At 41.0% G+C, this 87485-nt stretch carries 84 protein-coding genes, 2 pseudogenes and 2 riboswitches; of the genes and pseudogenes, 63 read left to right on the top strand and 23 right to left on the bottom strand.

Annotated features, from left to right (window positions below; translation table 11 throughout):
* The 8 genes and pseudogenes from BN1609_RS14115 to BN1609_RS12005 form a co-directional block, all read left to right on the top strand.
* Positions 1–620 (top strand): annotated as a pseudogene (locus BN1609_RS14115) (hypothetical protein); the annotation flags it as partial.
* A gap of 3 nt (positions 621–623) precedes the next feature.
* Positions 624–1004 carry a hypothetical protein gene (locus BN1609_RS12035; RefSeq protein ID WP_088840904.1) on the top strand — a complete coding sequence of 127 codons (381 nt, stop codon included), beginning with the start codon at positions 624–626 and terminating at the stop codon, positions 1002–1004.
* A 117-nt stretch (positions 1005–1121) separates the two neighbouring features.
* The gene (locus BN1609_RS12030) at positions 1122–1412 is read left to right on the top strand and encodes a hypothetical protein (RefSeq protein WP_088840903.1); all 291 of its coding nucleotides are present in this window, start codon (positions 1122–1124) and stop codon (positions 1410–1412) included.
* Positions 1413–1579: 167 nt separating this feature from the next.
* Positions 1580–2170 carry an HNH/ENDO VII family nuclease gene (locus tag BN1609_RS14165; RefSeq protein WP_304441992.1) on the top strand — a complete coding sequence of 197 codons (591 nt, stop codon included), beginning with the start codon at positions 1580–1582 and terminating at the stop codon, positions 2168–2170.
* 15 nt (positions 2171–2185) lie between these two features.
* Positions 2186–2752, top strand: coding sequence for a suppressor of fused domain protein (locus BN1609_RS12020; protein ID WP_088809396.1), 567 nt, complete (start codon positions 2186–2188; stop codon positions 2750–2752).
* Positions 2753–3529: 777 nt separating this feature from the next.
* Complete coding sequence (locus BN1609_RS12015; RefSeq protein ID WP_255377379.1) at positions 3530–3919, top strand: EndoU domain-containing protein; 390 nt, start codon at positions 3530–3532, stop codon at positions 3917–3919.
* Between the two features lie 75 nt (positions 3920–3994).
* On the top strand, positions 3995–4303 hold the full coding sequence (locus BN1609_RS12010; RefSeq protein WP_088840902.1) for a hypothetical protein: 309 nt from the start codon (positions 3995–3997) through the stop codon (positions 4301–4303).
* Between the two features lie 491 nt (positions 4304–4794).
* On the top strand, positions 4795–5454 hold the full coding sequence (locus tag BN1609_RS12005) for a histidine phosphatase family protein (protein WP_162859601.1): 660 nt from the start codon (positions 4795–4797) through the stop codon (positions 5452–5454).
* 79 nt (positions 5455–5533) lie between these two features.
* Here the strand turns inward: BN1609_RS12005 and BN1609_RS12000 are convergent, their stop codons facing one another.
* From BN1609_RS12000 to hisZ, 11 genes are all read right to left on the bottom strand, one after another.
* Positions 5534–6574, bottom strand: coding sequence for a lactonase family protein (locus BN1609_RS12000; protein WP_088840901.1), 1041 nt, complete (start codon positions 6572–6574; stop codon positions 5534–5536).
* Positions 6575–6675: 101 nt separating this feature from the next.
* Positions 6676–8052, bottom strand: a complete 1377-nt coding sequence (gdhA, locus tag BN1609_RS11995; protein WP_088840900.1) for an NADP-specific glutamate dehydrogenase — start codon at positions 8050–8052, stop codon at positions 6676–6678.
* A 441-nt stretch (positions 8053–8493) separates the two neighbouring features.
* Positions 8494–8805, bottom strand: a complete 312-nt coding sequence (hisE, locus tag BN1609_RS11990; RefSeq protein WP_088810607.1) for a phosphoribosyl-ATP diphosphatase — start codon at positions 8803–8805, stop codon at positions 8494–8496.
* Entirely contained in the window at positions 8799–9119 is a 321-nt protein-coding gene (gene hisI / locus BN1609_RS11985; protein ID WP_088810606.1) for a phosphoribosyl-AMP cyclohydrolase, read from the bottom strand. The genes hisE and hisI overlap by 7 nt, the downstream gene beginning before the upstream one ends.
* Positions 9116–9871 carry an imidazole glycerol phosphate synthase subunit HisF gene (gene hisF, locus BN1609_RS11980; RefSeq protein ID WP_088815578.1) on the bottom strand — a complete coding sequence of 252 codons (756 nt, stop codon included), beginning with the start codon at positions 9869–9871 and terminating at the stop codon, positions 9116–9118. The genes hisI and hisF overlap by 4 nt, the downstream gene beginning before the upstream one ends.
* Positions 9871–10584, bottom strand: a complete 714-nt coding sequence (gene hisA / locus BN1609_RS11975) for a 1-(5-phosphoribosyl)-5-[(5-phosphoribosylamino)methylideneamino]imidazole-4-carboxamide isomerase (protein ID WP_088825387.1) — start codon at positions 10582–10584, stop codon at positions 9871–9873. Before hisA ends, hisF begins: the two co-directional genes overlap by 1 nt.
* Positions 10557–11186, bottom strand: a complete 630-nt coding sequence (gene hisH / locus BN1609_RS11970; RefSeq protein ID WP_088810622.1) for an imidazole glycerol phosphate synthase subunit HisH — start codon at positions 11184–11186, stop codon at positions 10557–10559. Before hisH ends, hisA begins: the two co-directional genes overlap by 28 nt.
* A complete protein-coding gene (gene hisB, locus BN1609_RS11965) occupies positions 11187–11771 on the bottom strand; it encodes an imidazoleglycerol-phosphate dehydratase HisB (protein ID WP_088840899.1) in 585 nt (194 codons plus the stop codon).
* The gene (gene hisD / locus BN1609_RS11960) at positions 11758–13041 is read right to left on the bottom strand and encodes a histidinol dehydrogenase (RefSeq protein WP_088840898.1); all 1284 of its coding nucleotides are present in this window, start codon (positions 13039–13041) and stop codon (positions 11758–11760) included. The genes hisB and hisD overlap by 14 nt, the downstream gene beginning before the upstream one ends.
* A complete protein-coding gene (hisG, locus tag BN1609_RS11955) occupies positions 13022–13675 on the bottom strand; it encodes an ATP phosphoribosyltransferase (protein WP_088810601.1) in 654 nt (217 codons plus the stop codon). The genes hisD and hisG overlap by 20 nt, the downstream gene beginning before the upstream one ends.
* Positions 13672–14856, bottom strand: coding sequence for an ATP phosphoribosyltransferase regulatory subunit (gene hisZ, locus BN1609_RS11950; protein ID WP_088810600.1), 1185 nt, complete (start codon positions 14854–14856; stop codon positions 13672–13674). The genes hisG and hisZ overlap by 4 nt, the downstream gene beginning before the upstream one ends.
* Before the next feature lie 106 nt (positions 14857–14962).
* Here hisZ and hisJ point away from each other — a divergent pair, with 106 nt between their 5' ends.
* On the top strand, positions 14963–15784 hold the full coding sequence (hisJ, locus tag BN1609_RS11945; protein WP_088840897.1) for a histidinol-phosphatase HisJ: 822 nt from the start codon (positions 14963–14965) through the stop codon (positions 15782–15784).
* Here the strand turns inward: hisJ and BN1609_RS11940 are convergent.
* The gene (locus BN1609_RS11940) at positions 15754–16743 is read right to left on the bottom strand and encodes a winged helix DNA-binding domain-containing protein (protein WP_088825391.1); all 990 of its coding nucleotides are present in this window, start codon (positions 16741–16743) and stop codon (positions 15754–15756) included. The genes hisJ and BN1609_RS11940 overlap by 31 nt on opposite strands.
* A gap of 188 nt (positions 16744–16931) precedes the next feature.
* On the opposite strand from BN1609_RS11940, the gene BN1609_RS11935 reads away from it, so the two are divergent.
* The 3 genes from BN1609_RS11935 to BN1609_RS11925 all read left to right on the top strand — a co-directional run bounded on the left by BN1609_RS11935 (position 16932) and on the right by BN1609_RS11925 (position 19319).
* The gene (locus BN1609_RS11935) at positions 16932–17231 is read left to right on the top strand and encodes a hypothetical protein (protein ID WP_088810597.1); all 300 of its coding nucleotides are present in this window, start codon (positions 16932–16934) and stop codon (positions 17229–17231) included.
* A 64-nt stretch (positions 17232–17295) separates the two neighbouring features.
* A complete protein-coding gene (locus tag BN1609_RS11930) occupies positions 17296–18171 on the top strand; it encodes an ABC transporter ATP-binding protein (RefSeq protein WP_088810596.1) in 876 nt (291 codons plus the stop codon).
* Positions 18168–19319 carry an ABC transporter permease gene (locus BN1609_RS11925; protein WP_088810595.1) on the top strand — a complete coding sequence of 384 codons (1152 nt, stop codon included), beginning with the start codon at positions 18168–18170 and terminating at the stop codon, positions 19317–19319. The genes BN1609_RS11930 and BN1609_RS11925 overlap by 4 nt, the downstream gene beginning before the upstream one ends.
* Positions 19320–19360: 41 nt before the next feature.
* Here the strand turns inward: BN1609_RS11925 and BN1609_RS11920 are convergent, their stop codons facing one another.
* On the bottom strand, positions 19361–20656 hold the full coding sequence (locus tag BN1609_RS11920) for an NCS2 family permease (RefSeq protein WP_088840896.1): 1296 nt from the start codon (positions 20654–20656) through the stop codon (positions 19361–19363).
* A gap of 65 nt (positions 20657–20721) precedes the next feature.
* A riboswitch (purine riboswitch) is annotated at positions 20722–20823 on the bottom strand.
* Between the two features lie 341 nt (positions 20824–21164).
* Here BN1609_RS11920 and BN1609_RS11915 point away from each other — a divergent pair.
* Together BN1609_RS11915 and BN1609_RS11910 are read left to right on the top strand one after the other, a co-directional pair.
* Positions 21165–22556 carry a glycoside hydrolase family 1 protein gene (locus BN1609_RS11915; protein ID WP_088810593.1) on the top strand — a complete coding sequence of 464 codons (1392 nt, stop codon included), beginning with the start codon at positions 21165–21167 and terminating at the stop codon, positions 22554–22556.
* Positions 22557–22607: 51 nt separating this feature from the next.
* A complete protein-coding gene (locus tag BN1609_RS11910; protein ID WP_088810592.1) occupies positions 22608–23336 on the top strand; it encodes a GntR family transcriptional regulator in 729 nt (242 codons plus the stop codon).
* 100 nt (positions 23337–23436) lie between these two features.
* Here BN1609_RS11910 and BN1609_RS11905 read toward each other — a convergent pair whose 3' ends face one another.
* Both BN1609_RS11905 and BN1609_RS11900 read right to left on the bottom strand, forming a co-directional pair.
* Positions 23437–24597: an MFS transporter gene (locus BN1609_RS11905; RefSeq protein ID WP_088840895.1), complete on the bottom strand. Its 1161-nt coding sequence runs from the start codon at positions 24595–24597 to the stop codon at positions 23437–23439.
* A gap of 12 nt (positions 24598–24609) precedes the next feature.
* Complete coding sequence (locus BN1609_RS11900) at positions 24610–25032, bottom strand: MarR family winged helix-turn-helix transcriptional regulator (protein WP_088839130.1); 423 nt, start codon at positions 25030–25032, stop codon at positions 24610–24612.
* A 380-nt stretch (positions 25033–25412) separates the two neighbouring features.
* Between BN1609_RS11900 and BN1609_RS11895 the strand changes: the two genes are divergently transcribed.
* From BN1609_RS11895 to BN1609_RS11880, 4 genes are all read left to right on the top strand, one after another.
* Complete coding sequence (locus tag BN1609_RS11895; RefSeq protein WP_088840894.1) at positions 25413–25715, top strand: hypothetical protein; 303 nt, start codon at positions 25413–25415, stop codon at positions 25713–25715.
* 116 nt (positions 25716–25831) lie between these two features.
* Entirely contained in the window at positions 25832–27298 is a 1467-nt protein-coding gene (locus tag BN1609_RS11890; RefSeq protein ID WP_088839132.1) for a cell wall metabolism sensor histidine kinase WalK, read from the top strand.
* Entirely contained in the window at positions 27295–27981 is a 687-nt protein-coding gene (locus BN1609_RS11885) for a response regulator transcription factor (RefSeq protein WP_088810587.1), read from the top strand. Before BN1609_RS11890 ends, BN1609_RS11885 begins: the two co-directional genes overlap by 4 nt.
* A 15-nt stretch (positions 27982–27996) precedes the next feature.
* A complete protein-coding gene (locus BN1609_RS11880) occupies positions 27997–28707 on the top strand; it encodes an ankyrin repeat domain-containing protein (RefSeq protein WP_088810586.1) in 711 nt (236 codons plus the stop codon).
* Between the two features lie 28 nt (positions 28708–28735).
* Here the strand turns inward: BN1609_RS11880 and BN1609_RS11875 are convergent, their stop codons facing one another.
* Both BN1609_RS11875 and BN1609_RS11870 read right to left on the bottom strand, forming a co-directional pair.
* Complete coding sequence (locus tag BN1609_RS11875; RefSeq protein ID WP_088810585.1) at positions 28736–29188, bottom strand: threonine/serine exporter family protein; 453 nt, start codon at positions 29186–29188, stop codon at positions 28736–28738.
* A 12-nt stretch (positions 29189–29200) separates the two neighbouring features.
* Positions 29201–29929, bottom strand: a complete 729-nt coding sequence (locus tag BN1609_RS11870; RefSeq protein WP_088810621.1) for a threonine/serine exporter family protein — start codon at positions 29927–29929, stop codon at positions 29201–29203.
* A 164-nt stretch (positions 29930–30093) separates the two neighbouring features.
* Between BN1609_RS11870 and BN1609_RS11865 the strand changes: the two genes are divergently transcribed.
* Positions 30094–30747 carry an alpha/beta hydrolase gene (locus tag BN1609_RS11865; protein WP_088840893.1) on the top strand — a complete coding sequence of 218 codons (654 nt, stop codon included), beginning with the start codon at positions 30094–30096 and terminating at the stop codon, positions 30745–30747.
* A 36-nt stretch (positions 30748–30783) separates the two neighbouring features.
* Here the strand turns inward: BN1609_RS11865 and BN1609_RS11860 are convergent, their stop codons facing one another.
* Together BN1609_RS11860 and BN1609_RS11855 are read right to left on the bottom strand one after the other, a co-directional pair.
* The gene (locus BN1609_RS11860) at positions 30784–31968 is read right to left on the bottom strand and encodes a class I SAM-dependent rRNA methyltransferase (protein ID WP_088810583.1); all 1185 of its coding nucleotides are present in this window, start codon (positions 31966–31968) and stop codon (positions 30784–30786) included.
* A gap of 59 nt (positions 31969–32027) precedes the next feature.
* Entirely contained in the window at positions 32028–33674 is a 1647-nt protein-coding gene (locus tag BN1609_RS11855) for a LysM peptidoglycan-binding domain-containing protein (RefSeq protein ID WP_088815568.1), read from the bottom strand.
* Between the two features lie 469 nt (positions 33675–34143).
* Here BN1609_RS11855 and secA2 point away from each other — a divergent pair, with 469 nt between their 5' ends.
* The 3 genes from secA2 (at position 34144) to BN1609_RS11840 (ending at position 38415) form a co-directional block, all read left to right on the top strand.
* The gene (secA2, locus tag BN1609_RS11850; RefSeq protein WP_088840892.1) at positions 34144–36468 is read left to right on the top strand and encodes an accessory Sec system translocase SecA2; all 2325 of its coding nucleotides are present in this window, start codon (positions 34144–34146) and stop codon (positions 36466–36468) included.
* Positions 36469–36566: 98 nt separating this feature from the next.
* Positions 36567–37733, top strand: a complete 1167-nt coding sequence (locus BN1609_RS11845; RefSeq protein ID WP_088810580.1) for an AI-2E family transporter — start codon at positions 36567–36569, stop codon at positions 37731–37733.
* Between the two features lie 328 nt (positions 37734–38061).
* Positions 38062–38415 carry a hypothetical protein gene (locus BN1609_RS11840; protein ID WP_088815566.1) on the top strand — a complete coding sequence of 118 codons (354 nt, stop codon included), beginning with the start codon at positions 38062–38064 and terminating at the stop codon, positions 38413–38415.
* Here BN1609_RS11840 and BN1609_RS11835 read toward each other — a convergent pair.
* Entirely contained in the window at positions 38412–39272 is an 861-nt protein-coding gene (locus BN1609_RS11835; RefSeq protein ID WP_088840891.1) for an alpha/beta hydrolase, read from the bottom strand. The two genes, BN1609_RS11840 and BN1609_RS11835, sit on opposite strands and share 4 nt — an antisense overlap.
* Before the next feature lie 115 nt (positions 39273–39387).
* On the opposite strand from BN1609_RS11835, the gene BN1609_RS11830 reads away from it, so the two are divergent.
* From BN1609_RS11830 to BN1609_RS11810, 5 genes are all read left to right on the top strand, one after another.
* On the top strand, positions 39388–39930 hold the full coding sequence (locus tag BN1609_RS11830; RefSeq protein ID WP_088810577.1) for a DUF1269 domain-containing protein: 543 nt from the start codon (positions 39388–39390) through the stop codon (positions 39928–39930).
* Between the two features lie 213 nt (positions 39931–40143).
* The gene (locus BN1609_RS11825; RefSeq protein WP_088810576.1) at positions 40144–40944 is read left to right on the top strand and encodes a formate/nitrite transporter family protein; all 801 of its coding nucleotides are present in this window, start codon (positions 40144–40146) and stop codon (positions 40942–40944) included.
* A gap of 47 nt (positions 40945–40991) precedes the next feature.
* On the top strand, positions 40992–41537 hold the full coding sequence (locus BN1609_RS11820; RefSeq protein ID WP_088810575.1) for a GNAT family N-acetyltransferase: 546 nt from the start codon (positions 40992–40994) through the stop codon (positions 41535–41537).
* Positions 41538–41690: 153 nt separating this feature from the next.
* On the top strand, positions 41691–41879 hold the full coding sequence (locus BN1609_RS11815; protein WP_088810574.1) for a hypothetical protein: 189 nt from the start codon (positions 41691–41693) through the stop codon (positions 41877–41879).
* A gap of 126 nt (positions 41880–42005) precedes the next feature.
* Positions 42006–43496, top strand: a complete 1491-nt coding sequence (locus tag BN1609_RS11810; RefSeq protein WP_088840890.1) for a Mur ligase family protein — start codon at positions 42006–42008, stop codon at positions 43494–43496.
* Here the strand turns inward: BN1609_RS11810 and BN1609_RS11805 are convergent.
* The gene (locus tag BN1609_RS11805; protein WP_088810620.1) at positions 43493–44602 is read right to left on the bottom strand and encodes a homoserine O-acetyltransferase; all 1110 of its coding nucleotides are present in this window, start codon (positions 44600–44602) and stop codon (positions 43493–43495) included. The genes BN1609_RS11810 and BN1609_RS11805 overlap by 4 nt on opposite strands.
* 101 nt (positions 44603–44703) lie before the next feature.
* Positions 44704–44803: riboswitch (SAM riboswitch) on the bottom strand.
* A 110-nt stretch (positions 44804–44913) separates the two neighbouring features.
* On the opposite strand from BN1609_RS11805, the gene BN1609_RS11800 reads away from it, so the two are divergent.
* From BN1609_RS11800 to BN1609_RS11685, 24 genes are all read left to right on the top strand, one after another.
* Positions 44914–45693, top strand: a complete 780-nt coding sequence (locus BN1609_RS11800; protein WP_088825395.1) for an alpha/beta fold hydrolase — start codon at positions 44914–44916, stop codon at positions 45691–45693.
* A gap of 135 nt (positions 45694–45828) precedes the next feature.
* Positions 45829–46359 carry an HdeD family acid-resistance protein gene (locus tag BN1609_RS11795; protein WP_088810571.1) on the top strand — a complete coding sequence of 177 codons (531 nt, stop codon included), beginning with the start codon at positions 45829–45831 and terminating at the stop codon, positions 46357–46359.
* A gap of 128 nt (positions 46360–46487) precedes the next feature.
* The gene (locus BN1609_RS11790) at positions 46488–47240 is read left to right on the top strand and encodes a DeoR/GlpR family DNA-binding transcription regulator (RefSeq protein WP_088840889.1); all 753 of its coding nucleotides are present in this window, start codon (positions 46488–46490) and stop codon (positions 47238–47240) included.
* Complete coding sequence (gene pfkB, locus BN1609_RS11785) at positions 47237–48160, top strand: 1-phosphofructokinase (RefSeq protein WP_088815563.1); 924 nt, start codon at positions 47237–47239, stop codon at positions 48158–48160. Before BN1609_RS11790 ends, pfkB begins: the two co-directional genes overlap by 4 nt.
* Positions 48157–50016, top strand: coding sequence for a fructose-specific PTS transporter subunit EIIC (locus BN1609_RS11780; RefSeq protein WP_088810568.1), 1860 nt, complete (start codon positions 48157–48159; stop codon positions 50014–50016). The genes pfkB and BN1609_RS11780 overlap by 4 nt, the downstream gene beginning before the upstream one ends.
* Positions 50017–50176: 160 nt before the next feature.
* Positions 50177–52174, top strand: coding sequence for a BglG family transcription antiterminator (locus BN1609_RS11775; protein ID WP_088810567.1), 1998 nt, complete (start codon positions 50177–50179; stop codon positions 52172–52174).
* A 4-nt stretch (positions 52175–52178) separates the two neighbouring features.
* Entirely contained in the window at positions 52179–52655 is a 477-nt protein-coding gene (locus BN1609_RS11770) for a PTS sugar transporter subunit IIA (protein WP_088810566.1), read from the top strand.
* Positions 52652–52927 (top strand): PTS sugar transporter subunit IIB, encoded by a 276-nt coding sequence (locus BN1609_RS11765; RefSeq protein ID WP_088810565.1) that lies wholly within the window; start codon positions 52652–52654, stop codon positions 52925–52927. The genes BN1609_RS11770 and BN1609_RS11765 overlap by 4 nt, the downstream gene beginning before the upstream one ends.
* Before the next feature lie 25 nt (positions 52928–52952).
* Positions 52953–54305 carry a PTS galactitol transporter subunit IIC gene (locus BN1609_RS11760; RefSeq protein ID WP_088810564.1) on the top strand — a complete coding sequence of 451 codons (1353 nt, stop codon included), beginning with the start codon at positions 52953–52955 and terminating at the stop codon, positions 54303–54305.
* Positions 54302–55234: a 1-phosphofructokinase family hexose kinase gene (locus BN1609_RS11755; protein WP_088839146.1), complete on the top strand. Its 933-nt coding sequence runs from the start codon at positions 54302–54304 to the stop codon at positions 55232–55234. The genes BN1609_RS11760 and BN1609_RS11755 overlap by 4 nt, the downstream gene beginning before the upstream one ends.
* Entirely contained in the window at positions 55234–55884 is a 651-nt protein-coding gene (locus BN1609_RS11750; RefSeq protein WP_088815560.1) for a class II aldolase/adducin family protein, read from the top strand. The genes BN1609_RS11755 and BN1609_RS11750 overlap by 1 nt, the downstream gene beginning before the upstream one ends.
* Positions 55885–55886: 2 nt before the next feature.
* Positions 55887–56075 carry a hypothetical protein gene (locus BN1609_RS11745; protein WP_088810561.1) on the top strand — a complete coding sequence of 63 codons (189 nt, stop codon included), beginning with the start codon at positions 55887–55889 and terminating at the stop codon, positions 56073–56075.
* Positions 56076–56400: 325 nt separating this feature from the next.
* Positions 56401–57549, top strand: a complete 1149-nt coding sequence (locus BN1609_RS11740; RefSeq protein ID WP_088840888.1) for an RtcB family protein — start codon at positions 56401–56403, stop codon at positions 57547–57549.
* A 171-nt stretch (positions 57550–57720) separates the two neighbouring features.
* The gene (locus BN1609_RS11735) at positions 57721–59463 is read left to right on the top strand and encodes a class I mannose-6-phosphate isomerase (RefSeq protein WP_088840887.1); all 1743 of its coding nucleotides are present in this window, start codon (positions 57721–57723) and stop codon (positions 59461–59463) included.
* 240 nt (positions 59464–59703) lie between these two features.
* Entirely contained in the window at positions 59704–60948 is a 1245-nt protein-coding gene (locus BN1609_RS11730) for an ABC transporter substrate-binding protein (RefSeq protein ID WP_088810558.1), read from the top strand.
* A gap of 125 nt (positions 60949–61073) precedes the next feature.
* Positions 61074–61955, top strand: coding sequence for a carbohydrate ABC transporter permease (locus BN1609_RS11725; RefSeq protein WP_088840886.1), 882 nt, complete (start codon positions 61074–61076; stop codon positions 61953–61955).
* 2 nt (positions 61956–61957) lie between these two features.
* Positions 61958–62794, top strand: a complete 837-nt coding sequence (locus BN1609_RS11720; RefSeq protein ID WP_088810556.1) for a carbohydrate ABC transporter permease — start codon at positions 61958–61960, stop codon at positions 62792–62794.
* A 15-nt stretch (positions 62795–62809) separates the two neighbouring features.
* Positions 62810–65239 carry a glycoside hydrolase family 38 C-terminal domain-containing protein gene (locus tag BN1609_RS11715; protein ID WP_088840885.1) on the top strand — a complete coding sequence of 810 codons (2430 nt, stop codon included), beginning with the start codon at positions 62810–62812 and terminating at the stop codon, positions 65237–65239.
* Positions 65240–65257: 18 nt separating this feature from the next.
* Positions 65258–66124 (top strand): ROK family protein, encoded by an 867-nt coding sequence (locus BN1609_RS11710; protein ID WP_088839153.1) that lies wholly within the window; start codon positions 65258–65260, stop codon positions 66122–66124.
* 13 nt (positions 66125–66137) lie between these two features.
* The gene (locus tag BN1609_RS11705) at positions 66138–67544 is read left to right on the top strand and encodes a glycoside hydrolase family 125 protein (RefSeq protein ID WP_369821895.1); all 1407 of its coding nucleotides are present in this window, start codon (positions 66138–66140) and stop codon (positions 67542–67544) included.
* 87 nt (positions 67545–67631) lie between these two features.
* Positions 67632–68495 (top strand): MurR/RpiR family transcriptional regulator, encoded by an 864-nt coding sequence (locus tag BN1609_RS11700; protein WP_088810552.1) that lies wholly within the window; start codon positions 67632–67634, stop codon positions 68493–68495.
* A gap of 57 nt (positions 68496–68552) precedes the next feature.
* Positions 68553–69344: a ChbG/HpnK family deacetylase gene (locus BN1609_RS11695; protein ID WP_088815554.1), complete on the top strand. Its 792-nt coding sequence runs from the start codon at positions 68553–68555 to the stop codon at positions 69342–69344.
* A gap of 74 nt (positions 69345–69418) precedes the next feature.
* Entirely contained in the window at positions 69419–70936 is a 1518-nt protein-coding gene (gene cls, locus BN1609_RS11690) for a cardiolipin synthase (protein WP_088810550.1), read from the top strand.
* A gap of 109 nt (positions 70937–71045) precedes the next feature.
* A complete protein-coding gene (locus BN1609_RS11685; RefSeq protein ID WP_088815553.1) occupies positions 71046–71609 on the top strand; it encodes a GNAT family N-acetyltransferase in 564 nt (187 codons plus the stop codon).
* 116 nt (positions 71610–71725) lie between these two features.
* Here BN1609_RS11685 and yeiL read toward each other — a convergent pair whose 3' ends face one another.
* Positions 71726–72379: a transcriptional regulator YeiL gene (yeiL, locus tag BN1609_RS11680; RefSeq protein WP_088839158.1), complete on the bottom strand. Its 654-nt coding sequence runs from the start codon at positions 72377–72379 to the stop codon at positions 71726–71728.
* 89 nt (positions 72380–72468) lie between these two features.
* On the opposite strand from yeiL, the gene BN1609_RS11675 reads away from it, so the two are divergent.
* A complete protein-coding gene (locus BN1609_RS11675; protein ID WP_088840883.1) occupies positions 72469–73152 on the top strand; it encodes a YjjG family noncanonical pyrimidine nucleotidase in 684 nt (227 codons plus the stop codon).
* Positions 73153–73188: 36 nt separating this feature from the next.
* Complete coding sequence (locus tag BN1609_RS11670; RefSeq protein ID WP_088840882.1) at positions 73189–73848, top strand: DUF3153 domain-containing protein; 660 nt, start codon at positions 73189–73191, stop codon at positions 73846–73848.
* A gap of 10 nt (positions 73849–73858) precedes the next feature.
* On the opposite strand, the gene BN1609_RS11665 is transcribed toward BN1609_RS11670, so the two are convergent.
* Entirely contained in the window at positions 73859–74218 is a 360-nt protein-coding gene (locus BN1609_RS11665; protein WP_088810545.1) for a MerR family transcriptional regulator, read from the bottom strand.
* Positions 74219–74339: 121 nt separating this feature from the next.
* Here BN1609_RS11665 and BN1609_RS11660 point away from each other — a divergent pair, with 121 nt between their 5' ends.
* The 10 genes and pseudogenes from BN1609_RS11660 to BN1609_RS13995 all read left to right on the top strand — a co-directional run.
* Positions 74340–75164 (top strand): aldo/keto reductase, encoded by an 825-nt coding sequence (locus BN1609_RS11660; RefSeq protein ID WP_088839160.1) that lies wholly within the window; start codon positions 74340–74342, stop codon positions 75162–75164.
* A 126-nt stretch (positions 75165–75290) separates the two neighbouring features.
* Positions 75291–76445, top strand: coding sequence for an acyl-CoA dehydrogenase family protein (locus BN1609_RS11655; RefSeq protein ID WP_088810543.1), 1155 nt, complete (start codon positions 75291–75293; stop codon positions 76443–76445).
* Between the two features lies 1 nt (position 76446).
* The gene (locus tag BN1609_RS11650; protein WP_088815548.1) at positions 76447–76659 is read left to right on the top strand and encodes an acetyl-CoA carboxylase biotin carboxyl carrier protein subunit; all 213 of its coding nucleotides are present in this window, start codon (positions 76447–76449) and stop codon (positions 76657–76659) included.
* Between the two features lies 1 nt (position 76660).
* Entirely contained in the window at positions 76661–77422 is a 762-nt protein-coding gene (locus BN1609_RS11645) for an enoyl-CoA hydratase-related protein (protein WP_088840881.1), read from the top strand.
* A gap of 4 nt (positions 77423–77426) precedes the next feature.
* Positions 77427–78902, top strand: coding sequence for an acyl-CoA carboxylase subunit beta (locus tag BN1609_RS11640; RefSeq protein WP_088815547.1), 1476 nt, complete (start codon positions 77427–77429; stop codon positions 78900–78902).
* Positions 78903–78914: 12 nt separating this feature from the next.
* Complete coding sequence (locus tag BN1609_RS11635) at positions 78915–80183, top strand: hydroxymethylglutaryl-CoA reductase, degradative (protein ID WP_088840880.1); 1269 nt, start codon at positions 78915–78917, stop codon at positions 80181–80183.
* 925 nt (positions 80184–81108) lie between these two features.
* Positions 81109–84558 carry an ATP-binding protein gene (locus tag BN1609_RS11630; RefSeq protein WP_159458333.1) on the top strand — a complete coding sequence of 1150 codons (3450 nt, stop codon included), beginning with the start codon at positions 81109–81111 and terminating at the stop codon, positions 84556–84558.
* Positions 84559–85128: 570 nt separating this feature from the next.
* On the top strand, positions 85129–85704 hold the full coding sequence (locus BN1609_RS11625) for a recombinase family protein (protein WP_088840878.1): 576 nt from the start codon (positions 85129–85131) through the stop codon (positions 85702–85704).
* A 341-nt stretch (positions 85705–86045) separates the two neighbouring features.
* The gene (locus tag BN1609_RS11620; RefSeq protein ID WP_088840877.1) at positions 86046–86930 is read left to right on the top strand and encodes a DUF1672 family protein; all 885 of its coding nucleotides are present in this window, start codon (positions 86046–86048) and stop codon (positions 86928–86930) included.
* A 14-nt stretch (positions 86931–86944) separates the two neighbouring features.
* Positions 86945–87485: pseudogene (locus BN1609_RS13995) on the top strand (SA1320 family protein); the annotation flags it as partial.

Genomic DNA, 87485 nt, shown 5'->3' with positions numbered 1-87485 from the left:
ATGAGGAGTTAAACAAAAAAATCACTGAATCGTGGAAAACCGGCACCTATTATATGGACGGCACGCAATACACCGGTATGGCTGGTGGTACGCTTCGGGCATCAGCGTATGTGGAATCGGTGAAAGGCACGCTGGATGAAAGTGGCCTGATGGACGTGGTGATGGGGCTAGGCTTGAGTACGGCGGCGATTCGGGGGAGTATGACGTATGAGAAAGCTAGTGGGGCAAAAACAGATTTTAGTGCAGAAAATCCAATATCAGGAAAAGCTTGGAATAATTATTTTAATGATAAATACGGAACTGGAAATGTTCAATGGAAGCCAAATGAGTTTGAGGATATTATTTCCAATCCAAGACGATTGTATGGAAGTAATAAAAAAGAAATAAAAACAATATTAGGTGAAGGATGGACTGAGATGGACTATGGTTCAGCTGGTAAAGGTTGGAAATTTATTGATGAAGGGGATGGAATGATATTTTATCATCCAGGAAATGGAATACATGAGGGGGCGTACATTGGATTTTCAACAGGTGATACTGGTAAGGTGAAATTAGTTGGGAAAGATTATATAGACTTCTCAAACGATAAAGCGACAATTATAAGAATTGGTGGTGAGTGAACATTGAAAAAATTATCTTTAGGTGAAAAGTTTGATTGGTTTATGGATACTCTAAATAAGAGTGGTCGTTTTATTTTAGATTTATCTGATGAAGAAATAGAAACTTTCATTTTTGAAGACTTAATAGTCGGTGTGACATCATTCTTTAGCAAGAATAATCTAAAAGAGTTAAGGGAAAATGGATTAATTGATGAAGAAATTGAAAAGAAAACCTATTATCTTAGAAAAAAAGTTTTGGACATTGATAATACAAATTTGTGGAGTATCAGTAGCGTGAAAGAAAGCTCTGAATGGCTTGATGTATTTGATTTATCCGATTGCTTGAAGGAAAAACTACATGAAAAATGGACAGAAGAAGAAATAGCATATTTGAAAACAATATAAAATCGTGACTAATAGGAACACACTTACAGACTGAATTGTTAATAGCTTAGTAGAACTAGCTACACTGGTTAGAAAAGAAACTTCTAATCCTATCAATTTAAGTAGAGGAGGATTTTAATGATAGATTTTAATGTATTAAAAAAACAATTTCTAGTCATATATTGTGCTGTAAAACAGTACGGAGATTCAACAAATAATCCCCAACTTGCAATACTTGAGGAATTATTGGCGGAGCTGGACAAAGATAATCCAGATGTCAAGTTGCTTGAGGAATTAAATCATTCTTTGTATCCTCCGTATGCTGGATTAAGTGAATTCTTTATTTGGGACGATGATTTTGATAAACGCATAGAGTTAAATAATCCTGTCGATAATGCAAAAAGAATCACATGGGAAATGCTAAACTAAATATTTTGTGTTTTTTTGCAACGGAGTGTAGTATTTTCAAATAATTCCAGTAGAAGAAGAAAAAATCTTGGGTAGTTATTTACAAATTGGGCTGCTTTTTGGGATACTATAACTGGATTAGTTGAATCACCAGAGAAAATAACATTTGAATATTGGTGATGATGTCTTTGTACAAGGCAATCGAGTTGGCGGAACTGCGAAGGCTACTTCTGACATTTTATATGGACGGCACGCAATACACAGGTATGGCTGGTGGCACGCTTCGGGCATCAGCGTATGTGGAATCGGTGAAAGGCACGCTGGATGAAAGTGGCCTGATGGACGTGGTGACGGGGCTAGGCTTAAGTACGGCGGCGATTCGGGGGAGTATGACGTATGAGGGAGCAGGTGGGACTACTTCAAAAGTTGATGAAGTTACTCCTAGGATATTAACTGAAGCTGAAAAGAAAGCCTATAAAAGACCATCAGGGTATAGAAAAGGTGTAAGAGATGAAGTATGGAATAATGCTAAAAGTAGTGATGGAATTGTAAGAGATCCATTAACACAACAACCATTACATGTTGAGGAGCCATGGGATATGGGACATAAACCAGGGTATGAGTTTAAAAAGCATCAACAAAGTGCGGCAGACAGAGAAATTCCCAAGAAACAATTTCTTGACGAACATAATGCCCCCTCTCATTATAGACCTGAGTTGCCTAGCTCTAACAGAGGACATGCTGGGGAAGACGTTACAAACAAATATTTTGGACCATAAGGAGAGTAAAAATAAATGAATAATGATAAACTCGTTGCACAAAGAATTTTGCAAGCTGTTGGAGGTAATCCTAAAGTAGTAGAGTATAGAGATAGAAATGAAAATTCGGCTATTGATATATTTATTGGTACTGATAGACCTTATGAAGAAATTACTACCTATTCAACAATTGGACTTTCAAATTATGGAATTGGTTTAAAATCCCCAAATAAAGAAATACGAGTAGAATTTGTTGGAGGGTGTGAATCAACATATGAAAAATTTGGAAATGTATTAAGTAGCTGTGCATTTAATATTATAAATGACCAATTTTCTTGTAAACCTGGAACAATATACCCTAATATTATTAGCGAATATTATGAAGAAACTTCTATGAAACATGTCCTTTTCACAAATCCATTTTTATGGGACGAGTTGGGATATATTGATACAGAAAATGTGCATATAACATGGTTAATGTTGGTTCCAATTTCAGATAAAGAGTTTGAATTTGTAAGAAATAACAGTGCAGAGGAGTTAGAGGATTTATTTGAAAAAAATGAAATAGATATTTTTGATTTAAATAGAGATTCTGTAATATAAAAAATAAAAAGACACTCAATCACAAGACGGGTAATCAGGTGGTTGAGTCTTGAATAGTAAGCAATACACTCGCTAATTGAGTTTATCAATAGCTAACTGTAATTTCTGGAAAGAAACGAGTCCAATTAAATCGTTTCTTTTTTACTTTTAAATTTATTGTTAAAACAAGTAGCTAAAATAAGAAATATTATCAATAGGAGTTTCAAGTATGAAGATGATGCCACCAAAGCCTTAGCAACGAAAATAAAAAATTCCCCCTACTTATTTTAGATGAAGTAGCACTAGTAAATGGTGCTAATGTGAAAATTTTTGGAAGTAGGTTATAGGTAATTTTTCTCCTTCATCAGAAAAATGAAAGAACAAATTCAAATGTTAAAGCAAACGTTGGTCATGTTATGCTGAAAAGTCTCGAGGAACAAATCAAAGTCTAGCTATTTAGTGAGTTCCTCTTTCTTTTAAATTCCCCTTTTCCAATCCGCGTAAACTAGCAAATTACGCTGGAGTAGCACTCTTACAATTTGGGTCTGCTGGAAAGGAAAGTACTTAGACCCAAGTGATTACCAAATTATCACGAATGAGGATTTAAACAAAAAAATCACTGAATCGTGGAAAACCGGCACCTATTATATGGACGGCACGCAATACACCGGTATGGCTGGTGGTACGCTTCGGGCATCCGCGTATGTGGAATCGGTGAAAGGTACGCTGGATGAAAGTGGTCTGATGGATGTGGTGATGGGGTTGGGCTAGAGGAGTACGGCGGCGATTCGGGGGAGTATGACGTATGAGAAAGCTGATGTGACTAATATAAAAAATAATGTACCTGATTCAACATTAAAGCATGTTGATTTAGGGGATTTCAATACTAATAATAGGTTGATTAATGGTGGTCATGGACAAAGTAATATGGGTTATTTGAAAGAGAATAATACAGATTTTAATATTGCTAAAGAATATCTAAATAGTGTTAGAACGGGTAGTATTCCAAGTCATAAAAATAAAATGAAACGAATAGGAAATGGTCAGTCATGGTTTCCTAAAGAGTGGAATGATTCTAAAATTCGTGATGCTGGTAATCACATAAATAATCTTCCACAGAATAAGAACTTACCTGATGGTCAGGTCAATGGGCATTTGGAGATTATGATGGTGTTAGAGTGGGGATAATAAAGAAAGATGGCAAAGTGACAACAATAATACCTGATAACTCTAAACAAACGTAAAAGAAGGAGAGGGCTAAAAATGATTGCTTTTGAAAAAATAGAGAATTTAATAAATGAAAGAAAAGAATTATTACCGGATGACCCAAGAATTAATGAAATATGGGATGAACTGACACAAATATTTTCGGAAGATGAGAAAACGACGATTGAATATCTGAATAATTGTTCTGAAAGTCAATTAAAATGGATAAGCGAAGTATTTGAAGATATATCAGAAAATTTACAAAGTGAAGATCTTATTGATATATTAAAAAAACTGCAGAAAAAATTTCCGAATTTAGATTTGGAGATAGATATTTCATATGCCAAGGAAGCATTGAATAATTAAATTAGTAAAATAAAAAGGCGCTTTACTATCTGATTGGAGTCGGATAGTAAAGTCTTGATTAGTAAGCGTGAACTCACTAATCAAGTTGTCAATAGTTAAAAAAACTAACTGTATTTTTAGAAAATACTTTTCTAGTATTAATAAGTATTGCCAGAAAATATAAGTGAAAAATGATAGATTTTAATGAATCCTTAAAAGCCATATACTGTGTTGTAAAATGATACAGAGATTCAACAAATAAACTCCAACTTGCCGTTCTCAAGGAACAATTTGTGGGGCTGGATAAAAATGATTAGGATGCCAAGTTACTTGAAGATTTAAATTTTTCTTCGTATGCTGGACTAAAAACATATTTATTTTTTAATAAAAATAAATGCGCGGTATTGATTTAACAAATTTGGGAGCCTGAAAACGGTTCCTTTTTTGGTGTCAGTTTGCTAAGATAAAAGGGAGGGGGCGACAGAAAATTGGATTCGAAAATAACTTTTTATATGACAAGGCACGGTAAGACGTTGCTGAATACACTTGAAAAAGTGCAAGGTTGGTCAGATTCGCCGCTGACGAATGAAGGCCGGGAAGTGGCAGAATACTTAGGTCGCGGTTTAGATATTTCGTTTGATGCGGTTTATACGAGCGACCGTGGACGGACAATTGAAACGGCGGATATTATTTTAGTGGAAAGTGGACAGACCCATCTGGAGAAAAATATTCTAAAAGATTTGCGCGAATTTTGCTTTGGGAAATTTGAAGGTTCGCCGAATGAGGAAATGTTTAGCACCGTGATGGCACATCTTGGTTATGCTTCGCCAGAGGAAGGCATGCGAAATTTAGGTTTAAAAGGGGTCCAATTGGTGCTTGAGGCTGTGAGTGAGCTTGACGAAACCGGTCTTTCAGAAAGCTGGGCAGATATGGAGGCGCGCCTCATGCGCGCTTTAGACAAAATGATCGAGCAGGAACAAGGCGAAAGCGAAAAGCACGTCTTGGTGGTGGCGCACGGAATGACGATTAACGCCTATTTGACGATTTTGGCGCCGGAATTTGTAAACCCGATGCTTGAAAACGCGAGCATTACGAAAATGGTGTATGAAAACGGAGAAATACGCGTGGAGTCGGTGAATGACACTAGTTATATTTTAGCAGGACAAAAATAAATTGAAAAAAGCATAAACCCAGTAAAACCCATCTCTAGAAATGGCGTTATTGCTGGATTTATGCTTTTTATTATATTTCTTATTTCATGAATTTGACGCAAACTGGTTCTGGAACTTTGATATCTTTTTGGAGTAAAGTCAGTTTGCCGGTTTCTTTGTTGACGCTGAAAATAGTAACGTTGTTGGAGTTTTCGTTTGTTGCAACGAGGATTTCGCCAGTTTTATCTAAGTCAAAATCGCGCGGTCCGACACCTAAAACGGGTACCGTTTCCAGCAAACTCAATTGTCCGGTTTTATCAATCGCAAAAGAAACAATCGCATCTTGACCGCGGTTGGAAACATAGAGGAAGCGTCCGTCGTTTGAAATGTGAATGGCACTCCCTTTGTTTTCAGCTGTAAAATCAGCCGGAAGCGATGGAATCGTTTGAACGACCGTCAACTCGCCGCTCGTGCTGTTATACTCTGCTACAACAACTTCTGATGTGAGCTCGGTCATGATATACAGGTACTTCGCATTTGGGTGGAAAACTAAGTTTCGTGGTCCGCTTCCAGGTGTGAGAAGCAAATCAGCCACCTTTTCAAGTTTGCCAGACGTCGCGCTATACGTCGTCACGAAGTCCGTTCCAAGATCACATGTCACGACAAATTTTTGATCGGGCGTAAAGCCAGCAAAGTGTGCATGTGGTTTTTCTTGGCGTTCGTGTACGCTTTTTCCGGTATGCTCGATTTCAGAAATCGGTGCGCCTAGTGCGCCGTTTTCAGTTGGATAACTTAAAATGGTTCCTAAGTGATAGTTCGCTGAAACAACAATTGAATTGTCAGCCGATGCATCAACATAACAAGGAGGATTGCCAGTTTTTACTTGTTCATTTAAAAGAGCAAGTGAGCCGTCCTCATTAATTTTGAATGCAGCAAGGCCACCTTTATCGCCGTCTTTCGCTACAGAATACAAATATTTTTCATCATCTGAAATTTTTAAATAAGTTGGGTTATCCATTGTGCCCGCGTGCTTATTTTCTAAAACTTCGCCCGTTTCGCGGTCCATTACAAGGCGATAAATTCCTTTACTTTCCACTTTCGTATATGTACCAATGTATGCGGTTGCGGTTTTATTTGACATAAATTCGATTCCTCCTGTTAAAAAGTCATTTCACGCTTTATTATAGCACAGACTTAAGCTCCTATGCTGACTGAAAGCATAGGAGCTTAAGTGATTCTTTCTTATACAACGCCTTGTGCAAGCATTGTATCGGCAACTTTTAGGAAGCCGGCGATGTTTGCTCCGACGATGAGGTCACCCTCGTAACCATATTCTTTTGCAACGAAGCTAGCGTTTTTATAAATGTTTTTCATAATATTTTTTAGGTGGTCATCGACTTCAGCAAAACTCCAACTCATTCGACTGCTGTTTTGCGCCATTTCAAGAGCAGAAACACCAACTCCTCCAGCATTTGCTGCTTTTGCAGGACCAAATAAGATTTTATTCTCATGGAAAACCGAAACAGCTTCTAGTGTGGACGGCATGTTTGCCCCTTCTGCAACAGCGATGACACCGTTTTGAACGAGCGTTTTCGCTTGTTGTTCGCTAATTTCATTTTGCGTCGCACATGGCAAGGCAATGTCACATGGCACTGACCAAATATCGCCATTTTCATAAAATTCGGCAGTGGGGTGTTTTTCAAGATAGGTGTGAAGGCGCCGACGCTCTACTTCTTTTATTTGTTTTAATGTTTTAAGATTAATACCTTCTGGGTCAAAAATATAGCCGTCAGAATCGCTACAAGCTACTACTTTTGCGCCTAGTTCTTCGGCTTTTTCAATCGCATAGATGGCTACATTACCAGAGCCAGAAACGACAACCGTTTTATTTTTAAAAGACTGATTTGTTGCGGCGAGCATTTCTTTTGTGAAATAAACAAGACCGTAACCTGTTGCTTCTGTTCGCGTCAAGCTCCCACCATATGTGAGGCCTTTACCAGTGATGGTGCCAGCGTCAAAACGGCTCGTCATTTTTTTATACTGCCCGAATAAATAGCCGATTTCGCGACCGGATACGCCGATATCACCAGCAGGGACATCTGTATCTGGACCAATGTGCACCGCGAGTTCAGACATGAAACTTTGACAGAAGCGCATAATTTCTGCATCGGATTTTTCTTTTGGATCAAAATCGGAACCGCCTTTACCACCGCCGATTGGCAAACCAGTTAGGGCGTTCTTGAAAATTTGTTCAAAGCCTAGAAATTTTACTATACTCCCATTTACCGAAGGGTGGAAGCGAAGTCCGCCTTTGTAAGGGCCGATAGCGCTATTAAATTGTACGCGGAATCCGCGGTTTACTCGTACCTTTCCGGCATCATCTACCCAGGGAACACGGAATGTAATAAGGCGTTCAGGTTCAGTTAGACGCTCTAAAATGCCGTTTTCTTGGTACTTAGGGTCTTTTTCCAGCGCAGGAATAATCGCATTTAAAAATTCCTTTACTGCTTGATGAAATTCAGTTTCTTCTGGATTACGTCTTTTGATTGTTTCAAAAATCTCCGCCGTATATTGCTCAGCAGCTTGACGATTTTCTGAAACCATTGTTGTTTGCCCCATATTAACACTCCTTTGAAAATGATTAACTTGCACGGAATGTTAATTATTCCGCATATGTTTGGTGGTATGTGAAATTATATTACTCTTGTTGTTAAGTTTACCATGTTAAAAATATATCTGGCAAGTAAAAAAACAAATTTTCTGAAAAAAATAAATATATAGGTATAACAAAGAAAATATTGTATGATTGGGCGCACAAAAAAATTCCCATGCGGGGGGACGCATGGGAAAACAGGGAGTTAATTGGAGTTGTGATTTCTGAGACAAAATCAAGGGATAATTGGGAAACTTAATGAATAGACATAAAGTCGTTTGTCTCAGGAAAGTCACAAGTTATTCTTTGGGTAAAGTAACTTTCTCCGATAAAATAAGTATAGAAGAATAGTGGCAATTAATCCTGCTCATTGGCTTACAATTTGCGGGTGCAACATTACAATTTTGTCACAAATCTTGGATTTCCTTACGGTCGCTCGTTTTACTGAGGCGACCTTCGCGTTCAAGGAGTTTTTGTTCGATTTCAGAAAGGGTGACGCCAGATTCCACGAGCAAAACGAGTAGGTGGTACGTCAAATCGGCGGTTTCGCTAATCAATTCGGCTTTTTCATTTTTGGCGGCAATAATGACTTCGGTTGCTTCTTCGCCAACTTTTTTTAAAATCTTGTCTAAACCGCGGTCGAACAAATAGGTTGTGTAGGAGCCTTCTTTTGGCGCGGTTTTTCGGCTCGCAATTTCAGCGTATAGCTTTTCTAACATGACGACACATCCTTTATTTCATTTGTGAAACAAGAGCGCGAACCTAAGTGGCAGGCGGGCCCGGTTTGGTGGACGCGAATAAGCAAGGTGTCCAAATCGCAGTCGGCCGTTATTTGTGCGACTCGTTGCACATGCCCGCTTGTCGCTCCTTTATTCCAAAGTGCTTGTCTTTTTCTCGAAAAGAACCAGGTGTAGCCGGTTTCGAGCGTTTTTTGGTAGCTTTCTTCGTTCATATAGGCGAGCATGAGAACTTCGCCGTCTGAGGCGTCCACGATAATGGCTGGAACGAGTCCTTTTGAAAAATCGATTGTCATAAGCGCACCTCCACTGCGTTTTTTTTGAGTGTTTGTTTCACGTCCTGAATATCAAGCTCGCCGTAGTGGAAAATGCTTGCGGCAAGTGCGGCGCTTGCTTCCGTTTGGGTGAAAATATCGACCATGTGCGCGGTGCTTCCGCAACCACCAGAGGCGATGACAGGAATTTTGACGGCCTGCGCAATCGTTTTCGTGAGGGCGATGTCGTAGCCGTTTTTTGTCCCGTCGCCGTCCATGCTTGTGAGTAAAATTTCGCCAGCCCCGAGTGCTTCCGCTTTTTTTGCCCATAAAACGGCATCGAGGCCTGTATCATGTCTGCCGCCGTGTGTGAAAACGTGCCACGAATCCTCTACGCGCTTGGCATCGATTGCGACGACGATGCACTGGGTGCCGAATTTATTCGCTCCTTCTGAAATGAGCTCTTTGCGTTTGATGGCCGCTGAATTTAATGAAATTTTATCTGCGCCAGCTTTTAGAAGCGCCTGCATTTCTGCGGTCGTTTGAATGCCGCCGCCAACTGTTAATGGAATGAAAACTTGTTCGGCTGTTTTTTCGACGACATCGATCATCGTTTTGCGCCCTTCATTTGTGGCTGTTATATCGAGGAACACAATTTCGTCGGCACCGGCTTTGTTGTATGCTTTCGCGATTTCAACGGGGTCGCCAACGTCTTGTAGGGCAACAAAATTGATGCCTTTGACGACACGGCCATTTGTTACGTCGAGACAAGGAATGATGCGTTTTGTGAGCATTAGTTTTCCACCTCCAAAATTTCTTTCATCGTGAGGCTTTCGCTATATAGCGCTTTTCCAGCGATGGCGCCCGCTAGGTTTTGCTTTTTAAGCGCGATTAAATCCGCTTGATTTTTCACGCCACCAGAAGCAATAATTGCGCAGGAAACTGCGTTTTGTAGCGCCGCAAGCTGTTCAAAATTCGGACCAGCGAGCGTTCCGTCGCGCCCAATATCCGTAAAAATTAGCGTCGCAACACCAAGTTTTTCCATTTGAACCGCAAAGTCAGTGAAGCGAATATCACTCGTGTTCAGCCAACCATCAGTTGCAACAAAGCCGTTTTTAGCATCAATTCCAACCGCGATTCGCTCGCCGAACTTAGTCACCGCCTCGCGCACAAATTCAGGTGAGGAGACGGCACTTGAGCCAATAATCACCCGTGCAATCCCACTTTCGAGATACGCCGCCACTTGCTGCATCGAACGAATCCCGCCACCAACTTGTACCGGTAAACCCGTTTGTTCACTCATTTCTTGGATTAAAGCGAGGTTCGCGGGCTCGCCGTTTAATGCACCGTCCAAATCCACAATATGCAAATACGAAGCGCCTGATTTTTGAAATGCCAGAGCTTGCGCCACCGGATTTGGATTCACAATCGTTTCCTTGTCGAAATTGCCTTGATACAGCCGCACACATTTGCCGTTTTTTATGTCAATTGCTGGGTAGACACGCATCGCACAACCTCCTTAAAGCCACGTAAAATTTCCAAACCAACCGTATCACTTTTTTCAGGGTGAAACTGCGCCCCGTATACATTTTCACGTTGAATGAGCGCCGGCACAGCTAGACTATGTTTTGCTACAGCAGAAATATAAGCCGAATCCGTTTCTGCAAAATAAGAATGCACAAAGTAGACATAACGTCCGTTTAAATTTTCCGTAAGAAGATTTTCTTGCTGCACGTCAATTTGATTCCAGCCCATATGTGGCACTTTGAAGCCAGCCTCTTCGGGGATTTTTTTGACTGTTCCGGGAATCAGGCCGAGCCCTTTCGTCAGCGTGTGTTCCTCGCTTGAATCAAGCAACAGCTGCATGCCAAGACAAATTCCGAGTAGGGGAGTACCTTTTTTTGCGGCCGTTAAAATGGGTGTCACAAGTTTTCGTTCTTCGAGTTTGGCCATCGCATCGGGGAAGGCGCCCACGCCGGGAAGGATAATGCCATCTGCCGTCTGTATTTCTGCCGGGTCCGCCGTAAGTTGGCTAGAAAGTCCCACAAAATCGAGTGCTTTTTTCAAACTGCGTGTATTTCCAGTATCGTAGTCAATAATGGCAATCATTTACAGGACTCCTTTCGTGGAGTTCACGCCTTCGATTTCAGGGTTTATCGTGACTGCTTCAGAAAGGGCGCGCCCGAAAGCTTTAAATAGCGATTCGATTTTATGGTGCGTATTTTGCCCGTAAAGTACGCGCAAGTGCAGGGTCAACTTAGCATTTGATGCGACCGCTTGGAAAAATTCTTGTACGAGTTCCGTGTCGAAATCGCCAACTTTATCGCGTTCAAATGGGGCGTCAAAAACGAGAAAACTCCGACCCGAGAAATCGAGCGAACAATGGCCAAGACTTTCATCCATCGGGACAAAAGCGTTGCCGTAACGATTAATTTGCGCCTTATCGCCGAGCGCTTCCGCAAGGCATTTCCCGAGCACAATCCCAATATCTTCTGTTGTATGGTGAAAATCGACTTCCGTATCTCCCTTTGCGAGACAGACAAGACTGAGGCGCGCGTGTTTAGCGAACAGTGTCAACATGTGATCTAAAAAACCAACCCCGGTTTGAATCTCAGAAGCATTTTGTTTATCAAGCTGAAGTTCTAGTGTGATTTTTGTTTCGCCAGTTTCCCGGCTTATTTTAGAAGTTCTCATCTTGCCTTTCCTCCAATCGAATTTGAATGGCGCGTGCATGTGCGGTTAAGCCTTCTGATTCAGCGAGCTCTATTACATCTCTGGCCGCATCTTTAAGCGCATTTTCTGAATATAAAATAAAACTTGAGCGTTTTGTAAAATCGTCCACGCCAAGCGGAGAGGAAAACTTCGCTGTGCCTGCCGTTGGAATGACGTGGTTTGGTCCCGCGATATAATCGCCAAGCGGTTCAGTCGCATGTGCACCGAGGAAAATCGAACCTGCATTTTTAATTTGCGGTAAATAAAGCAGAGGGTTTTCCATTTGGATTTCAAGATGTTCGGGTGCAATTTCATTCGCGATTGCGAACATATCCGCCGTGCTCTCCGCCAAAATGAAATGCCCGTTCTGAAGCGCCACCTCACAAATTGTTTTCCGTGAAAGTGACTGAACTTGCCGCAACAATTCGTCTTCTGTCGCTTGAATAAGCGCGTTTGATGTCGTCACCAAAGTGACGCGCGCAAGTTCATCATGTTCAGCCTGTGACAACAAATCCGCCGCAATAAAGGCTGGATTCGCCGTTGCGTCTGCTAAAATAAGAATCTCAGAAGGTCCTGCAATCATATCGATGCCGACTTGACCGAACACTTCGCGCTTGGCTGTTGCCACAAAAATATTTCCCGGCCCAACAATTTTGGCAACGCGGGGAATGGAGTCTGTCCCGTACGCTAACGCCGCAATAGCTTGGGCCCCGCCAATTGTGAACACTTCGTCAACGCCCGCAATTTTCGCAGCGGCAAGTACGGCAGGATTTAAGTCCGCATCAGGCGGGGTCACCATCACAATTTTTTCAACGCCAGCGACTTTTGCCGGAATCGCGTTCATCAAAACCGATGAAGGATAGCTCGCCGTCCCACCAGGCACATAAATGCCGACTGAATCAATTGGCGTCACACGCATGCCGCGAATAACCCCGTCTTTTTCGCTGTCTAAAAAACCACTGCGTTTTTGTTTTTCATGGTAGTCCGAAATGTTCTTACGTGCAGTTTCAAGCGCCCGAATAAGCGAGGCGGGCACGGATTCATATGCCGCATCAATTTCAGCTTGGCTCACCCGAAATGCCGTCAAATCCACGGCATCAAATTCCTTTGTCAGGCGAACTAAAGCCGCGTCACCGTCTTCCTTCACAGCAGAAATAATTTTGCGTACAGCATCTCCTACGTCCGCATGCGTCTGTTCGCGCACTTCCAATTGTTTTAAAATAGTTGCCACATTACCCGTGAGTCGTTTCATTCGCCGTCCGCTCCTTTAAAACAAGTTGTAACTTGTCAATTAATGAAAAAATTCGCGTTTTATTTTGCTTAAGAGAAGCCTTATTCACAATCAGTCGTGCCGAAATCGGATAAAGTTTCTCTACAACCACAAGGCCATTGTCACGCAGTGTCGCGCCGGTTTCCACAATGTCGACGATAGCGTCCGCCAAACCAAGTAGCGGCGCAATTTCAACCGAACCTTCGATTTTAATAATTTCAACATCCTCGCCGCGCGCCCGGAAAAATTCTTCCGTTACGTTCGGATATTTCGTCGCAATCACTTTTCGCTTGTAGTCAGTCGGATCAAACGTAGGCGGAGCCGCCAAACAAAACTGGCATTTGCCAATGTTCAAATCGAGCACTTCATAATAACTACTCGCCGCCTCAAGCAAAATATCGCGCCCGACAATCCCAATATCCGCCGCCCCGTGTTTCACATACGTCAGCACATCGACCGCTTTTACGAGGAAAAAATCAATTTCATCCGTGTCACTTTGAAAAATCAATTTTCGCTTCTTATCCGCTAAAACCGTACAATCAACGCCCGCCAAAGTAAGTAAGCGCACAGCCTCGTCCTCAAGCCGACCTTTCGTTAGCGCAATCTTCAACCTCAAACCCGCTCACCCCTCTCAAAAATCACCTTCATACCTTCTTTTTGGAAAGAAACGACAGTCTCGATTTTCCATTTTCTCGCGAAAGCAATCGATTCGTTTTCCGAGTCTAACAGGCTAAGTGTACTATCTGGATTTTCCTGATAATAGCGCTCCGCCGCGCCTAGTTCAGCTAAATCATAATGAATGAGCACTCGTTTTGTAGCCAGCTTTTCAGTTAAGCCGTGTCGCTCTTTGAGAGCTAAAATGGCATCTAAATGGAGGGCAAGCCCAACCGCAGGTACCTTTTCCATCCCAAAATGTTCCGACAGCCGGTCGTATCTGCCGCCGCTTAAAAAATAATCCGCGGCAAAATTCGCAAAGCCGCGAAAAATGAGCCCCGTATAATAGCGCAATTCCTGAACTAAACCAATATCGACAGTGAGTAACGCATCTGGTTCAGCCTGTTTAATCGTTGCTGCAATCTCTAAAATTTCATCAAGTGGTGCATAGAGTTCAGCGTCAGGTAACAATTCCTTCGCCTCTGAAATCGTCGTTTCAACTTGCCCGAATAGTCTTGGCAGGGCGCATAAAAAGCGAGTCCACTGTGGCTCAAATTGTTTTGCGAAGACCTCCATGTCAGACAGGCTTTTATTTTGTAATAGCGTACGAAATTCAACTTCCTCCGTCGCACTTAAACTTAATTTTTGAAGGAGTAGCTCATAAAAACCAGCATGTCCGAGCTCCATCTGAAAATCCGGAATTTGCAGTTCCCGCATAAGCCGAATCCCAGATAACAAACATTCCACTTCCGCTTTTCTTGAGCCGTAACCAATTAGTTCAATCCCAGCTTGCATTTCTTCATTTCGGTCGCCGCCGTGACTGGCATTCGCGCGAAAAATTTTCCCACTATAGGCAAGCTTTACCGGCAACAAAACGCCTGTTGTATGTACCACACGGCCTATCGGTAAAGTCATATCCGGGCGCAGGGCTAACATTCTCCCTTTTTCATCAAAAAAACGATAGTGGGTTTCCTTTGTTTCTAACGAAAAAACATCTTCAAATTCGATAATTGGCGTTTCAATGCGCATAAAACCCCGCTTTTTGAAAAAATCTTGGACGGTGTGCTCCAATTTGTAGGCCGCTTCGGCTTCCCGAAAAAGCTTATCGCGTGTCCCAGTTGGCAAATTTAAATTCCAGTTCATCTGCAAACTCCTTTCTGATATTTTAACTTATTAGCATATTAGCATGTTAAAGCGTTTTTGTAAATGGTTTTATGTTATAATGATGGAAAATAAGGAGGGGACGCGCATGAAATGGGATGGGCACACGCATACGGAGTTTTGTCCGCACGGTTCAAGGGAGGAAGTGGAGCGTTTCATTATTCGAGCTATCGAATTAGGGTTTGATACATATTCTGTCACCGAACATATGCCACTTCCGGCTCATTTTAATCAGCAGGCAGCAGGGGAGCGGGAGGCATACGAAACGGCGAGCATGGCGATGAGCGATTTGCCGTATTATTTGAAGGAGATGGCGCGGCTTAGGGCGAAATATCGGAGCGATCTCAAAATTAAAATTGGTTTTGAGGTGGATTATTTGGCGCAGTTTGAAGCATTTACGCGCGACTTTTTGAATGAATATGGGCCAGAATTAGATGATGGTATTTTGAGCGTGCATTTTTTGGAAGGGCAGGACGGCATTCGTTCAATCGATTTTAGCGCGGCAGATTACAAAACGGCCATTGTCGATTTTTATGGTGGTTTTCGGGAGGCTCAAATCGCGTATTTGGAACAAATAAAAGCCTCGATTTTGGCGGATTTGGGGGCGTTCAAGCCGAAGCGGTTGGGGCATATTTCGCTTTGTCAGAAATTTAGGCACGCGTTTAATACAGAAACAGCTCTTCCAGACGACGTGATGACCGACGTGCTGGAACTTGTGCAGCGTAGCGGCTATGCGCTTGATTACAATACGGCGGGGCTTTTTAAAGTGGACTGCCGTGCGACATATCCGCCTGAGATGTACGTCAAACAAGCGAAACACCTAGGCATTCCGCTTGTTTATGGGTCTGATTCACATGCCGTCCGTGATGTTGGACGAGCTTACTCGGTTTTTTCTGAAAACTTGTCATAGTTCGTCGCCGGAATTTTTAAGCCCGAGGTATGCACGATGCTGTTTTTCTCTACTTTCCAAGTGCCTTTCACAACACCGTTTTGGACGACAATCGGCCGAAAGAGGCCGTTTTTTGTAATGACTTCGCGTTGCAATTCTTCTGGCAAATGCACGGAGCGGTCGCGGTAGCTGATGAGCCATTCGTCAAAGCCGGCGAGCAAAACGGTGTGATTAGTCGCCGTTTTTTTCGTTTCCGGGTAAAAATAAAAGTCGCCATCTTGTACGAGTTCGCCGCTTAAACTCGCAAGCATTTTTTTGATGGTCGTCTGCGGAAGTCCGCTCCACCAATTGAAATCTTGAATGGTCGCCGGGCCGCGGCTTTTAAAATAAATCCGTCCGAGTTCTTGGAGTGCCTCATCAAATGTGGCATCTGTTTTATGCTGCTCCAAAAATTCTGTATTTTGAAACGTGTTCGCATCCGCATGGAAAACTAAAATGTCATCTAGATTGGCCCTCGTAATGAGCTGCGCAAATGGAATGCCCGAACATGGCAATTCAAGCTGTTCGATGCTCGCTGAAAGCTCCGCGCGCGTTTTAGGCCCATCGCTAAGCTGCTTTTTAAGTTCAGCGTTACTTCGCTCAAAATCGCTTTCTGAAATCCCTAATTTTTTCCAATAACCGCGAAAGATTTGAAGAGTTCGCGCGCCGTAAACCTCTTTCAGCAAAAAATAATCTTCAGGTCGCATCGCATGAATCGTCCCGCGAAATGCCCATCCGCGAATGATTTGATTCTCCGCGAGCGCCCGCTCAATTTCAGCGCGACTCGAATTTTTTGTCCGACTTGCAATCGCATAAAGCATTTGCGCCCGGTTCTGCGCCTGCATCGCTCCAAAATAAGCGACCACTTCATCTGGCGTTTCAAAAGGCGCTAAAATACGCTGTGCGCCTGTTCGTAAGTGGATTAAATCTGATTTTTTCATTTGCAGCACTCCTTTTTTTTAGAATAGAGAAAGCAGCGTGAAAAAGCAACTAAAAAAAGGTCACGAAGTAAGATTATTCATTAAAAAACTAAAAAATAGCTGAAAAAAACATATTTCAGATTATTTGTTTACAAGTGATACAAATCTATGCTAAGGTAGGAGCATTACACGAAAGGAGATGAAGCATTATGACAGAAAAAAAGAAAAATAAAGGTTTGAAGGTACTTCTAAGTTTGATGTTAGGATTTAGCTTTGTGTTTATGTTTCAAGGGCAAAAAGCAGAGGCTCTGCAAGTATCAAGCGTCTTGTACTACTATGAAAAGGGGTTTTATCGGACACTTTTTGGGGTGGAAAATTTCACGAGAAATAAAAATTATCGAACAATCTCTTACCAAAATGGTGCAAGCTACACAACAAAAACAAAACGGCTTTATGCGTACCAATCAGGAAGTTGCACAGCTTACACGAGAACTTGGAAAACATATTAATAAATCGCTTGGAATCTGGTAACTTCACTAGATTCCTGCTTTATAGTAGAAGGAGTAAGTGAATATGCAGATGAACCATATAGCGAAAAGTATTAGGCAGGTCAATATACTAAACGATATCACTTTTTCTTTAGGACGAGGAAAAGTGGTTGCTTTAGTCGGGCCTAATGGAAGCGGGAAAACAACGTTAATGCGGATTATGAGCGGTGTCCTTTGCGCGAGTAGCGGCGAAATCCTAGTTACGGAGGATAATAAAACGCTTTATTTTATGCAAGATAACAGCATTTTATATTCGTATTTAACAGGGATGAATCATCTTCTATTCATTGGACGGATGTATGGGAATGTGAAAAAGATAACAGAGATTGTTGAGAAATTACATATAATGCCTTTTATAAATAAAAAAGTTGGCACGTATTCTTTAGGAATGAAACAACAATTGCTATTTGCGATGGCGCTTGTTGCAGATGGGGATATTTTAATTTTAGACGAACCATTTAATGGACTGGACCCATCTGTAAGCACTGAATTTAAATTTTGTATCCAAGAGTTGAAGCACAGCGGGAAGCAAATTTTTATTTCCTCCCATATTTTGTCAGATATAGATGAAATTGCGGACACCGTTTTATTTTTAAAACAAGGAATGATTGTTCAAGCAGAAGAAGTGGGTGAACAGCATCTGGAGGAATATCAAATCACGCTGAAAACGGGACTAACAGCGCAGGCGATTCAAACGTTAGAAAGCCACAACTCGATTTACTCGCTTAATAGGAAAGATGAAAATTTACTTATAGTTAAAATTTCGGCGGGAAAATTAATAGATTTGACACGGCTTTTAAATGATTTACAGGTGGATGTTGCAAATATTTTGTTGCAAAATGAAAAAACGAAACACTTATATCATGAAATTTATGAACAGAAGGAGGATGGCGGCGAATGAGGAATATGTACCGCTTTGAATGGCAAAAATTAATGAAACGAAAATTATTTCTCATTTTGCTTATTTTAATCGTCAGTTTAATTGCGATACTTTTTGTTTTTTATCAGTCACAATTTAATTTTGAAAAAGAGAACGAGATAAATAGTGAACAAGAGGAGATTCAAAGTATTGAGATGGCGATTCAAGGTGTGAAGGCGGATCCGGCCAAGTCAATTGCAAAAAATCAAGTTCTCAGTGAATATGAGCGAGACTTAAAAGTGGCAAAAGCGAAGTTAGAAGCAATGAAACAAGGGAAATCAAAAGAAAGACTGAAACTGCAAATTACAGAAGACAAAAATTTGTTGCAAGATGTTAGAAGTGGCAATACGTATACGGAAATGACCGAAAAACAACTCGAAATGCAAATTGCTTTAAAAGAAAAATATGACCAAGGAAATTTTGAATACAGCGGAACAGAATTTCATTTAAACGGTTCGGGCTTTACATTGGGTGCGCTTCAATTCCTCTTTCCGTATATTTTTCCGCTGCTCTTTTTACTGGCGTCACTGACCGTCATAGGCTCTGATATTGATTCTGGGAAATTACGCTTTTTCTGGAGTTTGCCAATCAAAAAAAGACATGTTTTGCTTACGAAAGAACTTGTAGCCTTGACTTCTGGCGGTATTTTTCTACTTGTAACACTTTCCGCCGCTTACTTGATTCCAAGTTTGAAAAATGGTTTTAAAACCTTCCAAATGCCAGCTATTATTCAAAAAGGTGCTGATTTTTATATTGGCACAGAAGGTGAAGTTTTAGCTGCTGCCGTCATAATAGCCGTATTTATCGTGCTATTTCTAGTTTCTTTACTGACTGTGCTCAATTTAGTTTGCAGAAATAATATTTTGAGCGTCATTATTATATTCTTGCTTATTTTCAGTTCGGGATTTTTACTAGGCAAAATGGAATCAGATGCAGGCATTTTACTAATGTTTAATCCGTTTGTGTATGTCGATGTTGTCAATTTGGCAAATGGAAATATTGGTGCAAAACTGGGAAGTAGTTTCATAAATGTCATTACGGGTGTAGGCGTTTTACTTTCGTACATTGTAATATGTCAGCTCCTTATTTTTAAACTGTCGACAAATGAAAAGCTAATTTTAAACAAATAAATAGACTTTGAAAAAAATCTCAAAGTCTATTCGCGTTATTTTTAAACAACAAATATAAAATAAAGAATAAACAGCGCCATCATCACATACATGATGGGGTGGACCTCTTTATAGCGCCCTTTTAACACCATCGTAATTGGGTAGAAGATAAAGCCAATCGCAATCCCTGTCGCAATTGAGAAAGTTAAAATCATCATCAAGATGACGAAGAATGCGGGAACCGCGACCTCAAATTTCGACCAATCGATATGCGCCACGTTACCAATCATTAAAATACCAACAATAACGAGTGCAGGTGTCGTGACGGCGCTTGTAATTACGCCAAGCAGCGGCGAGAAGAAAAGCGATAAGGAGAAACAAATTGCGACGACAATCGCCGTAAGCCCTGTTCTACCACCGACCGCAACCCCAGCCGTTGATTCCACGTAACTGGTCGTTGTTGAAGTCCCGAAAATCGCACCAACAACCGTCGCAACAGAATCAGAAAAAAGCGAGCGTCCTGCACGAGGCACTTTATTATCTTTCACAAAGCCAGCCTGGGTCGCCACCGCAACGAGCGTTCCCGCTGTATCAAAGAAATCAATGAAGAAGAACGTTAAAATCACAATTAACATTTGGGGAGTAAAAATATCACCAAGATGGATGATAGCCTGCCCGAATGTTGGTGCCACGCTTGGTACGGCGGAGACAATTTGGTGCGGCACTTCGATTTGACCGACTAGCATGCCGACAATGGCGGTAGTCGCCATCCCAAAGAAAATCGCGCCCTTCAAATTGAGTGTCATGTAAATGACCGTAATAATGATGCCGAAAACGGCCAGTAAAACGGGGCCAGAATGAAGATTTCCAAGTGCGACAATGGTCGATTCATTCGCCACAATTATACCTGCATTTTTTAATCCTAGAAAAGCAATGAAAAAGCCAATACCGGCGCCAACTGCGTATTTTAGTTCAGCGGGAATTGCGTTGATGACTTTTTCGCGAATTCCAGAAACAGTTAGGCAAATAAAAACGAGTCCTGAGACGAGCACGCCTGAAAGCGCCGTCTGCCAAGGAATTCCCCACTGTGCGCATACCGTGAAGGCGAAAAAGGCGTTTAAGCCCATTCCGGGTGCCAAACCAATTGGGTAGTTGGCAATCAGACCCATGAGAAGTGAGCCTACAACAGAAGCGAGCACCGTCGCTACGAAAACCGACTTTAAATCCATACCCGTAGTGTGAAGCATTGTCGGATTCACAAACAAGACATACGCCATGGAAAGGAACGTCGTGAGCCCCGCCAAAATTTCAGTTCTTACATTCGTTTTGTTCTCGCGAAGTTTAAAAAATTTGTCCATTAAAAAAGCCTCCCTGTTTTTATCACATTCGAAAAAGGGCGAGCTAAAAAAATACGGGAAGATCCCTATGTATTCATTCTGCTCGTAGTCGGGTCATTTACGGTAACCCGGTAGAAACATCCGAACCCTATTTTCGGACATATACGATATCTTTTTATTTTAGAGGAAAAAAAAGGGTTTGTAAATGTAAATTTTGAAAAAGTACCTCCCTCATGAATTTTCTTGGTATAATAGAAAAAATAACATCAAAAAGAGGTGACCATATGGGAGGTTTTAGTATCGTCGGATTCGTTCTAATGCTCGCAATAATCGCAATTCTTGTTTACATCATTGTAAGGATTTTAAAAAAATAGCAATGAAAATGTGCAAGTAAGATACATAAAATTAACGTCTTTTTATCCTCATCTAAACAGGTGAGGATTTTTTATATAAACTTTTAAATAAATTAGTTTATACTTTTAGAATAATCATGTATAATAAAAGAAAAAAATGAACTGGAGGATTTCAAATGAAGTATACATTTCCTGAAAATTTTTGGTGGGGTAGTGCAGCATCAGGCCCGCAAACAGAAGGTGCGGCAGATGTTGATGGACGCAAACCGAGTATTTGGGATTACTGGTATAGTAAAGAACCAGGACGCTTTTTTAACGGCGTAGGCCCAGCTAACACTTCTAACTTTTATTACCAATATAAAGAAGATATTGCGCTCATGAAAGAAACGGGGCATAATTCATTCCGTACATCGATTCAGTGGTCTAGACTCATTCCAGACGGTATCGGTGAAGTAAATCCGAAAGCCGTTGATTTTTATAATCGCGTAATTGACGAAATGATTGCACAAGGCGTCACACCATTTATGAACCTCTATCACTTTGATATGCCAATGTCGATGCAAGAAAAAGGTGGGTTCGAGTCGCGCGAAGTCATTGACGCGTATGCAACCTTTGCCGAAACTTGCTTTAAACTTTTTGGTGACCGCGTCAAACATTGGTTCACATTTAACGAGCCGATTGTACCCGTTGAAGCAGGTTACTTATATGATATGCATTATCCAAACGTTGTGGACTTCAAACGTGCGGTGCAAGTCGGATTCGGTACAACGCTCGCGCACGCAAAAGCTGTCAAAGCGTATCACGGATTAAAGCAAGACGGAAAAATCGGCATTATTTTAAACTTGACGCCGTCCTATCCGCGCAGTCAAAATGAAGCGGACTTGCGTGCAGCCCACTTGGCAGATTTAATCTTCAATCGCAGCTTCTTAGACCCAGTCACACTTGGCGAATTCCCAAGAGACCTCGTCGAATTGTTACGTGAGAAGAATTTCTTACCGGATTACACAGAGGAAGACCTAGCCATCATTAAGGAAAATATTATCGATATTTTAGGGGTCAATTATTACCAACCGCGCAGAGTTAAAGCAAAAGAATATATGCCACATAAAGACGCGCCTTTTGTCCCAGAGCATCTTTTTGATAACTACGAAATGCCTTACCGCAAAATGAATCCGTACCGTGGCTGGGAAATTTACGAGCAAGCGATTTATGATATTGCGATCAACATTCGCGATAACTACAATAACATTCCTTTCTTTATTTCGGAAAATGGGATGGGTGTTGAAGGCGAAGACCGGTATCGAAACGCTGAAGGATTTATCGAGGATACGTACCGAATTGAGTTCATTCAGTCGCATTTGAAATGGCTTCATAAAGCAATTTCTGAAGGTTCCAATTGTCTCGGCTACCATCTATGGACGTTCATGGATTGCTGGAGCTGGGCAAATGCCTATAAAAATCGCTACGGCCTAGTCGAAGTGAACTTAGATGAGAACTATAAACGGACAATCAAAGCATCAGGCAAATGGTATAAAACACTCGCTTCCGAAAACGGATTTGAAGCCTAATTTCATTTTATGGTAAAATTATGAAAAAAGACTCAAGATGAGGTGTCTGAAATGGCAGGAAACCAAACAAAATATAGCTTTATCGCCGAAGAAATAAGAACGCGCATTAAAAATCAAGAATACCCACTAGATAAGCCAATTCCAGATGAGATGACGCTCGCAAAGGAATTTGACTGCAGCCGAATGACAATGAAAAAAGCACTGGAAGTTTTAGTGTTAGAAGGCTTATTATACAGAAAGCGCGGACACGGCACGTTTATTATTAAGTCCGCACTTGATGCCGAACGGCTGCACATTCAAAGTCAAGAAGTGAACGGCTTTACAAAACTCGTGAACGGTGAAAAAGTCGACACCATCATTCTCCGCTTTGAAGTAGTTTTTCCAGATGAAAAAATCGCTGAAAAACTTCACGTGGAAAAAGAAACGCCGGTCTATGAAATCTTGCGGGTCAGAAGTGTTGCGTCCGAACCATATGTCATTGAACACACATTCATGCCCGTACAAATTGTACCCGGACTCACAAAAGAAGTTTTAGAAGGTTCAATTTACAGCTATATCCAAGATAAACTAAACCATAAAATCGCGAGTTCCTACAAGCAAATTCGTGCGGATAAATCTAATGAACTGGACCATAAATATTTAAAATGTCAACAAGACGATCCCGTCATGGACGTCGAGCAAACCGTGTATTTAAACAACGGCGTCGCATTTGAATATTCCATTTCAAGACACCGCTATGACAAATTTGTATTCACGACGGTAAATATTTCGCGGAGATAACAAACTAAAACCACCCCCAAAATCTAATTTTGAGGGTGGTTCATTTGCCAAGCAATTCGTTAGGAAATGCTGAACTGCGGCTGATAGGAACAAAAAGAAATCAAGACTCGCCCTTTTTAGTCCCAGAAGAAATACCAGCAGTAAACCAGTAAACGATCCCTAAAACAAGGAGGGCGACGATTGAAGACAGGTACATGATGGAGTAATTGCTAAAGGTTGCAACGATACTTAAGCCGAAGCTCCCGATGGCCATGCCTAAATCCATACCGGAAAGAAAAGTACCGTTTGCTGCACCAATCTTTTCTGGCGCGGCACGTTCGACTGCAAGCGCCTGTAGAGCTGGCTGAGTCATGCCATAACCAAGTCCGAAAATTAATGCGGCTACAAAAAGTGTAAAAGCATTCCATGCCATAGAAAGAACGATTAATCCTGCTATCATGGCTAAAACGCCAGGTATAATAACAAAGCGGTGCCCCTTTACATCATAAAGCCGTCCAGCGAAAAAGCGACTGATGAGAATCGTAATCGCTTGACCTAAAAAATAAATCCAAGTATTGGATACATGAATTTCATTCCCGTATACCATCATAAAAGTTTGAATGCCACCAAGAGGGATAGCTAAAAGCAGACATAAAAAGGCTGGGAGTAAAGCGGATTTTTCAATGAGTGAAGATTTTGTTTTAGTAACAGAGCTGTTCTTTTTCAAATGAATTTGTGAAAGTAATATCAAATTTGCGCATAAAAATAGTAAAGCAAAGGTAATTAAAAAATTAAAATCAAACTGATTAATAATGATAATGGCTAGAATAGGGGCAATAGACATGCCTAAGGCCGTCGTTAAGCCGTAAAAACCAATCCCTTCGCCGATTCTATTTGGCGGAACTAAAGAAGAAACACCAGTCGCGATAGAGGTCGTACTAATGCCCCAGCCGGCGCCTTGTAAAAGCCGAATCATCAAAATTAGAATGACCACAGATGAAAAATAAAAACTAAAAGTCGATACAATTAAAATAACTATGCCAATCAAAATTAAAATTTTTGAGCCTACACGGTCGTTCCAACTTCCTGAAACAGCACGTGTGAAGAGTGCGACAACTGAAAAAAGTCCAACAGAAAGGCTCGCGGAAACTTGCGAGCCGCCAAGTTCAATAATCCGAGCTGGTAAGGTCGGCATAAAAACCATAAATCCGATATAGAGAAATAGGCTTCCTATTAGTAGAAAAATATAATCTTTCGTCCATAATTTGCTGCTTTTATTCAAAATAATCCCTTCTTACTTTATGTTTTGGTCGATTTGGAGCATAATTTGTTGCCACAGCTTCAAATCGTCTGAGCTGATATGACGAAATATAGTTTTACAAGTATCTTCTACAACATATCTTAATTGATTTGTTTCGTTCTCTCCTTTTTTTGTTAAACTAATATGTGTTTTCCGACGATCCTCAGAATTAGTTTGGCTTGTCACAAGCTCTTTTCTTACTAATACATCAATAATCCGATTAACAGTAGGTGTATCCTTATGAACAAACTGAGCTAATTCTTTTTGTGATAGTGGCTGTTTCTGTTGAATTACATTTAAAACAGACCATTGTTCAGGTGTAACATTAAATTCCGATAAGTTCCTTGTTAAGTATAAATGCATGTTTTTAGCCATTACCGTTGTATTGAAAGTAAGGTTGTCAAACTCCTGACGCAAAGTAAACACTCCTATCCCTATATAATTGTCATAACAATCGTTGTCATGACAATTATATAAGAAATGATACTAAAATGTCAACTTGTTTATGCGTACAATTGGTTCTGATGCCTTTTATGATATACTACACGATGTATTTAAATGCGAGCGAATGGCGGAGCACTGTATGATTCGTGCGGACGGCGATTATAGGTTGGAGCTTTAAAAATAGACTAAGATATAGAAGTAAAAGAAGATATCCAAGTTAAAAAACATTTTAGAAATCCGAACATTTATATTTTGTAAGCTCTTGTGAAAAAAGGAAGATAGAAGCTTCATTCTGTCTTCCTTTTTATTTTTATGCTAGTCTAAAGGCAGAAGAACAATTAGGGGGAATAGATATGATAAAAGTTGTCTTTACTTACCGGACAAAAGAAAAGGATTTGCCAGAACTGATGGCGAAATTTGTTGAATCTGGAAGTAATCCGGAATTTCATTCGGAGGTTTCGAATCAAAAAATTGAGATGTTTAAACGCACGGACGGCGATGATGTTTATGTTGTTTTGGATATTTATTATGCGTCGAGAGAGGACTATGAGGTGCGTACGACATTTGAACGTAGTCAGCCAAAATGGAATGCGATTTGGTTTTCGGATAATTTGAAACATGAGGAAGTATCGGTGGAGGTTTTTGACGTTATTTAATTTATTTTTTATTCAGCACCAGTTTATAAAAAGTTCATTTTTGACATGTAAAATGAAAGCAGAAAATCATTTGGAGCCCGTAAAATACGGTTCTTTTTTGAAAAGTAGGGAGAAAAATGCGGATACGTTCACGATTTTTAATTTCCTTTTTAGGAAGCCTGTTTGTTATTATCCTCGCGCTGATGGCGATTTTTGCAGTGGTTTTTTATGCAATAACGGGCGAGGCGCCTGTGCCGACAACGCTTTATAAAACTGCAACAGAGCAAAAAGCCATCACATTTGCGGAGCAGGAAGCGCTCATCACTTTGCGAAATACGGCGAAAGATGACCCGGCGAAATTACTCACGACAGATACAAAAAAGCAAATTACGGATTATGAAAAAAAAGGGGTAAAAATCGTGATCAGACGAGGAAACTCAATTTTGTATCACTCGGATGGACTAGTTGTCAAGTCGCTTCTTGTTCACGCCCCTAAGTTCGACACGGATAATATTTATACCCAAGGGACGATTGATAATAAGGGCAATTTATTTCGCTATTTAAAATTTGATTTCTATTTTCCAGACCAAGAAAAGGGTAGTGTGATGATTTTAAATCAGGAAAACAGTTTTTCCGAGTTTATGCAGAAATGGGGCGTTATTTTAATTAGCGCAATTCTTCTCCTTGCGATTTTGCTTCTTGTGCTGTTTAATCGGTCGCTCAATCGGTCGGTGATTCGGCCGCTTAGGGAATTAAATGCGAAAGTTAGTGCTATGCGGGGCGGGGACTTGAATGAGCCGCTCGTCATTTCGAGCCATGCGAAAGGGGAAGTGGACGACTTAGCGAATGAATTTGAGTCGCTGCGGTCAGCTTTACATGAGGCGAACAAGGAAAAAGAAAAGTACGAGGAGAACCGAAAAGAGCTGATTACGAGTATTTCGCATGACTTGAAGACGCCGATTACATCGATTATTGGATATGTAGAGGGGCTAAAGGACGGGGTCGCGAAGACGGCAGAACGGCAAAACCAATATCTCGGTATCATTCATAGTCAAGCGAAACATGTGGACCACCTAATTGATGAGCTATTTATTTTTTCTAAGCTCGATATGCATAAATTACCGTTTCAGTTCGAATCGATTCCGATTTATGATTTTTTGACGCATTTTGTTGACGAATACACGATTGAACTGGCGCAAAAAAACATCAAACTCGTAAGTGATTTTAAAGATGAACACATTTTTGTGCGTGCGGACCGGATGCAGCTTCGCCGTGTGCTCGACAATCTCGTTCAGAACAGCACGCGCTACATGGACAAAACGAACAAGGAAATCCGCTTGAGCTTGCGTAGCGGGGACTCGGAGGTCATCATTTCCGTCCAAGACAATGGGGTTGGTATGTCTAAAGCGGAAGTGGCGAAGATTTTTGATCGTTTTTACCGTGTGGAGAAATCCCGGAACCAAATGACCGGCGGCAGCGGTTTGGGGCTTGCGATTACGAAGGAAATTATTGCGGAACATGGCGGCGAAATTTGGGCGGAAAGCGCTGTGGGCGCTGGGACGACAATGTTCTTTACGCTAAAAAAGGGGGAGCGAAACCAATGAAACGCGTATTATTAGTGGAAGACGACCAAAATATTGCGGACTTGGAGCGCGATTATTTGGAAATCAATCAGTTTGCGGTGACGACGCGTTATGACGGCGAATCTGGTCTCACAGAAGGTTTAGAGGGCGATTATGATCTCATTATTTTAGATGTCATGCTGCCCAAATTGTCGGGCTTCGACGTATGCAAGTTGCTCCGCGAAAAAATTGAAACGCCGATTTTAATGGTGTCCGCGAAAAAAGAAGACATCGATAAAATTAGGGCGCTCGGATTAGGCGCAGATGATTACATCACCAAACCATTCAGCCCTAGCGAACTTGTCGCCCGTGTGAAAGCCCACCTTGCCCGTTTTGACCGGCTAACAAGTCGGAAGGAGAGTGCCGACCAAATTGTGATCCGCGACATTGAACTAGATGGCCGTTCACATAAAGTTTACGTTTCTGGCGAGGAAGTCACCTTTACAACGAAGGAATTCGAACTGTTGAAATTTTTGATGCAAAATGTAAACCAAGTTTTTAACAAAGAAGCGCTTTTTGAAAAAATCTGGGGTTTTGACGCCTTTGGTGATACTTCAACGGTTGTCGTGCATATTAAGCGCATTCGTGAAAAAATTGAGCTTGATTCTAAAAATCCGACCTATTTGGAGACTATTTGGGGTTCGGGTTACCGATTTAATGCCTAGAAAGTAGTGATAACCATGAAAAAAGTATTTTTTAGTCTTTTTAGCATCATGATTCTCGCTGCCTGTCAAAATGAGGCGAATTTAAAACCGGAAAAGACGAAAACGGAGGTTAAAACGATGGAAAAAGCTGAATTTGTGGACGGAACACTGCTTAAAGCCACAAGTGCCAATGATTTAGCGGCAGTGAAACACATTGTCGAAAATCAAGAGAATGTGGTCATTGATGAACAAAACGCGCAAGGGGAAACCCCACTTTTAATCGCAACGCATAAAAATTATCCAGAAATGGCCATCTATTTAATGGAAAACGGCGCCGACATAAACGTGCAAGACAGCATTCAAGACAGTCCATTTTTATATGCCGGAGCACAGGGGCGAACTGAAATTTTAACTTTTATGCTAGAAAATAAAACGCCAGATGTGAAAAAAGTGAACCGATACGGCGGCAACGCATTGATTCCCGCTGCTGAAAAAGGTCATTTAGACAATGTGAAACTCCTTTTAGCTCACCCGTCAACTGATATTGACCATCAAAACAATTTTGGTTACACTGCGCTAATTGAAGCCGTCGCACTAACAGATGGCTCCAAACTGTATCAACAAATTGTCGCGGAACTTCTAGAAGGTGGCGCAAATAAAGAATTGCGTGACAATAACGGCATGACCGCACTTGATTACGCGAAACAACAGCAAAATCAGGCGATGATGGGTTTGTTGCAAGAATAAAAGAGCAGAAACGAATGTTTCTGCTCTTTTAAAACTTCTCCTTATGCTCCCTAAAACGCCGAATACTATGATTAAATACCTCAGATAGCATCAGCCCAGCCGCAATGGCACCTGCTACCATTGCGACTTGTACAGAAAAGCCAATTGCCACCGTATACTCGCCCAAAACAAAGTTTCTTACAGCTTGAAAAGCCAAACTTCCGGGAACAAGCGGCACAATACCGGGAACGTTGAAAATTGTAATCGGCATATGCTTATATTTTGCGAAAAAGTGACTCGCCACCGCGACGACGAAAGCGCCCGCAATTGTGGCCATCACCGTTCCGCTACCAAATTTATTTAAAGCATAAAAAAGCATCCAACCAAAAGCGCCCGTAAGTCCGCACGCATTCAGTGCCTTTTTAGGGACATTCGTAATAATCGCGAACGTGACCGTTGCTAAGTAACTAAAAATAAATTGAACAAGAATCGTTAAAATCATGAAAGCCCCTCCTCACGTGAAAAAGCGGAAAACAACCGCAATCCCAATTCCAATCGCACCAGAAGTTAAAAGCGCCTCCGTCCCGCGCGCCATTCCACTAAGCAAGTGCCCCGCCAGCAAATCCCGCACCGCATTCGTAATCGGGACACCCGGAACAAGCGGCATAACACCACCAATAATAATTTTGTCTAAATTAACGCCAAGATGAACGTGTACAACAAAAACAGCGAGAATACCGACAATAAACGAGGCGAAAAATTCAGCTAAAAACTTCACTTTCAACCATTCGGCCGTGTAGTAAAAAATAATGAAGCCAGTCGCGCCAATTAAACACGTACTAATGAAATCCACTAATGAACCACCAAAAATAATCATCAGCGCGCCGCTCACAAGACCCGCCGATAAAATTTGCAGCCAAAGCGGGAAGAAGCGTGTATCGTATTCTAATTTTTTTAAACTGGTATTTAGTTCTTCTAATGAAATATGGTTAGCCGCGAATTCGCGGGAAAGATCATTGACTAGGGAAACTTTTTCCAAATTGATAGTTCTTGTTGGAATCGGTTGTAATTGGAGGTTGTGTTCGCCTTCAACGGACATGAAAATCCCAGTTGGCGTCGCAAAACTAACGCCTTTTTTTTGAGTTGCAGCATCGGCAATTCGGTTCATCGTATCTTCCACACGATAAATTTCCGCGCCACTCTCCATCATGATTTTACCGGCCATTAGGCAAGTTTCGAGCATAAAATCGCGATTTTTCTCCAAAAAAATTCCCTCCTTTTTTAAAAAAATAAGCACTGTACTTTATCCTAACCTAGATTACTAAGAAATTCTAGTCTTTTTATGTATAAATTGTGGAGTTTGGGGGTAAAGAATAACTATATTTAGCTGATTATAGGGGGATATTTATGTTTACGTATGATATTTGTGAGCCAATCGGAAGGAAAGATGGTGAAACTTTTCCTGTCATTTTTGCTCTCCATGGGTTTGGCGGAGACGAATTAGATGTACCAGGCGTTTTAGAAATTATGATGGATCGTTACGTTGTTGTTGCACTTCGTGGTAAGGTGGAATATGGCCCAAGTTATGGTTTTTACCACATGGCGACAGAAGGTGAACCAAGCGCGAATGAAATTCATGAAGTTTCAAAAGAAGTCCTGCAATTTATGCACGATATTATAACAAAATACGATACCATTAATGAAAAAGATACTTTTCTGGTCGGCTTTGACCAAGGGGCAATGGTTACACTCGATTTAATGTTACGTTACGGTGGCAAAATAAGCGGTGCAGCACTTCTTAGCTCGCGCTTTTTAGCCTATACAAAAGATTTACCCCAAAATTTACTTTTGAAAAACACACCGTTTTTTGTGGCACACGGAACGCAAGATATCGCAGTACCAATTGAAGAAGCAGAAAACTTAACACGCTTTCTAAAAACCATCTCGAATAAAGTCGAGTTTCATAGCTTTTTTACAGGCCATCATTTAAAAGAAGCCGAAGAAGACGAGCTCGAAATTTGGCTGGATAAACTCGTTCAACCGAAAACGCAAAAAAAATAAGAATAGGGGAATTTTTCCCTACTCTTATTTTTTTGTTTAGATATCAAGTTCCAAAATGAGCACTTTTAAGTAGTTGCCTTCTGGAAATTCAGGGTGGACTTTAAAATCACTTGGAAGCGTGTGCGTTTCACGGATTTTGAAAGTACGCTTGCTTTCTTTAAAGGCAGCCGAAATGATTTCTTTAAACTTTTTGAGTGAAAAATTCGCATAGTTTGTCGAGGCAATGATGGTGCCATTTGGTGCTGTAATGCTAATTAATTCTTCCATCAGCGTTCCGTAATCTTTTGCGACACTAAACGTGATTTTCTTTGTACGCGCAAAGCTTGGTGGGTCGGCGATGACTAAATCGAACAGCATATTTTTTCGTTTGGCGAACTTCATGTATTCGAATACGTCCCACACTAAAATCGATTGTTCTTCGGGATTAAAACCGTTCACAACAAATTGTTCGCTCGTTTTGGCCACGCTTCGTTTTGCAACATCCACGCTTGTCGTATTTAATGCGCCGCCGTACAAAGCCGCAACGGAAAATGCGCCCGTGTAGGAAAATGTATTCAGCACGTTTTTTTGACTAGCAAATTCTTCCATGATTCGCCGTCTGACATTGCGCTGATCAAGGAAAATCCCCGTCATCCACCCATCATTTAAATAGGTCGCGTACGTCATGCCGTTTTCTTTCACAAGTAACGGAAATTCTGGCACGTCACCGCCAACAAAATCGTGTGTGTTTTCCTCCCGGAGAAATCTCTTTTTCTCGTAAATGCCTTTCACAAAAGGTTGGTCAAACATGGCGCGCAAAAGCGCTTTTTGGTAGCTGTAAATCCCCGCGCTGTACCACTGCAGAAGCAGAAAGCCATCATAATAATCAATTGTTAGACCACCAAGCCCGTCACCTTCTCCGTTAAAAAGGCGAAAAGCCGTTGTGGTGTCATCGTGAAAAAGTTCCTGCCGATTTTGTACCGCTTCCTGTAAAAGTGCGCGAAAAAACTCGGTAGACAGCGTTTCGTCTTCATTGCGGGAGAAAACCCAGCCATCCCCCTTATTTTGTTTCCCGTAATACGCTTTCCCAAGAAACGCTTTATTCGGCGACACAAGACGCAAAATTTGTCCTTCCGCAATTTGCTTTGGCCAATTCACAATCATTTCGCGCTGCACGAGTGGGAACCCGCTCTGATATCGCTTCACATATTTAGGTGCCACTTGCAAAGTTAGTTCTTCCATCTAATCACTCCATAAAAAAGCTTCCTACACATTGTAGGAAGCTTTAGACTGTGTTCCAATTAGAAATTAGCTACGCGACCAAAACCTACAAGGTATTTGCCCCAGCCAGTTCCATAAATATTGTCATATTTCACGCCAGCGTTTTGTGCGTTGATCATTTGACCGCCACCAACATAAATCCCAACGTGTGAAATACCACTACCATAATCGAAGAATACTAAATCGCCTGGTTTCGCTTGAGCAGCAGAAACTTTCGTTGCTTGAGCATACTGGGAACCAGATGTGCGAGATAAATTCACGCCGATTTTAGAAAATACGTATTTAGTGTAACCAGAGCAATCGAATGTAGTAGGGCCATTTCCACCCCAGCTATAACTTTTACCCAAGTGCTTTTGCGCTTCAGCAATTAAAGCGCTGTAGCTCGAACTTGAGCTTGCTTGGCTAGAACCAGTATTTGTGTTTTGACTTGGTTTGCTTGTATTTGAAGTCGTATTTGTTGGTGTCGATACGTTAGTAGCAGGAACAGTGCCTTTTACTTTAAGTACTTGCCCAACTTGTAAATTATCACTTGTTAGCCCATTTAAAGCTTTTAATTTCGAAACGCTAGTACCAAAAATGCTAGCAATTTTACTTAAAGAATCACCGCTACGAACCGTATAGCTCGATGCATTTGTATTGATAGAAGGTGCTTGTGGCGTTTCTACTTTAGCAGGCGCTTGTGTTGTCGTCTCTTGTTTAGGCGCTTCTGCTTTTTCAGTTTGAGCAGGTGCAGCAGCTTTCACTTCACCTTTAACTTTTAAAACGTCCCCAACAACGATAGCATCGCTAGAAAGGTTGTTTAAAGCTTTCAAATTAGCAACAGAAGTACCGAAAAGACCCGCAATTTTGCTTAAAGAATCGCCACTTTTAACCGTGTAGCTAGACGCATTCACATCAACAGACGGTACCGCTACTTGTTCAGCAGCAGGCGCTTTAGTTGTTTCTTTTTCAGCCACTTGGCTTGTTTCAGCCGGAGCAGTTGTTGCTTGTTTCGGTGCAACCGTTTTGGCAGCACTTTCTTTTACAGCTAAGTTTTGTCCAACGTAAATAGAAGAAGAGGATAAATTATTCCAAGACATAATATTTTGGACAGAAGTACCAAATTTAACTGACAGCGCCCAAAGCGTGTCACCACTTTTAACCGTGTAAGTAGAAAGATTAGCTTCTTCGACTACAGGAGCAGCTTTTTGTTCACTAGCTGGTTGAGTAGTTTCCTTTTCCACTTTTGGAGCAGGAGCAGCCACTTTTGCTTCACCTAAGAATTTTCCATTTACATAACCTGTTTTTCCGTCAGCAAATGTAATTTTATTCCAGCCGTTTGCTTCAGTAGATTCAACAGTTACTTTTGTACCACCTTTAAGCGATGTTACAATTTGATTGTCTACGCTAGGCCCTTTACGGACGTTCAACCAAGTTGCAGAAACAGATTTCTCAGATTTTTCTTCTTTTACTTCACTCACGACAAGTTTTTGACCCGGAAAAATCTTATCTGAATCCAAATTGTTTAATTGTTTTAAAGAATCAACAGTCGTATCATTGGCTTCCGCAATTCCCCATAATGTATCACCAGACTCCACAACAACACTGCTAGCAGAGGCAATTGTTGGAGCCGCAAAAGCTGTTACGGCAATCCCCGCAGTAGCAGTAGCGATAGTCGCTTTTTTCATATTTGTATAACCCCTCTCTTTTCAAAAAACTCAGTTAAAACTTGTATGTATACCGATTAATACCCATTTTACCCAGTTTAAAGCTAAAAAACAAACAAGCGAATGATTTCAAAACGAGGAATATCGGACTATACCAGCTTGTTGTAATAAAGCTGTAATGAAAGAAGGACACGAACGTATATTCCTCGGTCTTCTGACGTATTGCCATGGAACTTTTGGTTGAGAAACAAAAGTTGCTAAAGGTTGAACAAAGTTTCGTAAAAGGAAACCTATTTTAAAAAGACAATAGAAAAATTTAATCAAATTGTAATATTCATTTTTATGAATGATTTATAAAAAAAGAATGTCCATTTTGCAGGGCGTAAAATGAAGACGTAGTGAGACTTTCCGTTTCATGTAACATAAACAAACATTAAATACTCTAAAATAATTCATGAATGATGTATAATAACTTTACGGAGGGGAAAAAATGAAACAGAATTTTGATGATCGCAAAATCGTTCGCGAATATCGCGAAATCGCGCGACAAATTGTTCGCAAAGAAGGTTTATACATCAACATGGAACAAGCCGAATTGCAGGAGCAGACGCGAATTTGGCGCGAAAAATTTGAAACGCAAGAAATGACTTTACGAGATAAAATTAATATTTTTGCCCTTGTCAGAGAAGCAGCAAAACGAATTGTGGGCTTAGAAGCTGTTATTGTCCAACTCATTGGAGCCCTCGTTTTAGGTGACGGTAAAATCGCCGAAATGAAAACTGGGGAAGGAAAAACCCTCGTTTCACTTTTCGTCATGTACATAGAAGTTTTGCGTTCAGGGCGGGTGCATTTAATTACAGCCAATGAATATTTGGCACGACGCGACCGCGAAGAAATTGGACAGGTACTGGAATATTTAGGGATTTCAGTTGCGCTTAATGTAGCTGGATTAGAGAAGGACCAAAAAAAAGCAATTTATACTGCGGATGTTATTTACGGCACCGCTTCTGAATTTGGCTTTGACTACTTGCGCGACAACATGGTGCGGCAGCTAGACGATAAAGTTCAGACAGGCCTAGATTTCGTTTTAATCGATGAAGCGGATTCGATTTTAATTGATGAGGCGCGCACACCGCTTCTTATTTCGGATCATAAAGAAGAAGACTTAACAATGTATGAAAAAGCCAATAAGTTGATGGCGAAAATGTTAAAAGATGATTATGAAATTGATGAACATAAAAGGCTCGTCTGGCTAAACGATGCAGGAATTGAAAAGGCTGAAATGTTTTGGCAAGTAGATTCGCTCTATGCGGCGGAAAATCAGCCGTTATTGCGCATTACGATGCTGCTTCTTCGTGCACATCATTTGATGCATAAAGATAAAGATTATGTCGTACTTAATGACGAAGTGCTCATTGTTGATCCGCACACTGGGCGGGCGCTTCCGGGACGCCGTTTTAATGACGGGCTCCATCAGGCCATTGAGGCTAAAGAAGGCGTAACAGTCAACGAAGAATCGCGCACACTTGCGACTATTACAATACAAAACTACTTTAGGATGTATAAAAAAATCGCTGGAATGACCGGCACAGCCAAAACGGAAGAAGAGGAATTTAGGCAGATTTACGGCCTCGATGTGGTAGTCATCCCAACCAATTTGCGAGTGAACCGAGAAGACATGCCAGACGATGTATTTTATTCCAAAAAAGAAAAAGGGCGTGCGATTGTTTACGAAGTGTCGTGGCGCTATGAGAAGGGCCAGCCAACCCTAATTGGGACCTCATCAATCAAAAGCAATGAGTGGATTAGCGAATTGTTAACAAACGCGGGTATCCCGCATCAAGTGTTAAATGCGAAAAACCATGCACAAGAGGCCGAAATTATTGCGCGTGCAGGTGAACCTGGTATGGTGACACTTGCGACGAACATGGCGGGACGCGGAACCGATATTAAGCTTAGTCCAAGCGTTCATAAGCTTGGCGGTCTTGCTGTCATCGGCACGGAGCGACATGAGAGCCGCCGAATTGATTTGCAGCTAATGGGGCGTTCAGGTAGACGTGGGGACCCGGGTTTCAGCAAATTCATGGTGTCTATCGAAGACGACTTGTTAGAGCAATTTGATAGTAAGAAATGGGAAAAATATCGTTTCAAATTGAAGCGTCGCCACCCAAAAGACGGCAAGCCCGTTAACTCATCAAGAATTAATGGCTTTATTTTAGATGCACAAAAACGGATTGAAGGCGCCAATTATGACCTTCGAAAAGATCTTTTATCGTATGATGAAGTGATTGATTTGCAGCGCAAGATGGTTTACAAAGAACGCGACCGCCTGTTAGAGCAACACCGGTTAGAAATTTCTTCTGAAAAAATCTTGTTAGAAGTTGCTGAACGAACGTTTCGTGAGGCCAAGGACGAATTTGAACAAGAAGAACTTTATGAGCGGCAAAAAGAGCTGCTTGGTGGAACGAAATTTCCGTATACTTTTGATGAAGTGACATTGATGGAACCGGAAGAAGTAGGCAAGAAAATTCTGGAATGGCATCAAAAACAGCGCCGGAAATTTCCTGTGAATACGATTAGCATGATTGAAAAAGAGGTATATTTAAATTTGATGGATCAAATGTGGGTTATCCATTTAGATGAAATGGTGCAACTACGCGAAGGGATTCATTTGCGTGCATACGGGCAGCTTGATCCGCTCGTGATGTATCAAAAAGAAGGCGCCCATTTATTCGAGAAATTTCAAGCGGACTATCATTTCTTTTTCGCGCATGCGCTTTTAGAACTCGACCCAGATGGACTTATTATGGGCTAAATTTTCCTTCTTAAGACTGATTTTTGGCTGAAAATGGGATTTTAACGAGAATTTTTAGCAAAAGGTCAGTATAATGGATAAAAAAAGTAGGTGAAAAGATGAAAGGAACATTTTCCAAGTTTAAACAATTTTTTATTGAAAATAAATTTGTATTAGGGCTACTCATTTTTTTACTAGTAGCGCTCGATATTTATGTGCTCACGAAAATATCGTTTATTTTTCACCCGCTGATGGTTGTGCTCGAAACAATTGCGGCGCCCATCATTTTAGCAGGTATTTCGTATTATCTTTTCAACCCGATAATTGATTTTTTAGAGCGGAAAGGTTGGCATCGTGGCTGGGCAATTGGGCTTCTGTACATTGTTATCATCGGCATTATCGTGATTGTTTTCAGTTTTGTCATTCCAGCTGTTCGGGATCAAATCGTGAGTTTGGTCAAAACATTTCCTACATATTGGAACCAAATTACGGACAGATTTAACGAGTTTACCCAGTCCCCACTTTTTGATCAAATAAAAGAACGAATTTCGAACAATATGAGCGACATCATGAAAACATTTTCTGAAAAGGGAACGAGCTTTGTAAATAGCGCGATTGACAGCATCGGGAATATTGTTGGAACAGTAACGGAAGTTGTCCTTGCGATTGTCACTACGCCACTTGTGCTTTTCTATTTGTTGAAAGATGGGAAAAAGCTGCCGGATTTCATTTTAAAAATGCTTCCAGTGAATGGACGCGCACATACGCGACAAGTGTTCTCTGAAGCAAACCACCAAATCAGTTCCTACATTCGCGGTCAGATTATCGTAAGTTTCTGCATTGGGATTCTGCTTTTCATCGGCTATCTCATCATCGGACTTCCTTACGCTCTCACGCTAGCGATTATTGCGGCCTTTACAAGTATTGTGCCGTATTTAGGACCAGCAATTGCGATTACGCCGGCGCTTATTATCGCTACCGTCACTTCTCCGTGGTTGCTACTTAAACTGATTGTTGTCTGGGTTGTCGTACAACTTCTCGAAGGGAAATTTATTTCGCCACAAGTGATGGGCAAATCGCTCAAAGTGCATCCGATTACGATTTTATTCGTCATCCTCGTTTCGGGAAAACTATTTGGCGTTTTAGGCGTTATCTTCGCAGTACCAGGCTACGCCGTACTAAAAGTTATCGTAACTCACATTTTCATCTGGTTTAAACGAGTTTCCGGACTATACGGCGAACAACCAGAAAGCGAATACGAGCAAATTGAATCGAAAAAGGATTAAATAAAAATAAGGTAGACAAAAACGTCTACCTCAGTTTGTAGAAAAACTCTAAACTTAAGCCAAACAAAACGTACCACGCACAATTAGACTGTTGACAAATGGTGAGATTCTTACGCATTGCCGAGTACCGCACCGGAGCGTACTTGAGTACGTGATGACTGAAAACAGGAAGGGCGTAGTTTGCCCGACCATGTGAGAAGTTAGGCGAAGCGGAGCGGAACGGAGGCAAAAACTCCGAAGATTGCTGTTTGTCATCAGTCTGAGGTAGACAAAAACGTCTACCTTATTTTACTTAGAAAAGAGATATTTAGTTTAGGCGGGTGATAATATGCGTGTATTTGCAGGAGTTCTTTCAATTCAAGGCTCGATTTTAGGGCTTTTATCTTGGTTTGCCAAATCTGATGTCCCACCAGAGAGTCTTTTTGGAATGCCGGAAAATCTTGCTAAAGTAGCGGGGTTCATTTTATCAGTTGCCATGTTTATCGCGGGCATTTTAATTATTTTAGCTAAAGAAAATGACTTTTTTCTATTTGTCGCTTTAATTTTATGGGTGTTCGGCATTATTATAGGATTGCTCTTTTCACCAAGCTTTTCAGGCGTTTACTTTCGCCCGATTTGCTGCTTCATTTGCCTGTTAATTGGCGCCTATATTTTCACCGACTACACCCGTAAAAAACATTAAACAATTTTGTTTAAAAAACGAATTGCGGCTTCATACGCAAGGCGCCCGTCTGTTTCAGTCGTGTTCGTATCAAAATCATGCGGCAAATTGTGTACGGTGTAAAGTTCACTTTCTAGCGTGCCATTTTTAAGCGTCTCCGACTCAGAAATTGGTACATCTTGGTCAGCAAAACTATGGGCCAAAAAAAGTGGCGGCAGAAAATGAAAATCGCGCTCGGGAACTAAATCGAATGTGTCAATAGTTTGTATTTCAGCGTTTTCCCCAAAAACAAGCTCTTGCCATACCCCGTTTTGTCTCGCGTAAATATAAAGCGGGTAGCGGCTATCAACGGAGCCTGTGACAATTGGTTCAGGGTGAATCATCGTGTCTTTTAGCGAGTCGCTAATTTTCGGGAAGGATTGAAAGTAAGCAGTTTCTTCGTGCAAGAAAGCGGCATTTACTGTAAAATAGCCGTAGAAAGACAAAACCGCAAATGGATGTGGCAAAGTTGGATCGGTTGCCGCGAGCAGTGCAAGAAAAGCACCGGCTGAACGACCGAACAATGCAAAATCATTTTGTGGAAGTGACAGCGTTTCCGTTGCTTCTTTTTCAAACCATAAAATGGCATCCTGGATATCTTCGTAAATTTCTGGCAGTTTCGTTTCAGGCGCGAGCCGGTAGTCGACCAGTAAAAGGTTGTATCCGCCGTACAAAAATTGCTGGATGTAGGCCTTGTCTAGGTCGCTCCTAGTGCCGTATAGTAGGCCGCCACCGTGAAAATAAATGACCGTTTTAGCACTTGGCGTATCTCGCGTTATGAGGTCTGCGGCTAATTTTAGGCCATTTTTTTCAGAAAAAATAAAGGTTTTTTGATTCACTGTAACAACTCCCTTCCCTTTTAGTGTATGACGTGTTTGTTTAAAATGCTAGTGTTTTCATTTCGGCATTTTGGGGGATAAGGAGAGAGTATAAAACTTGAAGGAGGAAATTGGCATGAAAAAAGAAAAATCTGTCATCATTATGAATTTCTCAGAGGAAAGTGTTGCTTATCAAGGCTTTTCGGAGATGAAACGTCTACATACGGAAGGGAAAATTCGCGGCTATCAAATGGCTGTTTTAAAGCATGATAAAGGTGCTAAACTAAATGCAAAAGATTTTATCGATTTTACTGGGGCGGATAAAAATATAAAAGATAGCCTGATTGGTATGCTTATCGGCATTCTAGGCGGTCCTTTAGGCGTTTTACTCGGCTGGGTAGTAGGTAGCGTTGTTGGCTCCATGCAAGATGCCGGGGAAGTAAAAAGTGCGATGACTGTTTTTGAAAAAACGCTTGAAACAATTCCAGAAGGCGCAACCGGCATCATTTTAATTGCAACAGAAACAGATCGCGAAATCGTCAATGATGTTGTTTACGGCGACCTAAAAGGAAATATTGCGCGCATGGACGAAGAACTTGTTCAAAACGAAATTCGTGAAGCGCAAGCAGCTGAACAAGCAGCAGGCGACACGGCGAAGAAAAAATGGTTTAAGAAATAAGAATTTAGCTTGCGGGCACAACAAAACGTAATACGCAAAATTAGACAGGCACTAGAGAAACTAAAATTTCTAGTGCTTTTTTATTAAAATGAAAATGATAACGCTTTACTCAAAATTCGCTATTTTCAATGCAAATGAAACGTGATACAATGAACAAGTTATTGCACTTTTAAATCGTGAATATTAAATTTATTTGAGTTGGAGATGAAAGATTTGGATATCGAAAGTAGTCCATTAATGCAGAAGATTGATTACAGCACGAAGAAGAAAATTGATTTAGTAAATAATAGTGTTATTCGCTATATCGTTCGTGCCATGCTGGCTTGTTTATTCCTCACACTAGGTACAGCAGTCGCCGTTATGATTGGTGATAAAGTGGACCATTACGCACTTGGGCTTGGCAAAATTGTGTATGCCTTTATGTTTAGCTGGTCGCTCGTGATGATTATTTACATGAACGCTGAACTGGGGACATCAAATATGATGTATATGACAACAGGCGTTTACCAAAAAATTGTACGTCCAGGAAAAGCGCTACAAATTTTATTCCTTTGCGTTATTTTCAACTTAATTGGTGGTATTTGTGCGGGATATCTTGTTTCCTTAACATCGACATTCCATAATTTACCTGCTGATCACTTTTTATTCACAGCAGTAAGTGGAAAGCTTGAAAAGGCACCTATGCAAATTTTTGTAGAAGGAATTTTTGCTAATATCGTTGTAAATACAGCGGTGTTATGTACGCTTCGTATGAAAGACGATGCTGGAAAAGTCATCGCCATGATTTTCATCATTTTCATTTTCGCTTTCTTAGGATTTGAGCACGTTATCGCAAACTTTTCTTCGTTCTCGCTTGCGTTCTTTGCCTCAGGTGGCCATTTAGCAGCGATGACAGCTGGAAGTGTTGCGACAAACTTATCACTCGCTTTCTTAGGAAACTTTGTAGGTGGAGGCCTTGTGATTGGTTTAGGCTATGCTTGGCTAAACCGTACAAAATCAATTTATAAAGACTAAAAACATCCTTTTGGGTGTTTTTTAGTCTTTAGAAAAGAGGGGAAAAAATGAAATATGCTTTTAAACTGGCAATAAATGCTGATTTAAGTTTGGTAAGTCCAAGCATTTATACGGCAGAAGCTATCTATCAGGCACTAGATAATGACCGCGAACATTTACGAACTTATTTGGACTTTGTTGATAAAACAACGAGCATAGAGGACGAGGAAGCCTATATAAAAATGAAGCTCAGCGGCGAGATAAATGGCACAGATCGACTGTTTTTCATCGCTTATCAAGAAAAAATAGTTGGTTCTATCGACTTTCATTTTATGGATTTGAATAACCAGACTGCAGAAATCGGCTATTGGGTCGCTTCCCAGTACTGCGGCAAAAATATCGCAACAGATACCGTCCAAACCCTTTGCAAAATCGCTTTTGATGAAATGGGATTAAACAGACTTACAATTGTAGCCGATGTAGAAAATAAACCGAGCAACCGTGTAGCCGTTAAATGTGGCTTTAAAAAAGAAGGAACTTTCAGACAGAGTAAAAAAGTTTATAATGAATTAAGAGATTTTAATATGTATGCTTTACTTAAGGAAGAATTTTAAGACTTAACTCCCGTTTTGATTAAATTGAAGCGGGAGTTTTGATGTATAATAAAAAGTTAATTTATTCGCATTCTTCATACTCGCTTTTTAATTTAGATTATGGTATATTTTGGTTGTATTTTTCAGATTATTGTACGGGAGAAGTGTGTAGAAATGGAGAAATATGTGAGTTTTGCGCGCGTTATTGTCTTTATCTGTATCGTTTTACCAGCTTGTATCCCGCTCTTTTTCAGACGGCATAAAGAGGAAGAAATACTCGAAGAAGATGACTTGAAAAATTTTGAAAAAGATGAAAACGGGGAATACCCATGGGAGAAGCAACATAATAATAAAAATATATAATCAGGCTGATGATAAGCGGCGTTCTTTGGCGTTCTTGCCTGCTAATTTCATCATTTGTTGTCTGTCTGATTAAGGTGGGGTAGCAGTTTTCTACAATCTAGCCTTTTTAGGGAAAAGGAGACTATTATGGAAAAAACATTGCAAATTCAAGAAATCGTAAAGCACTTGGACGATTATCTCCCCGGACAGTTTTTAAATGACGAATTGCGTCCAAACCATCTGACACAAGTTGAATATCAAAACGTTAAATTAAGTACGGATCCTAATTTGTTAGCGGAAACTATGTTTATTGCTATCTCGAATGAGCGCAGAGACTATGTGAATCGAAAACCTGTTAATTGGACCGATGGTAACGCGCAAATTCAAGGAATGGAACAATCATTAGGTTTAATCGTAACCGAAACGCCAATCGAAAGTGCGCGCCACACCACACCACAGTTTATCGTTGAAAATAGTTGGACGTTTATGCTTGAATTCGCCAAGCTGCTGCGCGCTGACTTCCAAAAACCCGTCATCGCCATTACCGGTTCCGTCGGGAAAACCACTACTAGAATGCTCCTCACACATGTATTTAGCGACCAAAACGTGCTCGAAAACCGCGGCAATCACAATACCCGCTTCGCAATACCGCTCTACATGGCACAACTCATTCAAAACCCAGATATTCTAAATCTCGAAGTTTCATTAAACGCGCTAAACGGCTTTGATACGGGCTCCATGTCGAAACTCATCAAGCCGAACATCGTCATCATCACGTCAATTGGCGAGGCGCACCTAAGTTCGATGAAAGACACGAAAACCATCGCACTGTATAAAGGTAAAGTGTTGGAAGGGGCTAATGAAGATACGGTCGTCATTTTGAACGCAGATATTGGCAAAGAAGAACGCGAAATTCTATTAAACAAAGCGAAAAAATATACGAATCGTGTATTGACATACTCGGCGAGGAACAATGCGGCGGACGTTAGATTGATAAGCGTAAAACATGAAAAGTTTTATGATGAACTGGAAATTGCGTTTTTTGAGGAGAAACTTACATATTGTTTGCCGACTGGTTCGACGGGCCTCATTGAAAACAGTTTGGCGGCGCTACTTGCGTACTGGCAAATTGCTGGCGAAACAAACGGGGCGATTGCTAAAATGGAAACGTTCAAGCCGCTACAAAAAACGATGGAAATGATTCCACTCGCTTTACCAAATGGCGGATTTGCCTATATGGTGGATGATTCGCATAATGCGGCGGTGCCTTCGATGTTGAATGCGATTGATTATTTTAAGTCGCACAAGCAATTTTATCGCGGGAAATCGGTTTTAATCGTTGGGCAAATTGCGGATTTAGGGGAGAAAGGTCCTGAAGTGCACGTTAAAATTATGAAGGACGTGCTAGGCAGTGACGCCGATTATATTTTTGGTTATGGCAGCTTGTTTGAAGGTTTGTTTAAACAAAACCAAAATGAGCGAATTCAGTGGTTCAGCAATTTAGTGGACTTGCGAAGCCTCTTGCGCGACATTTTGACGGAAGATAGTTTGCTCGTGTTGAAGGGTTCTGTGACGGGTAGCGATTTCCATAAATTGGGTGGCTTGCTGAAAAGGGAATACCAAAAAAGAGAAGGCTAAAATGCCTTCTCTTCTGTTTTTTGAAGCAAAAACTCGGATAGGATTGGGGCGAATTTTGGGACTTCGGATTGGACTAAAAAGGCGTCGTGTCCGTAGTCGGAATCAATTTCGTGGTAGGAAACTGGGACGCCAGCTGTTTTTAAGAGTTCGAAATCGCGTCTTAGGTCGCGAATGCGGAAAAGCTGGTCGGACGTAATGCCAATTAAAAGGTAAGGCACTTGAATGTGCGTATAAGATGGCGCTGCCCCGTCTTGACTGCGGATGACATCGAACAGGTCAATCGCCTTTGTCAAATAAAGGTAGCTGTTAGCGTCAAAGCGTTCGACAAAGCTGTCACCTTGATATTGTAAATAGGATTCGATTTGGAAATGTTCTTTGGAGAAGGTGTCTTTTGAGCTTTCGTCCACTGTGAAGCGTTCAAAGCGCTGGGAGAAAAGTTCGCTTGTGCGATACGTCATCATGCCAACCATGCGAGCGGTTGCGAGGCCGCCTTCTGGTTGTGTGAGATAGTTGCCATCGTTGAATTCAGGGTCGTTTAAAATCGCCATTCGCTGGATAAGATTAAATCCGATGGCATCAGGGCTTGCCGCAAGTGGTGAGGCGATATTGATGACGGAACTGACGGCGTCCGAGTAGCTCACAGCCCATTCCGTTGCCTGCATGCCGCCCATTGATCCACCAATGACGGCTTTTAATTTTGTGATGCCAAGCGTTTTGATGAGTTCATATTGAACGCGAACGATATCTTTTACACTAAAACGTGGGAATGATAGGCGATACTGTGCGCCTGTGTCTGGATTGACGGACGAAGGGCCTGTCGAGCCGCTACAGCCGCCAAATACGTTTGTGCAAATAATAAAATAGCGCTTTGTGTCGAGTGCTTTTCCTGGGCCAATGTAATCGTCCCACCAGCCTGGTGCGTCAGTTTCGTGATGCTTCGCCGCATGGGCGGTTCCGGTAAGTGCATGTTCAAGCAAAATCACATTTGTTTTATCATCATTTAGTGTTCCGTAGGTTTCATAACCGATTTCAATCGGCTGAAGTCTTGCTCCGTTTTCCAAAATAAAAGCTTCTTTTTGAAATAATAATTGTTGTTTTAATCCCATTTTTAGACACCCTTTCATGAAGTTGATACGTGCGGAGCGTGCAAAAAACCCCTCCTAGCAAAAAATAAGCCAGAAGGGGTAGATATGTAAGAACGACTACCGACTTATCTTTCAGAATTAACTGCTGGAATTAGCACCGTGATCATTTGTCCGGTTGCTAAGGCTTCATCGGGCCAGTCCCTCCGCCTTTCTTGATAAGAAAACATATGAAATTAAGTTTAATCATAAGCGTGTTCAGACAATTTGTCAAGCAGGCGGAAAAGTTGTTTTTCTGTTTTTTAGGCTGATAAAATGGAGTAGGGGTGCTGGAAATGAAATTTAAGATTGTTAAACGAAAAATTCACGATATTCCAGTTTTGGAAATTACGAGTAAGACGAGCGTAGACAAGCCGCTACCTTTAGCGATTTATTATCATGGCTGGCAGACAAGCAAAGAACTCGTTTTAACACAGGGGAGAAAGCTAGCGAGTCGAGGGTTCAGGGTGTGCCTTCCGGACGCGCCAAACCACGGTGAGCGCCACCAAACTGTGTCCTCGGTCATTTCCTTAACATTTTGGAACAGCATTCAAGGAAATTTAGCAGAATACGAATTTATTCGCGACCATTATTTGGCGCAAAGTCTCACGACAGAAATTTTTGTCGGCGGCGTTTCGATGGGCGGCATTACCACGTGCGCGCTCCTAACGCATCACCCTGAAATCAAGGCAGCAGCTTGCATCATGGGCGAACCAAGCCCACTCAGTTTTCGCGCCCGCACCATTAGCCGGGCTAGTGAACGCCAAATTAAACTCCCGAGTGATTATGCGGATTTACTCGCTTGGCAAGAAAACTACGATTTGGATGGAAAGCCAGAAACCTTAGCGGGACGCCCGCTTTATATTTGGCATGGCACAGAAGACTGGAAAATCCCAATTGAAACCGTAAAAAACTTCGTCAAAAAAAATGCACCTAAGCCATACGGCGCAAATATTAAATTTGAAATTGGAGAAGGCGAAGGACATCTCGTTCAAATTGCCATTATGGATAAAGTGGCTGATTTTTTAGGTGGGGTCATAAAAGTTCAAAATGAAAAGAAATCATGGAAATCGTGAATTAAATTACACATAAAAAGTATAATTTTATATCTCTTTGTGACAAATATGTAAATTAAACTTAAATAGGTTTACACTTACGTAAAACGTGGTAAACTTATCTAGTGTTTACATAAATCATTAGGGAGGCAAAAAATGAAAACTTTTACTCGAATTTTATTACTAATTGCAGGAATTGCTATGATTGGCTTGGGAGTTTGGTTAATGTTCCACCCGCTTGTATCGCTATTAACATTTAGTTTTACAATTGCGTTTGTACTTCTAGTTTCAGGTATTTTTCATATTATTTCCTACTTTTCAAATCGCAAAGCGCAACATGTTTCTGGCTGGGTGCTAGCAGAAGGGATTTTATCTACTTTACTAGGTATCTTCCTACTATTTGACCAAATCGAAGGTGCTGCAACACTTGTACTTGTTTTTGCAATGTGGGTACTTTTTGCAGGTATTATGCGTACAATTGGCGCATTTGCTGCGAAACAAAACAACGTTCAAGGTTGGGGCTGGATTTTAACAATGGGTATTATCGGTATTCTTGTCGGTTTTATCGCGTTGTTCAACCCAGTAGTAAGCCTAGTTGGGATTGTATTTATTACAGGTACATTCTTTATTGTTGAAGGAATTGGCGCAATTTCTACTTTCTTCATCATGGGTAAAATGGATAAATAATTTCGAATACAAGGCGGTTGAGTATAGCTCAATCGCTTTTTTTGTGCACTCAAATGAAATGTTTTGAAAGAAAGTGATTGATTTTGACGGGAATAGATGTTATGATAACGGTGAACGGAGGGAATGAAATGTTAAATGCTGAGCGGAAAGAGAAAATTTTAGACATGCTGGAAAGCCTTGGTGTTGTAAAACTTTCAGAACTTGTAGCTAGTTTGAATTCATCTGAATCAACTATTAGGCGCGATTTGATTGAAATGGAAGAAGATGGATTACTAGAACGCGTACACGGCGGGGCGAAACTTTTGAAGCAACACAATTTGGAGCCAAGTATGGATGAGAAAACATTCAAACACGTTCATAGTAAGCAACAGATTGCAAAACGGGCAGCGGAGCTTGTTGCAGAAAATGATTGTATTTATTTAGACGCAGGTTCTACAACTATCGAAATGATTCCCTTTTTAGCAGATAAAAAAATTACGGTTGTGACGAATGGTTTAGGTCATGTTGAGCGGCTCGTCAATTTGCAGGTGGATGCTTATTTACTCGGTGGCAAAATGAAAGTGCATACAAAAGCCGTTGTTGGTGCGGTGGCGCTTGATAACATTGGAAACTATCATTTCGATAAGGTGTTCATTGGAGCGAATGCGATTCATCATGAATTTGGTTTTATGACGCCGGATACAGAAGAGGCGTTTTTAAAGCGCAAGGCGAGTCAGCTCGCAGGCGAAGTTTTCGTCGTAGCGGATCACTCAAAATTTGCGCAAGCAAACTTCGCAAAAATGTTCGAATTAAACGGTGCGACGCTCATAACGGATTACGTGCCGGTCAATAAAGCGGAGAGTTTTAGTCAAAAATTAAAAGTAATTGAGGTGGGGAAATGATTTATACGATTACGTTAAATCCGTCGATTGATTATATTGTGGAAGTGGCTGACTTGAAAATTGGCGATTTAAACCGAATGAAACGCGATTATAAGTTGCCTGGCGGGAAAGGGATTAATGTTTCTCGGGTTTTAAATCAACTCGGTGTGAAAACGATTGCAAGTGGATTTTTAGGCGGTTTCACGGGTCGCTTCATCGCAGAATGGCTGACAAAAGAAGGCATTGCAACTGATTTTGCGGATATTGCCGATGATACGCGAATTAATATTAAATTGAAGGCTGGGGACGAAACGGAAATTAACGGCCTTGGTCCTGACATTACAGAGGCGGAAGTGGCAGCGTTTTTTGCGCAACTTGAAAAGGTGCAAGCAAATGATGTGGTTATTTTATCGGGCAGTGTACCGCCGTCGCTTGGCGCGAATTTTTATGACCGCATCATTCAGTTGTGCCTAAAAAAAGGCGCCGAGTTTATGATTGATACGACAGGCGCCGAACTGCTTCGAGCACTTTCAAAAAAACCAATTTTAATTAAGCCGAATCATCACGAGTTGGCAGAATTATTCGGCGTACATTTCGAATCAAAAGAAGATTTAATCCCGTATGGTAAAAAGTGTCTTGAACTTGGTGCAAAACATGTTATCGTATCGATGGCAGGCGACGGGGCGCTACTTTTCACGGGCGATGATGTGTATTTTGCCGAACCGATTAAAGGGCAAGTGAAAAATTCTGTAGGTGCCGGGGATTCCATGATTGCGGGGTTTGTTGGAACTTTTGCAGAAACAGGGGATCCAGTACGCGCGTTTCAATTTGGCGTAGCAACAGGAACAGCGACAGCCTTTTCAACGGATTTGGCGACAGCAGACTTCATTCAAGAAATTTTGCCACAAGTTAATTTAGATAAAATGGAGGGGACGAAATGAAAATAACAGATTTGCTCAGTAAAGATGTCATGATCATGTCGCTTAAGGCGACGACGAAAGAAGCGGCCATTGATGAGATGATTGATTCTCTAAAGCGTAACGGCAAAATAAACGATGCTGCTTTATTCAAAAAAGAAATTATGAAGCGGGAAGCTGAGAGCTCAACGGGAATTGGCGAAGGCATTGCGATGCCGCATGCGAAAACGAAAGCCGTTAATACACCCACTGTTGTTTTTGCTAAAAGTGAGGCTGGACTTGATTACGAGTCATTAGACGGTGCGCCAGCTCATTTATTTTTCATGATTGCAGCGCCTGATGGGGCGAATGAAACCCACCTTGAAACGTTAGCAGCACTTTCTCGCTTGCTCGTACATCCTGATTTTGTGGCGCATTTGAAACAAGCGAAAACACCAGATGAAGTTACCGAATTGTTTGACGCGAAGCAAAATGAATCAGAAGCTGCGCCTGTCGAAACGGCTTCCGGCGACCAATTTGTCGTGGCAGTGACGGCTTGCCCAACTGGAATTGCGCATACGTATATGGCGGAAGATGCGTTGAAAAATAAAGCGCAAGAAATGGGCATTTCGATTCGCGTAGAAACAAATGGCTCTGAAGGCGTGAAACACCGTCTAACGGCCGACGAAATCAAACGTGCAGCGGGCGTAATTGTGGCCGCCGATAAAAATGTTGAAATGGCACGCTTTGACGGCAAACACGTTCTTGAAACACCAGTGAGCGACGGGATTCGTAAGCCAGAAGAATTAATTAATCGGGCTTTAAAACAAGATGCGCCAGTGTTTCATGCCGATCATGTGAAAAATGAAGAGGAGTCTTCGGAAAAAGTTTCCATCGGCAGTAAAATTTATAAAGATTTAATGAACGGAATTTCGCATATGCTACCATTTGTAGTCGGTGGCGGGATTTTAATGGCGATTTCCTTCCTAATCGAACAATTATATCCAGATAGCGCAGTTTACCAAATGCTAACTGCTATTTCAGATGGTAAAACAGGTGCCTTCGTATTCTTAATTCCAATTTTGGCAGGTTTTATCGCAAGCAGTATCGCTGATCGCCCCGGCTTAATGCCCGGTATGGTCGGTGGTTTGCTAGCCGCAACATCAGGCGCTGGTTTCCTTGGCGGCTTAGCGGCAGGTTTTCTTGCAGGGTACATCGTTCTTGGACTGAAAAAAGTGTTCGCGGGCATGCCTCGTTCGCTTGACGGCTTAAAACCCATCTTGCTTTATCCGGTATTCGGATTGCTCATTACAGGCGGCTTAATGTACTTCATTATCGATCCAATTTTCAAAGTCATCAACGATTTCCTGACAACGCAACTTAACGGCCTAGGCACAGCCAATGCGGCTGTCCTCGGACTTGTTCTCGGCGGTATGATGGCCATTGATATGGGTGGCCCGTTCAACAAAGCTGCATATACATTTGCAATTGGCGTATTCACTTCAACGGGTGACGGCGCATTTATGGCAGCCGTTATGGCGGGCGGTATGGTGCCACCTTTAGCCATTGCTTTAGCTACAACGCTATTTAGAAATAAATTTACCGAACAAGAAAAACAAGCCGGTCTTACAAACTACATTTTAGGACTTTCCTTTATTACAGAAGGGGCGATTCCATTTGCTGCGGCCGATCCACTTCGAGTCATTACATCTTCCGTCATAGGTTCAGCTATTGCTGGGGCGCTCACGCAAATTTGGGCAGTCGACGTTCCAGCCCCACACGGCGGTATTTTCGTAGCACCACTGGCGAACAAACCGATTCTCTTTATCATCGCCATTTTAATTGGTATGGTCATCTCTGGACTCATTTACGGATTTTGGAAGAAGCCGAAGCAAAACTAAAATTGAAAATGGTTAAGCTGACACACACGTGTGTCAGCTTTTTTGTGTTCAATACAATTTTTCATCACAAGGAAAGAAAGCGCTTTATTTAAAATTGGGATAGAATTACAATTTTATGTAAGGGTTATCATTTACTATTAAAGTATGAGGAGGGGAGTAGATGGAACAAGGAAGTAAGGATTTAATCATCTATCTTTTAACACATGAAAATACGGAGCTATTAGCGGTTGCTAGGCGTTTTCGAATTTCAGAAGATGAACTTTTAGATTGGATTTCAAAAATCAACCATCTACTAAAACAAGAAAAAATTTTTATTCATGAAAGCACGATTCGCTTGACGGAAAAAGGTCGCGAAGAATGCTATCGCCTTTTAACTGCCGAGGAGGAAATGTTGTTCACGTATTATGAAGTAAAACTAAGACGGCAACTTATTTTAATTCAACTTCTGATGGAACCGCGTTTTTTGTCCCTTAAAGCGCTGGCAGATTATGTGTATGTTAGCAAAAATACCGTTTTAAATGACGTCAAATGGATTCGCAACCATTTAAATGAAAGGCGGATTCATTTGGAATATTCTCGCAAGGAAGGCTATGCGGTAAATGGGGCGGAGTTTTTGATTCGAAGCAAGCTTGCTGAACTTTTGCGGGAGGTCATTAAAATACCATACGGGAAATTTGTGCTTGACGAAAAAAATTTAATTACTGTCAGTGAAACTTTTCTTTTGAAAAAAAGGCTTGAAAGTGTGGAGAAAAGACTGCAAGTGACATTTACAGACGAGCAAATGGAGGAGCTACCGTATATTTTAGTTGGCACCATTAAGCGTGCGGAAGTTTTACGTGCGGATTGGTCTTTTCAACTTAAGAAATATGATCTTAAAAATACCAAGGAATACCCGGTTATTAAAGAAATGTTTTGGGGGTATGATTTTTTATCCGAGGCGGATTATTTATACCTTGCTCTGCAAGTTTTGGCGTCTAGTTTGCTCGAATCCGTCCTTTATTTTTCAGAGAGCGATGAAATTGCCGACGCGACAACGGAATTTATTCAGCAATTAGAAATTTATTTTGCGACTGAGTTTGCGCATAAAGCGGAGTTTAAGGAAAAGGTGATGCTGCATGTTCGCCCGGCGGTGTACCGCAATTTGCTTGGCTTTCAAATTGTGAATCCACTGGCTGAGCAATTTAAGACGGAATATTTGCCGACTTTTCAAATTGTGAAAAAAGCGGCTGCGCCGTTTGAACGCCTAGTAGGGCACGCCTGGTCGGAAGAAGAAATTGTGTTTTTATCGATGATTGTGCTCGCTTGGATGTATCAAGAAGAGGAGTCTGCCGAACCTGTTTTTTCAGCCGCTGTTTTATGCCAAAGCGGGACATCGATTTCAAAACTATTGATTGAGAACTTAAAAATGATGTTTCCGACCATTGATTTTAAAGGGGCCTACGCCGTTAGACAACTTCCGGAAGTGGAAGGAAATCTTGATTTTATTTTTACGACGGTTCCCGTGCAAAGTCAGGCGACGGTTTTTGTTGTGCCGCCCATTTTAGGGAAGCTGGAACGAAAAAAACTGCGCAGGCAATTGGAACAGGCAATTTTGCTTGATGAGGGTATGCGAACGAAAGAACTTATGGCGATGCTAAAAGAAGCCATTCCATCTGAAAAACGCCCGTTTGTCGAGCAGCAATTGAATCAGTTCTTTATGAAAAAGCCGCAAATTGAAAAGGCGCCGAAAGAAATGGTCATTTTTGAGGAACAAATTAGCTTTTTAGAGGATGCAACGTGGGAATCGATTGTGGAGGAAGCTTTTGAGCCGCTGTTAAAACGGGGGTCTGTGACTTGGCAGTACGTTGAAAAATGCCGCGCCCATTTTTATGACCACTATGAAACGATGATGATTGGGCCGAATATTTATTTGCCACATGCATCACCAGGCGACGGTGTTTTAAATGCGGATATCCAAATTGTTCGTCTGAAAACGCCTGTTGAAACGCCGTGTGGAAGCGAAGTGGATATTGTGGTTGCTCTTGCGCCGTCTGAAAAAAATCGCCATATTTCACTTCTCTTAAAACTAAACGAACTCTTTTTAGACGAAAAAAAACGGCGGCTAGTACTCTCGGCAGAAAACCAAAATGAATTATACGAAATGATTGATAGGGGGTGAAGTGTTGGAGTATGCCAGTTTATTTCAAGAAAAAAACACCCTGATGGGGCAAATTGCGACAGATCAGCAAAACTTTTTTAGTCTTGCCGCAACGATTTTGGAAGACGGAGATTTTGTGGAGCGCTCTTTTTTTCGAGCGATTGTCGAACGGGAAAAGGTTTTTCCGACTGGCCTTGAGATGAATGACATTCGAATTGCCATTCCGCATACAGATGTTTGTCACGTCAAGAAGCCATTTGTTTTTGTGAGCAAATTGGAACATGCCATTCCATTTGTACAGATGGGAACAACGGATAAAGTGATTGATGTTCAGATGATTTTTATTTTAGGGATTCGAGAGCCACAAAATCAAGTGCCTCTTTTGGCTAAAATTATGGAAAAGTTTGGCGAGGAAAATTTTTCTAAGAGGTTACAAAATCTGCACGATAAGCAAGACATGGTGGCCTTTTTAAAAAAACAATTTGGAGGTTTTGAACAATGAAAAAAGTGATTGTAGCATGCGGTTCTGGTGTAGCGACGAGTCAAACGGTAGCGTCGAAAGTCGACCGAATTTTAAAAGAAAAGGGTGTATCTGCGGTTGTGGAAGCGGTGGATATTAAGTCGCTCGAACAGCACATTAGAACGAGCGATGTGTATATCGCGATTACAAAAGCAAATAAATCGTTTGATATTCCAACTTTAAATGGCATTGCCTTTTTAACAGGAATGGGCATGGAAGAAGAAACAACGAAACTGCTAGCCGCCTTAAAATAAAAAAATCAATAGGGAGCGTGAGGTAATGGAATCCTTACAAAGTGTTGTACAGTTTGTTTTAAATTTAGGAGCCGCTGTTTTTGTTCCAGCTTTAATGATCATTATTGGTCTAATTGTCCGCATGAAAGTGCGCGATGCTTTTAGCGCCGGTATTATTTTAGGTGTAGCTTTCCTTGGTATGAACATTGTGATTGGCTTTATGATTGAAGCGCTAACGCCTGCCGCACAGGCGCTTGCTGAGCGGACGGGTATTGGGCTGACGATTTTAGATGGCGGTTGGACTTCAATGGCTACCCTTGCGTGGGCATGGCCGCTTGCTTTTCTCATGTTTCCGGTTCAGCTCGGAATCAATGCGCTGATGCTCGTTTTCAATCGAACTAAAACGTTAAACGTCGATTTATGGAACGTATGGGGCAAAATTTTAACGGCCGTTCTAGTTTACGGCGTAACGCAAAATTATTATCTGGCCTTTTTAGTTGCTGGTATTCAAATTGTCGTTGAGCTTCTACTTAGCGACGCGAACCAACGACAAATTCAAGAATTAAACGGGATTCCGGGCGTTACAGTATCACACGGAATGATGATTTTCTGCGTATTCTTGATGCCGTTTGATTGGCTACTAAAGAAAATTCCTTTTTTACGAAAAGATATGGACGCAAATGCGTTAAAAGAAAAAATTGGTATTTTTGCAGAAAATCATGTGATGGGTTTTATTATCGGTGGTTTGCTCGGTCTTGCTGCTGGCTATGATATTCCGAAAATTTTAATGCTCGCGATGCAAGCCGCGGCGGCATTAACGTTATTCCCAATGGTGGCTAAGCTCTTTATGCAAGCTTTATCACCGCTTTCAGATGGCATTTCTGAGTTTATGAAAAGGAAGTTTAAAAACCGCGAATTGTTTATCGGGCTGGACTGGCCCATTCTAGCTGGTTGTAGTGAAGTTTGGGTGGCCGTTGTCATCATGGTTCCTGTGACGCTACTCTTTTCGTTCATCTTACCTGGAAACGGCGTGCTACCATTTGCTGGCATCTTAAACATTTCCTTATGCGCCCCAGCGCTTGTTGTGACAGGCGGCAATTTGCTCCGCATGACCATTTTAGGGGTTATTACAACGCCAGTATTTTTATACGTTGCGACGTTTTTCGCAGATACCATTACGAAGCTGGCCAATTCAACGGGCGCGATTTCTTTAAAGGCAGGACAGGAAATTACGTGGAGCACACTTGAGTATCCTGTATTTCGATTTATTGCGGCGGAGGCGACAAAACCGAGTGTGATAGGCCTAGTTTTACTTGTAGGTTGGCTCGTTCTGCTAGTTTTCTACTTGAAAGTCATGAAAAAACGTACACAAAAGTTTGAAGAGGCGGACGCGCAATGATTTATACGATTACGCTAAACCCCGCAATTGATCGGCTCCTTTTTATTCGCGAGGAGCTAGAAAAACGCAAAACGAACCGAGTCGTTCACACGGAATTTGATTGCGGCGGAAAAGGGCTTCACGTTTCACACGTGCTAAGCCAATATGAAATTCCAAACGTAGCGCTCGGCTTTATCGGCGAACAAAATCAAGCACAGCTTTTTGATATTTTAAAGAAACGCGCGATTTCGCATCACTTTTTTGTCGAGCCTGATGTGGCTACACGTGAATGCTTTGTCGTGATTAGCGAAACAACGAGCGGAAGCACGATGATGCCGGAAGCGGGTTTTACTGTCAGCGAGAAAAACAAGGAAAACCTGCTTCATTTCATCAAAGAAAACGTCAAAAAAAGCGACTATGTCGTGATTGCAGGCTCACCGCCGCCAGGTTATGCGCTAGCCGATTTTAAAACTTTATTTTCTACGGTGAAAAAAACAGGCGCTTTCCTCGCGTGCGATTTATCTGGTGAATTTTTGCTCTATGCCGCTAAAAATGGCGTGGATTTCTTAAAACCGAATGAAGAAGAAGTGAAAATCTTAGTACATCAGTCAAATGATGATTTGCTTCAAAATATTCGCGTATTGATGGGGAAAATTCGCTATTTCGTCGTTTCGCTTGGCAAAAAAGGATCGTATGTGGCTTATAACGGTAAGGTTTATCGCGTTTTGGCACCGCAAGTTATTGAAAAAAGTGATACAGGAGCAGGCGATGCTTTCGTCGGTGGCTTTATTGCTGGGTTGTCAGCTAACTTGACGATTGAAAATGTGATTCGTCGCGCTTCAAGTGTCGCTGCTAGCAAAGTGCAGTATATGGACAGCGCCACTTTTAGTGTGGAAGAAGCCGCTCATTTAAGTAAAAAAATTTCAATTATCGAAGTGGAGGAAATGTAATGTTATATGAAAAAGAGCGTAAAGATTTAGCGAAAATTGTGAAAACCATGTTTGATCGCTTTGAAACGAACGCAGCTGGAGGAAATGTTTCGGTTAAAATGAATGATGAGCATATTATTATGACGCCCACTTTGATGAGCCAAGCCAGATTATGCCAATTATCACCATATGAAATTTTAGTTGTTGATCAAAATAACGAGGTGGTAGAAGGCGACGGCCGAGTCACGCGCGAAATTAATCTACATCGTGCTTGTTACAACGAAAATCCAGCAATTGGGTGTGTATTACATGCTCACCCAAAAGAATCCATGCTGTTTGCAACGCTCGGAGTAGATTTACCAAATTTAACAGAAGCGACGCAAAAAATCGGCCGGATTCCAACACTCGAATTTGCCCCCGCGACAAGTAAGGAACTGGCAGAAATCGTAAGGCGGCATGTTGCTGACTTAGGCGAAAAGGCGGTTCCTAGCGCAAGTTTACTGAACAAACATGGCATCGTCGTACTTGAAAGCTCTTTGCATAAAGCATACGATTTATTGGAGCGTATTGAATATAATGCATACGTCGCGCAAAAAGCTATGGTGTTTGATGCGCTGAATATCCACAGCCTAACAGAAGAAAAAGAACTCAATTACAATTTGGAGGAATAAATATGGCAATCAATTTTGGTGTTTTTATTAGCGCGCTCCTCTTTTTAGTGGCCACAATTTTCCAATCGATGCTACTCATGTTTCTCGCGCTTATTTCAGCTATTGTCACGCAAAGAATCTACCGAAAAAAATATCCAAAGACAAACAAAAGTTGGCGAGAATTAATCGCTGAAAAACATCAAAAGGATTAAGTAGAAAAGGCAAAATGGGCGAATCCTATTTTGCTTTTTTTACCCGTATTTGTTAAAATAAAATAAATTTGATGGAAATGGAGGGATAAAGATGCGAAAATTAAAAATGAATCAGCAAATAAGAATTGAAGTAGCAAAATGTACCTTTAGCCCGCCGCATTTCCATTGTGTCCGGTAATAAAGGTTGACTTCAGTTCGCTTATGAACTGGAGTTTTTTATTTTGAAAGGGTGATTAAAATGACAAAGAGAATTAGAAAAAACAACTAACACCCAAGAGAAACACGTTTCTCTTGGCAAAATTTTAAGAGAAAACGAGGAAAAGAAATGTTAACAATTAAAGGAAAATATAACGAAGCCATTTGTTATACAGAACAAGTGGACGATGCAACAATCGGTCAAATTATGACCCTTTGCAATTTAGAGTTTTTAAAGAAAAGTAAAATCCGCATTATGCCAGATACGCATGCTGGAACGGGGTGCGTCATTGGGACAACGATGACCCTTCAAGATAAAGTCGTGCCTAATTTGGTTGGCGTGGACATTGGCTGCGGCTTGCATGTTGTCAAACTGAAACAAAATGTTAAATTGGATTTTGATAAGCTTGATAAAACCATTCGGAATCGCATTCCAAATGGGAGCGGGACGCATGATTTACCAGTAGCCGCCTTCAATTTGGACGAAGTTTCGGCGCCCGTTCGCCGTGGTTATGCGGCGAGAAGTCTCGGCACACTAGGCGGAGGAAATCATTTCATTGAAGTGAACAAAGGAAAAGATGGCATTTATCTCGTGATTCATAGTGGGAGTCGTGTTTTAGGAAAAGATATCGCGGAGTATCATCAGGAAGTCGCCTATGAGAGCTTGAGCCTTGTGCGCAAACAATTAAAGATTGCCGCAAAAAAACAGCCAGAGCTTATGGCTGAACGAGAAAAACTAAAATTACCGTACGAACTCTCTTTTTTAGAAAAAGAAAAATTAGCGGCTTATTTGGCGGATATGCACATTGCACAACAATTTGCCGCACGCAACCGCTTTTTGATGGCCGAGGTGATCCTAAAAGCAATGAAGTGGAGCAAACATGTCGTCTCCCGCTTTGACTGCCCGCACAATTACATCGATTTAGAACAAAATATGTTGCGCAAAGGCGCAACTTCCGCACAGGCGGGTGAACAAATTATCGTTCCGCTCAACATGCGCGATGGGAGCATTCTTGCTGTCGGAAAAGGCAACCCCAAGTGGAATTCATCAGCGCCCCACGGAGCAGGTCGCCTTTTAAGCCGAACGAAAGCAAAAGAAAGCATTACGCTGGAAAGCTACCAACGTGCAATGAAAGGCATCTTCACAACTTCCGTTTCTAAAAAAACATTAGATAAAGCCCCAAAAGCCTACAAATCTGCCAAACAACTCGAAAAAGACGTTGTGGACACGATGGATATTCAAGAAATCATTCGCCCGCTGTATAATTTCAAAGCATAAAAAAGCAAGGCTGTTTTCAGCCTTGCTTTTTTGCGTAACCTGAAAAATAAAAGTCATTTTCATAGGTTTTTTTTCTCACAGCGGAAATGGTTTTCGTTATCTTGAAAAAGTATTGTGAAATAAATGGTAAATTCATATACTTGAGGCAGGAATGGAAGGAGGAGTCGTAAATTGAATAAGAAAAAAACGACCTACAATCAACACCCTACTTTTAAGGTAAAAGGGGATTTCATAACTTGGACGGGATTTGTTGCCATTTTTAACGAGCTTTCGAGTGCTGTGAAGCAGTGTGCCAAACAGAAAACCGTACTCGTTATTGAAGCATATCCAGGTGTGCGCATTGAAAATTTGAAGCTAGCTTTAGAGCACCATTTTAAAGATGCGACCCTTTTCTTTGCGGATGAGTTTGCTCTAAGTGGTGCTGAAATTCGCGAAAAATTCGCGATGCTAATTACAGACGACCGCGTATTCGGCCGAATGTCCACGCTCAAATTGGACGACTACTTTAAACAAGAACGGCTGACAGAACTAAAGCATAAAGTTGCCGCATCAACCGGTTTAACCATTGTTTTTGGAACGGGCGCTAGTTTAGCCGCTCAAGCGGACATTACCGTTTATATGGACGTCGCCCGCTTTGAAATCCAGCAAAGAATGCGCGCAAATGAAATCGGCAATTGGAACGATACGCTTGTAGACGAAGACATTTTACGGAAGTATAAGCGAGGTTTTTTCTTAGACTGGCGTGCAGCAGACCGTCAAAAGGTAGCGCTATTTAATCGAATCGACTACTATTTAGACGATAATATTTTAGACCAACCGAAAATGTTGAAATGGTCTGATTACTGTCTTGGTCTTGAGCAGATGCTCCGTGGTCCTTTTCGTTTCGTCCCGTATTTCGACCCGGGCGTTTGGGGTGGTTACTGGATGAAAGATAAACTCGGCATTCAACATGAAAGCGAAAAACTGGCATGGGCGTTTGACGGCGTTGCGGAGGAGAACAGCTTGTATTTGCAATTTGGCGACATGCGCTTAGAAACGCCAGCGCTAAATGCGGTGCTGAAATACCCGCTACCGCTCCTTGGCGAGCTCGTTTTTAATCGTTTTGGTGCGGAACTGCCGATTCGTTTCGATTTTCTAGACACGATGGGCGGCGGGAACCTGAGCTTGCAAGTTCACCCAGATAAAGAGTATATAAAAAAACAATTTGGCATGGACTACACCCAAGAAGAAAGCTACTATTTGCTAGACGCAGAAGAAGATGCCGTTGTTTATTTAGGTTTAAAGGAAGGTGTGGAAAAAGACGAATTGCTAGCATCGCTCCGCAAAGCCCAAGACGGCGAAACCGAATTCGATGCCACGAAATACGTGAATACTTTTCCTGCTAAAAAGCATGACCATTTTCTAATCCCCTCCGGCACCATTCACTGTTCAGGAGCCGGCTCAATGGTCCTTGAGGTCAGTTTGTCCGCCTATATTTTCACGTTCAAACTTTGGGACTGGGGACGACTCGGCCTAGACGGCAAACCGCGCCCAGTGCACATTGAACACGGAGAAAAAGTAATAAATGAGGAACGTTCTGGAGAGTGGGTGAGCGACCATTTAGTGAACCACTTTGAGCTCATTCAAGAAAACCCTAAAAAAGAGCGGACAGGTTTATATAAAACGCAACAAATTGTGACAGAGCGAGATTGGTTTACGGATTTTGTTGACTACGACAACGCTGAAAAAACAGTAAACATGTTGAACTTAGTAGAAGGGGATAAAGTGGTGATTGAAAGCGTCGAACAAGCTTTTGAACCGTTTGAAGTCAATTATGTCGAAACCTTTGTCATTCCAGCACAAGTTGAAAAATTTAGAATTAGAAATATTGGTGAGAGCGAAAAAGTCGCTATTTTGCGGGCGCGAATCCAGTAGTGATAAACCAGACTGATAGAGCTTGTATCGGTCTGGTATTTTTTTCTGGTATAGTCCGTTTTTTTCGTCAATCGAAAACCATTTTCGGAATTCCTGTAACCGCTTGCACGCTTATGTGCCTATACTTATAATGAAATAGTAAAATGTAAGGCGGTAAACAATTCGAAAAATTGCTTATCTAGTAAGAACGAAATCGGAAAACTAATAATATTTTCAATTTAACAAAAAGGAGGGTTTAGGATGAAAAAATTTATATCAATTAGTTGTATAGTTGCGGTCCTAATGCTTTTAGCAAGTTGTGGGGAAGGAAGTTCTGCTAGTTCAAAAGTTGAATTTTATACGGATAAAGGCGGCGAAAATGTTGGAATTCTAAATTCAATGTCAGATAAAATTGAGGATGATGGGGGCGTCGGCTATAAAACAGTCGGTTACACCGAAGTAACGGCTTATGAAACAGCCGTCCAACAATCGCTTGATAGCGATAAAGCTCCGGGTTTGTTCACTTGGTGGAGTGGAGATAAACTGAAAAAATTAGTGGATAACGATTTAGTTGTGGATTTATCGAAAGAATGGAAAGATTACTATGAAAAAGAAGGTGTCAATCCGGGCTTGGCCGATGCGTTCACAATCGATGGAAAAGTTTATGCGGCACCATTTAGTGTCTTGTATAACGGAATTTTGTATAACAAAGCGGTTTTTGATAAATATGATTTAAAAGAGCCAGAAACGTGGGAAGAATTTATCCAAGTTTGTGATACGTTAAAAGAGAACAATGTGGACCCAATCGGTTTGAAAAATGACCCGTGGGCAAGCTTCTTATGGTTCCAAACCTTAATTGCGAGCTATAACCCAGACTTATATGTCGGCTTAACAAACGGGGAAATCAAATATACAGACCCTGAAATGAAAAAAGTAATGAAAATCTGGCAAAGTATGATTAAAAAAGGGTATTTCGGTGAACCAGTTGATCCACCTTCACAAGCGAAAATGTTTTCGACTGGCGAGAGCGCAATGATGTACGAGCCAACCGTCACATCTACAACGCTTAAAAAAGAATACCAAATGGAACCAGGAAAAGACTTTGATGTGTTTGTTGCACCTTCCATGAAAGCTGATCAGAAAAAAGTAATATTCTTTGAAGCGTCCCCAATTGTCGTTTCAAAAAATAGTAAACAAAGTGCAGATGCTAAAAAAGTATTGCAAAGTTTTTATAAGAAAGATGTTCAGCAAATTTTCGTTGACGAAGCAGGAATCATTAATACGAGCAATACAAAATCAGATGACCCAGTAAACGGCGATTTTGTTAAAGAAGCAGCGGATACGGAGAAATATTCTGTCATGGTACGTTACTATGAAGCGACCCCAATTGAAATCGTGAATGTAGCGACAGATGAATTATGGAAGTTCTTCTATAATCCGACTGATAAAATGATAGACGAGACGCTAAACACCATTCAACAAACAGCAGACAGCGTATTTAAATAAAAGAGTAGCGCAAAAGGTGAGCAGACTGATGACAAATCGTAAAGAAGTTCGTCATTTGTCATCAGTCTGATTGTGATGATGTATCGCTTTTTGCAAATGATTTTACTAGAAGGGTGTGGTTTCTTATGAGTCTAGAAGCAAGGCCAAAACGCCGAGAGCTGAAGACATATTTATACATTGCGCCGGCAGTCATTTTCGTATTTTGCTTTTGTATTTTATCAATTATTTTTACGTTGTTTATTAGTTTCACAAATTGGAGCGGCTTAGGCAGTTTCGAATTTGTAGGCTTTAGCAATTATATTGCCGTTTTTCAAGATAAAAATTTCCTATTATCTTGTATTAATACCTTAGTTTGGGTTGCTGCAGGGCTCATCATTCCTGTAGTATTACCACTTCTTTTTGCCATTGCAATCACGAAAAGTTCGTTTTCGACGATATTTAAAAACTTGTTTTATTTTCCGAATGCCGTTTCAGGCGTTATCGTTGGCCTCATCATGACGAGTTTATTGTCGATGTACGGCCTGCCGCAATTACTTGGGATGCTGGGATTCGAAAATTTGGATAAAAACTGGTTGAATATTCCTTATGTGAATACGGGCGTGATGATAGTAGCTGGAATTTGGCAAGGAATTGGTATGAACATGCTGCTTTTTATTATTGGCTTAGTTAACATGCCAACGGAACCAATTGAGGCGGCCAAAATCGAAGGCGCTTCGGGACTTGGCTTATACACGAAAATAATTTTGCCTTTATTAAAACCAACGATTGTGGTTGTTGTGTTGATGTCGCTTGTGAATAGTTTTAAAACGTTTGATAGTATTTGGATTATGACTGGTGGTGGGCCGTACCGGACTTCGGAAACGTTAGCGGTAACTATGTATAAAGAATCGTTCTCAAATAATCATTTGGGCATGGGTTCGGCTATCGCCGTTATGTTATCAGTGATTATTCTAATCATTTCCATTTTCTACTTAAGAAAAACATTCACGAAAGAAGGAGGGAATTAAGGATGGTAAATGCAAAAGGTTCAGGAGTCGGGCGATGGGTCATTAATATCATTCTTATTTTACTGGCGATCATTTGGATTTTTCCATTTCTTTATGTGATTGTGAATGCGGTAAAAAGTTCGACTGAGTATAGTGTGGGGAATTTTTGGGACTTGCCGCAGTCATTTTCTGTGGCTGAAAACTGGGAATATTTAACACAACAAATTCAGCTTGGATCTGGCTTTATCAATAGTATGATTTACGGTATGCTTGGTGGGGGACTTGGGATTTTGATGGCGGCTCTAGCTGCTTACGCGATTGAAACGCTGAAAATTAAGCACGGTTTGCTGTGGTTTTTTGTCATTTACAGCGGAACAATTTTTCCATTCCAAGTTTATTTAATTCCGATTTTTAAAGCCTATAATAAAGTAGGTTTATATGATACGCGGACGGGCATGATTTTAATTTATGCTGCGCTCATTATTCCGTTTAGCGTGTTTGTTTTGCGGAACTTCTTGATGGGCGTGTCTAAAGAAATGCTTGAGAGCGCTCGAATTGACGGTGCATCTGATTTTTACATTTTTAGAAAAATTTATATGCCAATGGCTCGTGCACCGCTTGCGGCTGTATTTTTATTCCAATTCACATGGATTTGGAGCGACTTGCTATTTGGGATGACCTTGACGAAATCAGAAACGGCGCGACCTGTTATGGCGGCAGTATCGCTGCTTGGCGGTTCGACCATACAAAAGGTGCCACCAATTTTACTCGCAGCCATTATCGTTTCGATTCCAACCATCATTTTATTTGTTTTATCACATCGAAATTTAGAAAAAGGTTTTATTGTGACTACAAAATAAGGAGTGTTAAGGAAAATGACGTTATCAAAAAAATGGAAGTTGTATTTGTTGCACCATTCGCACACGGATATTGGCTACACAGAGCGGCAGGAGAAGCTAAAACGATATCATGTTGATTTTATCCAACAAGCAATTGATATTTTAAAAGAGATTGAAGACGGCAAACGCCCCGAGTGGGAGGGATTCCGCTGGGTATGTGAAAACTACTGGCAAGTAGAAAATTTTCTAGCGAATAGCAGTCCGGAAAATATTGCGAGTTTCGAGCGTTACGTTCAAGCTGGGCTGATTGACATTTCGCTAAACTATTTAAACATGACAGAATTAGTAGATAATGATGTCTTAAATCATACGCTCGCAAAGGGACGAAGCTATGCAGATCGTTTAGCCGTGCCGCTAGACTCTGCGATGACGGCCGACATTAATGGCTACGCATGGGGCTATGCGGACGCCTTAGCGCATAACGGGATTGAAAATTTATTCGCCTGCATTCACACGCACCACGGCATGTTCCCGCTTGGCAGAAAGCATAACGGTTTTTGGTGGGAAGGCCCGAGCGGCGAACGGGTTCTCGCATGGGTATCCGACCATTACCATATGGGAAATGAACTTTGCCTCGTGCCGAATCACGGCATCACTTACTTACTAGAAGACCGCTTTAATGAAAAAGCAGCAGTAGCTGACTTCAAAATTGCCGAAAAACGCATTTTTAATTACATTGCGAACTTGGATAGCGATGCTGAATATGAATACGATTTCGTTCCTATTATGATTTCTGGTATGAGTACCGATAACGGAGCGCCAAACGGTCAGATTTTAGAGCGAGTAAAAGCTTGGAACGATTTGCACGGCGATGAAATTCAAATTGAAATGATTACGCTCAATCATTTTTTTGAAATTCTGCGTGAACAAATAAATGAACTGCCCGTTTACCGCGGTGACTGGAACGACTGGTGGGCGGACGGCATAGGTTCAACCCCTGCGGTTGTCAAACATTATAAAGATGCGCAGCGTAAATATCATATTGGGAAACAGTTATCGCCTGAATTGACAATCGAAAATAAAGCATACATGGACGAAGTCGAATATGAACTCGCTTTATACGCGGAACACACATGGGGGTATTCTTCTTCTGTGACCGAGCCGTGGGAAACATTAGTAAACGATTTAGATTTCAGAAAATCAGCTTATGCAATTCGCGCCAACCAATTAGCGTCGCTCAAATTAGATGAAATTTTAGCCGAAAAAGGAGAAGTGACAATTCGTCCAGACCGCGAGAAGCTATTTAAAGTCATTAATCCACTTGGTATCGCGCGGACAGATAGCGTATGTTTGTATATTGAGCACTGGGAAGATGTTGAAGGAGTCGGAGTCGACCTGCTACTCCAAAATATGGAAGTTGTCGATGAAAAAACGGGGCAAGTGTTACCTACGCAGATTCGAGAAATTGCGCGCGCAAAAGAAATAGAAGTAGTCCTTGCGTTAGAAGCCTTTGAAGAACGCATTCTACGCATTCGCCCTAAAAAAGAATTGCAAAAAGAAAATTATCGCTATTTAGCTGTCGATAAAATTAAAGATGTGGTCTATGATGGCTTTCAATCGGGCCTAAGAGTAAATGAGCATCAGCTTGAAACAAATTATTATGCCATGACTTTTGATGAAACAACAGGAATTGTTTCGCTAGTAGACAAGCGCGACGGAAGTTCTTTACTCAGAGAGAATTTAGTTCATGCGCCGTTTGTTGGGATATACGAGCGTACAGAAACAAAACCAGATGCTTGGGAAGTTCGCCATACAATGGGACGGAACCGAAAAAAAGTGGGAACAAAGCGTTACGTGTCAGAGTTAAGCAACATTCAAATTACTGAAGCCGGCGATGTGAGTGCGACAGTCGTATTCACATACAATTTGGTCGGCACGCAAATGTATGAAATTCATCTAAAAGTGTACCGCGATTCACCAAAAATTGATGTTACGCTACGCTTGCACAAAGACAGTGTTTGGGACCCAGAAAACTTATACATCTCGTTCCCTTTTACAACAGGTGAGAGCGAAGAGCTTTATTTGGATAAAACGGGTTGCTTGATGCGGCCTGGTATTGATCAGCTACCGCAAACGAATCAAGAGTTTTATTTAGTGCAAGAAGGAGCGGCATACGTGGGGGAAAATAAATCGCTTGTTTTGGCAGTCAAAGATACACCACTTCTTGTGCTCGGCAATCTGGAACATCACTTGATTGAATTGTCTGGCCAAAGTGAAACAACAAATAATGGTGAGCCACTTTACGTTTGGGCAATGAACAACTTTTGGGAAACCAATTTTAAAGTAGATTTAGCTGGCTTTTACGAATTCCGCTACACAATTGCTACGCTGGAAACGAATGAGGCAGTGCCTGCAATTGAAACGTGCAAAGCTTACAATCAAGGATTTTTATCGATGTACATTTAGAATAGGAGTGCGAGCGTAATGTATCGAATTGGTATCGACATTGGGGCGACAAATATGCGTGCGGGATTATTTGATGCTAACGTGCTAGTTGCGCGCTTGGAAATGAAAACAGAAGCGGAACTTGGTGCCAAGCAAGCGCTTATAAAATTAGTGGAGCTGGTTCGGCTTGTTGATCCGAAACAATTGGCTGTTGGGATTGGCATTGGTGCGCCGGGGCCGTTAGATGCGCAAGCGGGAATTATTCTTGATGCACCAAATTTACCGGGTTGGAACGGTTTCCATCTTAAAGATGAACTTTCGAACCATGTGGGAAAACCCGTTTTTCTCATGAATGATGCAAAAGTGGCAGCACTTGCGGAAGCGAAAGTGGGCGCAGGTCTTGGGTACGGGAGCGTGCAATTTATAACGGTGAGCACGGGTGTTGGCGGAGGCTTCGTTTATCAGGGCGAAGTCTTTGCTGGCGGGCACGAGCACGCATCGGAAGTTGGCAATATGATTGTGAATGTGAGTGATGAGAAAGCGACATTGGAGTCGATTTGTAGCGGCACGGCATTACTACGAGAAAGTAAACGGTTATTTGGGACTAGTAAAACGGCGGCAGATTTGTTGCACTTTTCCGAGAACAATAATCCAGAGGCGAATCAAGTGGTAGATAGGTGGGTGCATCATTTCGCGGCGGCGATTACATCGATTATTCAAGTGATTGATCCTGAAGTTTTTGTTCTTGGCGGGGCAGTTATTCTTCATAACCCGTGGCTAGTTGAACGAGTGACGGAGGCTGTTAGGGCGCAAGTTTACCAATCGATGCAAGACAAAATAAATATAAAGGTCGCTTCTTTGGGGGAAGATGCGGGACTTTACGGGGCGGCAATGCTTGTTACATGAAGGGAATGAGAAAATGAAAAATGAAGATGTGTTAAATGAAACGAGTCAAGATATTGAATTTATGGGCGATGAAACGTATTTTCGATTACGGAAAATTACAGATGATATTGTCAAACAAGCGGCTAGAGATAATTCGGAGCTCGCGAAAATTATTGATAACATGGTGACACAAGTTCTTGAAAACAATCCGTTATCCGAGAAGTTGCAGCGCATGTTTCGGAAGTGTATGTTAAATACGATTACAACGACGTTAGTGCAAAAACAAGATGACTCTGCGTTCTTGTTTACGGGCGACATTCCGGCGATGTGGTTGCGGGATTCGGGCGGCCAATTGCGTGTCTTCTTGAATTTAGATGACCCAAGTGGAAAATTGTATGACGTGATTGGAGCAGTTATTCGCCAGCAATTTCGTTATATCTTGATTGACCCATACACGAATGCTTTCAATTTTTCTGCGGACGGGAATTGTTGGAGTGCGATTGATAAAAGCGAAAGGAAAAATCCGTGGAGCTGGGAGCGAAAGTATGAATTAGATTCCCTTTGTTTCCCGGTTGAGCTGGCGTACTTTTACTGGAAAAAGACGAAACGAAATGATATCTTTGATAATGATTTTTTACAGGCGGTTAAACAGTTAGTTCAAGTGTTTCGTACAGAACAGCACCACGCGGAAAAATCGGAATACTTTTTTGTGCGTGATAACGGCATTGAACAAGATAGCTTGCCAAATGAAGGGCGCGGCAGGGAAACTTGCTATACAGGCATGATTTGGTCCGCTTTTCGTCCGAGTGATGATGCTTGTGAGTACGGCTATTTAATTCCAGCAAACATGTTTGCGGTCGTGATTCTTGGCTATTTACAGGAAATCTTGAGTGCTTTATACGCAAATGAGGAGGCGCTCCTTGCGGAAATTGCGGCGTTACGCGAGGAAGTTCAGGCGGGGATTTTGAAATACGGAATTGTGAATCATCCGAAGTACGGGGACATATATGCGTATGAGGTGGACGGATTAGGCAATTACAATTGTATGGACGATACGGGCGTGCCAAGTTTGCTATCGCTACCTTATATTAAATATTGCGGGACACATGATACGATTTATCAAAATACACGTCGTTTTAGTTTATCGACGGATAATCGTTATTATTTTGAAGGAACTGCCGCAAAAGGCTTAGGAAGTCCGCATACGCCTGCTGGTTATGTTTGGCACATGGGTCTTGCGATTCAAGGCTTAACATCAACGGATAAAGAAGAATGTAAGGAACTACTTCGCTTATTTGAAACGACAGATGCGGGTACTGACTTAACGCATGAAGGCTTCCTCGCAAATGATCCAAACGTTTACACGCGAGAATGGTTTTCCTGGTCAAATTCCATTTTTTGTGAGTTTATTTTAAAAGAAAGTGGGAAGTTAAGTATATAGAGGTTTATATATCTCCGTGATTATTTTGAAATAGTCGCGGAGATATTGTTGTATAATGGAGTATATCGAGGAAAAGAGGTTTTTATTGTGAAATCAGGTATCGTACAATTACAAGCGTTAGCGAAGCAATCGATGAGTTCTTATCAAGACATTGCCAAATATATTGTGACAAATGCAGAAGCTGTTAAAACGATGCATATTACACAATTAGCGAATGAATGTTATACGAGTCCGGCTACAATTGTACGTATGTGTAAGAAACTGGGTTACAAAGGGTACACAGATTTCAAGCAGGATCTCGTTTTAAACTTACATAAATGGTTTTTTGAAAAGCAAGAAGTGTACAACCGCGGTTATATTTATCCAAATAAAGCGGCGATTGAAATTGGGGAAGTTATTACAAACCTAACCATTAATGGGATGATTAAAAGTGTCCAATTTTTAGACTCGGAACTTGTGATGGACCTTTCGAAAATTTTATTTGAGGCCGAACGCATTGATTTTTATGGTTGTGGGGTTTCCAATTTAGTGGCGCAAGATTTCTCTTACCGATTTTTGCGTTCGGGAAAAAACACGAGTGCTTTTGCGGATTCACATTTGCAAATTTCGCAAGCTCAACAATCGGATATTGGATGTGTGGCGGTGGGCGTTTCTTATAGCGGCGAAACGAAAGAAGTTATCACAGCACTTGAAATTGCCAAGCAGCTTGGGGCACGGACGATTTCTTTTACAGCAGAAGGTGACAACCGTTTGACGCAAGTCGCGGATTGCAACATTTCCGTGGCGCAAATTGAACATCCAGAAGGTTACGTGGCAGCGGCTTCACGCATTGAAATGCTACACGTCATGGATATTATTTATTCGGTATACGCGAGTACCTATGATGAAACAATTGCGCCTAAAATATCGAAAACAAGACCCTATTTTAAAAAAAGAAATGGCAACCTATGATACAATAAAAAAGTAAAAAAATATGCGTTTTTAAGACGAGTGAAAGGTTGTGAAATTTTGGTAAAAGTTATTTTGGATGCTGACGATTTTGGCATGTCAGAAGCAATTAATCATGGCATTATTAAAAGTTTTACTGACGGAATTACGACGTCGACTTTGCTTATGCCAAACCTAGAAGCAGCTCCGCATGCAATTGCTTTAGCAAAAAAGCATCCCGATTTATTTGTTGGGCAGCATACCAATTTTTTGCTTGGGAAGCCATGTTCAAATCCTGAAAAAATTCCTTCGCTCGTGGACGGTAATGGGGAATTTCATCGTTCGGCGTATTACCGGGCGAAGGCGGACTTTTCGTTTTGCTATGATGATGTAAGAACGGAAACGCTTGCGCAAATGGAGCGTTTTAAAGAACTTACGGGCGACTATCCGAAACATATGGATTGCCACTCTATTGGCGATGAAGTGGTCGATCAAGTATTCTATGATTTAAGCTTAGAGTATGATGTGCACGTTACTTTGAAATATAGCGGGGACAAGAAGTGGCCAAAACATCCGAGCTATGCTGAAATTACGAAGCTTTTGGAATCAGGCGCTTTGTCATACATTCAAGAGGGCGTTTCGGTTGAAAATTTTTTAAACGATGATTTTAATTTGCTGGAGCTAGGTCAGGACGACATTGCTGAAATGCATTTTGATGTTGGGTATTTGGATCAATTTGTGATTGAGAATTCATCTTATACGCTACTTCGGTGTAAGGAGCTGGCCACAATTTGCGACCCGCGAGTTAAGGCATGGTTCACGGCTAACAAAATCGAGTTGATTTCCTTTTTAGACTTAAAAAATAGTTTTTAAAAAAGGATTTATGCACGCATAAAAAGGGCATAGAGTGTATACTAATAACATTAAGCTGAAAAAGGGGCAAACAGATGAAAAAAAGAGTTCAATTACTTATTCTTATTGCGTTAGTACTATTTGTTGGTATTGTTTTAAAACAATGGTCGGAAGTGATTTTATACACGGCAGGATTCATCGTTGAACTTGGTGGTGTGGTCATTGTTATTCGACTTTTGTTTTGGGATAAACGAAACACGACATCAAAAGTGGCTTGGATGGCGGCTGTTTTTGTCTTGCCAGTTTTTGGTGTATTCTTGTATTTATTTTTTGGAAGAAATCCGCAAAACCGCATTTTTCACCATAATCAAACGAATGAAATGCATAAAATTGCGGATACAATTCATCAGTTGCCGCCACATGAAGATGGGAAAAAACCACCGCGATTGTCTAAGCGAATTCAACATTTGACGGAAATTAATCCTGTGAATGGGAATAAATTGACACTTTTAACCAATGGTGAAGAAACGTTTCCGGCAATTATTCAGGCGCTTAAGCAAGCGGAAAATCATATTCATATTCAATATTATATTTACAAGTCGGACGAGATTGGCACGGAAATTCGTGACATTTTAATCGAACGAGCGAAAGCGGGCGTTGAAGTGCGCTTTATGTATGATGCTTGGGGGACTGCAAAACTAAGCGAGCAATTTTTAGAACCGATGCGGGAAGTCGGCATTCATATTCATGCCTTTGATCCGATTCGTTCGATTTGGATAGCGAGAACAGCCAATTTAAGAAATCACCGGAAAATCATTGTGATTGATGGTCAAATCGGCTTTACGGGAGGCTTGAATATCGGTGAAGAATATCGCAGCAATACGCCTGATTTTGCCGTTTGGCGCGACACACATATTCAAATTGAAGGCATGGCCGTTATTGAGCTTCAGGAGTCGTTTCTTGTGGACTGGGTATATATGGAAAATAAAGCGGGTTCGGCAGATTTATTTATTAGTGAAGCCGGAATCGACCAATATTTTTCACCCAAACCTGTTGGGAATGAGTGGGCGCAAGTCGTCTACGGAGGTCCGTATGATAAGGAGAAATACGTGCGTGATGCTATGCTTGACCTAATTGATTCCGCGCAAGAATCAGTGTGGATTACTTCACCGTATTTTGTGCCAGACGAGGAGTCACTTGCTGTTATTCGCCGCGTCGCGCTTAGCGGAATTGATGTGCGCATCATTTTACCGGGGAAAGGCGACAGGGGGATTTCGTTCCACGGTAGTAACTCCAACATTGAAACGATGCTTGAGGCGGGTGCGAAAGTGTATGCGTACCGCGATGATTCTTTCGTACACGCGAAGCTACTTTTAATTGACGGTGAGCGTGCTGCTGTTGGTACGGCGAACTTTGATATTCGTAGTTTCCGTCTGAATCATGAATTGATGGTATTCCTCTATGAAAGAGACCAAGCAATTGTGAAAATGGAGCGCGATTTTGAAGCGGATTTTGAAGTGAGCAAGCTTTACACAATGGAAGATATTAGGAAGAAATCTTGGTATGTGAAAATGAAGGAAAACCTTTCTAGTCTACTTTCACCTATTTTATAAGCAGGAAACTCGGCGAAATTTAATTTTGCCGAGTTATTTTTATGGCGATTGCAACATAATTATGTTATTATTGACCTAACGGTAATTAGTTTTGGAGGTTATGATATTTATGATACGCAATGCAAAACCGGGGGACGCTAAGAAGGTGGCGCCGCTTTTATTTACGATATGGCAAGACATGGAACTTCCCCTTTTACAAAAAGAAAAAGAGGCGAAAATCATCGAAACACTGGAAGAAGCGATTTGTGTGCCTGACTATCGCTACGGTTTCAATCATCTGCACGTTTATGACGATAATGGCGTTATTGCAGGTGTTGTGGCGGGTTATCCAAGCGAAAAGGAGCCTTTTATTGATCATGTGTGGTCGGAACTTGCGAAGAAACACGGTTTAATGGATCAGTCGGCTGTTTTTAAGGAAAAGGAAACGTTTAGCGGGGAGTGGTATTTAGACTCCATCGTTACTAGAGAAGACTACCGTGGTAAAGGGATTGGCACCGCGCTTTTAAATGAACTTCCTCATTTTGCTAAGGCGGACGGTGAGCGAAAAGTCGGCTTAAACTGCGATAAAGCAAACCCTGCGGCGAAACGGCTTTATGAGCGGCTTGGCTTTCATACAACAGGTGAAATCATGTTGAGTGGGCATGAGTATGAGCATATGCAAAAAGAGCTTTGATTTGAAAGGCGGCCTATCCTAATATAGAATTTTGCGCAAGTATCTGGTGAACTTGTGGCAAAACAGAAAAGCTAATTTAAACAAAAACGAATGAAAAATTTGTTTTTGCTTTTTTTCTATAATTTAGCGAGTGCATCACGATTTATAATTTTATAGCGGCGTCCTACTTTTTCTAAAATTCCTTTTTGAGTCAAATCGTGTAACACATAAAGTAAATGGCGATAGCTGACATGCAAATACTCGGCAACTTCCGTATGTTTTTCATAATATACGCCGTTTTCTTCGGTGAGTAAAATAAAACGTGCTAAACGTGTTGAAAATGGGAGATTTAAGCTTTCGGTCAATGTTTCTGTGCGATGCAAAGCTTTTTTGCCTAAAAAAATCGCCAAGTTTTTCATGAAGGTGGGATTTTCGAGTAGTGGCGCTTGATTTTCCTTCAGAGGAAGTGCGAGCAGGGCGCAATTTGTGTGGGCGATGACGTCTTTTGGAGTTTCTTCGACGCCTAAAAGCGTGAGTTCGCCAATATAGGACGGGGCGGAAATAAAATCAACAAGGGAGACTTTGCCGTTTTCTAGAGTCATTTTAATTTTTGCTTTGCCTGAAACAAGGAAAAAAAGTTTTTCTGGGGGATTCGATTGATTCACGATAAACTCGTTTTTTTTCACAGTGTAAAGTTCCAATTTGGCAAACATTTCGTCTGGGAAGCTGGCCTCTAGCTCGCTTTTTTTGATAGCTTCTGAAATTTGGTGGGGCTTTGTTATTTTTTTCATGGTCAATTCCTCGTTTTTAATGTGAGATTTCTCCTATTATTATACTGAAAACTATGATAAGATGCTAAAAAAAGAGATGGGGGAGTAAAATGCGTTACGATACGTTGCTTTTTGATGTAGATGATACATTATTAGATTTTAAAAAGGCGGAAGATGATGCGCTTGTGAAACTGTTTGAAAGTGAAGGCGTTTCAGACGCGAAGGAGCTAACTTTGGTCTACAAGGAAATAAACGAGGCGCTTTGGAAGGCTTTTGAACGCGGGGAGATTTCACGCGATGAGGTGATTCAGACGCGTTTTGCTAAACTTTTCGCGACACAAAATAAGTCGGTTGACGGGATTCTGCTTGAGGCAAAATATCGCGGTTTTTTAGAGGAAGGGCACGAACAAATTGCGGGCGCCGCTGAATTAATTGCCCAGTTAGCGCCCGATTACGCGCTTTATGTCGTGACAAACGGTGTATCGAAAACGCAGTACCGGAGGTTGCGCGATTCTGGTCTAGATATTTTCTTCCAAAAAATCTTTGTCTCCGAGGACACGGGCTATCAGAAGCCAATGCTTGAGTTTTTTGACTACTGTTTTGCGCGCATTCCTGCTTTTGATAAAAAGAAAACGCTTCTGATTGGCGATTCGCTAAGCTCTGACATTCGCGGTGCACGTGTTTCGGGCATTGATAGTTGTTGGTTTAACCCGCACGGCGCGGCGTTTGACGCGGAAACTACGCCAACTTACGAAATTCATTCACTTCCTGAGTTGCTAAATGTTTTAAGTTAGCTGGAAACCGTGGTAAGCTAGAGGCGGAGGTTAGACATGTTACGATTGCTAATAATACTTATGAGCACGGCGCTCCTTCTTACGGGCTGTGCTGATGTTGTGAATACAGTGAAAGTGAATAAAGACGGAACGGCTGATTTGAATTTTGATGTAACGCTTGGTGCAACAGCGGGGCTTCTTGCGGGGCCGGCAATTAAGGAGCTGACACCGAAGCTTGAAGATGCGGGATTTACCATTAAAAAGCCGTCGCAAAATCAGTTTTCTATCCATAAAAAAATTGAAAAATCGGCTAAAAAAGTAGATTTTAAAGCGGAAGCCAAAAAATACGGTGTGAAATTTCAGGAAACAGATGGCTTTTTCATGAAAAAAATTCGTTTAGATGCCACACTGGATATCCCTAAAATTTTGCAGGAGCAACAATTAGGTGAGAAGGTGCCGACAGCGCTTTTATCGCAAGTTGACTACACGCTTGTTTTGGATTTCCCAATTGATACGATTGGCGCAAACAATGCGGACGAGAAAGACGGCGGGAAGCTCACGTGGCACATTCCATTAGAACAAAAAAATCAGCTTTATTTTGAAATTGAGATTCCAAACGTAAAAAACATTGCGATTACGGCGGGAATTGTTTTTATCCTGCTAATTGTTGGGATTGTACTACTTATTAAAAGACGTAAAAAACGGAAAATCAACTGATTTTCCGTTTTTATTGTTGCATATCCTCATAGCACGCGAGTTTGGCTTCGATTTTTTGAAAGGCGAGATCGAGTTCTTGTTGTTTCTTTTCAAGTTCTTTGCGGTGTTCTTTTAAAACGTTGATGCGGTCTTGGACGGTGTAGTTGCCTTTTTTTGTGAGTTCTACGATTTCTTTTTGTTTAGCAAGCGGCATGCCAGTTCGGCGTAAGCAAACAAGCAGGTCTAGCCAGTGCAAGGCTTCCTCATCGAAGACGCGATTATTGTTTTCATCGCGAAGTAAAAACGGGATTAGCCCGACACTCTCGTAGTAGCGAATGGTATGAGCGGATAGTCCGACTTGCTCGGACGCTTCTTTTATGGAAAGGGACATGGGAGGACTCCTTTTTTTACTAAAAGAATAGCACGTGAAAAATTTTTTTGCTAAATATTTGCCTTAAAGTATACTCGAAGGTGTAAGATGAAGTTGAATTTGATTTTAGGAGGCTAAATTTATGAGCTTAAAAGATACTGTAAAACTAGCGAACGGTGTGGAAATGCCGCGTCTTGGCTTTGGCGTTTGGCAAGTGAAAGACGGGGCGGAAGCTGTGAATTCTGTGAAGTGGGCGATTGAAGCCGGCTACATGAGTATTGATACGGCAGCGGCATACCGAAATGAGGAAGGCGTTGGTCAAGCAATTCGTGAGTCTGGCGTGCGGCGTGAGGATTTATTTGTGACGACGAAACTTTGGAATGCGGATCAAGGTTACGAAACGACACTTGCTGCGTTTGAAACGAGCCTTCAAAAACTGGGTCTTGATTATGTGGATTTATATTTGATTCACTGGCCGGTAGAAGGCAAGTTTAATGACACTTGGCGCGCGTTTGAAAAGCTCTATAAAGACGGAAAAGTCCGCGCAATTGGGGTGTGCAATTTCCATGAACATCATTTAGAAACGCTTCTTGAAACGGCCGAAGTTGTGCCAATGGTTAACCAAATTGAACTCCACCCGCTTCTTTCTCAAAAACCACTTCGCGACTTCTGTGCCGAAAAGAATATCGTAGTAGAAGCTTGGTCCCCACTTGGCAGCGGAAAAATCTTAAGCAACCCAGAAATCAAAAAAATCGCTGAAAAATACGGCAAATCCGTGGCACAAGTCATCATTCGTTGGGATTTACAGCACGGCATCGTAACCATTCCAAAATCGGTGCACAAAGAACGTATTGTAGAAAACGCAGATGTGTTTGATTTCGAGTTGACAAAAGAAGACATGCAAGCAGTAGATGCGTTAAACCAAGATGAACGTACGGGTCCAGATCCAGATAATTTTAATTTTTAAATCGTTTTTTATGACACGCCACATTCGGCGTGTTTTTTTCTTGTCAATCCTCAAAATTGCTTTTGTAATTGGGAATGATTATCATAGAATAGAACCTTATTTCAAGTTTACAAGGAGGTAAAACCAATGGACTTCAAACTTTCTACTGAACTTACACAATTAAAAGAAGATGCGCGTCAATTTGCGGATACATATATACGACCGTTTGCTTCTGAATGGGACGAGGGAGCCTATTTCAGTCGCGAACTTTTTCAAAAAATGGGCGAGAAAGGCTATCTTGGCTTGCCATTTGCAAAAGAATACGGCGGGCGGGAGCTAGGGACGCTTGCTTATATGACGGTGGCAGAAGAGATTGCTAGAGCAAGCCTCGGGGTTGCGCTTAGTTATGTGGCGACGGTTTCAATTGGGACGGCGCCGATTGCGATGTACGGCACGGCCGAACAAAAAACAAAATTTTTGCGCCCACTTGCAGAAGGACGCGAGCTTGCGGCCTTCGGTTTAACCGAAAAAAATGCGGGATCTGATGCGGCAGGAGTGGAAACAACGGCGGAGCTCTCGGGCGACTATTTTGTCGTGAATGGCACGAAGCAGTGGATTACGAATGCGAGCTACGCGGCGGTTGTGACGATTGCGGCGATTACGGGGTATAAAGAAGATGGCGGGAAAATTATTTCTTCACTCATTGTACCGATGGATTTGCCGGGGATTACGGTGAGGCGGCCGTATGACAAGATGGGCGTGCGCGCTTCCGATACGGGCGAAATTCGCTTTGAAAACGTGAAAGTGCCTAAAGAAAACCTTTTGGGGGATAAAAACGCTGGAATGAAACAACTTTTAAACGTTTTAAATGGCGGGCGAATTTCAATTGCGGCGATTTCCGTTGGGCTGGCACAAGAAGCTTATGACAAAGCGATTCATCATGCGCAGGTGCGCGAACAATTTGGTGGACCGATTTCGCAGTTTGAGTCCGTCCAATTTAAACTTGCAGACATGGCGGTTGAGACAGAAGCGGCGCGGCTGCTCGTTCAAAAAGCGAGTTTCCTAAAAGATTCTGGTGCAGTTTTTATTAAAGAAGCGGCCTACGCGAAAGTATTTGCTTCGGAAACGGCGACAAGAAATGCAAACCGGGCGCTGCAAATTTTAGGCGGCACAGGTTATATGCGCGATGCTGGCGTTGAACGGCTGTTGCGTGATGCAAAAATTTTAGAAATTGGCGAGGGCACGTCTGAAATTCAGCGCCTCGTCATTGCACGACAACTTTTAAAAGAAGGAGCGAAATAAAATGGAAGAAATTAAAGCAACGATTACAGGCACACTTCATAGTTTTGAAAAACACGCGGGAGACGATGTCACAAAAGGCGAAACAATTGCTCAAATCGAATCGATGAAAATGCTTATTCCAGTTGAGGCACCGAACACAGGAAAGCTGATTGAATGGTCCGTTACGGCGGGGGATTTTGTAAACGAAAACGACGATATCGGAATGCTTGATTAAGATGGCGCTCATTCAAATCGAACGCCCGTCAAAACATATTTTATTGTTTAAAATCAACCGGCCTGAAGCAGCGAACGCATTTTCAAACGAGCTACTCGAAACGTTTGAAGCGGCATTAAATGATTTAGGTGAGGCACGCGTGTTAATCATAACGGGTTCAGGTGCGAAGGCTTTTTCAGCGGGCGCCGATTTAAAAGAGCGAAAGAAGCTCACAGAAGACGAAGTGTGGCCGGCTGTTGCGCGTATCCGTTCCCTCGTCCAGCGTGTATCCGAACTTGAAATTCCCACAATTGCAGCGATTAACGGCGTGGCATTTGGCGGCGGACTCGAACTCGCACTTGCTTGTGATATTCGGGTGGCGCATGTTTCGGCCCAATTAGGCTTAACTGAAACGAGTTTAGGCGTCATTCCAGGCGCATTTGGAACCGTCCATTTAACGCGCATTGTTGGCGAAGCCGCTGCACTCGAAATGATTTTAAGTGCGAAGCGGATTACGGCAGATGAAGCAAAACAAATTGGGCTTGTGACAGGCGTCTCAGATGATGCGCTGCGTGAGGCCACGCAAATTGCGGAAGCTATCTCAAACAATGCGCCACTTGCGGTCAAACGGGCTAAGGAAGTTGTGAATGCTGTGTCTGGGAACTTGACAGAGGCCTTTTTAGCAGAAGAAAAAGCGTACAAATCGCTCATTGCCACGGAGGACCGATTAGAGGGGCTTCGGGCGTTTAGTGAGAAGCGGGCGGCGCGATTTTTAGGGAGGTAGACAGGTGAATTTAGATGATAAAATCCGCTCTGGCGGTGCAGAAAAATACCATGCGGCGGCGAAAGCGAAAGGAAAATTGTTTGTCCGCGAACGCATTGCGCTTTTATTAGATGCGGATAGTGAATTTGTCGAGGACGCTTTATTTGCGAATTCCGAGGCGGACAATTTGCCAGCAGATGGTGTAGTCACAGGACTCGGTCAAGTTGATGGCAGGAAAGTAGCGATTATCGCGAATGATTCTACCGTGAAAGCTGGTTCTTGGGGGACAAAAACGGTTGAAAAAATAATTCGAATGCAAGAAACTGCCGAAAAACTTAGCATACCGCTATTTTACTTAATTGATTCAGCAGGCGCGCGAATTACTGACCAAGTCGAAATGTTCCCGGGAAGACGCGGAGCTGGGCGGATTTTTTATAACCAAGTGCAGTTGGCTGGAAAAATTCCGCAAATTTGTTTGCTGTTCGGACCTTCAGCAGCAGGCGGCGCCTATATTCCGGCGTTTTGCGATGTCGTCGTCATGGTCGAAGAAAACGCCTCAATGTACCTAGGCTCGCCGCGCATGGCCGAAAAAGTCATCGGCGAAAAAGTCACGCTCGAAGAAATGGGCGGCGCACGCATGCACTGCACCGTATCTGGTTGCGGGGACGTACTCGTTTCTTCTGAAAAAGAAGCGCTTTTCTTTGGACGCGACTACCTATCGTATTTAACATACGAAAAAGAAGGCCGCGAAAGCGCGAAAGACCTAACGGGCGTCATTCCCGAAAATGAAAACGCGCCGCTTAATATGTACCGAGTCATTGATGGTTTAATTGATGCGGAATCATTTTGTGAAATTAAAGCGCTGTTTGCCAAGGAAATCATTACGGGCTTTGCGCGCCTGGACGGGAAAACAATTGGGGTGGTGGCGAATCAGTCGCTCGTGAAAGGCGGCGTTTTGTTCCCAGATTCAGCCGACAAGGCGACCAAGTTCATTCAAATTTGTAACGCGTATCGCATTCCACTGCTCTTTTTAGCCGACGTACCCGGTTTTATGATTGGCTCACAAGTTGAAAAGGCAGGCATTATTCGAAACGGCGCCAAAATGATCGCCGCGGTAAGCGAAATCACCGTGCCGCTCATTTCAGTCATCGTCAGAAAAGCTTACGGGGCGGGACTTTACGCGATGGCAGGCCCTGGTTTTAACCCGGATGCGACATTGGCACTTCCGACAGCGCAAATTGCCGTGATGGGCCCAGATGCTGCCGTCAATGCGGTATACGCGGGCAAAATAGCGGAGCTTCCGGATGCTGAAAAGGCTCCTTTTATTCAGGAAAAAATAAAGGAATATGAGGCTGATGTTGATGTGTATAAGCTTTCGTCCGAGATGGTCGTGGACGATATTGTGACACCAGAAAGCTTGCGACAAGCGCTTATTTCAAGGTTTGCATTTTACGAATCAAAGCGCGAGACGAGCGCACATTTTAAAATTTATCCGATGTAGAGGTGGCGCAAAATGTTTGCAGGATACTATAAAAAAACGCGGGAGGAGCGGCTCGCCATTCTTCGCGAATACGCTGGTTTGACGGACGAAGAACTCGCCGCTTTACAGGCAGAAGGCGCGCTCCCGTTCGAAACGGCGAATCACATGATTGAAAATATGATTGGCACCTTTCAAGTTCCACTCGGTCTTGGTTTAAACATGGTGATGAACGGCAAAGAATACGCCGTCCCAATGGCAACCGAAGAACCTTCGGTCATCGCCGCCATGAGTTCCGCTTCCAAATTGATAGCCCGCTCCGGTGGCATGGTTGCCACAAGTTCTGGCCGTCTGATGACAGGACAAATTGCCGTGTACGGTGTGCCCGATTTTGAGCGCGCGAAAATGGCTATCGCAGAACAGCAGGCGACGCTAATTGATGCGGCGAATGCGGCGTATCCTTCGCTTATAAAACGCGGCGGCGGCGCACGGGAAATTGTTGTCCGCGAGATTGAAACGGCGCAGGAAAAACTGCTCGTCGTCCATCTCTATGTGGAAACACGGGAAGCGATGGGGGCGAACATGATTAACACGATGGTCGAGGCGCTTGCACCAGAAATCGAACGCCTAACAAGCGGAACTGCCGAAATGAAAATATTATCGAACTTAACAGACATGGCGACGGCAACCGCCACTTGCACGATTCCCGCAAACCTCCTTTTAAGCAAAAATATGGGTGGTGAAGAGGTGCGTGACCGTATTGTGCGGGCTTTTGCGTTTAGTGATGCGGATATTTACAGGGCGGCGACCCACAACAAAGGCATTATGAACGGCGTAGACGCGATTTTGCTGGCGTTCGGCAATGACGTCCGCAGTATTTCCGCCGCCGCACACGCTTACGCTGCAAAAGACGGGCGCTACAGGCCGATGAGTAGCTGGGCTGTGAACGGAGCGGGCGACTTAGTCGGCGAACTGACACTCCCGATGCCGGTCGCAACGGTTGGCGGCTCCATCGCGATTTCGCCACTTGCTACTTTGGCACAAAAAATCGCCAAGGTGGAAAATGCCGAAGAGCTCGCGATGTTAGCTGTTTCTGTTGGGCTTGCTCAAAATTTAGCCGCCTTAAAAGCCTTAGTGACAGAAGGAATTCAGCGCGGCCACATGTCACTTCAAGCGAAATCAACGGCCATTTCTGCTGGCGCAACTGGCGCCGAAATTGACATGGTGGCTGAAAAAATGCTTGCGGCTGGGCAAATTAATTTGAGCTTTGCGAAAGAAATTATAAAACAAAATGGTGGGACATAAATCTTGGCTGAATATGAAAACCGGGTAGAAAATCGAAAAAATGATTTTCTACCCGGTGGCGCCGATAGGGTATACTTTTTTTGCACTAAACTAGATGCTGATTTTAATCCATTTTGAGTGGGGGCTCGAATGGGCAAAAGGACGATGAATTTTCTTTTAAAATAAAAAAAAATAGTATGGCACAGGAAGAAGGCCATACTGGTAAGAAAAGTGTTGCAGTCTTTAGATAAATGGACATCTTTCATTGAGCAAATGAAAGAAGCAGGATTTGATTGTTCAGAAGACATGTCACAAAAGCTCTCCCCTTTGTTATCTGAACATATTAATTTTGTGGGAAAATATACCTTCTGCTATCATGAAAAACAGAAAGACGGCTCTTTCCGCTCCCTTAATTTTAAAAACCGATAGAGAAGAATGTTCGGCTTTTCCTTCTTACCGTAATTTTCTGTTCACTTGTTTCGTCTACCACATTTAGCCACCATCTTTCTCACTTTGCTACTGCTGAAGTTATTAGACCATAAGGAAGTTAAGAAAACCAAGGGCCAATCAGCTAAGATTATTCGATAAGGCAGAATGATTCACAAACTTTAGGATTTTGTGAATCATCTCTTATAGACGTATAAACATTCAGTTGACATAACCTATCTTAACGGAAGTCAATTTAAAAGCAGAGAGTCTGTCTATTATTATGGATAGACTCTTTTTTTCTATGGAATAATACTGGTCTTTACATCTGAAAAAGTGGGCAAATGTCAATAAGGTAGAAGTAGGGTGTAGAAAAGTTATTATGTTATATATATAAATGGAATGGATAATAATTTTCGGATGAAAATCAACAAAAAGTACTACAAAGCTTAGGAAAATCTAGGGATTATGATATAATATAAATAAGATTTTTCAAAAAAATTTTATGAGGAGCATTGAGATGGATAAAACAAAATATAGAGATATCTTAAAGAGCAGTTCAAACTATACAGAAGAATTTACAAATAAATTAATATCAAATTATGAGAGTTTAATTCCTAATATTGAAAATCATTTAAAATCTATTAGTGGAACGCTACCCAATTTTGACATCCATGACGAATCACATGCTGAGAATGTGTTGGAAAATATGTTAACACTTTCTAACTATTATGAAGAAAATCATTCTAAATTAACTGATATTGAATATTTTTTGATTATTATGTCTGCATATATGCATGACAGTGGTATGGCTTTACCAAAATGGGAATTGACTATCTTTAAAGCAACAGAAGGTGATGGACGTTTTAATTTATATAATGACATAGATCTAAAGATTCATAATGATGGAAAAAAAAGCTACACATATTCAAAGGCCAAAAAATATATACTGGACAATAAAAATCTAATTTATAAAGATTTTAATGAAATTAAAAATTTTATTTTTATCGAAAAAAATGAGGATGAATTTATAAATTCTCTTGTGAAAAACTTAATTAATTATCAAGAGTTTAGAAATGGTTATACACCAGAGTTAAAAAACATCGAGAATGAGCAGCAATATATTAAGAAGAGTGAAGAGATTAGATTTGAGTATATAAGGAGCAATCATCATATTTTTTCAGCAAAAAATTGTGAATTATTAGTAAGCCAGCTAGATCCATATTTTGATGATTTTACTGCAAATAAATTGTGTGATGATCTTTCTAAAATTGTTGAAGGGCATGGATTGGATTTTTCAGAAGTCAAAGAATATAGTTTGCAATCGAATTATTCTAATGAAAATTATGCTAATCCATTTTTTATAACAATGCTCCTTAGATTAGGAGATATTATTCATTTTTCTGCAGATAGGTCACCAAAATCTTTGCTATCTTCAAAACTCATACAAAATTCAACCAGTTTAACTCATTGGAAAGTTAAAGATGGTGTCAGTTGCTGGCTGACTAGATTTAACGAAGAAAATAAAAGAGAAATAGCATATAGCACATATTTTAAAGTGCCTAAGTTATATTATTTTTTCCAAGACTATATGAATTGGATTGATATGGAAATTTCTAATTACAATATATTTTTAAACATTTTAAAAAAAGATGTTAATCTCAATGACTCTTTAATTTATGATTTGAATCTAGCAGATAAGGTTAATAGGAGTGAAGTGCTGTATGATAAAAAGTTGTTCGAGCCCGTAGAAAACCTAAAATTCACTCTGGATCAAAATAAAATTTTGGATCTCCTGATGAGTGTAGGACTATACAAAGACAAGCATTTATGTCTAAGGGAGCTTTATCAAAATTCAATGGATGCATGTAAATGTGCTATTGCAGGGGGTGTCATAGAAAAAGGAATTATAGAATTTGGTATTGAGAATGATAGCAATGGAAGATATCTATATTGCTTAGACAATGGTATGGGAATGACAAAAACAATAATAGAGAACTATTTTTTGAATATCGGCACTTCATATTATACATCTAGACAATTTTATGAAATAAAAGCTAATTGGGGGAAAGATGTAGCAAGTACATCTCAATTTGGCGTAGGAATTCTATCCTGTTTTATGTTAGGTAACGAAATAGAAGTGGTTACTAAAAATCCATATGAAAAAGAAGATAGTATAATTTCTTTTAAAATTGATGGCCCACATGAGAAATTTTATTACAAAAAAAGTGAGGAAATCGATATTGAAAAAATTGGAAATAGTGGTACTTTAATTAAGATTTATTTATCTGATCAAGAAATAAATAATGAGTATTTGGAAGATTTAGATGTGCGATTATTTTTTTCGAAAAGATATAATAGAGGTTCTTATGAAAATTCTCTGAGTACTGAACTGAAAGATAATATATATTTTATATTATTTCATTCGATAAATATTATTCCAAGTGAAATAGATGTTTCAGCCAAATTCAATAATGGGACATCTAAAGCAATTGTTGATAATTTTATATCACTTAAGTTAAATGAAATTCCACAAGAGAAAATCAAGGATATAACGAAACAAGATTATTCTCCTCAATATCAAGATGAATTGCTATACATTCAGGAGAAATGGGAAAAGTGTGATGTTGAAGTGGTAGAAGTTAGTTCTAAAAATATTTATCTAGCAACTGCCATAGTGTATAGTCAAAGTGATGATGAAAAATTAATTAATATAGTCTCATCATATCCATTATTGAACAGAGGACGATTAGTGTCTATGAATGGTGTGATTGTAGAAGAATACAAACAAATCACAGAGAATTTTGATTGGCTTTTTCGACGAGATATCAATAACAATCAACCGTTTATCATAGATTTTAATGGTGAAAATAGGCCTGAACTTTCTGTAGATCGTCGAAGTATTACAGGTTTTTCTGATGATCTTTACGATGAGTTAAAAAATCTAATAGAAAAACTAAAAATTGAAGCGTTTGAAAAAATTAATACAATTATAGAGAAATGTGAAAATAAGGAATTAATGTTAGAAAAATTACTGGACAATATGGAGATTTTTAAACTAGATTGGATAGAACTTTTGGTAAAGAAAAACGAGAATACAAATAATCAACTATTTAAGACTTTAAATAATTATTTACCTGATATAAATAATATATCAGAATTTTTTAAAGCAGGCACAAGTAAAGTTAAATACAATGTATTATTTGAGAAATTGACTATACAGGAGAAAATGGCATATTTAAGCAAAATACTAGATGCTGAAAGCATTATGCTATATGATGACTTTTTAGAAATAACTACCACAAAAGAATTGAAATTTAACAAATACTTATTGGGAAAATCTTATTATCGAGATAGTATTCCTTTTTTCACTTATGCTGATAATTGGGATAGCTATTTTTCAGAATATGATATGGTTACAGGCCTTTATCCAATAGTATCAAAGAATCTATTTCAATTAACTACTTATAATAAAATTGATTTCAATAACAGAATAAAAAAGATAGATACCATTGGTAATGGTTTATCAGGAATGGGTAGTTTACAATCATTTCAACTAATACCAGAAATTGAATCCATAAAATTACCCCGAAGACAATTTGTTCAAAAATCTAGAATATCAGATTTTGATTTTACTAACGCTAATTTTTGGTTATTTGAATTAAATAATTCAGGGGATACAGTCATAGAAGATCATAAAGATTATATCTTAAGAGTATTTATTTCTCCGGGTATTTTGAGTTCAGACGAATTGAAAGAGTTAGAAGGCATCAAAGAAAAGCGTTCGAGTTATTATAAAGGTGTTAGGGAAGGCTGGAGTGTGGCTTTTATTGGTAAAACTGGGAAATTTGTTTATGAATCCGGAAAGCATAGAATCGTTGAATTTTTAAAAAGTTTCTCTAGTTCATTGACAGAAAAAGAAAATATTAACTATTATTTGGTGAGTGAGGAAAAAGTTGATTTGGAATAATAGATTTATATCAATACTCTAGGCGTAAAAAGAAGAATAGCGGAAGCATTCTTCTTTTTCTTTAGGGTGAAAATTACTAATGGTAACTACTATAGCTGAAAAATATCCTAGTAATGTATATTTTATGAAGCTTCAAAATTCAGTGGTTTTTAATTGGCCAATTGAATGGGTAAAAAGAAGTTACTATTTTTTTGTGGAAATGGATATAAAAAACTAATAGAAACCATACTGGTAAAAAAAGGTATCTATAAAAGGGGAGTAAAAATAGATGTCTTTCATTTGATAAACTCAGTATATCGGTTGAGAGATAGGAATCAAATGAAAATGAAATAATAATGTGCGTCATCAGTTAATACAAAATGTCAATTACAGGTATACACATAATTTATTTTGAACCAGATGCTGGCTTCAGGAATAGAGATGTCGAATTAGGGTGAAAAAAATGCGCTGCACAAAAATCGTCGCCAATAGGGTATCCCCTATTGAACAGTTATCGATTTATTGGTATACTTGATTTTGAGAGGTGTTCGATAGAACTGTCCAAAATTATGATTTTGGAAGGAGTCGAACATGGGAAAAATTGGGTATATTCGTGTGAGTTCGAATGAACAAAATATTCATCGTCAAGTCGAACAGCTTTCGCATTGCCAAAAAGTGTATATTGACAAAATGAGTGGCCAGACGAAAAATCGGCCAGAACTTGAAAAGATGTTAGCGTATATTCGAGAAGGTGATTTAGTTGTCGTCACAGAATTGGATCGGCTGGGAAGAAATAATGAAGATTTAACGGAAATTATGGATTCTATCAAAAAACGAGGAGCAACCCTGGAAGTTTTAAACTTACCTCAATTAAATGGCATCCAGGATGAAAATTTACGCTTATTGTTGAATAACTTGATTATGGAGCTATATAAGTATCAGGCAGAGTCTGAACGCAAGCGAATTATCGAGCGGCAGCAACAAGGCATCCGTTTGGCCAAAGAAGCAGGTAAATATAAAGGAAGAAAACCGAAATATACGGAACACAGTGAAAATTTGCAGCATGCGTTTGATTTGTTGAATAAAGGAGCAAGTGAAGCGGAAGCAGCACGAAAAGCTGGAATAAACCGTTCTACTTTTCGGAGATATAAAGAAAAGTATTTATAAATATTTAAGTTGCATAACCTATCTTAGCGAAAGTAGTACAAACAAAAAACGGTCTTATCTTAGAATAAGGCCGTTTTTTCGTTTTCATTTGAAATGTTTTAGGCTGAATAAAAGCGCCATTGTGAAGATGGCGAGATTATTATTTGTAAGATGGAAGTAAAGAAGTTTATAAACCACTCAAAAAAATAAAAATGCCTTGGTCTCGCCAAGAAAATTTCTGCTAATGAGTAAACTCGCAATATCGAAAACATGATGATGGATAAATATGGTATATTATAATTGAAAGAAAAATACATAAGTGGAGTTATTTTTTAATCTAAGTAGAGAAAAGAGGCCTTGTAATGAAAGGGAAAAAAATAGCCATTTCTATAATTGGTGTATCAATTTTACTGGGGGGATGTTCATTTATGGGACAGTCAGATGAAGAAGAAAAGAAAGTAGACGACGGGACAACACCTGTTGCGGAGTATGAAGGGCAAGGGTTTATTTTTGTTGATGGCGATAAGTCTAAAGATATTGTTGAAAAGAATGAAGCAGAAATTAAAAAAAGAGCCATCAAATATATGAAAGATACATATAAAACTGATGTAAAAGTAAATAATGTGGTTCCAGCAAGAGACGCTGCCGTCGTTATGGTTGAAGCAGAAGAACCGATAGAGTTTCATACTTCTGTGATTGTGGGGCTTGATATGCAGAAAAAGGAACTTGATCCGCCAGGAAGCGTTCGTTCTGAAGAAGGAAAAGTGGAATTTGCCATTCAATCTGCTTTATATGAAAAAGCCTATACAAATGAATTTAACAATCTCGATACTTTGACCAATGAAATGGCAGAGAAGTACAGATTGCAAGGTTATAACTCTATCGCATTTGACAAAACTCAATCTGTAGGAGGAGAAAACAAATTTTTCTTTGTGTCGGTAAACAAAGATTTCAATGATGTATTGAATGCTTATCTTGATAATCCCTATATTTCCTCTGAGGAAGTTAAAAAGCTATTTTCAAATTCTGAAGCAACATCAGAAAATATAAACATAGTTTGTCGTTTTTTTAATATTGCTGATGGATTACCAGAACAAAAAACAGTGAATCAAATATCGGATAAAATAAAAGAGACTAAAAATCTTCCTAGCGGAACCTATCTCGTAGACATATACAAGAATTTTATTGTTGATCGTGTTGGTCTGCCGGACGGAGAGTCGACAAGCGCTGATGAATTCCAAAAATAGAAGGAGTTAAAAATATGGTTACGGCATTAAGAAAAACTTCAGATATAGACATTATTGAAATGAGCGGTAAATGGGTATATGATGAACCTTTACGAGGAAGTACCTTAAAAGTGAACGGTAGCGTATTTAAAGTTGAAAAAGGTGTATACAACACAAAATCAGGACTCGACTATATGATTGTGGAAAACACAGAAACAGGCGAAGTTGGTATGATTTTTCAAGGAACTCAAGGGCAAAAAAACGGTGGGCGGGATATCATTACCGATGCCACGCTTCCCGGAAATATTCCCGATGACCAACTAAAAGCGGCGGATAAAGCTTATAAGAAAATGAGTGAAAAATATGCGATTAAATACGTTGGGGGGAACTCTTTAGGAGGCGGGCTTGGGAATTATGTCGCATCAAACAATGATGTGAAAAGTGTGACTTATAATCCTGCGATTTTGCCTGATGGCAAATATTCACAAAAGAATCCTGATATTACCAACTATATGAGCGAGTATGACCCGTTAACACTAGGGGAACGAAGTGCGGGATACTTGAGTCGCTTGCCGG

Source organism: Listeria sp. ILCC797, from assembly GCF_900186185.1.
GTDB classification, from domain to species: domain Bacteria; phylum Bacillota; class Bacilli; order Lactobacillales; family Listeriaceae; genus Listeria; species Listeria goaensis.
Note: the sequence above shows the minus strand (reverse complement) of the source record. Positions and strands in the feature narration are given on the sequence as shown.

Coding starts and splice junctions, on each gene's coding strand:
- pfkB (WP_088815563.1), top strand. CDS start 47,237: ATGATTTATACGATTACGTTAAATCCGTCGATTGATTATATTGTGGAA.
- BN1609_RS11710 (WP_088839153.1), top strand. CDS start 65,258: ATGTATCGAATTGGTATCGACATTGGGGCGACAAATATGCGTGCGGGA.
- BN1609_RS11655 (WP_088810543.1), top strand. CDS start 75,291: ATGGACTTCAAACTTTCTACTGAACTTACACAATTAAAAGAAGATGCG.
- BN1609_RS11740 (WP_088840888.1), top strand. CDS start 56,401: ATGTTAACAATTAAAGGAAAATATAACGAAGCCATTTGTTATACAGAA.
- BN1609_RS11620 (WP_088840877.1), top strand. CDS start 86,046: ATGAAAGGGAAAAAAATAGCCATTTCTATAATTGGTGTATCAATTTTA.
- hisI (WP_088810606.1), bottom strand. CDS start 9,119: ATGACAATCGATTTTTCAAAAGGACTCGTTCCAGCCATTATCGTGGAC.
- BN1609_RS12030 (WP_088840903.1), top strand. CDS start 1,122: ATGATAGATTTTAATGTATTAAAAAAACAATTTCTAGTCATATATTGT.
- BN1609_RS11875 (WP_088810585.1), bottom strand. CDS start 29,188: ATGATTTTAACGATTCTTGTTCAATTTATTTTTAGTTACTTAGCAACG.
- BN1609_RS11745 (WP_088810561.1), top strand. CDS start 55,887: ATGGCAATCAATTTTGGTGTTTTTATTAGCGCGCTCCTCTTTTTAGTG.
- secA2 (WP_088840892.1), top strand. CDS start 34,144: ATGAAACAGAATTTTGATGATCGCAAAATCGTTCGCGAATATCGCGAA.
- BN1609_RS11795 (WP_088810571.1), top strand. CDS start 45,829: ATGAAAACTTTTACTCGAATTTTATTACTAATTGCAGGAATTGCTATG.
- hisF (WP_088815578.1), bottom strand. CDS start 9,871: ATGCTCACAAAACGCATCATTCCTTGTCTCGACGTAACAAATGGCCGT.
- BN1609_RS12015 (WP_255377379.1), top strand. CDS start 3,530: ATGACGTATGAGAAAGCTGATGTGACTAATATAAAAAATAATGTACCT.
- BN1609_RS11645 (WP_088840881.1), top strand. CDS start 76,661: ATGGCGCTCATTCAAATCGAACGCCCGTCAAAACATATTTTATTGTTT.
- BN1609_RS11725 (WP_088840886.1), top strand. CDS start 61,074: ATGAGTCTAGAAGCAAGGCCAAAACGCCGAGAGCTGAAGACATATTTA.
- BN1609_RS11890 (WP_088839132.1), top strand. CDS start 25,832: ATGCGGATACGTTCACGATTTTTAATTTCCTTTTTAGGAAGCCTGTTT.
- gdhA (WP_088840900.1), bottom strand. CDS start 8,052: ATGGGGCAAACAACAATGGTTTCAGAAAATCGTCAAGCTGCTGAGCAA.
- BN1609_RS11730 (WP_088810558.1), top strand. CDS start 59,704: ATGAAAAAATTTATATCAATTAGTTGTATAGTTGCGGTCCTAATGCTT.
- hisB (WP_088840899.1), bottom strand. CDS start 11,771: ATGAGAACTTCTAAAATAAGCCGGGAAACTGGCGAAACAAAAATCACA.
- hisA (WP_088825387.1), bottom strand. CDS start 10,584: ATGCGTGTCTACCCAGCAATTGACATAAAAAACGGCAAATGTGTGCGG.
- BN1609_RS11625 (WP_088840878.1), top strand. CDS start 85,129: ATGGGAAAAATTGGGTATATTCGTGTGAGTTCGAATGAACAAAATATT.
- BN1609_RS11750 (WP_088815560.1), top strand. CDS start 55,234: ATGTTATATGAAAAAGAGCGTAAAGATTTAGCGAAAATTGTGAAAACC.
- BN1609_RS11925 (WP_088810595.1), top strand. CDS start 18,168: ATGAGGAATATGTACCGCTTTGAATGGCAAAAATTAATGAAACGAAAA.
- BN1609_RS12020 (WP_088809396.1), top strand. CDS start 2,186: ATGAATAATGATAAACTCGTTGCACAAAGAATTTTGCAAGCTGTTGGA.
- BN1609_RS11920 (WP_088840896.1), bottom strand. CDS start 20,656: ATGGACAAATTTTTTAAACTTCGCGAGAACAAAACGAATGTAAGAACT.
- BN1609_RS11630 (WP_159458333.1), top strand. CDS start 81,109: ATGGATAAAACAAAATATAGAGATATCTTAAAGAGCAGTTCAAACTAT.
- BN1609_RS11810 (WP_088840890.1), top strand. CDS start 42,006: ATGGAAAAAACATTGCAAATTCAAGAAATCGTAAAGCACTTGGACGAT.
- BN1609_RS12010 (WP_088840902.1), top strand. CDS start 3,995: ATGATTGCTTTTGAAAAAATAGAGAATTTAATAAATGAAAGAAAAGAA.
- hisH (WP_088810622.1), bottom strand. CDS start 11,186: ATGATTGCCATTATTGACTACGATACTGGAAATACACGCAGTTTGAAA.
- BN1609_RS11720 (WP_088810556.1), top strand. CDS start 61,958: ATGGTAAATGCAAAAGGTTCAGGAGTCGGGCGATGGGTCATTAATATC.
- BN1609_RS11840 (WP_088815566.1), top strand. CDS start 38,062: ATGCGTGTATTTGCAGGAGTTCTTTCAATTCAAGGCTCGATTTTAGGG.
- BN1609_RS11705 (WP_369821895.1), top strand. CDS start 66,138: ATGAAAAATGAAGATGTGTTAAATGAAACGAGTCAAGATATTGAATTT.
- BN1609_RS11715 (WP_088840885.1), top strand. CDS start 62,810: ATGACGTTATCAAAAAAATGGAAGTTGTATTTGTTGCACCATTCGCAC.
- BN1609_RS11845 (WP_088810580.1), top strand. CDS start 36,567: ATGAAAGGAACATTTTCCAAGTTTAAACAATTTTTTATTGAAAATAAA.
- BN1609_RS11675 (WP_088840883.1), top strand. CDS start 72,469: ATGCGTTACGATACGTTGCTTTTTGATGTAGATGATACATTATTAGAT.
- cls (WP_088810550.1), top strand. CDS start 69,419: ATGAAAAAAAGAGTTCAATTACTTATTCTTATTGCGTTAGTACTATTT.
- BN1609_RS11865 (WP_088840893.1), top strand. CDS start 30,094: ATGTTTACGTATGATATTTGTGAGCCAATCGGAAGGAAAGATGGTGAA.
- hisZ (WP_088810600.1), bottom strand. CDS start 14,856: ATGAACTGGAATTTAAATTTGCCAACTGGGACACGCGATAAGCTTTTT.
- BN1609_RS11880 (WP_088810586.1), top strand. CDS start 27,997: ATGAAAAAAGTATTTTTTAGTCTTTTTAGCATCATGATTCTCGCTGCC.
- BN1609_RS11870 (WP_088810621.1), bottom strand. CDS start 29,929: ATGCTCGAAACTTGCCTAATGGCCGGTAAAATCATGATGGAGAGTGGC.
- BN1609_RS11855 (WP_088815568.1), bottom strand. CDS start 33,674: ATGAAAAAAGCGACTATCGCTACTGCTACTGCGGGGATTGCCGTAACA.
- BN1609_RS11650 (WP_088815548.1), top strand. CDS start 76,447: ATGGAAGAAATTAAAGCAACGATTACAGGCACACTTCATAGTTTTGAA.
- BN1609_RS11940 (WP_088825391.1), bottom strand. CDS start 16,743: ATGAAAAAATCAGATTTAATCCACTTACGAACAGGCGCACAGCGTATT.
- hisD (WP_088840898.1), bottom strand. CDS start 13,041: ATGAAACGACTCACGGGTAATGTGGCAACTATTTTAAAACAATTGGAA.
- BN1609_RS11930 (WP_088810596.1), top strand. CDS start 17,296: ATGCAGATGAACCATATAGCGAAAAGTATTAGGCAGGTCAATATACTA.
- hisE (WP_088810607.1), bottom strand. CDS start 8,805: ATGTTAGAAAAGCTATACGCTGAAATTGCGAGCCGAAAAACCGCGCCA.
- BN1609_RS11820 (WP_088810575.1), top strand. CDS start 40,992: ATGAAATATGCTTTTAAACTGGCAATAAATGCTGATTTAAGTTTGGTA.
- BN1609_RS11935 (WP_088810597.1), top strand. CDS start 16,932: ATGACAGAAAAAAAGAAAAATAAAGGTTTGAAGGTACTTCTAAGTTTG.
- BN1609_RS11660 (WP_088839160.1), top strand. CDS start 74,340: ATGAGCTTAAAAGATACTGTAAAACTAGCGAACGGTGTGGAAATGCCG.
- BN1609_RS11755 (WP_088839146.1), top strand. CDS start 54,302: ATGATTTATACGATTACGCTAAACCCCGCAATTGATCGGCTCCTTTTT.
- BN1609_RS11895 (WP_088840894.1), top strand. CDS start 25,413: ATGATAAAAGTTGTCTTTACTTACCGGACAAAAGAAAAGGATTTGCCA.
- BN1609_RS11910 (WP_088810592.1), top strand. CDS start 22,608: ATGGCAGGAAACCAAACAAAATATAGCTTTATCGCCGAAGAAATAAGA.
- BN1609_RS11830 (WP_088810577.1), top strand. CDS start 39,388: ATGAAAAAAGAAAAATCTGTCATCATTATGAATTTCTCAGAGGAAAGT.
- BN1609_RS11685 (WP_088815553.1), top strand. CDS start 71,046: ATGATACGCAATGCAAAACCGGGGGACGCTAAGAAGGTGGCGCCGCTT.
- BN1609_RS11800 (WP_088825395.1), top strand. CDS start 44,914: ATGAAATTTAAGATTGTTAAACGAAAAATTCACGATATTCCAGTTTTG.
- BN1609_RS11775 (WP_088810567.1), top strand. CDS start 50,177: ATGGAACAAGGAAGTAAGGATTTAATCATCTATCTTTTAACACATGAA.
- BN1609_RS11760 (WP_088810564.1), top strand. CDS start 52,953: ATGGAATCCTTACAAAGTGTTGTACAGTTTGTTTTAAATTTAGGAGCC.
- hisJ (WP_088840897.1), top strand. CDS start 14,963: ATGAAATGGGATGGGCACACGCATACGGAGTTTTGTCCGCACGGTTCA.
- BN1609_RS11885 (WP_088810587.1), top strand. CDS start 27,295: ATGAAACGCGTATTATTAGTGGAAGACGACCAAAATATTGCGGACTTG.
- BN1609_RS11860 (WP_088810583.1), bottom strand. CDS start 31,968: ATGGAAGAACTAACTTTGCAAGTGGCACCTAAATATGTGAAGCGATAT.
- BN1609_RS11805 (WP_088810620.1), bottom strand. CDS start 44,602: ATGGGATTAAAACAACAATTATTATTTCAAAAAGAAGCTTTTATTTTG.
- BN1609_RS11765 (WP_088810565.1), top strand. CDS start 52,652: ATGAAAAAAGTGATTGTAGCATGCGGTTCTGGTGTAGCGACGAGTCAA.
- BN1609_RS11815 (WP_088810574.1), top strand. CDS start 41,691: ATGGAGAAATATGTGAGTTTTGCGCGCGTTATTGTCTTTATCTGTATC.
- BN1609_RS11915 (WP_088810593.1), top strand. CDS start 21,165: ATGAAGTATACATTTCCTGAAAATTTTTGGTGGGGTAGTGCAGCATCA.
- BN1609_RS11780 (WP_088810568.1), top strand. CDS start 48,157: ATGAAAATAACAGATTTGCTCAGTAAAGATGTCATGATCATGTCGCTT.
- BN1609_RS12005 (WP_162859601.1), top strand. CDS start 4,795: ATGACAAGGCACGGTAAGACGTTGCTGAATACACTTGAAAAAGTGCAA.
- BN1609_RS11635 (WP_088840880.1), top strand. CDS start 78,915: ATGTTTGCAGGATACTATAAAAAAACGCGGGAGGAGCGGCTCGCCATT.
- BN1609_RS11790 (WP_088840889.1), top strand. CDS start 46,488: ATGTTAAATGCTGAGCGGAAAGAGAAAATTTTAGACATGCTGGAAAGC.
- yeiL (WP_088839158.1), bottom strand. CDS start 72,379: ATGAAAAAAATAACAAAGCCCCACCAAATTTCAGAAGCTATCAAAAAA.
- BN1609_RS12000 (WP_088840901.1), bottom strand. CDS start 6,574: ATGTCAAATAAAACCGCAACCGCATACATTGGTACATATACGAAAGTG.
- BN1609_RS11665 (WP_088810545.1), bottom strand. CDS start 74,218: ATGTCCCTTTCCATAAAAGAAGCGTCCGAGCAAGTCGGACTATCCGCT.
- BN1609_RS11670 (WP_088840882.1), top strand. CDS start 73,189: ATGTTACGATTGCTAATAATACTTATGAGCACGGCGCTCCTTCTTACG.